This is a genomic window from Legionella jordanis, assembly GCF_900637635.1.
Taxonomy (GTDB): domain Bacteria; phylum Pseudomonadota; class Gammaproteobacteria; order Legionellales; family Legionellaceae; genus Tatlockia; species Tatlockia jordanis.
This window is the reverse complement of the sequence record NZ_LR134383.1, coordinates 1,199,899-1,315,241: the sequence shown is the minus strand read 5'-3', so window position 1 is coordinate 1,315,241 and position 115,343 is coordinate 1,199,899. Positions and strand designations below refer to the sequence as shown.

Below are 115,343 nucleotides of genomic sequence, written 5' to 3'. Positions count from 1 at the left end.
TCCCCGGGCTTTACCAAAATCTCAATGACATCAACGCCGGTTGCACCACCAATATCTGGGACTTTTACTTTAATTTCATTTGCCATATTTATCCTCAGCAAGCATGACCCTGCATAATCAAAACGCAGGGCTTGCAAAATTTAAACAGCCAACTTCAGCAAGTTACTGGGTCTGCTTTCTCTGAATCGATGCCATAACGCTTCATCGCCTCAGCCACTACGGAGCGTTCTATTGCGCCGGCCTGGGCTAATGAATCCAGTGCTGCTGCTGCAATGAATTTGGCATCCACCTCAAAGAAGTGACGTAAACGCTCACGAGTGTCGCTGCGCCCATAACCGTCCGTCCCTAAGGTGGTAAAAGGAGCACTGACAAAAGGCCTGATTTGATCAGCGTATAAGCGCATGTAATCCGTGGCCGCGATAACGGGGCCTTTGCGTCCGGCAAGCTGCTGGCTAACATAACTTTGTTTGGGATTATTTTCTGGATGTAACCGGTTATAACGCTCAACAGCCAAACCTTCGCGCCTTAATTCATTAAAACTTGTAACGCTCCAGATGTCCGAAGTTACACCAAAATCTTCTTCAAGCATTTTGGCGGCACGAATGACTTCGCGAAGAATTGTTCCACTGCCCATTAATTGAATGTGTTTTTTACCTGGCTTTTTGCTTTCTTCCAGCAAATACATTCCTTTTATGATTCCTTCCTCGACGCCTGCGGGCATATCGGGCTGAGTGTAGTTCTCATTCATGACGGTAATGTAATAGAAAATATTCTCTTGTTTTTCAAACATTCTATACAAACCGTTTTGAATGATAACTGCCAGCTCATAAGCAAAAGTGGGATCATAAGATACGCAATTGGGTATTGTAGATGCCAATATATGGCTGTGACCATCTTGATGCTGCAAGCCTTCGCCGGCCAAAGTAGTACGACCAGCTGTTCCACCTAGCAAAAATCCACGCGCCTGCATATCACCTGCAGCCCAAGCCAAATCCCCTATGCGCTGGAATCCAAACATGGAGTAATAGATATAAAAAGGAATCATTGCCACGCCATTTGAGCTGTAGGAGGTAGCAGCGGCAATCCAGGAGCAGAAAGCACCGGCTTCGTTTATTCCTTCTTCAAGTATCTGGCCATCTTTCGCCTCGCGGTAATACATGACTTGCCCATGATCCACAGGGGTGTACAACTGCCCCACAGGAGAGTAGATGCCAATTTGTCGGAACAAACCTTCCATACCAAATGTGCGGCACTCGTCAGGTACGATAGGAACAATCCGGTTCCCCAATTCTTTGTCTTTAAGTAAGACAGATAAAATGCGTACAAAAGCCATAGTGGTCGAAATTTCTCGATCGCCTGAACTTTGCGTCACTGCTGAAAAGGCAGACAGATCGGGGGCTTTTAACGGTTCAAAATTACCATGGCGAATTGGAAGTGAACCACCAAGAGCCTCTCGTTGTTTACGTAAAAATTGTATTTCCGGGCTATTTTCTTCTGGGCGATAGAATGGAATTTCCGTTATATGATCATCACTAACCGGGATACTGAAGCGATCTCTAAACGCACGCAGTTGTTCAATGGACATTTTTTTCTGTTGATGAGTGATATTTTGTCCCTCACCTGCGGCTCCCATGCCATAACCTTTAATGGTTTTAGCTAATATAACGGTCGGGCTACCTTTGTGCTCTACAGCTTGAGCATAGGCTGCATAAACCTTTTGAGCATCGTGGCCGCCGCGATTTAAACGCCAGATTTCATCATCCGACATGTTTTCAACCATCTTTTTCAGTTCGGGATATTGGCCGAAGAAATGTTCACGGACATAAGCTCCATCATTGGCTTTATAAGCTTGATAGTCCCCATCAACACATTCCTCCATACGTTTTTGGAGAATGCCTTTTTCATCACGAGCAAAAAGCGGATCCCAGCGGCCTCCCCAAATTACCTTAATAACATTCCAACCAGCACCACGAAATACACCTTCCAGTTCCTGGATAATTTTGCCATTTCCGCGAACAGGTCCATCCAAACGCTGTAAATTACAATTGACTACGAAAATCAGATTATCCAGTTTTTCGCGAGCGGCAATAGACAAAGCTCCTACGGATTCTGGCTCATCCATTTCACCATCACCCAAGAAGGCCCAGACTTTACGACCTTCACCTTGAATTAAACCGCGATTATCGAGGTATTTAAGGAAGCGCGCCTGATAAATAGCTTGCAATGGCCCTAACCCCATGGAAACGGTGGGAAATTGCCAAAAATCGCCCATTAACCAAGGGTGAGGATATGAAGATAAACCATTGACCTCAACTTCTTGTCGGAAATGGTTAAGTTGTTCTTCAGATAAACGACCCTCTAAAAATGCGCGTGCATAAATTCCTGGCGAGGAATGGCCTTGAAAATAAATAAGATCACCACCATTGGCAGCCTTTGGGCCTTTAAAAAAATAATTAAAACCCACTTCATACAGCGTAGATGCAGAAGCATAGGACGCTATGTGGCCACCTAATTCTGGAGCATATTTTCCCGCACGAAGAACCATAGCCACAGCATTCCAGCGAATCAAAGCACCTATGCGCTTAGCCATTCCTTCATCCGGAGGTATTAATTTCTCTTCGTGAGGCTTAATACTGTTCCGATAGGGGGTGTTAATAGAGCTCGTTAACTTTACCCCTTCTGTATTTGCCTTTTTTATGAGTTCTTGCAAAAGAAAGGTAGCACGTTCGCTTCCATCAGTGGAAAGTACAGCTTGTAGGGCGTCCAGCCATTCACGTGTTTCAATTGGATCAATATCATTACTGTTTTCGTATAACATGAATGTTCCTCTTCAATCAGCTTCAGGGACAAATTCGCTGCAAGCTTTTATAAACCATCCCACTACAGGCTTGCACACAGACCTGGTAATCAGCCCGGCAGTCGCAAGTTGTTTTGCGGCATTGTAGTGGATCACGGAAGGAATTCAACTGCAGTGTGAGAAAATCTCCTTTTACACACACTTCATGTCGATAGCGCCTATAATTTTTAAGAGTTGTTTTTGTCGAGGAGGCGCAACAACCTTGACAATTATTTCGGCAAGTCGCTTTACAGGCTCGAGCCTTTTGTTCACAAGTAATTTGACAAGTAGCAATCCTATTCTTCTCAGCCGCACTCATAAAAAATGTACAAGAACTGAGGCAGACACAACATAATACGCAACTTATAATAAGTTTAATCATAGTAAACTCGTCAAATTAGTTTTTTATTATAGCCAAGAGATTAAGGTAAACAACGCCAGAAAAACCAACAATACAATAAGTGCCTGTTCAACTAAATGCTCAGCCTGTGGCATGGAAATGGACTCATCCGCAGTGGTACGCGCAGCCAATAATCCCCCCTCACCTAATAAGAGTGAATTTTTTTCCGGAGAAGCCAGAAACATTCTGCCCAGGAAATGAATGCCTCTTTGAAAATTTCCTACTAATAAATAGAGCAACACACTCAGCCTTGCGGGAACCCAATCCAAAATGTTTGTCATCACTTGCGCTAATTGTGAGGTAAGCAATTGTTCACGACAGAGAGAAACAAGGCGATAAAACAACACACCCAAAGGACCTAATAAAATATACCAAAAAATTACAGCAAATAGTTCGCCGTTAACTTTTGCAAAATAGTCACTCACTACAACTTCATTGTTCTCTTCAGCCTCATCCCGTACTGGATAAAAAGGATTTTGAGGTCCCAAACAGTAGTAGAAAATCACTAAGTTTAATAAGAAAGCAATAAAACCAAAAAATAGCGAGCCAAGCAGATAGAAAATCAACCATACGATGACAATGGGAATTAAAACAACTAAAGCTAAAATCAAGGCCTGATTAAAGTGGCTGGGTTCAGATCTTCCTAATCGCTCGCTGATGCCAGCAAAAAAGGCGGGAAACCAATTAAAGCGCCGGTGTGAAAGGGAATGAACCAAATACCGTTCACTTAATAAACAAAGGACAATGACGAATAATTTCATTTTTAATCCTTACGCATTTTATCAGACAGAGCTATTGGTGTCGGGTATTTTAACACCACTAAATAAGAAGATACGATAAACGTCAATATGGTAGTAGCTTGAATTAAATTAGCTGCCACCTCAGAAATCAGTTTTGTGCTTAAAGCTATACTGGCTACCAGGAGTGAAAATTCACTGGCCTGCCCCAACCTTACCCCAACCTCTCTGGCTACGGATTTTTTTTCGCCTGCTCGGCTCAAAAGCAGCTGGAAAAGTAGTGGTTTTATGACCAGCATTAAAAAGGACAGTATAAATGCAGGAATCACCACTTGTGCGGTAAAGGCAAAGTTAAATGTAGCACCAATAGAAAAGAAAAACATTACGAGAAAGAAATCGCGCAAAGGTTTTAAACTTTCAGCGATATAGAGTGAAATTGGACTTGAAGCCAATGCGACCCCAGCCACAAAGGCTCCAATATCCTCAGACAGACCAAACTGCTGAGCCATAAAAGACATCCCAAGACACCAGCCAATGGACAATAAAAAGACATATTCCTGCGTGCGATCAAAGCGAGCCAAAAGCCTAACCAGAACATAGCGTTCAATAGCGAAAGCAAAGAGCGTCAAGGCAGGTAATGCAAGCCCCACTAAAAATAAATCATTCCAGGAAAAACCGCCGCCCTGTGCTCCGTTAATTAAAATTAATACAATAATCGCAATGACGTCTTGCATCAACAAGACACTGATCATCACCTCGCCGGTATGCTGGTGATGCAAAATCGTGGTTGGCAATAACTTTAATCCAATAATAGTGCTGGAAAACATCATCGCTGCACCCAAAACCCAGGATTCAGTAACACCCAGACCAAACCAGCGACCTATTAAATAAGCAATAATGGCAAAGAAAATGGAACTTACTACAGCAATCCATGTAATCTTTCTTAACATGTGAACTAAATTTTGTGGTTGCAGATGAAGCCCCAATAAGAACAGCAAGAAAACTATGCCGATGTCCCCTACTTGCTGGACAACACTCACATCTGAAACAAGCCCCATGCCCCAAGGGCCTAAAGCAGCACCTAAAAGAATATATGCAACAAGCAAAGATTGCTTAGTATAAAGAACTAAGGTTGAGAATATGGCAGCACCAGCAAAAATTAAAAAAATAGTGTAAAAAACTGCTCCAGTCTGCATAACCTTCTCACATCAAAACGGACATACGCTGCAACTACAAAAGACTCAACACTCCATTTTAGAAATCCAACAACAAGCACTTTTATTTTCAAGCACAGCAGGATTTCCTAACATTGAGCCTATAATGTTCAAATCACAGCCAAAAAATTCTATTCTCAGATCATTTAGAGATGATAGCGCCTAGAATATCACAGATTGGTAGAGATCTCACATTACCTAATTATTACAAGCAATTGGATGGGTTGAAATTGAAAAAAATACTTCACTTGGAAAGCCTATTACTATTATGAGAGCTATTATAAAGTAATAACTTGTTGCGTTAGCGAGTTGAATCCACGAATACCATTATTAGGTTAGGTCTGATTATCAAAGTAATCAGACTTAATTAGTTGATATAAGACTCTTCCTACAAAAATACTTCATCCAAACTAGCCAAATTTAGGATACAGTCAAATTAGATTTCGAGTAGTTTTTTTGTATTAAACTTTAATTAAAGAAATTATGAGAAACATCATGGCAAAAGAAAACAATGACAAATTTGCTAAAGATTTCTACAATAGGACCTATAAATTCACAATAACATTGCCGTTCATATTAAATGCAGGTTCGTCAATTTCATTAGGAAGTTTTTTTAATAATGGTATCGAAAAAGTTGATTGGCAAATAAAAACGGCTCTTCTTCTCTATATCTTTGGAACGGTTATTGGAATAATAACTTTAATTCATGAATATTTCGTGGCTTATTTTTATTTAAAAAGAGCATCTAAATTTAAAGCAAAACCCCTAAAAAATAATATTTCACACATAGCTTTCTTACAAATATTAATAGGTATTTTTAGTTTTTTCTCATGGATACTAGGTACTTATTTTATAGTGAGCTTAATCTTTCCATATTATTTAGTAACTCTTAGGATTTTTCTTTTTGTCTTGATCTGGACTCTTATTTTAATAAAATGGACTAAAGGAAAGGTTGATGAATAATTAACCCCTCGAATTATTCAGCTTGTATATAAATTTGTAGCCCAGAGTTTATCTTTTTTAGAATCAAATTAAAATTTTATCTTTATCTTTTAGGAGCTGTGAATTCTCCTAAAAATAGAATTGTTTTTTTTGCGTCAGCAAAAGCAACATGGAATGGATTTATTACTAAATTGAATTCCTCTGGTACCATAACTGATGGAATAGCCATTGCCAAATATTCTTTAAGCTCAAAGAAATTTTTTGTAGCAAAATCACGATTAGAGTTAGGGGATGGTGTATTTTTCCATTCTTTAGGTAAATCAGAGGTAGTATATTTAATTATCAATTCATCTGGTATTTCAATAGAAAACTTATAATAACTAAACCCAGATACAGAAAGCCCATTATGTGATAACCATTCTAATGTGCATAGAGATATTGATTGGGAACAATATATAGCTCTAGTTCCTTTGTGGTTCCATCTACCTGCAACAAATAATCCACCTTCACCTGAAAATACAATATCTACCTCTTGATTTTGGGCACCTCTATACCAAACTGACATCAGTTATATATTCCATATTTAATTTGTAATAGCGCTTGCTCTACAAGACGATGCCCTGCTTCCGTATCCAATAAATCCATTGGAACTTGATCTCCTAAAGAAGGAATTTTTCTATAAAGCCAATTTTTTGCTTCTTGTTTGCCTAAGATTTCCTGCGCATTCTGCACTACAGAGAATAATCTTAAAAATTTTTCTGTAGAGCTAGAATCAAGTAACTTATGCTCCTTTTTCTTTGCAAAATAAGTTGAGGTCGTAATTTTTAATCGACTAAGCACATCCTTTACTACAAAGGATTGATCGTTAAGAAAATTTTCAATCAATTCGGGATTAATACCTTCCCGTACTGTTTCAATTTCTTTAATGGGATTTTTAAAATAGTTCATTAGCTGGTTTGTACTAGAGGGCATAATAATTCTCCTATTAAACCTATTATAGGTCCAATTTCATAATTATTCAATTCCAAATATAGAATTCATTAGCTAATAACCGTTATGAATTGAGGTGTTTTTATTTTAAAAAAGTTACCGGAAAAGTTTGACATATTCATAATTTACCCATATGTAGTATTATAATTGTATAAATGTCTACATATTGATTTAATCACCTGAAAAGTTCGATTGAATAGGTGTTTCTGTAGAGCTCGGAAAACCACAGTAGTAAAAGATGAATAAAATTTTAACTTTGGTGCCTCCTACTAGCTTAAAGAACTATTTCAATAGCTTTGATAATACTATGTAATTACCGTAAACCTGATGATAAATTAGGGGTTAAGCTTTTTTAAAATTTTGCCATCGTCAGAAATTAAATGTATTGGTATACAAGAAATTATTTTCCATGTGTCACTTGCTTCAGATACAACCCCACTTATAGAAAATAATGTTATGCCTGATTCACTTTCCTCTATAGAAAATAAAGCAGCTCCGCTGATACCTCCAAGCTTGTAGTCAATGGGCATTTTATCAGGAGAGTCAACAACATATTGCTCATCTAATACTAGCTTTATAGAGTTCTCCGATACAGATTCAACAATACATAACGCACCAAATATACCGAAATTTACATTTCGAGGACTTGTTTGTCTTCGATCTCCTCCTGGATATCCTGCAAAAAATACAGTGTGATTTTTTTTCAAAGGAACTCGCATCTCAGGTCGAGGGAAAGTGTAACCCTCCCCTAAAATAGGTGCATTTCTGATTAGAGTTCTCCAAGTTAACCTATGTTTGAGGAGAACAAAAATGAAAAAATCGCGTTATACAGAAACACAAATTGTAAAAATTCTAAAAGAAGTCGAAGCAGGTCGGTTGGTTAAAGAAATTTGTCGTGAATATGGGATTTCAGATGCAACCTATTACAACTGGAAAGCCAAATATGGTGGCATGGAGGCATCCGACGTAAAACGTCTGAAAGATCTTGAAGAAGAGAACCGTCGTCTAAAGCAAATGTATGCTGAGCTAAGTCTTGATCACAAAATCCTGAAGGATATTGTCGAAAAAAAGCTATGAAGCCATCTGTGAGACGGGAGCTGGTTGATTATGCAGTGAATACTCATACTGTGAGTTTACGCCGTGCTTGTAAGGTTGTGGGTATCAGCGACTCGGTTTATCGATATAAGCCGGATAGCCAATCCGATGAAGGCGTTATTGTGGCATTGAAGGAATCATCCGAACGCTATCCGGCGTATGGCTTTAGTAAATTGCTTAAAGTCTTGCGCCGTCAGGGTCATAGGTGGAATCATAAACGCATTTATCGGGTATATTGTGAACTGAAGCTCAATATGCGTCGTAAAGGCAAAAAACGGCTTCCTAATCGCTCACCTGCCCCCTGAGTGTGCCAGCATCCATTAATCAGTGTTGGTCTATGGATTTTATGTGTGATGCGTTGATGTGTGGCCGACGCTTCAGAACATTTAACATAGTAGATGATTTTAACTGTGAAGTGTTGGCTATTGAAATCGATTTAAGCCTGCCTGCTCAGCGAGTAATTCGCGTATTAGAACGTGTTGTTGCATGGCGAGGTTTCCCTGCTAAATTACGCATGGATAATGGCCCTGAATTTATCTCAAGCACATTAGCAGACTGGCCTGAAAAGCATCAAGTGGCTTTAGAATTTATTAAGCCAGGTAAACCAACGCAAAATTCATTTATTGAGCGATTCAATAGAACTTACCGCACAGAAATATTGGATATGTACGCGTTTAAAAATCTACAAGAAGTCAGAGAGCTGACAGAAAACTGGATAAAGGAGTATAACGACGAGAGACCGTACGATTCGCTAAATGATTTAACACCGTGGGAACATCTGGCAAAAAATAAGACAATGAACTCTAATTTAGGTTGCCACTAAAGATGGGAGCTTTACACTCCTTCTTCCTGTAATAGAAGATTTAAGGTTGCCCAACATTCAACGATAGTCCTGTGTCCTTCATAGAAAAAGCCTATCTTAAAATTAAGGTATTCTAATTTGCTGCTTTGATAACCTCGATTCCGCCAATCTACATCCTGAAGCATACAACCAAATGGCCTTTTCTCGACTAATTTGCCAACAGGTTCAGGGGTTTGTAGTTCTAAAAAATTTCTATCAACTCGACTGTTATGGCAAATAAGGAGATGGGACTGTTTCAGCATTTCATGCACCTTATCCCAATCAATCGCCTTGCCTTTACATTTTCATTGGTAATCCCTGTAATTTTTGTAATTTCTTCAGGAATTAACTTGTGTGGGTCGTTTAGGTCGTCATAGGTAATCAGGATGATTTACGATACTTGATTTGACCTTTTGCTCATTCTTTTTGAAGTTGATTTTAATTACAATAATTTCTTTTTTAACCAAAAAAGTTGTATGTAAAATCAATTTCGATGGGTCTTAATCAATATCGAACCACTGGTTTAAAAGTTACCTGCGATAAAATCATTGAAATTGCCCTCATCATTTGAAGTGAAATAGGCATTGAAAAAACTTGGTCTACTTTGATTAACTCTAAAACTGCCATTCCCGATGAGATCACCCAATTAACAGGAATTACCAATCAAGAGGAAAATCTGCCCTGCCCTTGAAGCCATTGCTTCCGATTTATTTGATATACTGAATAATTGTATTTTAGTGGCGCATAATGCGATTTGATTAAGGTTTTTTAAAAACGCATTTAAGCGATGTGGTTATCGATACCAATCAAAAGAGCTTTGTACTTTAAAACTAGTAAGAAACTGTTATCCCCTACTTCCTCATCATGACTTAAGCACATTGGCACTGCATTTAAATTTACCCCAAGACCAAAGACATCGAACGGCAAGTGATGTGCAATTTCTATATAGCTTTTTGCAAAAAGCCCTTGAAGAATTTACACCATCAATTCTCCTGGAAAAGGCAAAAGCCATTTATAATGAATCCAGTAAACCCTCTAAACTCATTACCGATTTAACTACCTTTCCCAGCAAGGAAACTTAAATGAGATTGCTTCTATTTGTAAGATAATAACATAAGGCGGCATAAGTAAGATGAATACTCACCCCTAACTAAAAATCAATAAATCAAATTAGCGCTTCAAGAATAAGAGAATGAGGATGAATTTAGCCATTCAGATTTCTCAACGGCTTTAAGCAACTTTTCACGTTTCGTTTGAGTAAAAAGACCTTGTTTATGAATCAGCAAATTTACCCCAATTGCAAATAAGCCTAAGCCTGTAAAGGCCATGGCAACATTAGCAAGAATAACTTTCCATCTTTCACGATGGGTAGACATTTCCCCATCTTTCGAGTGCAATTTTTTAACAAAGGATTGTTTAAAGGCATCCTTGATGGCAATTTGCTCTTCAGTGGGTTTTTCATAAAATGCTTTCAAATCTTGTTTTAATTCCAAGGCGAGCAACATGGCAGTTTTCCCCTTTACAGGATCACAACTTAAAAGATAAAGACCATGGGCTACCATCTGGTTGAGGTGATGGTTTAGATTGCACAGCTCTTGAGGACCTTGCCATAATAATGCGTCCGAATGTTCTTTGGTTAAAAATCCCTCTCGTTTCATCGCCCATAGGGGTTTCCATACACTTTTACCCGGGATAGTATAAGCCACTATTTTCAAGTTTTCTTCGTTTAAAATCCCTGCAAATTTTAATCCCTCTAATTCAGAGCCTACTGATTTTGCATGTTTACCACTGCGCACCACTATTTCAAACAGGCGCTGATCCAGGATTCCTAATAATTTTAGTCGCGCGAGACCACATCCAATTTCAAGATCATATTGTTTATGGTGCATCAACAAGTCAATATTCGCTTGCGTAAGTAAATTAACTTTTGATAAATATCTTAGTGAACCCGACATGGACACTGTATTTCTACAGCTAATTAATTGAACAAAATTATGAGGTGTTAAGCAATTTCCATCGCGTAGTACAAAAATCCCCTCAGCCGCATTGATATAAGGATCGTTTTTAATATAGTTGATAAGCCTTTCTCTCCCTCCAATAAGAGTCTCAATGGCTTTCATTTCTTCCGTGTGTTCAATATCAAGCGTTAAATCATAGAGGAACTTTTCTTGGCCATCGAAGCCTAATAGTACTGCGGAAATAGCCCCAATTTTTCTTGAATTACACCTTAATCTATCAATCTCTTCTTTTATTTTCCCTTGAGGCTTCTTACGCGACTGGCTTGATAAGTGCTTAATTTTTTGGTCAATCACGTAGGCCACGTAATGCAGTTTTTCCCACAACTCATCTTTGTCTTCTATTCCCTGCCCAATAATTAATTTATCGTTACCTTCTAGTTTAAATAACTTATTCACGTAACTGTAATGATCATGCTGATTAGGCTCAAGACTTAGATAAAAAGGAAGTCTTTGTTTTGCATAACGAGCAAGGTAGCCATCACTGTTTGCCAGGGAGAATCCATCGTAAGCACGACGTTTCTTAGGATCACTTAAGGTTTCATAAGCTTCGCTTATTTTTTTAAACTCCTCTTCTTTATCCGGTGCTTTATCCGGATGGTAGAGGCGTGCCAACCGCTTATAAGCCGTTTTAATTTCTTCTTGCGTGGCATGTTTGTCTATTTCTAATAACGCATAAAAATCTGCCATAAGGCTCTCTTTTATTTAAGTGGCTCAGCAACTTAAATCCATTATACCGTAGAGGCTTTAATCATGTCCTGACTAGGAATAAGTAATCATTTTCATTTCCATATCCTCTGTATCATTTTCTTCAATCATTAGTTTAGGAGTAAACGCGGTTTTTAAAAGAAAACTAAGGCGCCTTGCCAGGGAGCCTGCTTCATTGGACAAAGGGATTTGTTCAAGCTCGGCGAATAATTCGTCGGCGTTTGTAATAAACCCTTTATCTATTTGCATAAGGATTTTACCCACTTCTTCTGCGTGATGACGATTCCAGTGACCTGAAAAGAAGCGTTGCATCCAAGATCCACCTTTTGTGTAGTCATCCAGTAAAAGACGTGCCCGATGCATAAAACTTGGGGCATCCATGGTCAGGGTTTGGTAAGTATCTGGCCAAGCTCGTTTAGCAATTTGTTGTGCAGGACTTAAAGGTGTTTCATCCGCCAAAGATACCAATTCGACGGTCGCTGGCAAATTAATAAATAACGCTTTAAGTTCTTCTGCACTGTAGTGTTCAAACCCATGGGCACTTAAATCTAGATAAACTACATGTTCAGGAATAAATTGAAGCGCAACGATAAGCAGTTTTTTGGTTCTTTCATCGTAGTGAAATCCATTACCTCTTAAGTTTAAGCTTGTAACCGATATAGGTATTTCTTTAAAAAGATTTCTAAAAATTTTAAAATTGTCCAAGCGATTTAATCCACATCGACTTAAATCAAGCTTGGTTTCATTCCGAGTAAGCGCATTGATTCGTTCTCTTGCAACCTGAAGACTTGCCTGTTGAACTGATGTAGTGATTTCTTTAGGTGGCTTGGAAGAAACAAGAGTAACCGCAAGTTGACCCGCCATGTTCATGGTCTCAGTGCGTGAATCATTAAAAACATAGAACAATATATTTGCGACCATAAATAAATCGAAATTGAAGGAGAGCATTAATCCTGTCCATTGCATTAAAACCAAGCGTAGACTGGCAAATTGCTTCTGATATTTAAAATTATCAATGGTTTTAAAAAGACTCTGGTGTTGCACTAAGGGACGCGCGATTAAAGTGCCATCATTCTTAATAGTAAATTTATTTCCATCAAGAATAATGCGTTTTACCGTAGAAGGGATTGCACCAAGGTATTGATTTAAATGAACCGAAGTTAATCTATCAAACCCATTTTCGCTGATATCCAATTCAAGGATATGTTCTGGCAGCGTGGAAAATACTTCTTTAAAAGCATCAACGCTTAAGCTACTTAAATTATTTCCCTTAAGCCTCACTGTTTTTACATTGGCCCGTAGCTTGGAAAGAAGAAGAGCTACTTCCTTGGGGGGCTTTTGATGGAGCTTGTTATCACTAAAGTCAACCGCTATGATGAAATCAGGAAGATAAATTAGGGCTTCAGAAAATTCAGCGATAGGAAATCCTACGAAATTGCTGTCCCTAAAACTTAACTCTTCAATATGAGAAGGGATAGAATGGAATCGAGATAACAAGTCCGTTATCAAAAAACCAGAGGGATTCTTGTCCCAAATTCTAAGGGATTTTACTGTCTCTGGGAGTCCCGAAAGTGCCGTTGTTAACTCATCGGTAGCCATTAGCAGTAAATTGTTTTCTCCTAAATCAATCTCGTATATCTTTGGTGAAAGAGTAGAGAGTACGGAGGAAAGATTCATCGCACCAAGTCTTGCAAGATTATTGTTTTGTAAACTAAGTACTTGAAGGCCCTGCGGTAAGCCTGAAAGCAAAGCACTTAGTTCCAATGGACTTTTTCTGCCTAAGTCATGGAATGCTAAACCAAGAGTCGTTAAAATTTCGGATAAACCCTTAAATAATTGCGAAAATTTTGTCTGTGTGAGATTTAATTCTTTGTGACTAAGATTAAGGATTTTTATATTACGACCTAAGACATTGAGGGAGTCATACCAAAATCCTCTTGCATGAAGTTTTATTACAGACTTAGGAATTGCTCTAAATGCTTCAACCTCAGAAACTTGATCTAAGATGCTAAAATCTACACTTAAAAACGTGACGCTTTCCGGAAACTTTTTCAAAATATTCTTAAAAGAGGAGGAGGTTGCGTTTCCTAAATTCGGTGTATTGTCATAGAGAGGATCAGTTACAAAATCTAAAATAACCTCATTGACTGTTTTAGGAAGCGAGGCAATGTAATATTGAAGCAAGCTCCCTATATGTCGTACCTTATATCCTTCTGTTCTATAATTTACCACATAGCCGTGCATTCGCTGAGACCACTCTCTGCTGGTTTCCACTTGACGCGAATGGTTCGTATAAACGCAGTGTGCAGTAAAGACAACCTGATAAATATGTTTCGGCAAATAAGATAAAGCTTTTGCTACAATAGGATATTCAAAATATTCAGATAGCCTTGATTTCTCAAAACACCCTATCAATTCAATTTGAGTCCCGGTTTTAGGAATCGATAGAAATATAGCTCTTATTTCATCTAAACTCTTCTCTTGCAGTTCATCTATATAAAATTTCATATTTTTCCTTCATAAACCCTGGACTCGCGCCACATCACAGTCAAACCTATTGAAAGAGGTGGCCAAAAAATTAATTTCTATTGTTAATATTTCCTTAAGGTAAGATTGGTATCTTAGAATGCTCTTTTTGCGCCCATGCTATCATAATTTGCTTCTTTGTGCGTATGCTTTGCTCTTTATGCGAGCTTAAATTTGAGCTTTCTCTTTTATCAAATGATTGCCCTTCAAGGTTTCTTTGCAGAGAGATACGAAATTTCTCACAATCAATCTTATAGCCCTTACACAGTCCTAGGTTATAAATAACATCTGTCTAAAAATTACAAGTTGCTGTGAAGATCATTTATTACTCGCAGTTCAATTACTCGAGGAGTTTCTATTTCAGGATTGGGTTATCAGTAAGCCATGCCTTTTCGCGATACAATTGCAATGAAAAAGGATAACGGCTCATAATATTCACGTATCCATCAATGACATACAGAGTGATTAGAATATCTTTGCAATGTTCTCACTAAAAAGCCCGTTTACTAACATGACATTCCACGCTTCAAATAATTGGCGTTGCAAATCACTTAAGCGAAGCTTATAACGGTGAGCAAGGAATAAATTGGCACGCGCCACAATCCTTGGCAACGTCAGCAGGCTCAACCGCGCGTTGTTTTTTCTGCACACTAAAATCACAGCCAAAGCTCTTTTCTTTATTGGTGGCAATAACGCCATAGCGATAGCCTGAGCGCAGTTGATTAATAAGCCCGACATTGTAGAGCTCCGCTTCCATGTGTTTAAATTGATTGTCTATCAATTCACAACACTTTCCTCCTTTAAAACGTTTGCCCTTTTTCTCACACAATGGTTCACGCCAGCAGGCCAATTGTTTTCCGAAGTGTTCCGCAGGCATCATGTGCTCCCACTCTAAACGATGATAGCGTTTAATAGAATCTGCACCTTCCATGTGACAAGAGGCTAAATCAATGGCTTTTTGGAATCAAAGTGACACTGGCAATAAAGGGTTAGAGGATTGTCTTTATAAATTTTACACGCTATGTGCTTGGTTTGTTAAAAAAAACCTGGGCTATTGGCGAATCCTACTTCTGAAAAGAGGGAAAGGGTTAATAACAAGAATGAATTAAAACGTGTTTTCATAAGGGGTGGGTAAAAACGCTAACTATAATCATTCTTGGTTTAAATTGTAATCACCCATTTAGCAAAAATAACAACAGAAAACCCTCGAATAATCAACGCTAATTCGCAATTGCTTATACTTACAAGAAGAGCTATGACAAAAGAGGTTACTATGTGGAAAATAGGCGACCGCATTTTTTGGTTTTCACAACACCCAAAAATGTAGATAAATAGTACTATCGATGGTGACAAGGCCACCTCAACGGTAATAACACAATTATTTGCCAATCTTGAACTAGACGCTGTGATTGGAGATAAGCTGGGATTCATCAATTTCAATTATAATCATCTAATTCAGCAAATACCTAAAATCCTTCCTCAAATCGTATCGTTGTAGAAGTTCTTGAGAATGTCATTATCGATGAACCACTTATTAAAGTTTAATGTGTTTAAGTGATATGGGTTATAAAAATAGCACTGGATGATTTATCTTCACTGAAAAATTTTTCCCTTAATTGAGATTGCAGATATTATTAAAATTGATGTTCTCGGTCTTGATAAATCTCAGATTGAATCCAATTAGCTCCATTAAATCGTCTTAGAGGGAAGTTACTTGCTGAAAAAATAGAATTTCAAGAATAACTTATTGGTGCGTCGAATTAGGTTTCGACTATTTCCAAGGATTTTTTCTGAATAAGCCTGATACACGTTAAAAGGACAGGTTCTTACTGAAAATAAAACAAATCTATTGCGACTATTAAACGACCTGAATGATTAAAATGTATCTATTAACCGAGTTGAAGGAATCACTCTGCACATTCCAAAACTCAACTATCGTATTTTACAACTTGCCAACTCGGCTTCGTGCTATCAGGGTAGAAAGATGTAACTCTTGTTAGATGCTATAAACGAATTAGGCTAAATTCAAATACGGAATTGGCTTTGTCTTTTAATCTTATCTAGCATAGATGAAGTAGCATTTGAGCCCCACTGTGTTTGCTTGTATTAATGATACCCTTCTTCTGACTTCCCCCGAAAAACATGGTAAGCATAGGCAGTATAAGTCAGCAAAATAGGTAGCAAAATAGCCACGCCCACTAGAATAAAGAGCAAAGTAGAATTGGGAGCGGCCGCTTCCCAAATGTCCACACGGTGAGGGATTAAATATGGAAAAACACTGATACCGATTCCTATGTAGGCACAAAGAAATATACCAATGCTAAACAAAAATGGGCTTATTTCTTGTAACTTGGAAATACTCTTCCAGGCCATGACGACTAATACTGCAGTTCCTAAAGGCAGTGGTGATAACAGCAAAAAATTGGGGAAGCTATACCATCGGTAGAAAATCTCCTCGTTGTGCAAGGGAGTCCAAATACTTACAAAAACTAAAAACAGACTGACAAGAACTAAAAAGCCTTTAGCTAAATGAGCCATACGAACCTGTAAACGACCCTGACTTTTCATCAGCATCCAGGTAGAGCCTAATAAGGCATATCCACATACCAATGCGATCCCGGTTAACAGACTAAAAGGGGTTAACCAATCGGTATCATTGATGGTCATGGTTTCTTCAATTATTGGAAATCCCTTAACATAACAGCCGAGAATGACACCCTGAAAAAATGCAGCAGCGATGGAACTCATTGCAAAGATCCAGTTCCACAATTGTTTACTACGGTCTGCTTTAAATCGAAATTCGAAACTGACACCTCTAAAAATCAAAGCAATAAGCATGAGCATGATAGGCATATACAAGATTGGCAACAGTAAGGCATAAACGATAGGGAAAGCCCCATAAAGCATAGAGCCTCCGAATACCAACCAGGTTTCGTTTCCATCCCATACTGGTGCGACAGAGTTCATTAACTTATCCCGATCTCGCTCTCTTTCCGTAAAGGGGAATAAAATGCCTACTCCTAAGTCAAAGCCATCCAGGATGACATACATAATAATTATAAAACCTAAAAGTGCAGCAAATATAAAAGGAAGCATTATTCGATATCTCCCTTGGTTTCTTTCATGTATTTAAAGGCATCATGTTCCGTATCCGGGCTAACCAGCGGACCACGACGAATGGTTTTAAGCAAGAAATTGATGTAAAAACCAAAAACAAATCCATAAGCTAAAACAAGAAGAATAAATGAAATCACTACTTCTTCGATGCCAATGGCTGAAACAGCTGCATCGGTTCTCATTAAGTTATAAACCACCCAGGGTTGACGGCCAAGCTCTGCCGTAAACCATCCACAAATGCTTGCTATAAACCCTAAAGGGGCCATGAATAAACAGAGTTGATGAAATGGCTTTGAAATAAAGATTGTTTTTTTTAACCTTAGCAGCAGAGCTAACAAGGCAGTAGCAAACATTAACAACCCAATTGCCACCATAATTCTAAAACTGAAAAACACTGAAGCGACTAAAGGCTGATCAGTTTTTGGCACAGATTTTAACCCAACCATCTCGCCATCAAGTTCGTGAGTATTTAACAAACTGGCAAGTTTGGGCACTGAAAGAACAAAATGATTGGTTTGCTCTTGCTGTGATGGCCAAGCAAAGATTAGAAACGGAGCCCCTCGCTGAGTTTCCCATAGCCCCTCCATCGCAGCAGTCTTTAAGGGTTGCTGCTCATGAATAACCAAGCCCACTACATCTCCCAAAAAAATTTGTAAGGGCGTCACAATCAAAGCAGCCCACATCGCAAATGACAGTGAAATTTTAGCGACTTCGAGATGTTGTCGACGTAGAAGAAAATAACTGGAAACAGCAGCAACCACAAAACAGGTAGTGCAATAAGAGGCCAATATCATGTGGAGCATTCGTGGAACAAATGAAGGGTTGAAGACCACTTCCCACCAATTGGCAACCACGTATTTTCCAGCAATTAACTCGTAGCCTGTAGGGGTCTGCATCCAGGAATTGGCCGATAAAATCCAAAATGCTGAAATGGTCGTCCCGATTCCCACCAACAAAGTTGCAATAAAATGGAGTGTGGGAGGCACTTTTTTCCAGCCAAATAACATGACACCTAAAAAACCTGCCTCAAGGAAAAAGGCAGTTAACGTTTCATAGGCAAATAAAGCACCCAGTACATTACCGAAGTGAGCGATAAATGGACCAAAATTTGTCCCAATTTGATAAGCTAAAACAATTCCTGAAACCACGCCCATACCAAAAGTCAGGGCAAAAATTTTGGTCCAAAATTGGCAAATCTGGAGATATACAGGATTTTTGGTCTTAAGCCATACACCTTCCATAATGACCAGGAACACAGCAAGGCCAAGATTAAGTGTGGGAAAAAGAATATGGAATCCGATGCTAAAAGCAAATTGAATACGGGAGAGAACTTCAACGATCATTTGACCACCTTAAACGCTAGTCGAAAAGTTAGTTCTTTGATTTCAAGACGTTGGAAGCCCTTATAATAGATCAGGAATTTTAAGAAAAATAGAATTATTTTATTTTATTAAAATTTTTCCTAACTTGGATAACATGCTTCATCAACAGAGGTCGGCAGCAACAAAATAAATCTGGAATTGGAGATCGCTAGAAGAAACCGTGGTTAGCCAAATTGCAACAGAATCCCTCTTGTTGAAGTATGTTCTTACAAGAAGAATTTAACTGCATACAGAATAGACAGTATGTTATGCAGATGATAGTATTTGCCATTTTACCTGTTACAAACCAGTTTGCATTTGATATTCGTAACAGCTGAAACGATCGCAACAACAGACAGGAGTTAAAACGTCGATGGATTATAGCAGTACACAGCCCGTGGCGCCCAATCAAAAATCGCTCAAATTTTTGCCCTGGATTGTGTGGGGATTAGGTTGTTTATTCTATTTTTATGAATGCCTGCTTCAAGTTTCGCCCAGTGTAATGAGCACTGAATTGATGCGTGATTTTGCTGTAACCAGCCAAACTTTGGGTATTCTCTCTGGCATCTATTTTTATTCATATGCAGCCATGCAATTGCCTGGCGGGGTGCTTATGGACTACTTTGGACCGCAGCGCTTGCTTACCATTGCGACAACGATTTGCGCGATCAGCACCATCTTTTTTGGGCTAACCAACAACTTTTTTATGGCCTGTATTGCACGCTTAATGATCGGTTTTGGCTCTGCCTTTGCTGCGGTAGGTTCAATGAAGTTGGCTGCCAATTGGTTTCCAGCCCAACGATTCGCACTATTGACAGGCATGATGGTTACTATCGGAATGTTAGGAGCCATAGGGGGCGAAGCTCCATTAGCATTGTTAATTGATGTCTATGGCTGGCGCAAAAGCATGATTATCATGGGCTCAGTTGGTATTATCCTTGCTCTACTAATCCTCATAGTGGCCAAGGATTCGCCCCATAGTGGGAGCGCGTTAAAGCACAGCATTGACGAAGAGCCTTTAAGTGCTAGTTTATGGACCATTGTTAAAAACCGGCAGTTATGGTTGGTTGCCACTTACGGTGGATTAATGTACATGAGCACACCGGTGTTTTGTGGGTTGTGGGGTGTGCCCTTTCTCATGTTCAAAATGCACCTGGCAAAAGCTACGGCCGCAAATTATATTTCTTTGGTTTTTGTTGGTTGGGCAATAGCAAGCCCATTATGGGGAATATTTTCTAATCGCATTGGCTTGAGAAAGCCTCCTATGTATATCGGGGCTGTAGGAGCTTTAATCAGCAGTTTGCTATTTATTTATGCTAATATATCCTCCGGCTGGCTCATGCAACTGTTATTATTCAGCTTCGGTATTTTCTCAGCCGGTTTTCTTCCAGCTTTTGCAGTGGCAAAAGAACTGTGCAGTAAACGGTACGTAGCCACCGGTTTAAGTTTCATGAATATGATGAACATGGTCGGAATCGCATTGGCTCAGCCAATTATTGGTTTCATTCTGGATAGGCTGTGGCAGGGAGAAATCATCGATAAGGTGCGGGTATATCCACTTGAAGCCTATCATGTGGCCTTAGCTTTACTACCTGTTGGCATGCTAGTTTCTTTATTGATTCTGCCTAAAATTAAAGAAACCTATTGTCAATCTGTGCAAGATAAATAATCTTTAAAGTGATGAATATGGCGAACAAACTATACATTAAAACAAACGGCTGTCAGATGAATGAATACGATTCATCAAAAATGGCTGAGGTATTACAACAATCCCATGGTTTTGTTAAAACTGAGAACGTTGAGGAAGCCGATGTTATTCTTTTAAACACCTGCTCTATTCGCGAAAAAGCTCAGGAAAAGGTATTTTCACAATTAGGCCAGTGGCGTGAATACAAACAAAAAAATCCTCATGTGATTATTGGCGTTGGTGGGTGCGTTGCAAGTCAGGAAGGTTCTGATATTGTCAAAAGAGCTCCTTTTGTTGACTTGGTATTTGGTCCGCAGACGCTGCATCGGTTGCCTGCATTATTGGAAGAACGTTTAAAAAGTAAAAAGCCTGTCGTTGATATCAGCTTCCCAGAGATTGAAAAATTTGATCACCTCCCTGCCCCGCGTGCGGAAGGACCAGTGGCTTTTGTGTCCATTATGGAAGGTTGCAGCAAATACTGCAGTTATTGCGTAGTTCCCTATACACGAGGGGAAGAGATTAGCCGCCCATTCGATGACGTTTTGGCTGAATGCTATCAATTGGCTGCGCAAGGGGTTCGCGAAATCAACCTTCTTGGTCAAAATGTGAATGATTACCGCGGCCCGATGGAAAATGGAGATATTGCTGATTTGGCCTTATTGATTCATTACTTATCCGCAATTGATGGCATTGGCCGGATTCGTTTCACTACGTCTCATCCCTTGGCTTTTTCAGACAACCTAATTAATGCCTATGCAGAAATTCCGCAATTGGCAAATCATCTTCATTTACCCGTTCAAAGTGGCTCAGACAAAATTCTAATGATGATGAAACGAGGCTATACTGCGATGGAGTTTAAATCTAAAATTCGCAAGCTCCGTAAAGTTCGTCCCGATATTCGACTTTCAACTGACATTATCGTTGGTTTCCCTGGCGAAACGGATGAAGACTTTCAGGCAACAATGGATTTGGTGCACGAAATTGGTTTCGACACCTCTTTTAGTTTCATCTACAGCCCACGCCCTGGAACACCAGCTGCTAACTTAGCCGATGAAACTCCTATGGAAGTCAAAAAGCAAAGGCTACAAATTTTGCAAAACAGACTCTTAATCCAAGCCTCTCATTATAGCCAATCCATGGTGGGCAGCACTCAACGCATTCTTGTTACAGGAACATCTAAGAAAAATGCGCAGCAACTTGCCGGACGAACCGAGTGCAACCGAGTCGTGAATTTTGATGGCCCAACGAGTTTAATAGGGCAGTTTGTTGATGTTCATATCAATGAAGCCCTGCCCAACTCATTACGAGGCCGCCTGGTGACAGAGCCTGTATCGGCATGATTGACTTAAGCAACCAAGATGTTTTCATACCCCGTGAGTATCATGGCCAAAGAATTGACGTGGTGCTCGCGCAACTGTTTCCTGATTTTTCAAGATCACAGCTAAGCTCCTGGCTTAAAGATGGACAAATTACTTTAAATGGAAAAACATGCAAACCTAAGGATAAAGCTCAAACGGGTGATCACATACAATTAAACGTTAAATTCAATGAAAACCAAAACCAGGAAAATCTTCCTGAAGAAATTCCCCTTGATGTAGTTCATGAAGACGAACACTTGCTAATCATCAATAAGCCAGCAGGTTTGGTGGTGCATCCAGGAGCCGGTAACCGAGAGCACACTCTGGTCAATGCACTGTTGCATCATGCCCCGCAATTAATCAATTTACCTCGGGCAGGTATCGTTCATCGCCTCGATAAGGATACTACCGGTTTACTCATTGTAGCTAAAACATTGCCTGCACATACCAAACTTATACGACAAATGCAGGCTCGTGAAATAAATCGCTGCTACATCACACTCGTCCAAGGCCATCTCATTTCCGGTGGTGAAATCACCACTTTTTTTGGCCGCCACCCACGTAACCGGTTGAAAATGGCGGTTTGTTCCCAAGGTAAGGAAGCCATTACCTGTTATTCCCTTCGTAAACAGTATGGAGACTACACTCTTCTTGATGTACAACTCTTAACAGGACGCACTCATCAGATCCGGGTTCATATGGCTTATATCAATCATCCTGTTGTCGGTGATCCTTTGTATGGCGGCAGAATGCGCTTCCCTGCCCAAGCCGATGCCGATTTCAGAGAAATGATAAGCAATTTCCGCCGCCAAGCCTTGCATGCCGCCTATCTTTCTTTTTTCCATCCTGAGTCGCAGGAGGAATTGACATTCGAGGCTCCTTTACCGGATGATTTTCGTTATCTTCTTGAAGTTATGGATAAATATTTTGATTAAACTTGATGCTAACTGGACTGCACCGGCTAATGTAAAAGCCTTCACCACTTTGCGACAACCGGGATTTAGCCATGAACCCTATGCGGCCAATAACCTTGCACTGCATGTTGGTGACAATCCACACGATGTGAATCTAAACCGGACACGTCTTAAAGAGTGTTTTCGAATGAAGGAAGAACCCGTCTGGCTTGAACAAATACATAGCAATATTTGCGTAGTTGCCGAAGAAGACAGTAATCGAGTCGCGGATGCAATTATTAGTCGAAAGCCTTCCCAGCCTCTGGCCATTCTAACTGCTGATTGCTTGCCAATTCTAATGTCCAATCGGAAAGGGACTGAAGTTGCCGCCATTCATGCAGGTTGGCGAGGCTTAGCCAAAGGGATTATCGAAAATACCCTAAATAAACTTCTAAGTCCGCCAAAAGAAGTAATTGCCTGGGTAGGTCCTGCCATTTGCCAATCCTGCTTTGAAGTTGGAGAAGACGTCCTGGAAAGCTATCAAAGGCATTATCCATTTTGCAGCAACCAGTTTTATCCTAAAGGAGAAAAATGGCAGGCTAATTTACCCGGTTTAGCGGAGAAAATTCTCACAAATTTAGGAGTTTCAGCGGTTTTTCAGTCAAATGCTTGTACATTTGAGCAAAAAAAAGACTTTTTTTCCTATCGCCGAGAGCCACAAACGGGTAGAATGGCAACAGTTATTTGGTTCACTTGAAATAAACGGAATAAATATGACTAAAATAATACGTACCGCATTTGCAATCTTGCTTTTTAATTTTGGCTTGCCTAGCGCCAACGCCGATACCGTTCAACCCTTAGGCACTTGGGCTCCCATACTAAAAAATGCCATGCCTGCTATTGTTAATGTGGCCGTACAGGGCTATATCCCTAATCCTAACGCTGCTGAGGAAGAAGAAGACAACCAAAGCCGCCCTTCTGCACCTCCAGCCCAGGCAGAGAAACCCAAAAAATTTCAGAGCATAGGCTCAGGCGTTATTGTTGACCCTCAAAACGGTGTCATCATCACCAATGATCACGTCATTCGAAATGCATCCTTAATTACCATCACCTTGAATGATGGCCGCAGACTCAAGGCAAAACTGGTCGGTAGCGACAGTGAAACGGACTTGGCCGTTTTAAAAATTGACGCTAAAAATTTGAAAAGCCTTCCAATTGGTGATTCAGATAAAGTAGAGGTCGGCGATTTTGTGGTTGCAATAGGTAATCCTTTCGGCCTTAACAGTTTCGGTAACAGCCAAACGGCTACTTTTGGCATCATCAGCGCTACAAAGCGTAGTGATTTAAACATTGAAGGCGTAGAAAATTTCATTCAAACCGATGCGGCAATTAATCCAGGAAACTCAGGAGGCGCCCTGGTTAATACAAAAGGTGAATTAATCGGCATAAACACAGCCATCATTTCGCCTTATGGCGGCAACGTTGGCATTGGTTTTGCCATTCCCATCAACATGGCAAAAGACGTAGCTCAACAGTTGATTAAATACGGTTCTATTCACCGTGGCTTAATGGGAATATTCGTACAACATTTAACGCCTGAGCTGGCCCAGGCAATGGGTTACTCTGAAGACTTTCAAGGAGCGCTCATAGCTCAGGTCAATCAAGGTTCACCTGCTGAAAAAGCCGGTTTAAGACCTGGGGACATTATTACCCGGATTAATGACACTCCAATTAGTCAAGCTACTCAGGTAAAATCCACTATCGGTCTATTGCGGGTGGGAACTGAAGCAAAACTTACAATTCAACGAGAAGGTAAGGAAATGACCGTCAGTGCTGTCGTAACAGATGTTAAGAAGCACGAACAGCAATTACAAGCGAATAATCCTTTCCTCTATGGCTTAGCCCTTAAGAATTTTGAACAGGATTCGCCCATGCATGGCCATATCACCGGTGTACAGGTGACTGGTGCATTGGAAAGCAGCGCTGGATATCGAGCAGGTTTACGTCCAGGAGATATTATTATTTCCGCGAACAAACAGCCAACACCAAACGTCAATACACTACAACGCATTGGCTTGGAACAGAAAAAGCAACTTTTGGTTCAGGTTTTGCGAGGCCCTGGTGCTCTTTATTTATTGATTTTGTAATACCCAATCGAAATGCTCTGGATTTCGCGGAGAGCCGCGAAATCCGTTTCTCCCCATACTCTTTTCTATTTTCCAACTTTATAAAGCCCAATTCGTAGTTCTTCTAGTGGAATCAAATAAAATATTCCTAAAATTTATTTTATGAGTATTGACATCAAAGGCGTAAAGAGACAAAATCACGGCCTCTTGTGGCTATGTAGCTCAGCCGGTTAGAGCGCGGCACTCATAATGCTGAGGTCGGTGGTTCGAGTCCACCCATAGCCACCATACCCAACCCTTTTTTTCAAGCTTTAGCCAATTTCAAAAAATACTGAGTCTTTCCTAATGCTGAGGGCACTTCTACTTAACCAAAATGCACCCTAATACGAGTCCCATAATCTTCAAACTTCGGTAAACATAAACTTGTTTTGATTTTCATTTTCCATGGAAACTCATGGTAGTACCGTGAGACTTACAAACCGCCACATAAGAATAATCTTTTCTTTCACTGACAGAATGTTTTGCCTGAAAGCCAGAGCTTGACAGAAACTATGTTTAGGGCATCGAACATTTATGTAGGTCGGGCCACGACCCGACAATTCAACACTACTGCTTTCCAAAAATCATCTATTTGCATAGTTCAAAATATACTGGATGCTAATTGATGAAATTCTTTGAATTTCTTTATGAGGAGCATGAAGGCAGGACCGACTATACTTGCTACCTCATGCCGAGCGGAGGTTTTGCCCTACATTTGTTAGGTAAACCGGCATGCTTGTGAGCTGAAAGGCAACCTCCTTCAAGATTATTCTTATATGCTTTTATTTTAAAGAAGCACTACTTTAGTGAAACAGCAGCAGCACTTCCGTGGTCAAAGCCCTTATCCTCCTGGACTGGTCTATAGAATAACTCTCGAATATCATTATACAACTTGACTGTAGAAGCAGCTCTTGCGCCCCAACCAAAAAAATGGCTTCCCTTAGTCGCTTTGTCTTTGTTAAACAATATAAACTCAATATCGCAAACTACATCCGAATATTTTTTAGGTGAAATGGAGCCCTGGTCTAATACTTTAGCGACGATGTTTCTTATCTCGTATGCGCTGTGTGAGTAACTTTTATTACCTATCTTTACTCCTCCGCCCCGTAATTCGTAGTTGTGTGAATCCAAAAGATTTAAAATTTGTTTTAGGTTGGCTTCATATTTGCTCGAAACCAGTGCTCTAAGAGGCCCAAAATCAAAATTTTTCAATTGTCCTTTAGCCTCTAAAATAACATTTAGGGTATTTAAGTCTGTGCAATATTTCTCCAAGCCAGTGATGGCTTCAATGCCTCGCAACTCTTCTTTAGCATGGGTAAACAATATCTGCACGACCTCATCACCAATACCAAATTCTTCAAGAGCACTCCTGTAATTTTCTAAACGTAAGACACGAGGCTCCCTTTTTAAATCGTGCAGGATATAAGTGACAATATGCTCGATAGCGGACTCTCGGCTATCAAAGCGGAACATCAACGTATTGTCCCCATATTCTTTCCTCCTGATCCAGGTTTGCACGTTTTCCATAAAAAATGGGCTGCCATTCACGCTGTGATCCTCAAAAGCACGATGGTCTCTAGTACGATAGTAGTACTCGCTGACAATACCCGGCCCTGTAGTTAACATAGGAGTCAGTTTAAACAGATAATAATAATCAACCGTTTTAAATTGTTTTTTGTATTCAATTATTTTGTGGTCAACAGGAGTAGGTTTTGCAAAAATTTCCTCATAAGTTTTTTCATAATTTTCTATAAGGGTTCTACAGAACCCTTCCAAGGTTTCCTTAGCTTGTTCATTAGCCATAATGATATCGTTGTTGCAGGAACCTTCCTTGGTAAGGGAAGAATCATAGCCGTATTTTACTTTACCGATGTTAAGCCTTATTCCATATTTCGCTTCTATTTCCTGTAATTCTTTATCCACTCGAATATCAATATCCAGGTAGATACCAGGAATTGAACGCAATATCATGAGCCGCAGTATGTCCGCTGCAGCAGCATAACTTTGACGGGCTTTTTCATTAACATAGAAAGAATAGAGTTTTTTCTCTAAGTCATCCCCTTTTAATGGGAAAATTGATTGAATTTGGACAAGTTTAATTCCTCTATCATCACACCAGCGCTGCATCGAATCTGGAATAATTTCTCGGTCTGTCCAAAACAAATGAGCGGCATCTGGGTTACTGCGCTTGACAGAGGTCACATTATCTTCCAAAGGATTGACTGTATAAGCCCCTTTTTCTTCATTGAGAAGGGTAGTTTCCCTTACCCCCAAAGCCGGCCATTCACTCCCCAGCCAAATCGTATGAAAAATGTGTGGAATATTATCAGCACCTGCTTTTAGTAAATGAGGAGCTAATTCTTTAAGAAGCTCGAGCCTTGAACCTTCATTCTGCTCTTGAAAAGAGCGTAAATTGTAAGGATCTCTACCAATACCATCTGAGCTTTCGCCAAAAGTGCTTTCTTTTTTAATCTTTAATGTTTCGTCTTGCTTAAGATGTGCCCTGTTAAATTCATCAAGGTTTTTTTCAGTCAGCTGTTTGATTTCCTGGAAGTGTTTTTCAAAATTTTCAAGACGCTCTTCCTGGAGCTGGAGCAATTTCAGTTTTTCTGCTTCTTGATTGCCTGTCAATTGCTCTTTTTTAAATTCAATTCTACCTCTTAATTCTTGAATGGCATCGTCCATTGCTGCCAGGCTTTGGGAAACCAGATAATAACTTCTTGACCCCCGAATGGGATTGAGCATTACAGTCTTAAGATTTTCAATATAATGCCAAAAATATTCATCAAATCTCTTTATTTTTTCTCTATCATAATCTACTGCATATTTTATGGCAGATAGCATGGTTTCGACTTGACTTAAAAGATAATAAAGCTCAATTGCCTGATTGTTGTCTTCATTGCTCTCAAACTTACCAGCCGCTTTTGCATAGGCACGAAGAAGTTTTCGTAATTTATTCATAGCATACATTTTTTGGTAGGAAACAGTACTTATTATATCATAATTGTTCACTTTTGTTTCAACTTACCCGTTGCATTTACTCCCTGATGTGCCCTTACTCCTTAGCATTCAATACACAGCTCACCTCTCCTCCTTTTAAAAATGAAACCTCCCCTAAGATTTAATTAATGTTTATGCAGGTATTGATTCACTGGAGAGAGGCTATAGAGGTGAAGTCTTGGCAGTAAGATTATAAATTTAAACCAATTTAGTTAATAAAAGTAAAAATTGAAAAAAACTCTTAAGTTCGCGCGATGAAAACTCATTAATAACACTCTAAATTCTTGAAAACTCTATTGCTGGCCTTCAAATTTCGTTATGATGTTTGTTATCCATTATTTTATGGTTGTTTGATGCGAAAGTTAGCATTTTGCCTAATCATTTATTTACATTTAGCAATAGCTTGTGCCGCGGAAGTCACAATAAAGACGATTACCAGCGAAGGTAAACCTGTTTACATGCTTCATGTCGGCGATTTCGCACACCAAAATAATGCGCTACAGCTCAAATTCAAATTATCTTCAAAAATCAAACAGCCTATTGTTATTGAACAATCCAGCAACAAAAATGGCTATTCTGTCCGCATTGGACCAATTGAAGATTACAATTTAGCCAAGAATCTGCAGGATCAAATCAAGACCGAAACCACTTCCAAGAACACAACTCTACCTTCCTTGAATAAAGCACAGGCTAATCCTGTAATGGTAGAAGCCAAACCTTTGCCGTCAGAAACGGCAAGCATTGCTCAAGCGGAAAATATCGAGTCCACAACAGGCACAAAGAAATTATGGAATTTACGGGGCGCAGACATTCGTGCCGTCATTGCTGAAGTGTCGCGCGTCACTGGGAAAAACTTCATTGTCGACCCCAGGGTTCAGGGCAAAATATCTATAGTTTCAAGTACGGCAATTTCGGATAAGGCTCTGTATCAAGTCTTTTTATCGATGTTACAGATTTCTGGCTATGCGGCCATTCCTAGCGGCGACGTCATAAAAATTGTACCGAATATTGATGCCAAAACGCAGTCCCCTGACTTACTCAGCCAATTGAGGAATCCCCCTCAAGGCGATGAAATGATGGTGGCAGTGGTACCAGTCCATTATGTGCCTTCTGAACAGCTGGTGCCTGTATTGCGCCCATTAATGCCGCAGTGGAGTAGTGTTTCCGCTTATGCCCCATCCAACATGCTGATTTTATCCGGCAGGGCCAATAACATTAAGCAAATGGTCCACATCATTCGCCAGGTAGACAGTTCAACAGCAAATGGGATTGACATGGTGTCTTTAAAGCACGCCTTGGCCATGGACGTCGCAAACACATTGAAAGATCTGGTGAAATCACAACCGGGTTTGGGTGCCCATGCGCAAACCATGATCGCTGCCGATGATCGCAGCAATGCCCTTTTAATAAGCGGCAGTAAAACTGATCGCATTCGACTAAGGCTGTTAATTGCAAAACTGGATAGACAAAGTCCATACGGCATTAATAGCAACACGCAAGTGGTTTATCTTAATTATTTAAGAGCAGAAGATCTGGTGCCTATCCTGGCAGGGATAGCGCAGGCCAATTTCAGCGGCAATGTCGGCACCACCATCGGCACCATCACCAGACCAGCTTTGGACAGTACCAATCCAGCCTCCAATTTAGTGAGCAACTCGTCCAGTGGCAATCAAGGCCCAACAACCATTAACATCACGCCGCCAACTAATCCTGCAGCCACCCCTAATACCACGGGAGCAGCAACGCAAACTGAGGGCACAACCAAACCCACGGTGCAGATTATTGGTGAGCCAAACACCAATTCTATAATCATCAATGCTCCAGTGGCGCTAATTCGCATATTAAAATCGGTGATCAGCCAATTGGATATAAAACCGGCACAAATACTGATTGAGGCTTTGGTTGCTGAAATTAACGAAAGCGATTTGAACAGCTTAGGAATTGAGTGGGGTTCTGATCAGCAAACCGGAAGGCCTATAGATTTTAGGCCAGGCTTTGCCATCATTAACTCTGAAACCAGGCTAGATGATTTTCAGGCGCAAATTTATGCTCTCGCACGCGATCATAGAGCGAATATTCTCTCCACTCCTTCCGTGCTGGTTTTGGACAATCGTCAAGCAAAAATTCTAGTGGGTAAGCAGGTGTCAGTAGCTTCTACCAGTTATCCTAATAATGCAGGCGGAACCACCACAGCCAGTCCTTTTACCACGTTTGACCGAGTTAATGTGGCACTCCATTTGTATGTAAGGCCACAAATTACCCGCGGCAATGGCATCCAGCTGCAAATTGACCAGGGGAATGACACCATTGATCCATCAACCAATTTGAATACGGATAACCCTGTATTTCAGATTTCAAGCATTGTCACCTCCGTACATGTGGAAAGTGGTGATGTGGTCGTACTTGGGGGACTCGTACAAGACAGCCTGGCAAACGATGACATTCGCGTTCCTATTGTAGGCGATTTACCAGGAGTAGGCCGTCTTTTTCAACACAACATACAAAACCGTGAGAAGCGTGTGCTGATGGTCTTCATACGACCTTGTATATTAAGAACGCGAAGCGATGCCCTTTACGTAAGTGGGGGCAAATACACAGACGTTCGCCAGCAACAGCTGGAATTGTTGCGCGGCCAACCTTACAATTCGGACAATAATGAAGTCATTCTTCCTTCACAAAATCAAGCTGCTTTGCCAAGGCCCTTTAGTCAGAGTGCTCAACAAACTGTTATACTTAAGCAACAAGTACAACCCCGTATTATGATGACCAAATAATCCATGGAAACCACCGAACGAGTAAAACGCCTTCCTTACAGTTTCGCCAAGACACAAGGTGTGATTGCAAATACTCAAGAGGACGGCCGCGCTCTCATTTATCATTTACCGAATCCATCCCTTCACACTTTGTCGGAAGTTAAACGTCTACTTCAGTGCGACTTATCTCTTAAAGAGGTCAATGAGTCTGAGTTTCAACAGCACTTAGCGCAAGTCTACCAATCTCAATCCTCTGTCTTGGACGCTGCTGAGGTGATGGAAGAAGATATGGATTTGTCACTGTTAGCAGACCAACTCCCTGTCAGTGAAGATTTGCTCGACACGCAAGACGATGCCCCTATCATTCGTTTACTCAATGCTCTGTTTACTCAGGCTATAAAACAAAAGGCGTCGGACATTCACATTGAGACTTATGAAAATCGAGTCCTGGTTCGCAACCGTATTGATGGTGTCCTTAATGAAGTGCTTGAAATTCAACGAGCTATTGCCCCTTTGGTAATTTCACGTGTTAAAGTGATGGCAAAATTGGATATTGCTGAAAAACGGATACCACAGGATGGTCGAATTGCTCTTCGTATCGGCGGACATAATATCGACGTGCGTGTTTCAACCTTGCCGTCTAACCATGGTGAACGAATCGTTCTTAGGATTTTAGATAAGCAAGCGGCGCAACTCGATTTAAGTTTGCTGGGGATGCCTAAAGAGACTTTAAAGGCGATGCGCAGTCTCATCGCTGAACCTCATGGCATCATTTTGGTGACAGGACCCACAGGTTCGGGTAAAACGACTTCGCTTTATGGAATGCTGACGGAACTCAATCAGGTAAGCCGTAATATATTAACCATTGAGGATCCAATCGAATATGATTTGCCTGGTATTGGCCAAACACAAGTAAATACTAAGGTGCAGATGACTTTTGCCAAAGGTCTCAGGGCCATTTTACGGCAAGATCCCGATGTGGTGATGATTGGTGAGATTCGTGATCTGGAAACGGCCGAAATTGCTGTTCAAGCCAGTTTAACAGGCCACTTGGTACTTTCCACTCTTCACACCAACAGCGCATTAGGGGCCATCACAAGACTGCATGACATGGGTGTAGAATCTTTTCTTTTGGCCTCAAGCTTGGTTGGTTTGATTGCTCAAAGGCTTGTCAGGAAGTTGTGTCCGCATTGCAAAACCCCACATCAGCTGCGTGAAGATGAAAGGGAGTTGATGAGGCTCAAACCAGATACAGATATTTCAAAAGTATGTGAGCCTAAAGGTTGTGAGCAGTGCAATCATTCAGGCTATCGTGGACGCACTGGTATTTATGAGTTAATCACCATGGATGAAACCTTACGCGGCATGATTCACCGAAATGAAAGTTTACAAACGATTGATAATTACCTAAGACCCAAGACAGCAACTATTCGCGAAGACGGTTTTAAACGAGTATTGGCAGGAGATACATCCCTTGCTGAAATTTTAAGGGTAACAAGTCAGCATTAATTTCTTTTTATCAAGAGACTTGCAAAGCTCACTGTGGATAATACAATGTGATTTATTGATTCTCGGTATTCATCTGCTGAATACTTATTGTTTTCAAGCAAATGGATTTCACACTGGCCAATTTTTAAGGAATAACAGAATGCGATATACTTTTTTCAGTTGTATCCTAATACTCTGTTTACTGAGCCCAGAGGTCAAATCTCGATCACTATCCGAAAAAATTGATGCCTTAATTGACCAAAAACTACCCTCTTCTACCGTCGGTATTTTAATTCAAGACGCAATAACCGGCGAAACCATCTACAGTAAAAACCCACAAACCATGTTCGCACCTGCAAGTGGCGTTAAATTATTTACCGCGACCGCCGCTTTATACCAACTTAAACCCGATTATCGTTTTTCCACCAGTCTTTTTCAAAAGGGAGGCAATTTTTATATACAATTTACGGGCTCTCCATCTTTTACCTCAGAGAAGCTCAAAACACTCTTGCTTCAATTGAAGAAAAATAATATCCACGCCATTAAAGGCAATATCGTAGTTGACAGCTCACGTTTCAAAGCCCCCTACCACGCCCCTGGAGAGTCCTATGATGATCTCGGCTGGTACTATGCCGCTCCCGATACTGCGGTCATCATTAATGAAAATGCAATTGCCTATGATTTTATTAGCTCTGAAACATTAGGGGGACCGGTTACTATCAAGGAAAAAAGTCCATCTAATGGCATAAAAATTATTAACGAACTCGTCACAGTCAGCAAAGAGGAAGCCAAAAACCACTGCAATTTGAACATTGAAGTTAACAAAAATAATACTCTTAAACTGTTTGGTTGCTATGCTCAACAAAATGGGGCTAAAGAAATGAAATTAGCAGTACCCAATCCTCCTTTGTTGGTCAAACAGGAAATTCGAAACATCTTGAAGGAGAATCAAATTGCCTTCAACGGCCATATTGTGAAGGGAGAAATACCCCCAGATGCCAAATTACTGGCTAAAGACGACTCGGAGAACTTATCTAAATTAGTAAGCCATATGTTGCAGGAGTCTGATAATGTGTACGCCAATAGCCTGACCAAAGAGCTGGCATATTCTTTAACGAAAGATGGCAGCTACAAACAGGGAGTTTTTGCAATAAAAACTATTTTATCCCAGCATAGTTCGCTCGATATGAAGCAAATCCAATTAGCGGATGGGGTTGGTACTCGCTACAATCTTGCCACTCCCAAGCAAATGGTCACTTTGTTAAGCGACATCTATAAAGACAAGAATATCCAACCAATTTTAATGCGTGCCCTAGCGCAAGCAGGGGTTTCAGGTACATTAAGGGACCGAATGCAAAAGACTAGCCTTGAAAAAAACGTGTTTGCTAAAACCGGTAGCATGCATGACATTTCTTCCCTATCAGGTTATATGATCCGTCAAAACGGGAGTCCTGTTATTTTCTCGATAATGATCAATGGCATTAACAAACCACTATATGTTGCAAAAGCTCTGGAAGAGAAAATCCTCCTGGCCGTAAATGAGGAACAGCAAGATAAAAGTAGCCAATGAACTGACATGAATCGCCTTTAAAATCTCTAATGGATTACAGTTAATGATGATAACTATTGCTTCTGATGTTCAGGACGCACGTCAACGTCTTCGCGACTTTGTTGATTCTAAAGGCGTAGGCGTAATAATTTTTTCACAAATTCAGCAGAATAAGGAAGAAGAAGCGATTACTTTGTTTCAAGAAATCGTGAGGGATCGACGGGAACCTACAGTACTAAATTTAAATTTAAGTTGGCTTAGCAATGAATTTTTGCGGCGTATTTTCAATGAAATTGAAGGGAATGAATGTTTTATAACCCTGGATTTAGACCTTCAAACTGAATCTGCTTCAAGCGATAGTTTTTTGATAGTTTCTGAAGCGCTTAATCGCAAGGCTTGTGCCCTCAAGACACTGAAATTATCCGCTTTATACGGCAGTTGTATTCCGCTTCTCGCGCAAAGCCTAAAAGTTAATCATAGTTTATATGAGTTGCATATTTTTTTTACACTTCTAAAGGAATGCAGGAGCTTAAAGCTGCTTGATGAAGTATTTGAGGCATTAATTTTACCGCTTGAAGGCAATAAAAAAAGGCATCTAAAGACTCTGCATATAAGTGGTTTACCCTTCATACCCTGGACGGATAAAAATACTCAGCAGCTTCTAACTCAGGTATTACAAGAAGTTTCCCTCGAAAAATTTTCGTTTGCTATGAACATGGGTAACTTTTGCGAGCCTGTAGACTTGATTACGTCTTTAAGGGAGTTTCCCGGAGAAGTAACACTCTCCATCACTATGCTTTCTGCACCTAATCCTCATCAGCGAGAAACCTTCGAATTAATAGCAAGCATCTCAGAAAAGCTTGATAATCTTGATTTAAAAATTTGCTTCCCTCGAAAGGCAGGGAATTCCAATAACGATCAAAATGACAATTATCGAAAAAACTTGTTACAGCTGTTAATTCATTTTCTCAAAGCCTGCGATCCAAAAAGCAGCTTTAATTTCAAGCTGGATCAAAAATTGATATTTGACGAGAATGAAAATAATCGTGCAGAAATTGCAGAACTAAAGCATTTACTCTCCCAAACAGCAATTAAATTCAATTCCAGTTTCTTAAGTTACCGCCCTTCTTCACTTCAAAACAGCCAAGCCACTTTTTTTAACATTTTGGCCAAAGCAAAAAAAATTCACTTGGAAAGGGAACTTTATGGCCAGAATTCAGTGTACCAACCTGGTACATAAGAGAGTGGCAAAGAGAAAAACGCGACAAGATTGGTGATTTTTTGTCTTTAAGAATTTTTAAGTCAAGCCACAACTCATATGGGTGACCAAGCGCACCTAGGCAGATATATGGATTAATCATTTATTCTCCGCTTTGCCTATGCAATCGCGTTTGCCAGTTTCAACGAACCTAATCTAGTCCATAGAAATTAGGCTCGAAGCTAGATACAATGGCCATTTTTCAGGGAGGACACTTGATACTCAGCATTTCCTCTGACATTCAGGAGGCATCTAAGTCCATCAACGAACTCATTGGACAAAAAAGCCTTACCCGAATAGACATTTTAAATATTGCCGAAGTCAAAGAAAAAGAGGCCATGCTGCTCTTTAGAGAGGCTGCAAGACTTTGCCATAAACCTATAGCACTTAACATTAGCCTGGGTACAGTTAGAAATGAGTTGATAAAGCTTATCCTTACTGAAGTTGAAAGGAACAGCTATTTCACGATACTAGAGTTAACCCTTGGCTCGAATGAGCTTTCAAACAATGCGTTTGCAGTTATTTCCGAAGCATTAATTCAAAATAACTCTAATTTTAAAGTGTTAAAATTAGAGCTTGCCGACAGCAGCTGTATTCCTGTGTTAGCTCAATTCTTAAAACAACCGCATACTATTGATGAGTTGTACATTTCCTATGGCTATTTTCGGGGAGTTGAAACCTGGGATAATTTAAAAGAGGTATTTCAAGCATTAATGCTAGCCCCTCGTTCTTTGCGTGCATTTCATTTTGGAAACTTGGTTTTTTCCCCGGAGAAGGACAAGGACGTTCAGCAAAAGATGGTTGAGGTTTTGCAAGAAAGCTTTCTTGAGAGCTTTTCACTATCTCAGTACCTATCATGGCATGACTTGCCAGTTACCTTTCTGAATGGGCTCGACAAATTCCCTGGCGAATCGACACTCCGCTTTAGCTTTAGGGGTGTCAACCACCAACATACGTTTGGAAAATTGGCAAAAATTTTGCCTTTAGGGCTTACCTGCCTTGAAATTAAGATTTTAACCAAGGAGCTCGAACTCTCAGATAACGATCAAAGGCAACTTCTTAAAAATATCATTTACTTCATCAAATCCTGCAATCCATCCTGTTGTTTCCATTTTAAGTTGCAACCGAATCTGGTGCTAACGCTTAATGATGAGAATTCAAGCTGCATTTCCGAAATTAAACGTTTGTTATCGAAAACCGGGATCTCTTTCACCTCCAGTTTTTTAAATCACCAACCACTTCAAAACAGACAACTCATGTTTTTTAGTATTTTAGCCAAGGCAAGAAGGATGCACATTAAGCAGTTTGAGACCCAGGATCGGCATGAAAATCGGTTGCAATTCTGACTACAGGGTTAAGGTCATTACTCTGCGGGATGTATTAAGATGTCATCGCCGTCAAAATTCTTCGTTTTCCCCTAAAACAGGCCCGTCCATGCATGCACAGGATGTTATCCAAAATCAGGACATCCCCTTTTTTCCAGGAATGGGCTACGGAATGCTGTTTTAGAACATCAAGGATATGGTATAAATCTTCCCGTGGGATCTTATCTCCATTTGCAAACGAAATTTCATGCAATCGGGTTTGGCGGCGAAAATAGACTAAGCTTGCAGCCATAAAATTAATTAAGCCCAATAATTCCGGATTGAAATCAAATAGGTGAGCTTGGTTAAACCAAACTGTTTCTTGGGTATCTGGGTGCTTCATAACAGCCGGTCTTGTGTGCTTCAGTTCAATCCAATCGTCAGGCAACCACCGCCAGTCTATCTCATTGTCTTGACAAAACTGTTCAACATGAGCTTTTTGCTTGGTTTCAAACACATCCATCCACGACTTATGAGAATATGCAAATGAGTTAATCAGTTTCATCATTGCATTTTCTTTATAATAGTGGGAAATATAGGTTAATCTTTTTTCCTGAAAGCGTTGTACAAGCTCAGTATTTAGCGCTTTATAAATTGTTCTGGCATCAGCAATGATGGTTTCCCCATGAAATTCTGGCTCTATCTCGCAAAAGAAATAAATGTGTTTGGGATAAATACTCAAATAGGAGAGCTCTTGATGCAGGGGAATATAAAAATGCGGTGGCGCTTCGGTGGAAGTATAAATCCCTTCCGTTACTTTATTTCTGGGACTATCTCCACCTACATAATTCACAAAATTGCCTAGGTTCAGTGCTTTAATAAAATTGGAAAAATCATAAACAGCATGAATTGGAAAGTTCCGAAATAATATTGCGCCATATTGCAATAACTGCTGCCTCAGATTCACGGTGGAATCTAATTGCAGTGCTTCTATATCAGCAAGCTCAAACTTACGATTTCTATCGTAAGATATCACATAAGGAAATCCTGGCTTAATGCTAAAACCTTCCATCTAAAACAGCCTCCATCATGCGCTTTATCATTTCCAACAATTAGGAATGCGACATCCATGCCAAAAATTAAGCTGTTTGATTAATTCATTGCATTAGCGAATGAATCAGGTACCTTTCCTCAGATTCACATGATGGGTAAACCCATGTGAAAATACTGAAATTGAAATTTATTTATGTTTTCCCTTCGTAGGCTTGTCTTCGTGGAAAGGTTCATTCTTAGCCACCATTCTTTTAGGAAATGGTTTAATGGTTGGTTTTTTCCTCACTGGTTTGTCCTGAGTCGCTGCAATCTTTTCTTTTTGAGGTTTAACTTTCGTTTTGCCTCCCTCAAGCTCATTTTCCAGGTGATCGGCCAATTCCCTTAGGATTTTAATCATGCGTTTTTTTTGAGCATTGTCAGAAATATTCCAATCGTCTTTATTGGCTCGCTGATGGGCAAGTTTAAACTTCATTCCTGCCAATTCGGTGGAATAATCATTAGCATTTAATTTTTCAACAACTTGGTGAGCCAGGATATACCAGTGATATTTGGTTCCTACTGGAACTCCAGAGCCTTCCGGTGCTTTCCCTTTTCTTCTTTTAGTGACGGAATAATGAATTTCCCATTTGTCGGGAGTAATTTTCGTTTCCTTCCATTCACCTGAATCATAAATCCAGTGATGGCTTCGCCCCACTTTCATTCCGGTGTAAATTTTTCCTTCAAACTCCTTAAACTTATTATAGGATTCTGCTATATTCTTTCCTTTAGAATCGGACTCTATGCGATTTTTAGCCATTTCAACACCTCAAATCCTTTGTATGCTTACCTTTAAGTTTAGCAAATTGCCTCCCTGCTCTTTTCACATCTTGCTAGCCAGGCATAACCTTTAAAGTATTTTCGTTGTCGCAAACTTCAAAAAAGGGCAATTTTTTTAGAGCGGAGCTTGCTTCAGGATCATCTATAAGTTTGGCAATGGAACGGCCAGTTCGTTCTAAAGAAGCATCCCAGAACTCCACAAATCGCATAAATTGTGCTTCAAGGTCTATTGAATGGTCGATCATCGCGGTTGAATGATGAACAATAATTTTGGCCAAATCAGGGTTGTTAATTTCAAATCCAAGGCGAGTGTGAAGAATATTAATACAAATTTCGGTGGATTCTAACGCTAGATTGATGAGGAAGTCGGGTTGTTTGGATAAATGTTCAGTGAGTTTAGTTATAAAATTCTTTTCTAACCGAAAATGCAAAATTATTTCCGCCTGCTTTCGCCTATCGAGATGCGAAAATTGAAGGCCTGCACATTCGGATAGCCAAGATATAAAGTCCAGTGATTCGGGCACTGATTTGGCATAATGAAAGTAGGGATAGCCTTTTTTCCTTCTAAAATGGTCCTCCTCCCAATGAATTCTATAGCCATTTGCCTTAGCTAAAGCTTCCATTCTTAATTTAACTAAATAGCCATCAACATAGTTTTCTACGACAGGAAAAGCTCGTTTCAGAGCCATAATAAGCTCTCTTAACGTAAGAGAACGTCCATTTTTATAATTTTCCAATGCATTTTTAAGATGCTGAACTTCTCGATTAATGTACGTTCCGGTGTTTCTTGTTTGAAGTTCAAACATATAGCATAGAGAGTCCTCAAAAGCCGCTAATGGATCCTTCATACCGGTTTCCCTTAATCATTCCTATTTTTTAAGCCTAGACTAAAAAATTAATTGATGCCAAATTTTTAAGCATAAGGATTAAAAATTGCAAATTTGATTTGTTCTCGAAAGGAAGCGATTTTTTGGAAAGGAGCTTTGTCAGGAACTTGACTAACTGCTGATTACTGAGAGAAAAATTGCTGTCATTTATAAATTAAAGTTGGCATTTCAGGGGAGGCTTTAAAAATCCTTCCTTGAAAGCCAACGTTGTAGGTAAGATTACTGAGCTCCTGAGCTGCCTGAGGCCCCAGAGGTATCCGTATTAGAATTAGGATCCATATTTGAATTATTCATATCGGTACTGCCTGTTCCGGGATTGGCAGTCGTGTCTGGAACGGTAGTGTTCGTGCCTATACCTGAATCAGTCGCACCAGAATTCGTATTGGTATTAGTGCCGCTGTCTGTATTGGTGGAGTTCATATTACCATCACTTGAGGGAGCAGTATCGGTTGGAACACCAGTAGCACCACTGCTATCTTGAGTACTGCTGCCCTGATCGACAGAGGTTGATCCCGTGGCTGTGCCTAAATCGTCATCCTCCTCATCTCCAGTATCTGATATCAAATTGCTATCAGAATCGGAGTTCATTGTGCTGCTGTCGTTATCGGTGGAAGTTGAACCCGTTGCCGTAGCAGCACCTAGTCCAGAGTCATTTGTAGTTGATTGGCTTTGATCAGAGGAAGAACTGCTCGCATTAAAGCCTGGTCCAGCAAACAAGGATAAACCTAATGTAGCCAGAAATATGGAAATCATTTTTTTCATAGAGCTCTCCTTTGCTGAAACATTGCGATTTAATTTATCCATTGATTAGAGTATAGATGACTAATTTCTTTTCGGAGTAAAATTCTCTTCTTGCCTATAAATAAAAAAACCAAGGTCATGTGACCTTGGTTTTTAAATTTCTTTAAACCGTTATTAGCGGCGCTCTTGATGAGTTTGGGCTATTCCATAATATTTGTTTATATTTGCTCCCCAAGTCGGATTAGACATATCCGGCCAATGATTTTTATCGAAGCCTGGAGAGTTTCTAAGTGTTTCTTTATCAACTGAAATTACAAAACATCCTTTGTTTTCATCGTATTTGAAAATACTCCATGGCATGGCAAATAACTTATCACCCATTCCCATGAAACCGCCAAAAGATAACACAACGTAAGACACTTTCCCTTCGAATTTATCTAGCATAAGTGCCTCAATCTTTCCGAGATTCTCACCTTGTTGGTTCTTTACCTCGACTCCGATAACTTGATCGGCATTTACAATTTGACTGGCCATATTTGCTCTCCTTAGTCTTAGCTATTAGCCTAGGAACCCATTATAAAAACCTGACTCATACCGCCATCAGGCCAAAGTATTTTAAATTATATATCTTTATTAAATTTGGGTAGGAATACCTACAGAAATAAGCGACTGGGTGCCCTACCCAATACATCGCAAATCATGATGATTGTTAAACTGATAATAAAAATACAGGCCTTAAATCCAAATCCATTTAGAGCTAGAATTCCTTTTAAAATATAAGGCCTTATCTTTAAGAGTAGACCCAGAAAACCAATTTGGCAAATTGTTCTGCTAAGTGTGTAAAATCAATAAGCATTAACCTTTTCTTCGCCAGCTGGTTCCATTTGGCTTATCTTCGAGCTCAATCCCTTCCTCTGTTAATAGCTTGCGAATTTCATCCGCTTTAGCCCAATTTCGCTCAGAACGTGCTTGCAAACGCTCCTGAATCAATTGCTCAATTCTTTCCTTGTCCTGATCAGCTAATCCAGCTTGCAAAAATTCCTCGGGAGAACTTTGCAAAAGACCCAGTAGAGACGCCAAATATTTTAAGGTATAAGCCAATACAGGAGAGTTATTTTTATTCAATTCATGACTTAATTGAAATAAAACCGAAAGCGCTTTGGGAGTATTGAAATCATCATTCATGGCATCATTGAATTGCTGAAGCCATTGCTCATCCATTTCAGTTGTTGAGTCCTCTATTCCTTTTAAGGATTGATAAAGTCGAGTTAAGGCTTTGCCAGCATTTGATAAATTGTCTTCCGAATAATTCAATGCACTACGATAATGGCTGCTTAACAGAAAATAACGAACGACCTCAGGGTGGTATTTTTTTAATACGTCTTCAATAGTGAAAAAATTCCCTAAGGATTTGGCCATTTTCTCATTGTTGACCTGCAGCATTCCCACATGAATCCAGTAGTTAGCAAAAGATTTACCAGTAGCGGCTTCGCTTTGAGCAATCTCGTTCTCATGATGAGGGAATTGCAAATCCATACCACCACCATGAATGTCGAATTGTTCACCAAGTTCTTCCATTGCCATAGCTGAACATTCTATATGCCAACCTGGCCGTCCTTCTCCCCAAACAGAAGGCCAGCTGGGTTCACCGGGTTTAGCCTTTTTCCACAACACAAAGTCAAGAGGGGAGCGCTTTTCTCTGACCACCTCAACACGCGCTCCAGCCATTAAGCCATCTAAATCTTTGTGGGATAACTTCCCATAATCCTGAAAGGACTTAACTTCGTAACAAACGTCACCGTTTTCGCTGATGTAAGCAAAACCAGCGTCAATCAATCTCTGAATTAACTTAATGATTGAAGGAATATGTGAGGTCGCCCGAGGCTCAATGTCGGGCGGCAGAATGTTCAAAGCCTTCGCATCCTCATGCATTGCTTTTATGTAGTGGGTGGTTAACTCCTCGATGGAGATACCCCGCTCATTGGCCCGATTGATTATTTTATCATCAATGTCAGTGATATTCCGGACATAAGTCACCTTATAGCCTTGGGCGCGCATATAACGGGTCATTACGTCAAAACAGACCATAGAACGTGCATGGCCTAAATGGCAGCGATCATAAACGGTAATCCCGCAAACATAAATGCCAATTTTGCCGGGTACAATGGGTTTGAATATTTCTTGTTTTCTGGTTAGAGAATTATAGAGATTTAACATAGGTGGCCTCTTAACTGATTTTTCCCCAGCTGTCTTTAAGATCAACTACTCGATGAAAAGCAGTAACTTGACCATTTTCAATTTGATTCACACAGTAATATCCCAACCGCTCGAATTGAAATACCTCATTAAGAGGCTGTGTACCTAGGGAAGGCTCACAAAAACCTTGTTTAATCTCCAGGGAATCTTTATTCAAAAATTGCAGAAAATCTTCCTCACGCGCAGGATTTGCATCCGTAAACAAGCGATCGTATTGCAAAACAGTGATGGGAAGTGCATGTTTGGCAGAAAGCCAGTGGATGACGCCTTTGACTTTGCGGTCACTTGGGTTCTTTCCAAGCGTTTCCGGATCATAAGTACAACGTAGTTCAACCACTTCACCCTGCTCATTGCGAATAACATCCGAGCAACGTATCACATAGGCATGTCTTAGACGCACTTCCCGTCCGGGAGCCAGGCGGAAGTAATCTTTAGGGGGATTTTCCATAAAATCACTTCTTTCAATATAAATTTCCCTGGCGAAAGGTAAAATCCTGCTTTCTGAATCGGGATCGTTAGGAAGGTATTTAGCTTCTAAATGTTCCATTTGATCATCGGGGTAGTTTTCTATGATTACCCGAATGGGATCCATCACCGCCAAAGCTCTTTTTGCAGTTTGATTTAGCTCGCCTCTAATGCACTCTTCGAGAATCGACATATCGATGACGGAGTCACTGCGTGAAATCCCGATGATCTCACAGAATCGACGAATGGCGGCCGGCGGGTAACCGCGCTTTCTCATGCCGCGAATGGTAGGAAGCCTGGGATCATCCCAGCCACTAACAATTTTTTTCTCCACCAAATCGCGTAATTTTCTTTTGGAAGTCACAGTGTGTGACAAATTAAGTCTGGCAAATTCAGTTTGTACGGGTCTTGCGGGTACAGGGCAATTTTCAATAAACCAATCGTATAAAGGCCTGTGATCCTGAAATTCCAAAGTACACAATGAATGGGTGATCTTTTCCAAAGCATCGGATATTGGGTGAGCATAATCATACATGGGATAAATACACCACTCATCGCCCGTTCTTTGATGTTTCGCATGTCGAATGCGATAAAGCACCGGATCCCGCATATTCACATTCCCGGATTGCATATCTATTTTAGCGCGCAACACATGACTTCCGTCCGGAAATTCACCAGCCTTCATGCGCTGAAACAAATCAAGATTTTCCTCGATGCTGCGATTACGGTATGGGCTTTCACGACCAGGCTCCAGCAAAGTGCCGCGATGGGCGCGGATTTCTTCCATGCTTAAACTGTCCACGTAAGCTTTGCCTTCTTTAATTAAATGAATTGCATAGTCATAAAGCTCATGATAATAGTCAGAGGAATGCGTCAAAGCATACCACTCAAACCCAAGCCAACGCACATCATCAATAATTGCGTCAACGAATTCTTGTTCCTCTTTGATTGGATTAGTGTCATCAAAACGCAAGAAGCAACGGCCTTTGAATTCCTCAGCCAAGCCGAAATTCAGGCAAATGGATTTCGCATGGCCGATGTGCAAATAGCCATTGGGCTCAGGTGGAAAACGGGTAATGACTTCTTTATGTTTACCGCTGGCTAATTCCTCAGCAATCATTTGTCGAATAAAATGTGCTCTTTTTTCACTGCTTTCACTCATAATTTCACTCGTTTTTATCCATTTCTTGACGCATTGCCTGAATCAGGGAAGCGCCTGCTGCAATTACATTATGTCCGGTATTATAGGCTTCATAAATTTGCTTAATCAGCGCAGCTCCAACAATCACCCCATCTGCAAACTTCGCAACCTCAGCTGCGGTGACTGCTGTTTTAATACCAAATCCGACCATCAATGGTAAATCAGTCTGAGATTTTCTCTGTTGATAATGAAGTTTAACGTTCTCCAGATCAAAATCATCAGAGCCGGTGACTCCTTTCAGTGAAACATAATAAAGATATCCTCGTCCAAAATGATTGATTAAAGCCATTCTTCGTTCTGATGTCGTGGGAGAACACAGATAAATGGAGTGCAACTGACTGGCTTGCCATATTGCTGCTAAGAACTCACTCTCTTCTGGGGGTAAATCCACAATGATTGTGCCATCAATCCCAGCCGATTTCGCTCTCTTGGCGAAACGTTCGTAGCCATATTGTTCGATTGGATTTAAGTACCCCATCAATACGATGGGCGTTTGCAAATCAGTTTTGCGAAATTCTTCTACCATGGAGAACACTTGCTCGCAACCGACACCATTCGCCAAGGCTCGTTCCATCGCCGCCTGAATCACTGGACCCTCAGCCATTGGATCTGAGAAAGGTAATCCAATCTCCAGTAGATTCGCACCAGCTTCCACCAAGGCATGCATCAATGGAACCGTCAATTCTGGATTGGGATCACCTGCAGTGAGGTAAGGACTGAGCATTTTTTTCTTTATCGAGCGCAAATGCGCTAACATGTTATCAATTCGGTTCATTAAGCCCACCCTTAAACGCTAAATGGTTACGTGATCAATCGCTGCAACCGTGTGAAGGTCTTTATCCCCTCTTCCGGATAAATTAACAATGATGGATTGAGAGGGGTTCATCTCTTTTGCCAATTTCAACGCATAAGCGATTGCATGGCTAGATTCCAATGCTGGAATGATTCCTTCCTTATGCGTCAGTGTTCGAAAGGCAGCCAGTGCTTCTTCATCAGTTATAGGAACATATTCCACACGCCCTATGTCTTTAAGATAGGCGTGTTCTGGCCCTACCCCGGGATAATCAAGACCTGCTGAAATAGAATGCGTATCCATGATCTGGCCCTGCTCATCACAAAGTAAATAACTGCGGTTCCCATGCAAAACGCCAGGTTTGCCAGCTATCAGAGAGGCCGCATGCATTCCCGTCTCAAGCCCTTTGCCTGCAGCTTCAACACCATAAATAGCAACGTCTTTATCTTGCAAAAAGGGGTGGAATAATCCGATTGCATTAGAACCCCCGCCAACGCAGGCCACAAGAGCATCTGGTAATTTACCTGTTTTTTCAACAATTTGCTCGCGAGCTTCCTTACCAATAACGGTTTGGAAATCCCTCACGATTTGCGGGTAAGGGTGAGGCCCTGCCACTGTCCCAATGATGTAAAATGTATTGTCTATGTGACTAACCCAGTCCCTCATGGCTTCATTAAGAGCGTCTTTTAGCGTTTTAGAGCCTGCCGTAACTGGCACGACTTCAGCACCCAGCATTTTCATGCGATAGACGTTGGTGGACTGCCTTTTAATGTCTTCAGCCCCCATGTAAACAACGCATTCCAAACCTAATTTTGCAGCAACTGTCGCTGACGCAACTCCATGTTGGCCAGCTCCAGTTTCCGCAATAATTCTGGTTTTGCCCATTCTTTTGGCCAAGAGCGCCTGACCCACTGTATTATTGATCTTATGGGCACCAGTGTGGTTTAAATCTTCACGCTTTAAGAAAATTTGTGCTCCACCGGTTTCTTTGCTCAATCGTTTAGCATGATAAAGGGGAGTTGGACGCCCAACATAATCATGCAGCTCCGAACTAAGCTCTGCTAAAAATTCAGGATCACAACGATATTGCTCATAAGACTTTTGCAATTGCTCAAGAGCATGCATCAGGGTATCCGCTACGAAAATGCCACCATATTGACCAAAATGCCCATGTTGATCCGGGAGTTCTTTTTCAATCATGCTCTTCCCCATAATGCGTTAACCAATTCATTCATCTTGCCATGATCCTTAATGCCTGGCGATTTTTCAATCCCGCTACACACATCCACTGCATAAGGCGAACAGGTGGAAACAGCTTCTCTAATATTGCCAGGATTCAATCCCCCAGCCAAAATCAAAGGCTTGTCAAATGCTTTGGGAATTATATCCCAATTAAAATTCCGACCAGTTCCCCCATGTTCCGAGGATGGCGTATCCAACAGGATGGCGGCAGCCTGTTCGTATTGTGATTGGGCATTCAAAATCATATCCCTTGAAAGAGCAGGAATGGCCTTGATGAATGGCTTATTAAATAATGCACAAAAATCCGCTGGCTCCTGTCCATGAAATTGCAGAGCCTGTACGGGGATTTTATTCATCACATTGTCTACTAAATCTTTGTCTGGATTTACAAACACCGCAATCACATTCAAAAATGCAGGAAGGTTTCGGGTAAGGCTTGTTGCCTGTTCGATGGAAAGCGCCCGAGGGCTTTTTGCATAAAAAATCAAGCCAACCGCATCAACGCCTAAAGCATGAGCATGCTCAATGTCTTTCACACGCGTCATGCCACACATTTTGATACGTACCCGGCTGAATATCACCTAGCTCTCCCATAAAAACAAAGGGCCGGGGTTGTTCGAAATTACCCCAAACTCTTTTGGATAGCTTACCGAAACTAAGTATAATCCATAAGGAGGTGCCGTTTCAGCGCCTAATCTTCTGTCTTTCGCGAGTAAAACCTCTTTAACCCAATCCACCGGCCTTTTCCCTGAGCCCACTGCAATTAAAACCCCTGCAATATTTCTCACCATGTGATGCAAAAATGCATTGGCTGTAATATCAATCACCACCAAATCCCCAGTTCGTGAGACCTGCAGTTGGTGGACATTACGCATGGGGGTATTGGATTGACATTCCACTGAGCGGAAAGAAGTGTAGTCATTCTCCCCCAATAAACAGCGGCTGGCTTCATGCATGGCATGATGATCCAGCTGACGGTATTGCCAGGTTACATTACTGCGTAAGAGCGCTGGGCGTATGGATGAATTATAAATGATGTAACGATAACGTCGGGCTAAAGCCGAATAGCGGGCATGAAAGTTATCTGGCATTTCTTTACCCCATTTGACACAGACGTCTTTAGGTAAAAATGAATTAGCCCCATGAATCCAGGAACGAATTGTTCGCTCTTTATTGCAATCAAAATGAATAATCTGGTTAGTGGCATGCACGCCTGTATCGGTTCTGCCTGCACAGACGACGCTAATTTCGGCATCGGCGACTTTGGCTAATGCTTGTTCTAATACCTGCTGAACCGTATGCAGGCCGGTTTGCGCTTGCCAGCCATGATATTGGCTACCATCGTATTCAACCCCTAAGGCAATACGCATGACATTTCCCGCTAAAAACGGCCAATGTATAACAGCACGGCACGTTTGTCTAGAGCATTTGAACGTCAAGTATTTGGAAAACTAATGCTTTTTCTCGACAGATTACCTCAAGAGCAATCAGACACATTATCTTCCAAATTGATCAATATTAAATTATAATGCCATTTTCTACACACCAAGATAAAAAATTGAAATTTCTGGTGCAAATAATCTCATTAACACAGACGAAAAGAGACCCTGATGCCAAGCAATACCCTCAAAAAAGCCCTTCAAGGAGATGAATACTCCCTTGTTCTCATGACAGAAATTATTGGCACAAATCAAATTGAAATAGAAGATTTGAATTACCTGAGAAACAGCAGGATTTCCAATGACTATAAAGATTACCTATACGCTTGTTGCTTATATTGGGGGGCAATCCCAAAAAAAGACCATGTTGATACCAAACATATTTTGAAGTTTCTTGCTGCCAAAGATAATGGGTTTGCCTGTAACCTACTGGGTGGGCTTTATTATTATTTGGGTGGCGATCAGTCTGAAAAGAATGTAACCAAGTCCAAGAAGTATATTCAAAAGGCATTTGAATTGAATAATCCTTTGGGAATTTTAAATCAATTTCAATTTAAGAACGATCTTCAAACGGTTCTCACTTATGCCCCCCAAATTTTTCATCGTCTATCCCCTTATTATCAAAAGGAATTAATGGGCTTTATAGATAGTTTATATAGTAAATCCAAGTCTCCGGAAGAGTATTATCAATTTGCCCGGCTATTTGAAAAAATGAACATGCTCCCGCAAATGTATGGGGCTTTTCATAAAGCGATTGAAACGTCTGAAACCAAATGGAAATATCAAAGAAAACTGGTCAAAACATTAGAGAAGCATGCTAACAGCAATTCCTGGAGCCTATTTAGAACCGAATTCGACTACAGTTTCTTAAAGAGCCGCCTGACGTCCCTAAAAAAAGAGTTGGTTGGGCTGGATAAAATTGTGGCCTCTTTATCAGTGAGTAAGGAAAAGGAGCTTACAACTGCAAAAGGGAAAATAGCCCTCATTGGACTGGAGCTCAAAAATTGCTGGTATATTCTGCAAGAAAAAGGCAGCCATTTTAAACCCAACCAATATCAGGCCATTCATGAAATGTTTAACAGTGTGACAACACTGTTAAATGTCCTTAGTCCTACTAACGACAGCATGTCAAAAGAAAGCAGTATTGCTGTTAATATCAAATAGCCGCAGAGGGAAGGAAACTTATTGCATATAATTAGCGGCTATCTCATAATCTGCCTCTCGACCTTATTTGTTGTTATTTTATGACCGCATCTCTGCTGGATGGCAAGCTGGTTTCCGAAGCAATTAAACAAGAAATTAAAACAGCAGTGGGCAATAGACTTGCTGAAGGCAAGCGTGCACCTGGATTGGCTGCCATTTTAGTGGGTAGCGACCCTGCTTCTGGCATTTATGTACGCAATAAACGAAAAGCATGCCTTGAAGTAGGTTTCCAATCCTTTGCATACGATTTGCCAAGCTCCACAACAGAAAAAGAGCTACTCAAGTTAATTAGCGAACTCAATCAGTCTCCCGAAATTGATGGTATTCTGGTGCAACTGCCGTTGCCTGATCACATTAATCCAAACAAAATTTTAGAGTGCATTGCGCCACATAAGGATATAGATGGATTCCATCCTTATAACGTTGGACGTTTAGCCTTACGTAATCCTTTATTAAGACCATGCACACCTTATGGCATCATTAATCTGCTTGATTACTATCAAATTCCGCTGGAAGGGAAACACAGTGTGGTCATTGGTGCATCCAATATTGTAGGTCGACCAATGGCTATGGAGTTTTTATTAGCGGCAGCCACTGTTTCCATTTGCCATCGCTTTACCATCGATTTGGAGCGTTACGTCCGTATGGCCGATATTCTTGTAGTAGCAACAGGAATTCCCGATGTGATAGACGTTAATTGGCTGCATAAAGATCAGATTATCATTGATGTAGGCATTCATCGATTGCCGAATGGCAAATTACGAGGTGATGTAGATTTCGAGCGAGCCAGAAAAATTGTTTCCTGGATTACACCTGTGCCCGGTGGGGTTGGGCCCATGACTATTGCCATCCTGCTGCAAAATACGCTTTTTGCTGCAAGCCAATTATCTTCTGGTTTATTACAAGGAAATTGCTTGCCTTAAGCGTCCAGAGGCACAGAATACAGGTTGCGCCAAATCTCATTTAACGATCAAGCTCGTCCCAATCCTCCCAATCGAATTCCCCATTTAACTCATCCTCAAGCTCTTCTCTTAAGCGCTTTCGCTCCAACCTGTCTTCAATCATCTTGCGAACTCTTTTTTTATGATCAAGGTCTTCGATTTGTTCCTCTGGTTCGTAAGAATAATCAGAGAGAGAATTCTCCTCGTTTTCTCTAGGAAAGCCCATGACTTCCTCCCTTGGTTAATCTGATTTAATTATAGTTTAGTGCATATATATTTTTTGTTTCTAAAAATTCAAGTAGTAAAAAAAAAGAAGATTGGCAGACAAGCACGCAGTGTTTATACTTTAGCTTTTGTGTAAACATATATGCTCAGTTATCAGCACGGCTATCACGCCGGAAATTTTGCCGACGTTATTAAACATTTGACACTTTCTCGCATTCTCCACTACATGGTGCAAAAGGATAAACCTCTCTTTTACTTGGAAACCCATGCAGGACGCGGTCTTTACGACTTGAAGGATAGTAAAGCAATAAAAACTGCAGAGTATTTACAAGGCGTTCAAATTATTTGGCAACACAGACATGAACTTTCTGCGCATTTTTCGCCTTATCTGCAATGCATTAATAAACTGAATGCCACCACTCATCTGCGATTTTATCCGGGCTCACCCGCTTTAGCTATTGAACTGTTAAGACCTGAAGATCGCCTTTATTTTTGCGAGTTGCATCCCAGAGAATTTGAAGAGCTCCAGCAATTAAGACACGGTGGAAAGCGTGTCTTTTATAGTCATAGCGATGGCGTTGAGAGCTTAAAAGCATTAATGCCGCCGCCAGAACGACGCGCTGTTATCTTTCTAGACCCTTCTTATGAAATAAAGGATGAGTATAAATCAATTCCCAAGGCTATAAACATGGCTTTTCAACGGTTTCCAACAGGGGTTTTTTGCCTTTGGTACCCTATTGTGGATAAAATATTTCATGAGCAATTGGTTAAGCAAATGACCAGTATTCCAGCCAAGAGTCAATTGCGTCTTGAGTTTAATATCCTACCAACTTCTGAGCCAGGAATGACGGGGTGCGGCTTATGGATTTTGAACCCACCTTATAAATTGTCTGAAGAAATGCGTATAATATTTAAGCAAATGCAAGAATTATTCAAACCAAAATCTTCTTTCCTTGTAGAGGATTAAAGGATATCCCAATAGGGATAGTAGCTGTAATTAAGGGAGTGTTTATGAGAGTTTTGCCAATTGCTGCTTTTAAGGATAACTACATTTGGCTTATTGCTAATGATCAAAAGGCGCTATGCGTTGATCCGGGCGATGGCAAAGCCGTCATGAACTATTTAAGCGAGCACTCCCTCAAACTGGACGGAATTTTGGTCACTCATCATCATCATGATCATGTTGGTGGGATTCCTGAATTACTTCATCACTTCCCCAATTTGCCGGTTTATGGCCCTAAAGATGCGCGTATCCCTCAAATCAGCTATCCTCTCGGGCATAAAGACAAGCTGAATGTTCTTGATTGTTTTTTTGAAGTTCTTGAAACCCCAGGACATACAGCAACTCATATCAGCTACTATGAAGTTAATTATAAATGGCTTTTTTGTGGTGATACCTTATTTTCAGCAGGCTGTGGCCGTGTGTTTGATGGAACACTTGAGCAGCTGCACTCTTCGCTGCAAAAATTGAAATCATTGCCAGATGATTGCAAAGTATATTGTGCCCATGAATATACATTAAACAATTTAAAATTTGCAGCTATGGTTGAACCTGGCAATCTCAGGGTGGAGCATTGTATTAAGCAATTGCAAGGAACCAATCATTGCTCATTACCTTCAACCATTCTTTTAGAAAAAGAAATCAATCCTTTTCTAAGAACCGATCAGCAAGCCCTTCAACAATTTGCTGTGCTTCAAGGAGTAGAAAAGAGCGATTCATTGTCTGTTTTTAAACAATTGAGGGCTGTAAAAGATATCTTTTAATTTACAATTGGAATTAATTTAAACCTATTAGTTTACACCTCAACCAAAAAGGGTTTATCCCTCGAATTTTATTTAGTACACTGATTGGCCTTTAATTTCGTAATAGGCCGGCAACATTGAAGTTTAGACCAAGAATCTTTTGTTTAATCCTTTTACTGTTTAGCTCTTACGTTTTCTCAACAGCCGCCAAAGCCACTCAAAATGTTTGGGATGTGCTGCGCTCTCAGTTCATGTTAAATCATGAAGTTACCCAGCCTGAAGTACAGAGTCAGTTGCGATGGTTGGTTTCTCATCCTAGTTATTTGAATAAATTGGCCAGTTCTGAACCTTACATTTATCACATTGTGACTGAGATAAGAAAAAGAAAAATGCCAGGAGAAATAGCACTTATACCAATGATTGAAAGTGCCTATGATCCCTTTGCTTATTCTGGAGCAGGCGCTGCCGGCTTATGGCAATTAATGCCTGGAACTGGGAATAATTTAGGATTAAAACAAGATTGGTGGTTTGATGCCAGACGAAGTATTCGCCCTTCCACTGATGCTGCACTCAATTATTTAACTTATCTAAACCGCTATTTTAATGGCAATTGGATTTTAGCGATTGCCGCTTATGATTCAGGCGAAGGTACCGTAGCACGTGCCATTAAAAACAGCCGCCAGTCTTCCAAAAACATTCGCTTTTGGTCTTTGCCTTTGCCGGCTGAGACCAGAGCTTACGTTCCGCGTCTTTTAGCTTTGGCTGAGATTATAAAATATCCTCAACGTTATCACGTCAGCTTACCTGATATCCCCCATGTACCATATTTCGAAGAAGTTAACATTGGTTCTCAAATTGATTTGAATCGCGCCGCGCGTTTAGCTGGTATTTCTTATAAGGATTTAATTAAGCTAAATCCAGGCTATAACCGCTGGGCTACAGCGCCGTACAAACCGTTTAAGCTTTTAATTCCAGCCAACAAGGTGGCCAACTTTAACCGCAATTTAGCCAGTGTCCCGGAGGAAAAACGAGTAAGCTGGAGTCGTTATCAGGTTCGTCCTGGTGATGATTTAAACTCAATTGCAAGAAGAAATTTCACCACCGTCAGCATGCTTCGACAGTTAAATCAATTAAAAGCTGACAAACTTAAACCAGGGCAATATGTGTTGATTCCTAGCACAAAAAATGCTGCTCCGGTTAGTACTCAGAAACCCATGCTTTTGGCTGTTGCAGATAAACCTGCAACAACAGAAAGCTATAAGGTGGTGCATATTGTCCAGAAAGGTGAAAGCATTCACATTTTAGAAACAAAATACCATGTCACAGCACAAGAAATACGCCAATGGAATAATATGACCCCGGCGCAACCACTTGCCTTAGGCCAACAATTAATCATTTGGAAACGCACAATTAAATACGGAGTTTACGTCGTGAAAGCAGGCGATAATTTAAGTCGTATTGCCCAAAAAAATCATACAAAAACGAGTGTTCTTGCCAAACTCAATCCAGGAATTAATCAGAAACATTTAAAACCTGGGCAAAAACTGGTTATTGGTTAAAATGAGCAGGGTTTTGAAATGGTTGGGACTTCTGCTCCATAGCAAAAATTATACAAATTTATAGTTTATTGATGAGACTTTAGAATCCTGTGATATACTTAAATGAGTATTAAATATGACTTAGAACCATGAAAATACTCTTTGATTTTTTTCCAATTTTACTTTTTTTTGTAAGTTTCAAATTATTCGGTATTTATAATGCAACAGCCGTAGCTATGGCTGCATCTCTTGCTCAGGTGATCTTCTTTCGCTTTAAACACCAACGTTATGAGAAAGTTCATTTAATAAGTCTGGCACTCATTCTTATTTTAGGCGGCGCCACCCTGTTTTTCCATAATCCCTGGTTTATCAAATGGAAACCCACGGGGATATACTGGCTCACTTCAGTGATATTTCTACTGTCCCCTTATTTCAGCAAAAAACCACTGATTCAAAAAATGATGGATGGCAATATTAGCCTTCCTTCAAAAATTTGGTATCGTTTAAATTATGCCTGGGCATTGTTTTTTATTTTAATGGGGATTGTTAATCTTTATGTTGCCTACTTTTATAGTACCGATATTTGGGTTAACTTTAAATTATTCGGTGGAGCTGGTTTTACCCTGCTCTTTGTTTTCTTACAAGCCATGTATCTAACCAGGCATGTGGCCGAGAGTGACTTGAAGCAACAACCCTCTGGGGAACCTCGTTAAAATTCCTCTAATGTATAGGAGCAAGCATGCGATTGCTACTTGTTGAAGATGATGAATTATTGGGTGATGCCGTCAAAGCGGGTTTAACGCAGTTTGGTTACGTCGTCGATTGGCTTAGAGATGGCGAGGCAGCTCGAGCTGCAGTTAAATCTGAATCATTTGAATTAATTATACTGGATTTAGGCTTACCTAAACTATCCGGTTTGGGCTTTTTGCAATCGATTCGTCACGAGGGCAACACGACTCCAGTTATTATTCTAACTGCCCGTGAAACAGTAGAAGATAAAGTCAAAGGTTTAGATAGCGGTGCGGATGACTACCTGATAAAGCCATTCGATCTGAATGAATTAAGTGCGCGCGTGCGGGCTTTAGTCAGAAGATCACAAGGGCGTGCTGATTCTGTCTTGCAATACCGAAATGTTACTCTTGATCCGGCAGCCCATTCAGTTTACGTTGATGACGTTATGGTCAATGTGCCACGACGTGAATTCGCCCTCCTGCAAAAACTACTGGAGAACAGCGGCCAAGTCCTCTCGCGTGAACAGCTGATGCAAAGCATTTATGGTTGGGATGAAGATGTGGATTCTAATGCCTTAGAAGTTCATATTCACAATTTGCGCAAAAAGCTCAACGCCAATTTTATCAGGACAATTCGAGGTGTTGGCTATATGGCAGAAAAAAATGAGAGTAACTAAGCACTGTGAAATCCTCAATCCGTAAGTTTTTGCTGATCAATTTATTGTTAGCAATAACAATAACAACAACATTAACGGCCATAGGTAATTACTATCTGGATCAAAAAGATATCCAGGAGCATTTGGATACCCTCATGGCCATCTCTGCACTTTCATATCAGGCTTTACTAGGAGATGATCTTCATCAGCGGCCACTGGGCAAAATTCAAGATGCACTTGAAGTTATCCCAGAAAAAATTGATAACTATTACAAACGCCGGTTTTTAAACGATTTACCCCCCAAAAACTACCTCGATAAATTCAATTTTCAAGTCTGGACCAACGGTGGGAAGCTTTTATTGCACTCTCCCACTGCACCCAAGATACCATTAACAGCGGAAGTGGATGGCTTCAGCGATAAAATGGTTTCCAATCAAAAATGGCGCGTGTTCACGACCTACAATGATCAGGCCGGGGTACGTACTGTTTTAGCTGAGCGCTATGACACCCGAAATGAATTAGGTCATCGCATTGCCCAAGATGATCTCTATATCATGCTCCTGACATTTCCACTTTCCGGATTATTAATCTGGATTATTATTGGTCGAGGTCTAGACAGCTTGGATCGCGTCGCCCAGGAAGTGGCAAACCGCGCTCCAACCCATTTAGAACCCGTTGACTTACAAGAAGTACCAGAAGAAATTAAACCAGTTATCGATGAATTAAATAAATTATTTTACCGCCTTAAAGAAAGTTTTGAGCGGGAAAAACGATTTGCCGCCGATGCTGCTCATGAACTACGTACGCCTTTAGCAGCTTTAAAGGCGCAAGCCCAGGTGGCTTTAAATACCAATAACATTGAAGAAAAAAATGTGGCTTTGCAAAAATTGATTGCTAGTGTAAATCGCAGCACTCATATTGTTCAGCAATTGCTTACCATGAGCAAACTTGTTCCAGAAGCTGCCAATCTTAATGATATAGATGATGTGAATCTTGTTAAAATTACCCGTGAAGTTCTTGCAATGCTTGCCCCAAGCGCTGTAGAAAAACAGATTGACTTGGAATTTGAACACGATGAGGCTCTCCCTGCCTTTTCCGGTAATCCAACAGCCCTTAGCATTTTAATTCGCAATCTTGTTGATAATGCAATCCGTTATTGTAAGGAAAATGGCAAAGTTACTGTTCGAATTTATTCATCCAAAGAAGAGTTAATCCTCGAAGTTAGAGACAATGGGCCAGGCATTCCTGCTGAATTACAAAGTCGCGTATTTGAACGGTTTTTCCGCGTGCTTGGTAACAAAAGCCCAGGCAGCGGCTTAGGTTTAGCCATTGTTCGTCAAATTGTTGATCTCCATGACGGACGTGTTGAGCTTGATTCTCCCACTGAGGGCACGGGTTTAATTGTACGAGTGTATTTCCCTACTAAAAAAGAAAGCAAATAGTTGTGAATAACACTGATGGTTAACGACTTGCTAAAACTTGCAAAGCCTGACGAATAAGTTGCTCTGAAGTTTTCTGCCCATCGTCAATTTTCCTGATTACTTTAAATGCTTCCTGTTGTTTATAGCCCAAAGCTTCCAGAGCACTGATGGCCTCTTCTTGACAAGCCATGTTACCACTGGGTTTTAACGAAATGAGACTAGAGTCTTCTCCTGAGCAAAACTGTTGCACGCTGTCTCTCATTTCCATTACCAGTCGCTCTGCTGTCTTTTTACCTACTCCGGGAAGTTTCGTTAGAAGTTGACTGTTTTGTTCATTGATGCACTGAATAAAATCAGCAATGCTGATACTCGATAGAATAGCCATTGCCAGTTTCGGCCCTATGCCATTGACCTTGATCAAGGCACGGAACAAGGCTCTTTCCTGTTTATCCAAAAACCCAAACAACAACAAAGCATCTTCACGAACCACTGTATGAATATGCAAACCAATGCTAGCATTTGCTCCATCAATTTGAAAAAATGTGTTAAGAGACGTTTCAACATCATAACCCACACCATTCACGTCCATCACCAATTTCCCTGGTTGATGCTTATCTATAATTTTTCCCTGTAACCAAGCAATCATTCCGTCTCCTAACAATGTTGACGCTGTAGCACAGCAAGACTATGGCGCATGTGACTGTGACATATAGCTATAGCCAAGGCATCGGCAGCATCACTTTGGGGTGATTTATTGAGCATTAATAATTGAGTAACCATATGCTTCACTTGTTCTTTTTGCGCAGCACCATAACCCACGACTGCCTGCTTAACTTGTCTGGCCGAATATTCATTAATTTTTAAACGATGAGAAGCAGCTGCAACCATAGCTGCTCCTCGAGCATGACCTAACTTCAAAGCAGAGTTAGGATTCTGATGCAAAAAGACCTGTTCAATAGCCACTTCATCAGGTTGGTAATCATCCAACAACTGACAAATACCATCAAATATTTGCAACAGGCGCTGACTAAGCTCACCTTCTGCGGTAGTGCGAATGCAGCCACTATCCAGGTAATAAAGTTTTCGCTTCTCTTCCCGAATTATTCCATAACCTGTAATGCGTGAACCGGGGTCAATCCCTAAAATTACAGTCATCAGGCCGTTTCAAATAAAACATCTGGAAGCTCTGCATTGCTATGCACTTCCTGGACATCGTCTAAATCTTCAAGCATGTCTATGAGCTTCATAAGAGTTTCTGCATCCTCTTTTTCTATAGAGACTTTCGTCTGTGCGTTCATAGTCAATCTGGATTCTTCAATGTTAAAACCCGCTTCTTGCAATGCCTCAAGGACAGCGTGGTACTGTTCAGCAGGAGTGATCACTTCAACTTGATTGTCTTCACTAATCACATCACTGGCCCCTGCTTCGATGGCTATCTCCATAATTTGCTCTTCTGGTTGCCCTTGAGCCAATAAAATTTCCCCTTGCTTGCTAAACAGATAGGATACTGATCCATCTGTTCCCAAATTGCCGCCGTACTTGGTAAAAGCATGTCGAACATCAGATACCGTTCTATTTTTATTGTCTGACAAACAATCCACTAAAATAGCAACGCCACCTGGGCCATAGCCTTCATAACGCATTTCCACCATATTAGCGCCTTCAAGACCTCCAACACCGCGCTTTATCGCATTATCAATGGTGTCTCGCTTCATATTGGCCTTCAAAGCTTTACTGACCACATCACGCAAGCGTGAATTGGAGCTCTCATCTCCGCCCCCCATTCTTGCGGCTACAGAAATTTCACGGATTAATTTTGTGAAAATTTTGCCTCGTTTTGCATCCTGAGCGCCTTTACGAAAACGAATATTAGCCCATTTACTATGACCAGCCATTACTGCACCTCAACACAATTAAATATTCAGGCCGCTTTAATCCCACAAAGACGACCAAGCTAGATGAAATAATTAATTATACATCGTCCCTAAAGCAAAAAGAACTGAGCGTTAAGATACTTTAATTGGATTAACAATAGACCTTTCCAAAGTACCAGAAATTAATTCCCCCAAGCCAGAACCAACCCATTGAATGCCAGTCAACAAATCTCGACAGGCTTAACCCTTTCAAGCTATGCTAGTGTGATTTTTAAAAAGGGAGATTGCAGTGTATCTTGCAGGATTTGGCAATTATCATGAAACTGAAGCATTGCCTGGAGCATTGCCGAAGGATCAGAATTCTCCGCAACAATGCGCATATGGTCTTTACGCTGAACAATTGAGTGGTACTGCGTTCACCAGACCGCGACATGTGAATTTACGAAGCTGGTTATACCGCAGTTTACCCTCTGTCGTTCATCAGGACTATGTGGCCTATAAAAAGCCATTGCTCATTAACTATGCCAAAAATCAAGCACCCAATCCCCTTCGTTGGCACCCTCTTAACTTAGTCCAGGATGAAAAGCAGGATTTTATCGACGGCCTATTTCATATGGCCGGACATAAAACAGCCAACGCCTTCCTCTATTATTGCAACCAGTCCATGGAAAGCCGTTATTTTAGCAACAGCGATGGTGAGCTCCTTTTTGTGCCTTACTCAGGAGGAATTCTTATTCAAAGTGAATTTGGCAAAATGGAGATTCACCCGGGACAAATCGCAGTAATACCCAGAGGTGTATTTTTTAAAATTAACGTGCTTTCAAGTTCCGCTGCAGGCTATTTATGTGAAAACATGGCAGCCCCTTTAGCTTTGCCTCAACTCGGGCCCATTGGTGCAAACGGTTTAGCCAATCCAAGGCATTTTCTTTATCCACGTGCATCATTTGAAAATATTCAGGACGAAGTACAGTTAATTTGTAAATATCAGCATCAACTTTGGGCAGCGAAATCCAATCATTCGCCTTTAAACGTAATTGCATGGCATGGAAACTACGCGCCATATTGCTATGATTTATCCCTTTTCAATACGATTAATACCGTAAGCTTTGACCATCCTGATCCCTCTATTTTTACCGTACTTACTTCAGAAAGTAATACTCCTGGAGTGGCCAATTTGGATTTTGTTATTTTCCCACCGCGCTGGATGGTAGCAGAACATACCTTTCGCCCCCCCTATTTTCATCGAAACATCATGAGTGAATTTATGGGACTTATACGCGGTGAATACGATGCAAAAAAAACTGGTTTTCTTCCGGGTGGCATCAGTATCCACAACTGTATGACTGCACATGGGCCAGACAATGACAGTTATCATGCCGTTATTGAAGAGGAACTAAAGCCCATGCGCTATGAGAATACCTTGGCTTTCATGTTCGAAACCAAAAAACCTTGGCTTGTCAGTGAACAAGCTTTCAATCACAATGCAAGGGACACCAATTATTCAGCTTGTTGGCAACAATTACCGTTAAATTTTAAAGAACCAGTCGCTCATCTTAACTGAGCAATAGCCGTATTTCAGGAGTTAGTATGAAGTCAACCCATATCAAATTATACTTAATTGGTTTAGTCCTTGGCATGATTCCTTTATGTGGATTCAGTAGCTCACCCAATACGAATGCTATCATCAGTAATCCCCCATCCTTCTTAGCCACTTGTGTTAATTCCTGGATGCAGAGGATGGATAAGGATCAGGATAAAACGGATTATCGCAATTTTGGTGAAAAATACTGTGATTGCGCCGCACAACAGCCGCTTGATAATGCTGAAAACATCAATAAGGCTATGCAGCTTTGCATGTCACAAACGCTGTTGGAGGACACTATGGACTCTCTTGAAAATGAAGTAGGTTTTGACAAAGTGTCTGAAGAGGATTTGGATGAGTATTGTGCGGACAGATTTGCACTTGTGTTCCCAAAAATGAATGAAAATAGCAAACAAATCTCAACTGCATACTGCAATTGTGCCAAGCCACGCCTGATGCGTCTTATTAAAGTTGCGGATAACATGACAGACGGCCAGTACAGCAACGAAATAAATCAAGTAGCCGCAGCCTGTTCTTCAGGTTTGGACAATGAAACAGCGGCAGCCTCAGCAACTCGATGACAGCACATAAGGTGAGTATTACACTCACCTTATTTTAGAATAAATCTTCCTGAGTCAAACCCACTTTCTCAAGTAATCCACGCAGAGTTTTTAACGCCTCAACTTGAATTTGCCTGACTCGCTCTCGAGTGAGATTTATTTCTTTACCAACATCTTCAAGCGTTGCCTTCTCATATCCCCGCAAACCAAAACGTCTTGCAATCACCTGTTGCTGATTTTCCGTGAGTTTATCCAACAAGGACTCAATGTGTGTGCGCAAATTCTCATCCGTGAGCAGCTCAGCTGGATTCATACTGTTTTCGTCAGCAATGGTATCGAGCAATGATTTATTTTCATCGTAACCAATGGGCGTATCCACAGAGGCCACTTTGTCGTTCAAACCTAATAATTTTTCGACGTCTTCAAGGGGCTTATCGACCATCTCGGCAATTTCCTCCGCGGATGGTTCATGATCCAGTTTTTGGGTTAATTGCCTTGCTGCTCTTAAGTAGACGTTCAATTCTTTAACCACATGAATCGGCAAACGGATGGTTCTTGTCTGATTCATAATGGCTCGTTCTATCGTCTGTCTTATCCACCATGTGGCATAAGTGGAAAACCGAAAGCCTCGATCTGGATCAAATTTTTCTACAGATTTCATGAGACCGAGGTTTCCCTCTTCAATCAAATCAAGTAAAGGTAATCCACGGTTAAGGTAACGGCGAGCAATTTTAACCACCAGGCGCAGATTGGATTCAATCATTTTTTTACGAGCCGCAGCGTCCCCCTTAAGGGCTAGCCTGGCGTAATGGACCTCTTCTTCAGCAGACAATAACGGAGAAAATCCGATTTCACTTAAATAAAGTTGGGTGGCATCCATGACTTTGGACGCTTGCTTGCCCCTTTGAAAGCTTGGGAAAGCCTCCTCATCGCTAAAATCTGGCTCAGCCTCTTCTGCAGCCACCAAAGGAGTCTCATCATCTTCAGTAAGTAATGTGTCATCATCAGGTGACTCATCCCAATCCTCTGCAGGGATTTCATCTGGCTTAATTGATTCATCTTCTGGTTGCATGATATCACCTATGTGTTTTATATCCGATTAAGAAAACACCTCATTCAATGACCAACTGCAACATCTTTCAATTTCTTAAATAAATTAAGGGGTTTACTGGCTTTCCTGCCATTCTGATCTCAAAATGAACCCCCCAAAAGCGCCTATCTATCATTCCCATTTCGGCAATTACTTGTCCAGCTTTAACAGTTTGGCCTTCTTTCACCAAATTCTTTAAATTGTTGCCATATGCAGTCAGGAATTGATTATTGTGTTTGATAATAATCAGGTTTCCATAACCTGATAATCCACTACCCGCATAAGCGACAATACCGCTGGAAGCAGCCCTTATTCTTTCGCCTTTTTTACCAGCAATATCTATGCCTTTTTTACCTTCTTGCGGGACAAAGTTGGTTGCGATTCGACCATTTACAGGCCAAACCCAATTTCCCTTTCCAGTTGGTCTGTAGTAAGTTTTAACAGTTGTATAATGCGAAGGCCCTTTTTTTATTGTAGCTCTTTTTACAGGATAGGGTTTGTGAATCGTCTTTGGAGTTGTAATAAATCGAGGGGCGGTGGAGCCAATTTTTAGTACCTGGCCTACGCGAATGTTGTAAGGGCTTTGCAAATGGTTATAGGCGGCAAGTTGTCGATAATCAATGTCATAGCGGAAAGCTACCGCATAAAGGGTTTCACCTGCTTGCACGACGTGCTTACCCTGGTAATTAGTTCTTGCTCTCCACTGCCCCTCCACTACAGGTGCCAACGTGGTTCTAGTCTCACATCCAGCAAGTAAAACGATAAATATAGCAACAAGTAACCGGATCATCATATTAAATTCTCAATTGCTGAATCATCGAACACCTATCGCCAGGCTGGAATTCATTCAACTTCGCAAGCTAAATTAATTCTATCCACCCATGCAGACAGTCGTTCAAAAACCTTATAATGTGTTAAATCGAGCTGCAAAGGAGTAATGGAGACACAGTGGCGATTTATTGCATGAAAATCAGTTCCAGGCCCTGCATCTGCCTCCAACCCCGGAGGTCCAATCCAATAAATAGGCCGGCCTCGAGGATCATATTCCTTAATTACCGGTTCAGCCCCATGGCGAGTACCCAATCGTGTAACTTCAATGCCCGCAATTTTATCTAAGGGTAGATCAGGAATATTTACATTTAGAATGGTTTGCGCTGGCAACATATCATTACTGAGATTCAACAAGAGTTGCCGGGCAATTGCCGCTGCCGTGTCATAATGCTGGATATTATCTCCAACCATTGAAAAAGCAATGGCCGGAAGACCTAAAAATCGGCCTTCAACTGCCGCAGCGACTGTTCCGGAGTATAAAATATCGTCCCCTAAATTCGCACCATCATTAATGCCTGAGACGACAATATCCGGCAAAGGCTGTATGAAGCCTGTAAGAGCCAAATGGACGCAATCCGTAGGCGTGCCTTCAACACTGTAATAGCCGTTATCCAATTGACGGACTCGCAAAGGCCTTGTCAGCGTAAGAGAATTACTGGCACCACTTCGATTTCTATCCGGAGCCACTACAGTGGTTTCTCCGATGTGAGACATTTCGTTGGCTAAAGCTCTTATGCCTGGAGCATGCACCCCATCATCATTACTTACTAAAATTCTCATTTTCAACTCTCAGGGGATTCGAGCCATTTTACGATGGCCAATCGTTGCGCCAACTGCTGCTTATTTTTTTCAATTTCGGTTTTTAGCTCAGCTTGGTTGGGATTAACCTTAAGCTCTGCCTGTTGCTGTGCTAAAGTTTGTTGCAATTGCAAAATAGTCTTGCCGAAAGATTGGGGATTAATTTGCAGTTGATAAGCAAGTTCGTTAACGTCTTGAGCAATCTTGGCTAAGCGTTCACAACTGACGTGCGTGGATTGTTGATTCGAGCAGTTTTGAACAGCCTGCTGCAACTGCTGTGGATTCTGCCGATAGTAGGCTTCATTCTTTGGACTTGCACAAGCTACTAAAGAAAATGACATACAAACCAGGAGTATATATTTCTCCATTGCCAAACCTCAAGGGACTGAATAAAAGCTCTGATTTTACCATCTGCCAAGATCCAATGCCATGTAATTCCTTTAGAATCGAAATCCATTATACAAGCCGCATCAGCAAAATCTTTTTTGTAATACAATCCAGCATATTTTTGAGCAACTCAGATTGAATAAATGGATCTGAAGAGCTATTGTTATGCTCACTAAAATTATGAAGAAACCATCATGCTAGATTTTAAAGTCATTCGCGATGAGCAAACTGGGGAATTGGTTATGGAAACCTCAATTTGCGGTAAACCTCTGCTGACCACCCCTCAATTGAATAAAAGTACTGCCTTTACTCGAGAGGAGCGCCAGGAATTTGGTTTAATGGGTAAACTTCCTCATCGAGTTGAAACTTTGGATGAGCAGGTAAAAAGAGCCTATTTGCAATATTCAAGCTACAGCAATCGCCTGCAACAAAATATTTATTTGAATAATCTACACGACAAAAATCAGGTGTTATTTTTTAAATTAATCAGCAAACATTTGGGAGAAATGTTGCCTACGATATATACACCCATTGTTGGCACAGCCGTAAAGCGCTATAGCCATGAATATCGCCAGCCCCGAGGCTTGTATATAGCCCATTCTGAAAAAAATTATATTGAGGAAATCATTAATAACCGTTCTAATCCTGAAATTGACTTAATCGTGGTAACTGATGGCGAAGGGGTTCTTGGCATCGGCGATCAGGGAATTGGTGGCATGGATATCCCAGTGGCAAAATTAATGGTTTATACCCTTTGCGGCGGCCTTGATCCCACCAGGACTTTACCGGTTTTTCTCGATGTTGGGACAAACAATCAAGATTTATTGAATGATCCTCTATATCTAGGCTGTCAGCATCCCCGTATACCCGTTGAGGATTATGACGATTTTATTCTCACTTTTGTTAATGCCATTCATAAGCATTTTCCCAATGCTTTCTTACATTGGGAAGATTTCGGGCGCAGTAATGCCAGACGCATCCTGGACAAATTTCAAGACAAGCTGTGCACGTTTAATGATGACATACAGGGCACTGGAGCCGTTACTTTGGCCGCCCTTTTGGCAGCTTGCGACGTCACCGGCATTGAACTTGAGAATCATCGAATTGTGGTATACGGCGCAGGCTCGGCAGGAACTGGTATAAGCGACCAAATTGTGGATGCGATGGTCAGACGTGGACACTCTCCTGAAGAGGCATATAGCCGGTTTTGGTTGATTGACAGACAGGGCCTGCTGGTCAATAGCGATCTGGAATTAACCGAAGCGCAAAAGCCTTATGCCAGAAAACCTGAGGAGATAGAAAGTTGGTATAGCAACTCACGACACTATCCCTCATTGACGGACACAGTAAGACAAATTAGACCAACCATTCTCATCGGTTGTTCTGCGCAGCCCGGGGCTTTTTCCCAAGACATCATTGAAATCATGAGTTCAACCTGTGAAAGGCCTATTGTGTTTCCCTTATCTAATCCCGACGATCGATGCGAAGCTCAACCTGCTGATATCATGACCTGGAGTGAGGGCAGAGCATTGATTGCAACCGGTACTGCTTTTCCAGCAGTGGAATATCAAAATCGATTGCTGCAAATCGCCCAATGCAATAATGCTTTGGTATTCCCCGGAATTGGCCTTGGGGTATTGGCCGTGAAAGCTTTAAGATTATCCAAAGGAATGATTTGGGCTGCTGCAGAAGCCTTAAGCGAATTTGCCCCAAGCAAAAAAGACAGCTTTCTTCCTTTGCTCCCTTCCCTGGATGATGCACAGGTTGTCGCAAAGCATATTGCAGTTACTGTCGCTCGAAAGGCCATAGAGGAAAATCTTGCTCAAATTAATCAAGATGCTGATCTTGAAACAATTATCAAAGATATGTTTTGGGAACCTCGCTACTTGCCATTTAGAAAAATTAAAACCAAACCGGCTTAAGATTCCTCAATTATTGCTGGTGCCCTACGACACCAGCATTAATCCAGGCCCCCTGCTATAACAATTTTCAGAAACTTATACATCCTGTATCGTCTATCTTAAAAGAAAGAGAATCTTGAGAAAGAGCATGCAGCAATTTCAGTTAATCCCAATGCCTCCTTTTCGCCTGGACTATACGGTTGCGGCTTTAAGAAGAAGGATAAAGAATATTGTTGATTGCTGGGATGGGCAGTCTTATAGCAGGCTATTTTTAATTAACTCACAATTAACATGTGTTAAGGTCAGTCAAGATCAAAATACGCAAAATGCCCATCTGATGATTGAATGCGATCGAAACTTGGAAGTTAATGATCAAAGTGAAATCACACAAGTTTTAGAGCGGCTTTTAGGACTGAATAAAAATTTAGAGGATTTCTATTTTTTTGCAGGAAAAAACAAGCCTCTTTCAATTCTGATTTCACGTTTTATGGGACTTAAACCTCCACAATACCCTTCCTTATTTGAAGCTTTGGTGAATGCAATCTCTTGTCAGCAAATTTCTTTGGATGCGGGTCTTGAAATTCAAAATCGATTAATCCAATTCATTGATTTGAGCTTTAAAAACGATCAACAGGCACATTATGTTTTTCCGGAGCCTATCCACATTGCAAATTGCTCAATTCAAGAATTAAAACAATTGGGGTACAGCAAGAATAAAAGTGAAACTTTAAAACGGCTTGCGAATGCGTTTTTGGAGAAACCTGATCTATTCGCACAACTTCGACAATTTTCTAATGATGATGTCATCCATTTCCTATGTCAATTTAAAGGAATTGGCCGTTGGACTGCAGAGTACGTCTTGTTACGAGGACTGGGGCGTTTGGAAGTTTTTCCGCGAGATGATGTGGGGGCACAGAACAATTTACATCGCTTGCTTAAGCTTGAAGAAAAACCGGATGCCAACGACACGGCGGCCATTACAGCCAGCTGGCATCCCTATGCGGGCTTGATTTATTTTCATTTGCTATTGCAGCGGTTATTTGAAAAATCGCAAACCTGAGCTTGAGCATTAATGTTCACAAGGGACCCGAAGCAAATTCGTCGATAAACCCTAACTTAATATTTGCACATTTTTCTTTGGAAATGTGGGAAAACAATCCAATGCACTTAAGTTGAAGCGACAATACCGGGTGAGGAGATGGCAACGACATCAATTTACTTAAGTCTTTTAATTCAAGAAAATGCCGGTCTTTTTCTAGTGCACAGAGATTGCTATGCTGCAGTTCCCGGTATAGAACAGCCAGTGCCTCAGCAAAATAGGTTACAAAGGATGCATTATATTGGGCTTGGCCTCCGTTAAACGGCACACTGCTTTGATGCTTTTCAACTAAATAATCCACGCTCATTTGGGAACAATATCCGCTTGCCAAAGCATGTAAGCTTTCTGGTAGAACTTGCGAGGAATGAATGCTAAAGCAATGCTTATCTGGATTGGAAAAATTAAATTTGAAAGTCCAAAGATAAATCTGCACTTCAATATCATTCAGGAAATGATCTTTTGGAGCAGCTGGATTAATCAGTTCGCTTTTGTCAATAATAGTCCAGGTATATTGCTTTTTAATATTGGTTACAGTGGCTTTTATTTGCATGTGAATGCCTTAGAAATAGCATATTATCCAAATAGGCCTATCCATTCGCAAGCAGTTTATAGTCCCTCTCCTACTTAGCTGTTACAAAACCAAAAAAAACTGTTGATATATACCCCAACACGATTCCCAAATAGGCTCCAGCTAAACAATCGGCTAAAAAATGATTATTGCTGGCTATTAGTCCAAAAATGATTGCCACACCGACTAACAAAGCCAGAGCACGACATTTAGGATAGATAAACCATAAAACCGAAAGCACGGCAAAAGTTACCGCAGTATGCCCAGACGGAAAGGATTGAAAACGCACGTAATACCCTTCAAACCAATGAAAACGGTAAGCACCAGGTGCAAATTGTTGTTCCATCCAAAAATGTAGCCCCGGTCTCCCAAAAAATAATTTGGAGATTTTACTGAGCAGTAAAGAGGAATAAATACTCAGTGAAATAGCAAGCCCCAACTTTAAATAGGTTTTGTTTAGTTCTTTATAATTAAGAAACAGCAAAACATATAAAACGAATAACAAAGACAAAACTGTAAGCAAGTCAGGAAAATGGATGAGGACAATTGGAATTTTCAGCAGAGGAATATTTAATTGGTTAATCCAGTGAACGATTGCTTGATCAAGATAGGAGTAGGACAACATAACCAATAGGCTACAAACTAAAAATCCATACAGACTGTTTCTAAGAAATTTAATGTTTCGGATTAACGGCATTTCTCATCCTGAGAATTGGTATTGGCTAAAGAACTAGCATTATGCAATTTGATTTATCCTGCAATAAGTACAGCTAAAAACAATCTTCAAGTAAATAGTATTTCTAAAATCATTAGGACAACATTGAACGATGCGCATAAACCCAGGCACTTTCTCCAGAAGCCAAATTAACTTTTATGCGTTGGTAGTCCTCAACCTCATAGCGATCGGCTTGCAAAAGTTCTTGGACGCTTAACTCAAACACTGTTCCCTCGACTAGGTCACAACAATTTCCTGTGGGCAGAAGAATCGTATGAATTTCTTTCCCACTGACTTGAATAACATAGGAATCAGTAATTCTAAGCTCCTGAAGTATAAAACCGATGAGAAAATCCCTATGGCCTTTGAGTATGCGAGAAAATGTTGCTAACTGTACTGATTCAAGTTGCAAAGTGCCGTAAGAAAATATTTTTTCCATATAATAATGATGTTGTGAGCGTGCGGCCAAAGCCGCACGGGCAATTTACAAAGAAGCAAAAGAAGCTTGTTGTTGAATACCACCTACAACCCATTCTGAAGAGTTGTTGAATTTTCGAAAATGCCATATTTCGTCAAGGGCAAGCACTGGATCGGTATTTTCCTTAATCGAACCAGTAAAACGCACACTCGCCATTATTGAGTCGACTTGCTGCGAAACATCAAGAAGTTCGGCATTTAATTGCATAATTTCGGTGTGATTAGGAGCATCCCCACGCTCATCAATTTGCATTTTGATTTCAGCAAACACTTCAGGGGCAGTGAAAGCATGGATGTCTTGCAGGTTTTTTTGATCGTAGGCCGCTTGTAAACGAATGAACTTGACCTTAGCCTCCCTAAGAAACTCTTCTTCCACAAAACCTCTGGGGTAAGCTGAGGAAGCGCCTGCATAATTATAATTGTTATGGTGTGAGTTCTGTTGCCAATCTGAAGTATTTTGCCTAAACACCGTGCCAGTCCCGAAATTTGGCTGCATACGACGCCTGAAAAAATTGACCGCAAAAAACAACAAAGCACCAACAATTAGCCAGGAAAGTAGGCCACTGCCCAAACCATGCCCCATGAAAAGACTAGCTAATAAACCACCTGCTAATAAGCCGCCCAATACTCCACCCCAACGTTTACCGTTGCTGTTTTGAGTGAAAGTATTGGGTTTAGGCTTGGCAGAATAAAGGCTGTGATAAGAGCGTTGCACACCAAAGCTTCTCCCACCACCAAAGCGTTTTGCTGCGGCTTCATTTACCACGAGGCCAAAAGATAGTAATCCAATTAATAGTGACAACAGTAGTGTACGCACGTTCTTCTACCTTAAAATAAAATTTTATTATAACTGAATATATGGACTTTAACTCAGATCTAAATGGCTTTAACAAAAAATTTTTAAAATTTAGCCTTCCAGCAAAACTCAGTTGTACAATCAAGGTTCTTTGTTGCTTTTTTTGAAATGAACTTCATATAAAATCTTTTAGAAAATTTAAGAATGATGCTACAATAAGCATTCAATTACAGAAAAAGAGTAGCTATGTCAGAGAAAATTCGCGGTAAAGTAAAATGGTTTAACGATAAGAAAGGTTTTGGTTTTATTGAGAGCGAAGGTCAAGATTTCTTCGTTCATTTCAGTGCCATCCAAAGCAGTGGCTTTAAAACACTTGCTGAAGGAGCTCCTGTATTGTTCAGGGCTGCTCAAGGACAAAAAGGTCCTCAAGCTGAAGAAGTTGAACTCATCTAATTCAAAGAGATACTGCACCAACCATTTGTGTGCAGTATCTACTTATCTAATTATTCTTTTCTACTGAACCCTTATTGTTGAAATTAATCGTAACTTTCTTCATTGTTCCAGTATTTGTCTCCCAAGGGCGTGCATATTTAAATAACATGCTTGAGCTCTGAGGATAAGATGCTCCTGCCTTCAACTGAAAAGTAAACAACATTTGTCCACCAGCACCGATTAATTTAGTATTTGGAGCGATGTAGCGACTAGTCAACAGTTTTAAAAAAGATTTGTCATAGTTTTCGATAGTCCATTGAAATCCCGTTGTCGGATTAGCCGGTAAGGTAACCACAAATTGATTTTGTGTGTTATTGACATTTAAGATCATACTCTGCGTTGCATTGCAAATGGCGGCTCCCGCCCAGAGCAGTACAGCCGTTAAAATTTTCATTGTGGATCCAGTAAGCCCTTTGAAATTTAATTATAATACATTCTTTTTTAGCCTCATATGTGTTGGGGATAAGAAATCATAAGGCAGCCTCTCGTTTGAACTTCCTCTTGAATTAATATTCACTTAATGTTCATTAACTAGAATATCTGCTCATAATTTTCAGTCATTGCTTACATGAGTAAATTTCTCCTGTTCATTCCTTTTGCTGCTAAAGAAAATAATTTTTCTCTTTATTTAAGAGCCTTAGAGTGGCGACACAGTATTAGGCAAGCAGGGAAAGAGGCTAAAATTCCCGATGTTGTTGTTTATCGCCAACCTGACGAGGAAGACGGTGACTATGAAGATTACGATGTTCACTTCCGCTTTAATAGTGATAATTGCCCTTCTGATTGCACAATCTATGTCTTGGCCGACGGGTGTGGTGATCCAACTCAGGTTATTAATATCAATAAATATTTTTATCAGCGACGCGAAGAGCCTTACTTCCTTGCGGTAAAAACCATTGCTCAGCGTATGAAATTTTGCGGGTTATCAGCAGAACTTGCCAGTAGGGTTAAGGCCATCAAATTATTCATTTGCGACCCCAATAATTCAAATAAACAACTGGCGATTAATTTTGCCCATGAATTAGGTGCACGTTACAACGACATCACTCTTCAATATTATAATGCTGTGCTTTATAGCCCAAAATTTTCATCAAACAACCTTAAATCCCACAAACGTGCTGAAGTCTTTCTCCAAAATTCGAACTCAGTTAAGCCGATTGAATCAAGACGTGCAAGTGAATATCGACGTTCCATTACTGTTTCAACCGCCTTGCAAAAGCAAATGACAAACATCCCTACCCAACATCAAAGCCTTTCTTTGGTCAGCCTAGACGGTGAAATTCAGATTTCCCCAGAAGAAGATTTCGTTTCAGATGTACTAACCAAGCCGCCTCATCGTAACGAATGTCCAGCAGAAAATGGCTTTGACAAACATAAACCAGAGGGTTCTTCGACAACAGATACAGCAAAGGAAATCCTTCATTCAAGGAATTATCCCAACCAACAAATGTTCTTTCCTCCTCTGAAGAGAAAGAGGAAATCACAGTTTCGACAGAAATATTTGCCGTATGCGCCCATTTAAATTCCCTAGCGTCTTCCAAGTTCACAAAAAATCCTGTATAGTCTTTTATTGGTCAAATAGGGTTATATTACACAATGTGGTCAAAACACGTTAACGCCATTGCTATTATTAATCACCCAATTATCGGCTGAAAAGCCGAATCAATCCCCCACACACACTTAAAATTTGTCCGTCTTAAACCCCCTAGCAATGAGGTTGCGAATGTTTCAGAGAAATTTCAAATTATTTCCTATATTAATGTGGGCTCTAACTTTATCTTTTTTTACCTACCAATTTATTTTGCGTTTATGGCCTGGGCTTATGATGCACCAAATCATGGGACAATTTTCAATTGATGCCAGTCATTTTGGCCTATTGGCTGCACTCTACTACTACGGCTATTCGGGAATGCAGATCCCTGCTGCCATTCTCCTGGAACGCTTTAAAATTCGCTACGTCGTTGCCTCTTTTGTAATAATCTGTGGTCTTGCCACTCTTATGTTTACTTACACCAATTCTTGGTACTTAGCTTGTATAAGCCGTTTTCTAGTTGGTGCCGGATCGGCAATTGGTTTTCTTGCTGTATCAAAAGTGATTTCGCAGTGGTTTTCAAAAGACAGCTACGCGAAAATGATCGGTTTTTCATTCAGCATTGGTTTATTGGGGGCAATATATGGAGGCAAGCCTATCAGTATGCTGATTGAACAGCATGACTGGCAATCAGTTGCTTTCGTTTTGACTCTGGTTTCTTTAGCTCTTGGATTCTGCATTTTATTTTTTCTGCGCAGTCCACAGACAACCAGCCAACCCGATCAAAAAACATTTAATGCAAAGCAATTTAAAGAGGTAATGGCCTGTCCTTCGCTGTGGGTTTTGGCCATTGCCAATTTTATGATGGTCGGTTCTCTTGAAGGATTTGCAGACGTTTGGGGGGTCCCCTATTTGATTACTTCTTTTGCAATTACTAAAGGCGAAGCAGCTCAATTAGTATCATTTATTTTTGTAGGAATGCTATTCGGCGGCCCCATCCTGGCCTTTTTAAGTAAAAAAATAGGAAAATACACTGTAATCAGCTTGGCTGGTTTGGTCATGGCACTCAGTTTTAAGCTGTTATTATCTACACATGTCTATCATTCCTATGGATTGGCTTGCTTATTCCTGGTTATAGGGATGATGTGCTGTTATCAAGTGATTATCTTTGCTGCCGGTGCTGATTTGGTCCAAACTAAATTACTGGGTGTATCTGTTGCTTTCCTAAACTGCGTAAATATGCTTGGAGGATCCTTTTTCCATAGCGTAATTGGCCATGCTATGGATGCGACTTGGTCAGGTGCCATGAGTTCTGAGGGTGTTCGTCAATATAATCTCGAATCTTATCAAATGTCTTTGCAGCTTATCCCTTATTGCGCAATTGCAGGAGCGTGTTTGGTCGCTCTAATAGGCTTTCATTCACGCCGACGCGCAATCCTTCAATCATAAGCGATTTAGCCCAAGCCAGTTGGAATGCTCAGGCTTGGGCTTTCCAGAGACAGGGTGAATACTGAGCCCGTATTAACCTAGTCTTAGGCGATGTTAATTGTTCCTTGCAAATACAATCGGCAATCTCCTGTTAGCAAAACCCGGTTGTCCTTCACCTCACAAATCAACTGACCTTTTCGCTTTCCACCTTGTAAAGCATGAATGGTTGTTTTTCCCAAATATTCCGCCCAATAAGGAGCAATAACACAATGAGCAGAACCGGTTACTGGATCCTCCGGAACATCACAGCCTGGATAAAAACAACGTGAATAAACATCAAAATCTTTCGATCGAGCCGTTAAAATTATGCCTCGATTTTGCAATACGCTTACTGCTGCCAAATCGGGCTGTGCTTTTTGGACGTCTTTTTCATCTTCTAAAACGAACAGTAAATCAAATGTACTTTGATAGACCGCCCTCGGGATAACTCTAACAGCATCTAATAAGGATTCTGAAGGTGTAATTTCTTTGTAAGGCAGAGAGGGAAAATCCAGTTGCAGTTGGCTGCCTTGTCTCCTAACATTTAAAATCCCACTTTGGCTTTTAAATCGTATAGAGGGAGATTGTTCACCCAGCACCTCAAATAGGACAAAAGCACTGGCTAAAGTGGCATGACCGCATAATGCTACCTCACTGTTGGGGGTAAACCAACGAATGTGATATTCATCCCCTTCTTTCACAATAAACGCCGTTTCCGAGAGGTTATTTTCACTGGCTATAGCTTGCATCAAGCGATCATCAAGCCAATTGTCAAGAGGACAAACAGCAGCAGGATTACCTGTAAACAATTGGCTGGTGAAAGCATCAACTTGATAAAGAGATAGAGCATTCATAATTAAACTCCTAAACAACGGGAATAATCCATGTTAACATAGCAAGCTATACATTAGCAATGCATCAAAATAAAATGGAAAAATAACCCATGTACACATCAACCCTTTTAAAGAAAGCAAATCGTTTGTTGATAAAAAAAGCCAATGAATTATTAAAGCCTTATCAAATTACCCATGCTTACAGTTCATTTTTAATGGAGTTGTTCCGGCAAGAAGGTTTAAGTCAAGCTGAAATGAGTAAACGCATTGGTATTGAGCAACCCACCGCTGTAAGAACATTAGATAGAATGGAGCGCGATGGATTTATTTTTCGCACCCCATCCCCTTCAGACCGTCGGCTTTATTTAATCTATCCAACGGAGAAAGCATTGAAAGTAAAAATTCATATGGATGCTTGTGCCCAGACCTTAAATGAATTAGCCCTTCAGGATTTCAATGAGGAAGAAAAAAAACTGTTCAATCAACTGATCAAACGATTAAATGACAATTTGGAGAAGAGATAATTTCCTGTACCTGTGATATAACTCTAGAATGATATGGAGCGAGAGGAAGCATGAAAGCTATCGGTTACCAAGATTCTCTTCCTATTGAGAATGAACATTCACTACTGGATATCGAGCTTCCCAGGCCTAAAGCAAGTGGCCGCGATGTGTTGGTGGAGGTTAGGGCTATTGCAGTAAATCCCGTAGATACTAAAGTTCGTTTAAGGGAGCAACCTTCTTCCGGTCAATACCGCGTTTTAGGATGGGATGCCGCAGGTGTGGTTAAGGAAGTTGGTGAGCACGTTATATTTTTTCAACCTGGTGATGAGGTTTGGTATGCTGGAGATATTACTCGCCCCGGCTGCAACAGCGAATTTCATTTGGTCGATGAACGAATTGTTGGCCGAAAACCTAAACAAGTATCATTTGAAGAAGCAGCAGCCCTCCCCCTGACTTCTATAACCTCATGGGAGCTGCTGTTTGATCGCTTAGGGGTTACAGCAAGCGAGAAGGGCAGCCTATTAATAACGGGAGCAGCCGGAGGAGTGGGCTCTATTTTAGTTCAACTTGCAAAACAGCTAACCACTTTAACCATCATTGGCACGGCGAGCCGTGAAGAATCGAAGCAATGGGCTTTGCAGCAAGGAGCTCACTACGTTATCAATCATAGTCAACCCATGAAAGAACAACTGAACTCCATCGGAATTGGCGAAGTGGATTATGTCGCAAGCCTCACCCATACCGATGCGCATGCCCAGGAATTAGTAAACTGCTTAAAACCTCAAGCCAAATTGGCTTTAATTGATGATCCAGAACAGCTGGATATCCGTATTTTCAAAGCAAAAAGCATTTCCATTCATTGGGAGATGATGTATACCCGCTCAATGTTTAAAACAGCGGATATGGTAAGGCAACACCATATTCTTAATGAAGTCTCCCACCTGGTAGACGTTGGGTTAATTAAAACAACCATTCAGGAAAATTTTGGTCCCATTAACGCCCAAAATTTAAGAAAGGCGCACAAGCTACTTGAAAGCGGACAATCCAGAGGAAAGATCGTGCTCTCGGGATTTGCTTAAGTCTTTCTTGCCATCTCACAAGCGTCAGCATACTATTTCAAAAGCAACTGCTAACCTCATAGCAACCATGTTAATGTTAATCAAAGGGTAAACACTTAAGAACTGTAGCTATCCCTAGCAAACATGTTATCTAGATACTTTCTTTTCAACTTATTCGAACTGATTAACACAATATCAAAAAACAATTAAATCATTGAACAGGGAAAATTGAGCATGCACTTGTGCACTGGGCTTCCTGTGTAACCTCTCCTCTCCCCTGTAATTGTAATTGCAGTTTTCTTGCAATTTATTATAGGAACAGCAAATTTAAAGTGGCTCAACAAGAGCCACCTTATTAAATAGACAACATCAGAAAAATTGACGAATCCTCCCCAATAAATTCGAATTTTCTTTCTCATCATAAACTTCATTCGTATTAAACGCGTATTCACTCGCTTGATCAACGAGACCCGCCGTGGTCGTTTTTAGCAGGCCAAAAAATCCTAAAACAAAAGTGAAAATGTCACGTCCGGTATTTAATAGGTCGTATTTGTTCTTGTTTGTAGAACCATAGGGGTTTTTATCATGATAAAAGTCTTCAAAAACAGCTTGAATTCCATCAATGGTCTTCTCGCGCTCAATACTCTTAACCAACTCCCCTGCAATGTGTTTTTTTTCACTAACACACAATAAACCAAAAAAATGGGGTCCTCTGTCTTTACAAAGAACTTCACTGTAATTTTTTAATTTTTGAAACAGTTCAGAGTTTATAAAAGTCTTTGCTGCGGGAGTATAGGATTCCTCTTCAGTATAAAGACGCTTGGGGTAAGTAAGATACGTATCGGGAAAAAGGATCTGTTTTTCTTTTTTTAAGATGCGTAAGTGCTGAGCCAATAAATCCATTTGCCCTTGTGGAACTTCATCTCTCTTTTCCTTTAAGTATTTGGCAAGTACCCAAACGGACTGGGCATAAGCCTCAAAAGCATGCTTGGTGGGAGGATGTTCTTTCCTTAAGGCTTCCAGACACTTCTCTGCCATTTCACTATGTACCTTAAAAGACTCCTTCAGGTTTGGTACGACAGTTGCCACACCGGTTCGTTGACAAAGGATCTGCAAATTTCTTGTATATTCAAGGATTGAATCTAATTCGTAGCGCATAATTCCCTCATATGGACATGTCGGATTTTATTATAACGATCAAAATCTGAAATATCACAATAATTTATCAAATTTGAAAGACTTCGCTATACTCTTAACAAACCCAGGGCTTCCTTTAAAGGACAAAAGTGAGTCTTGTCAATTCATCTCAAGTGGACTGTTTAATCATCGGCGCAGGACCTGCAGGCTTGACTGCTGCGATTTATCTGGCGCGATACCAGCGAACCATTCGGATTTACGACTTTGGTAGAAGCCGAGCATCTTTAATTCCTACCTCTCACAATTATCCTGCCTTTCCAGATGGTATTTCAGGCAAAGATTTGTTAAACCGGCTAAAAGAGCAATTGAGCCGATATGACATCTATGTTCAATCAGAACAGGTGACTGATTTGGAACGGGGAGATTCTGGTTTCATTGTTAGTACTGCAACAGCAAAAATACGAGCCAATTCCGTTATATTGGCGACAGGAGTCATTGACATTGAACCGAAATTGCCCGCTATTAAAGATGCCATTGCCAACGGCCTGCTCCGTCATTGCCCGATTTGTGATGGCTATGAGGTCAGAAATCAAAAAATCGCCATTTTAGGTCAGGGAATCAAAGGTTTGAATGAGGCTTTATTCATCAGACATTATTCACCTTATATTTTCTTACTCACCTGCGGCAAACTGCTTCGAACTGGTTCAAAACGAAAAAATGCAGCAGAACAAGCCAAAATTGTCGTAATTGAAGAGCCGATATGTCGCATTGAATTAGAAAAAGATAAACCTTCAACCATTTATTTTAAAGAACATCCTCCTTTAAAAGTGGATACAATTTATTCCGCTTTAGGCTATAAGATGAATAATGAATTAGGTTTAAGAGTAGGTGCAAAACACAGTAAAGGAGTCTTGGTGGTAAATGATCATCAAGAAACTAGCGTTGCTGGTTTATACGCGATTGGGGATGTTGTTTCAGAGTTAAACCAAATTTGTACTGCTCAAGGACAAGCAGCCATGGCTGCAACAGATATTCATAATAAATTATTATCCAGTAAATAAATCCACCTGAAGGTGGAATAATAAGACTCTAGCCTTCATCTTCGCAGCTCTTCATTGAACCTACCTTGCAATATAGTTGATGACTCCTCATTAATCGTTTGCGTGCATTGACTTAATAGGGACAGTTCTTATGCTTGACATGACTTTCCTATCCCTTCTAAATTAAAAATTATAATTGGAGCAGCAGAATTATGATAACCGTCCCTCCGACAACCCTTGTTCAATTATCGGATATTCATTACTCCGGAGATAATCCCTTGAAAGGGCTTAACAAACTTCCTGCAGAGGGGCTTCAACAAGTACTTAAGCATCTTGAAGAAAACATTCCTGGCGACAAAACCATTATTTTGACCGGTGATCTTGTGGATTCACCTGAGCCTGCTTTTTACGAGGAATTGGCTTCTATCTTCAAATCTCTTCCTCATAAGGTACTAACTATCCCAGGAAATCACGACTCCCTGGAAATGATGGAGAAACATCTTTTCGGTCATAATATTTTCTCTTCTTTTTCATTGACTACTGAAAACTGGTTAATTCTCTTATGTGATACCAATCATCCAACTCAAGTTGAGCACGCAGGACGTATTATCAGTAAGGATTTGCAAGCCCTTGAACAAGCTCTCATGGCACACCCTAATCAGAATGCACTGATATTTATGCACCACCCGCCTGTTTCTTTCGGTGCAGCCTGGTTTAAACAAATCATTTTAGAAAATGCAGCGGAATTTAACAGCACCATTGAGCGTTTTGAGCAAGTGAAAGCCATTATCTTCGGTCACGCCCATACTGAATTTAGCCTGTTGCGTCAAAAAAAATTATATTTGGGTTGTCCCTCAACCTGGATTCAATTTAACCATTCCTTAAATGAACAACTTGGTTTTACTGCTGCTCCTTCCGCCTACATGAGTTACCGTCTTTACCGAGATGGCTCTCTTTTATTCCAAACACATTACTGTTGGCCTTAACTCATCAATAAAAACACATTATGGTAAAATTGTTTATCTAAAATAAAATATTTTTAAATGAATCATTTATCTTTACGCAGTTATCAGAACGAAAGTTCTTGCCATAGCCATGAATACGCCCAAGTTGTTTTACCAGTGCGCGGCACACTAGAACTGGAAATTGAGGGACAGGGGGGACTGGTCGACCAGAATCATTTGGCTTTTATTGCTCCTGGAAAAAAGCACTGTTTTTCAGGAAGCGAACAGAATCTCTTTGTGGTTGCAGACATTCCGGAGCGATGGTTCAAAATTAACAAACTACAAGTTTTTACTCCTGTCACTGACACCTTAAAAAGCTTTGTTGCTTTTGCACGTACCTGCCTTCAAAATGAAGCGTTGGTTGACAATACTTTAATCTGCCAGCTTTTACTCTCCATGTTATCAGCAGGCAGTTTTAAAACGCATTCTTGTGTAGAGTTTGTCAAAAGCTATATTGAGAAGCAATTGACCTCCCCTGTCAACCTCACAAAGCTCACGATGCATTGTCATCTGAGTAAAAGCCAACTTCAGCGGCATTTTCGAGAAGCCACTGGTTTGGCAATTGGCGAATATTGGCGCATGAGAAAATTGGAATATGGGAAATTACTCCTTTCTCAAACCACTATGACAATTGAACAAATTGCTCACGCACTGGGTTATTCAAATCTTACCGCTTTCAGTCGACGCTTCCATAACCACTTTGCTATGTCGCCCTCTCACTGTCGCAAAATGCTGCAAACAGCAAACAATATGCGCCTTAAGGATAATACAGAAAACGAATTGCCCTGATAGAATAAGATTCAAATCAATTCGCGAAAGCAGCCTATGTCCAATACGCCTTACTCACAATCACTATCAGGGATTGTCTTCTTAATTCTTGCGCAAATGATGGTGGGAATAAATATCGTCGCATCAAAGCTGTTAATACCCAATATATCGGCATTTGTCCTTTTGGAAATGCGCTTTGGGTTGGCAGCAATTCTTCTTTTAATTCTGCATTATTTACATCGTGGCAAAAAAGCGTCCAAAGTTAACCCTCTTCGAACGCTTACAAGCCGAGATTGGTTTTTTATTTTAGCCCAAGCCTTGTCAGCTGGTTTCCTATTTAATGTGTTAATGCTCATGGGCCTGCATTATACGGGTGCTAATGAAGCAGCTATCATTACCAGCACCTTGCCAGCAATAATCGCTGTCCTGTCCTGGGTACTCCTTCGGGAAAGGGTTGGGGGAAAGCAAAGTTTTTCTATTATTCTGGCAACCTTGGGATTATTGGTCATTGCTTATGACAAATTAACCCCTTCCCAGGGATATCATTCATTCTTTGGTGATTTTCTTATTGTTGTATCATTACTTCCTGAAGCGGCTTATTATGTGCTGTGTAAACTACATCCCAATAAACTGCCTGTATTCCTCATCTCAGCCTTAATGAATGGGATTAATGCCATTGTAATTTTACCGATTGCACTGTCATTGGCACCACATGTTCCCGATTTAGGAATAGATGCCTGGCTTATCATTTTCCTTTTAGGACTAAGTTCGGGCTTGTTTTATGTGTTTTGGTTTTTTGGCTATCAACAAGTGGATAGCACCATGGCTTCTTTGTCCACTACAGTCATGCCAGTTGCAACCGTCTTGTTTGCCTGGGCTATTTTGGGCGAACGATTAACGCTCACCCAAAGCTTTGGTATGCTACTCGTTTTATTTTCTATAGTGGCCTATGCCCGTAAATAAATCCTTTTGACTCTAATCAACCGCAGCACCATCCATGAATTTCCGTCGCCTAATTCTTGGGAAAAACGGTGTTATTTTTATCAGAAAATCATAAGCCATGATTAGAGCCCCAATTGCAAACACGATATCCCCCGGAGCTCTTAACCATTGCCATAATAAAGTGGAATTATAAAATTCAAGACTTCGTGCATGAGCAACGCCATGTACATATACATCCATTAGTTGCGCCCAGCCGACCGGGAAAAAATTAAGGAAAATCCATAGAAGAAGCCCGGCATTGTAAAGCCAAAAGGCCCAAACTCCAGGTCTGTCATTCCAGGTAAGTTGATTGCCCGCAGCGTAGCGTAAGCAAAAATAAATCAATCCTAGCGCTAATAGTCCAAACGCACCGAACAAAGCTGTGTGGGCATGGTTTAAACTTAAAAAAGTACCATGTTCATAATAATTAATGAGTGGCGCATTGAGCGTGCCGCCACCAAATACACCTGCTCCCACAAAATTCCAGAAAGCAGCGCCTAAAATATATAAATAAGCCAGGTTATAGGTGAATTCTCCTCGTTTCTTAATCAATTGACGCTGCTCAATGGCATCTATAATCAATAACACAAGCGGCAACACTTCAATAAAAGAAAACATGGTTCCAAGTGGGACCCACATGTCTGGGCCGCCCGTCCAGTACCAGTGATGACCTGTACCAATAACTCCTCCGAGAAAAATGAGGATGGATTCAAAAAGAACAGTACGTTCAGCCAAGCCTCTGGTGACCAAACCTGTTCCCATCAGTAAATAAGCTGTTGAGCACGTGGCAAAAAACTCAAAAGACTGCTCAACCCAAAGGTGAACAACCCACCAACGCCAAAAATCCGTTATAGTAAATGATTTCTCAATGCCGGTGAGTGGGATCATTCCAAAACAGTAGAGAACAGCTACATTGATGGTGCTCGCCCAAAACAAATGCTCTAAATGAATTTTCCCAGTCCAAAATTCAATGGTTGCTCTCTTTAAACCAGCCCATGTCGGCCACATCCCCCTGAAAACAATGAAGCTCCAAAGAAATAGGCCAATGCAAAAGCCAATTTGCCAAAGTCTGCCTAATTGAATATAAGATAGTCCCTGATTTCCTAACCAAAACCAGCTTCTATCAATATATCCCATTATCCCTAAATAGTTTCCAACAAGGGCTCCAAAGACGATAAAAAGCGTAACCCAAAATAAGATATCAACCAGATACCCCTGCCCAGAAGCCTCACGACCACTAATTATTGGCGCCAGAAAAATGGCGGCACTAATCCAGGAAATGCCTATCCAAACGATAGGAGTTTGGGTGTGAACATCCCGAAGAAAATTAAAAGGAAGAAAGGCATTGATGTTAATGCCATAAAAGCCCCCACGCTCCGCGTAGTAATGAGCCATTATTGAACCCACCAGAATTTGCAGCAACAAAACAAGAGCTGCTGTAACAAAATATTGCCCTACTTTTTTTTGACTCGGGGTCAGCGGACGGAATTCGAGGAAAATGGGCTCCATGACGCCAATATTTACGTCGCTTAGATAGCGGTGATAAATATATAACACCACGCCAAAGCCCAAAAAAACAAAGCAAAATGAAATCCAGGTCCAATAAAAAGTACTATTGGTAGGTGCATTACCTACAGTCGGTTCATAGGGCCAGTTATTGGTGTAGGAGAAATTTTTACCCGGCCGATGCGCTATGGTCGTTAATGATGAATAAATTAGGAAATCTGCAGTTTGCAAGGCAGTTTGCTCATTCAGGCTATACGCCTGCACATAGCCCCGCTGCAAATCATGTGTCAACAGTTCTTTAGAAATCTCAATTTGCAATTGCCTGACAGCTTTTGCAACAGGCATAGGTAATACTGCAGTATCCTGCTCCAAATTAATTGTATGCAAGATATTTTGCATGGTTTTGCGGGTGACATATTGATCGCCCTCTGATAGGCTTGCAAAATTTTTTCCAAACCGGGTAAGCGCCAGTTCGTTTTCAACCAGCCCTCCCAAACGAACAAGGTATTTTGCGGTGTAATCCTCACCAAAATAAGAGCCCATACCGTATATGCTTCCATAATCCATTAGATCCGCTCGCTGGAATCCAGCTTTTCCGGCTACGATATCATTCCCGGTCATGATTATCTCGCCGGTGGGAGCTAGGAATTGTTTAGGAAGGGGTGGTGCTAACTCGTAGGTCTTGAACGTTCCCCAGATAAGCACGGCAAAGCACCCTACAGCCGTAAGCAAAAGAATCCATTTCAGCACGAAAGACACTTGATCATTGGCTTGGATAGTACTTGTTCCTGCGGTTTTTGTATCCATCTTCTTCCCTGACATCTTCCATCGAGTGATAAGCCAAAGAATATAATTGCATAATCTGAGAAAGAAAAGCATGAGCTACAATTACTATTAAGAAATGCAAAGATGGAGAACCACATGAGTGACAGAAAACCAGGCTTTAAACACCGGGAACTCAGCCATGGCGACTCAGCAAATCCGGGCAATATGTATCCTGAAAACAATCGCAAGCCTAAAAAACTGGATAAAAAAGGTATCAATGAGCATCGACGGACAAAACATGTGGATGAATAACCTATAGCTGAGATTAATCTGCATTTTTGATTTCGGCAGAAATGGCCGCTGCTTCTGATTCATTTAGAGCTGGAGCTTCATGGATATGAATCAAAGGAGCAGAGTCACGATGCAAATCCCATTTATCCGTAATTTCTTCTGTTTTATTTAATGCATCCAGATTTTTAATGATCGCTAATAATTGTTTTGTTTCACCTTTCGAGAGGATCAACGAAGTACTGTCCTCAAATTTTTGTTCTATTTCTTCCATGGAAAGTGGATTTTGGCTTGTCCCCTTAGGGTATTTAACTCGTTTTTCGTGACGTTGTTGTGAGTGGCTAATTACTTTAACGATGCTCCCCATATTTCTGCTCTGTTCCTTGGTAGCAATGACATCTTCATACAAATGGATTTTACTTGCAAGAAGTTGCACATCCGGGTTATGGAGTACTTCTTCCTTATAAGTAAACATTTTTGGCGGACCTTGCAATAAAGCCAGGGCCAAAGTAAATACCATACTAAATTGGGCCTCCATCAAGTTTTTCGGATGCCGAATTTTTCCCACGTGATTGAGTACAAATCGACTGGTACCCACTTCAATTTTCTGAATGTCTTCTGGCCTTAATTGATAACATTTGCAAATATCAAGCAGCGCTTCCAAAGCCGCATGGATGCTGAATGGGCAATTGTAGTACTTAAAAGAAGTGTCCGTTAGTAAGTATTTCTCTCCAAGATGTTTGGTTAATCTGGGCATATGAGTACCATTATCAAACACATGGCAAACGCCAAATTTCCCTTCAAAAATGGAGGATGGGCCGCTAAGACCTTGGGCTGCAAGATAGGCGGCTTTGATGCCGGCACTAGCCGCAATAGCGCAATGCATTCGTTTCGCCGTCCCCCCTGTTTGAGTATACTCCCATAAACCTCCGGAAAAACTACCCGCAATGCTAAACGCATTAACACACTCTTGTTGATTTAATTCCAGCAATAAACCCGCAGTGATAGCCGCAGCAAAGGGACCAGCAACGGTTGGGGTATGGAAACCCTTTGCATGGCAAGATGGAATTGCATAGGCAATCCGAACCATAATTTCCACACCCGCGGCAATCGCAGCCAACACTTTGCTCATATTGGCACCGACCTGATTGGCTATTGCAAATGCGGTTGGAATCACGACTGCCCCGGGATGAGTAATGGCAAGAACGTGCGTATCATCAAAATCTTGCGCATGGCCAAAGCTGGCATTGATAAATGCGGTCTGTTCAGGAGAAAGCAAGTCCCCAAAATAGGCCACTTTAGCTCTACCAATTGCGGGAAATTGGGTGATTGCTTGATAAGTGGCTTGACTCCAGGGGAATTGCGAGCCCCCCAAGATTAAACCGATTTTATCAATTAATAATTTAGTCAGGAACTTGGAAAGATCAGGGGAGATGTTCTGCTTGTAAAGAGACAGAGCAAATTCTGTAAATTCATGAGCTATAAAACGTGTTGACATGATATTCCTTTTTGGACCTGGCGCCTATATCCACGCGATAACACGCCTTATACATTTAGTATATACGGCCGAGGAACTTATGGAGGAAGGAAGAGCCTATACTCTCCCCAGGATCAACATTCAGGATAGTGTAGGAGCCAGAGTCGATTTTAAGGAGTTGGTGTAGGAGATGGCAGCGGAGATTTCCTCGAGCAGAACCTTGTTGCTTTTATGTTTGTGCCATTTAAGTGGTGTACCTGAATTGTTGTTTGTAAAATTAACGTAGACACGAAGATCATTTAAGCATTTTTTTAAATCATCGACAGGAATATCACTCATCTTTTCAATGTCGAATAATTCACAGAATAATTTTCCAAGTGCGGAACGGTCCTTGACTGAGTCCTCAAACAAATATTCACTATCGACTGCCTTAAACCCGAATAAGAACGCTCCAGCTAAAGCGCGCCTCAAGAATTCGTTGATAAGTTTTGGAGTGACAACAATAGGGGCTTTAAACGCTTTTGCCCACACATTGTAGTCCAACTGATGCGTTTCAATATGGTTCGTAATATTGATCAGGAAATTAATATCACTTTTTCGAACTGGATTGTCCGTATCCGAACGAAAAAGACCGAGAAATCGGTTCCTGTCCATTTGGGCACGCTCTGTCTTATAATTTATGGCCAAATACTTTCCAAATTCAATTAATTCCTCAAGCGTGGCGACGGTAAAAGGCATTTTATTCTCCCTGTGAAATGCTGCAAAATAGAGAATTTAATATACTTTTTTCTTGTAAGGAAAGGTAGCACTAAAGAATAAAAATGAGCTTAAAAAGCATTGAGGGGAAATGGGCGGACAAGCCGCCCAAGCTTTTAGGGAGAGACAGAAAAATAAGTTTCATCATAGGGATAACAAGTCCATTGAACCGTTTGCCCGCCCATATTCACTGAAATCACTTGGGTATTTAAGGAAGCTAGACTCGGTTGGGCTTCAGCATAACATACACGGTTTGTACCCCCGACTGTTACGTAATGGTAGCTGGTTGAAGTTGTAGTCGTGTATTTTTCGGGTAAATAATACACATCTCCTTTTTGCTCAAGCACTACGGGTTCCCCAGTAATTACAACCTTATCCGCAAAGGACGAAACGCTAAATACTGCAAGCAATAAAGAAACAATACCAAAGAAAAAAGTTCTCATCGTCATATCTCCAGTTGGTTAGTAAAGCTGGTAAATAGACAACTGTAAGTGTCTACCCTGACAAAAGCTCCTGTTAAATGATAATTCCTCTTTAAGTTTAGCACTGAATTGTTTCTACAACGCAACTAGTATTTTGCTGTCGCATCACTTGCAGGAAACGTACCCTCTACCGTTTTATCCAGCAGCCTTTCCTCATGTTGGGATTGTTTATCTTTTTCCTCTTCTTTAGTATTTTCATGCTTTGCCGTTTTGGAAGAATGCACATGCTGATTGCAAAGTTTTGCCATAATAAACTCCTTAACAATAGCTCCTTTAATTAATTATAGTAGCGAGGCTGCTGACTCATGCCTCATTTGGATGGATTTTCTCACTTCACAAATAGTTTTTCCGTCCCAAATGTAATCATAATGTCCAGCCTGTACGGGTAAAGTTAAAGCAGGTGGTCTAAAAATAGCTAAACATTTAGCCTCAGGTGCGTTATTGCGAACACTGGGGTAGAGAATACCCCACTCATTTTGACGTTTAATCTCACGCCCCAGCTGCTGACTTTTCTCATAAGAATTCACGTCGGGATCCAGATAATCTTTATGTTCGTTGCTGCATAGATTAACCAAAGGCTTTTTCACTAGAGCAACGTACTCTCTCATCTGAATCACACAGGGCGGCTCCTGCGAGGCAGTTAGAAAGCGTTCGCGATGAAATTTTGTTTCGGCGATAGCTGTTCTAATGGACTCCCCAGCATAGTAAACACCATAGGAGGTCCCATCACTAAATCTTGAGAAACCAAAATGAGTAAAAGCGGCCATCAAAGGTGTGGAGCCTACTCCACCTATCCAATCTTCTTTGGCAACTAAAGAAATATGGCCATATTCTGTAATTAAACGATCATTGGTCAATCCTTCCAGATAGGCGAGCTGTTCAAGCTCCTCTGAAGTTTCGGCCCAATCAAATAAACTTATTGGCGGATAGCGAGAAGGAATAAGGCGGTGTGATCTTCCCTTAAATTCTGTATAGCAAAACATCCCTATTAATATCCTCTCCAAAAATCAAGAAATCTGCGCACTTCGGCCAGCCGCAATAGACTACCTTCCATTAAATAGGCTCTGGGTGTTAAACCATTAAAAGGGGGTAAGCTGTTTTCTCTATCAATCCAGGACATAGCTTGGTTGCTGTCCACAAATAAAATGCGTAAATCCTTATAAATGCCTAACAACAGTGATATACGTTCTTTTTCATCGCGAGTTAGATTTCCATCATGTTTGCTAATCCCTTTGTAATAGGAGGAAGCTGGCATATTACCCATCAATGTGAGCGCTTCTTCCTTGCTGAAATGAAACCGTTCAATCAAGTTTTTGAGGGCTTTCCATGCTACCTCGTTAGAAACAGAAGCAGAAGGTTGAATTACAGTTTTCATGGCAGTCGTTTTTGTCTCACTATGCGTACAATATATTCTATTTTTAAATTATTGTCTAATTTTAGAATTAAAGTGCCCCGTAATTCGAATTGCGCAATTTAAATAATAAAAGGATTGTATTTATTATGGTTGGGTAGTTTAACGCCGTCGGGTTGTGGTGTTTCAATTGGCTTTTAAATCACCGCCTGGATACAAAGGGATTGTCTTTAATATAAAAGCGTAGCAATTCATCAGCCCATTGCTTAGCGTAGCCTACGCCAATTCTTGTTTTTTGGGTGATAATGAATTCAGGCTCACCCGCTTGTTCAGCAATATAAAGCGTTTCACTCAGCAGATCATGGCCATTGTGCTGCTTATTTATTTCCAAAGCTTTGCAAAGTAAACCAGGCCCCTGCGTTCGCTGAGAAATATTGCAAACAGGTTCGATAGCCCGCAATAAAACGGCAGAACCACTTCCCTCACCTTCTGTCACCACATTCAAGCAGTGATGAATTCCGTAGATGAGATAAACATAGGCATAGCCAGGAGGACCAAACATTATTTTAGTACGTGGGGTGATTCCCTTCGAAGAGTGAGCCGCCAAGTCGTGGGAACCCAAATAAGCCTCTACTTCAACAATTCGTCCGATACGTTCACAACCATTTTTGACGTGCACTAAATATTTTCCCAACAGTTCTTGTGCGACAGTGATGGTAGTTCGGTTATAAAATTCTCTTGTTAATTTCTTCATAAAATCTTTTAGAATGCAGCGATACAAATATAGACGAAATTTCACCAGAAGCACAATGCACAAATTAGGTGCATTTAGTATAATCGATGCCTATGTCTTTGTTCAATAAATGATTTATTTTTTGAAATATTCAATTAATGCTTAGTCAAATCCATTTTTTTTGTCTATTCTTGTAGAAGTACATGATTAAGGGAATAAAAAAATGTCAAATAAAAGCAAATCGCTAGGTCTGGGAGTTATGCTATTACCTCTTCCATTATTTGCAAGCTCTCCTACCATGGAAATGACAAAAGACGATTGGTTATCCAAATTAAAAGATGTTGCCCCTACAGTTATATGCAAAGGTTTTTTGGAAGAACCTTCTCTCAAAAAGCGAATGGACGAATTAAAAATCGATAATGAAAAATGCATGTCTTTAATCCCGGCGAGCTTTGACAAATGTCAAAAGCAATACTATTCGAGCTTACCCGCCAACATGAATGCTCAAAGTGCAGCAACCTGGGGACATACTCTTGGGGAATGCATAGGAACAGACTTTGCTACTAAATATCTGGTACCCAATTCGCAATCCAATGCTCCCGGCTCAAGCAGTTCTTCCGGTGATATTCCGAAAGATCAGTGGCTTTCCCAACTTAAGAGTCTTGCACCAACGATGATTTGCAACGGCTTTTTTGAAGACGAGTCAATTAAGAAAAAACTTCAAGACCGGGGAATAGACAATGCCAAGTGCGTTACTTTAATTCCTGCCAGTTTTGATAAATGCCAAAACGAATTTTATTCAAATTTGCCGGGTACACTCAATGCAGAAAATGCAAACACCTGGGGTCATAAGATGGGTGAATGCATAGGTACGGATTTTGCCAAACAATATTTAGTTTCCTCAGAAGCAAAGAGCAACGCCCCTCAGAAAAGCAGCAGTCCTTCGGAGGCGAGCAGCAAAGATAATCAATAGATTTAACAGTTAATCATGCATGGCTATCGTTAGATAGCCATTCTGATGCTTTGGCAGCCCTCTTTGCTATATTAACAATAGAACTCATTAAAGCCATGAGGCTTTATGCCTACAGCCAATCGTCTCATTCATGAACATAGCCCTTATTTGCTGCAGCATGCCTATAACCCTGTAGAATGGTATCCATGGGGAGATGAGGCTTTGGAAAAAGCCAAACTCGAAAACAAACCCATTTTACTCTCCATTGGTTATGCTGCATGTCACTGGTGTCACGTCATGGCACATGAGTCTTTTGAAAATGAAGAAACCGCTGCACTGATGAATCAACTCTTCATTAACATAAAGGTAGATAAAGAAGAGCGGCCAGATCTCGATAAAATTTATCAAACAGCCCATTATTACTTAAGTCAACAAAGCGGTGGCTGGCCTTTAACTATTTTTTTAACCTCGGATTTAACCCCTTTCTTCAGCGGTACTTATTTCCCCCCCGAAGATCGTTATCAATTACCAGGCTTTAGAAAAGTTCTGAATGTCATTGCAATGCTTTATAAAAACCAACCTCATGATCTAAAAAAACAAGGTTTGGAATTGAAACGAATTTTGCAACAAGAAGCTAAGTCCTCCAGTGATTCTTTAAACGAAACTCCGCTGAAACTCGCCCTGAACACGTTAGCACAAAATTTCGACTCAAAGCATGGCGGTTTTGGCAGTGCTCCAAAATTTCCTCAGGCGAGTAAATTGGAGTTTCTTCTGAGCTATCAATCTCCTTTAGCTTTAAGCAGCTTAAAAAAAATGGCAAAAGGAGGTTTGTATGACCAATTAGGCGCGGGTTTTTATCGCTATTCGGTAGATAATCAATGGATGATTCCCCATTTTGAAAAGATGCTTTACGACAATGGACAATTGCTGACGCTCTATAGTCTCGCTGCCCCTGAGTATCCTACAAATTTTTTTAAAACTATAATTCGCGATACGGCCGATTGGGCCATACGCGAAATGCAATCAGAGGACGGTGGTTTTTATTCCAGTCTAGACGCAGATTCTGAGGGAGAAGAAGGAAAGTTTTATCGTTGGGATCGCAAAGAAATTCAATCCCTCCTCACCCCTGAAGAATATGCGGTCGCCTCTCTAATGTTTGGTTTAACAAAAACCCCAAATTTTGAAGGATTTTGGCATTTATATCTGAATCAAAGTTCACAGTCGATTGCTAAGGCTCTCTCAATATCCATTCAATCAACCCACAATCTTCTTCGTTCCGCAAGAACCAAACTATTTCAAGCCCGTTCTACGCGCATTCCCCCATTTCGAGACGATAAGATTTTAACTTCCTGGAATGCATTAATGATAAAAGGCATGCTTTTAGCCGCCAGAGAGCTTAAGGAGGACAAATACCTTGATGCTGCCCATAAAGCCCTTTCATTCATACAAAGTAATTTATGGAATGGCCAGCAGTTAAAAGCTTGTTTTAAAGATGGAGAAGCTTATTTATCAGCTTATCTCGATGACTATGCGTTCTTATTAGACAGTTTGCTCGCGTCTCTTCAAGTATCCTGGAACAGTGAGCATTTGCTATTTGCCATTGAAATAGCCGAAGCAGCACTGTCTCAATTTGCTGATAAAAACGCTGGGGGCTTCTTTTTTACTGCCGAAAACCATGAGGAATTGCTCTTTCGCCCTAAACCGATGATGGATGATGCCATTCCCTCAGGCAATGGTATTTTATCCCGCGCGATCCTTCTTCTTGGTTATTTGCTCGGCGAAAACCGTTACATAGAAGCCGCTGAGAAAACACTCAAAACCGCATGGCCCTCATTATGCCGCTATCCGGCTGAACATGGCTCATTGTTGTTGGCCTTAAAAGAGTATCTAAACCCTCCCAAGTTAATCATTATCAGAGGGGAGGAGAGCAAAATAAAACTTTGGCAAGAAGTAGCCCTGACCAGACCCGAACACCACTGCTTCGCCATAGCGGCTCACAGCTTAAATCTCCCGCAAGCCCTGGCCACAAAGTACAGTCAGGGAGATTGCTGTGCTTATATTTGCCAAGCAGAAAACTGCCTTGATGTGGTAACAGACCTTGAACAATTTAGAAAATTACTTGCCTAAGCTTCAAGGAAAAGACGCTTGCCTTTTGCCCAGGCGATAATTTTCATATTCCTGGCTCAACTCATTAATTAATTCTTTTGTCTCAATCTGCATCGATTGCTGTGATGCTATAAATCCAAATTTCTGTAAAAGCTTTATGCAAGTTTTCATCTCTGCAATTTTTGCTTTGGACGCCCTAACTTGAACTGGGCTATTGCCATTAGTTTCTGTCAAACTTAAAAGAATTTCCCGTTTGGATTTTCCATTAAATTGCTCCCTTGGCTGATCTTCATTTGGCAGAAAGCTTTTCTTCTTCACCAAAACACGCATTGCTTTATAATAACTGACTATTTCAGACAAGCTGAATGTTTCTTCTTGTTTATTGCAATACAGGTCTTGCATTTCATTTCTGGGTAATGCTGGATTATGGCAAGCCGCAGGTTGATTTTTTTCTACCCCCCTAAGAATGTGGATATTTTTAATTATCTTTTGAAGCGCAGAAATGGCTAAGGGCAGCATAAGGGAAAGCAAAATAACAGAGGGGAATACCGCTGGCCCAAAGAAAATCACAACAGCCCCCATACCGGCGATAGCGGCAATTCCCAACAGCAAACCTGTAATGAATACGGAAGGCTGCTTTAACCATTGTAAACGGTCTAAAAGATAGAGGTTTACTGTGCCATTTAAAGCATCACTCACTCCCCACAAACAGCGATCAAGTAAAAAAGCAAGGGGAATACTAAACAACAGAGCACTGATAAATCCTGAACTTAACCCCATTATTCCGAGGCTTATCAGGGGAAGAAAGCCGGGGATGGTAATCAATAAAGTCAAGACAATGGCAGTAAGGAGCAAATGCGTTTTATGACTGTTAACGTAGCGAAAGAGAGGTAGAATCCCATAACGAAAAGGAAAAATAAAACTTAAATAAACAATTGCACGACCTAATCGATAAAGCCAGAAATTACGTTTTTGATGCTCCCTGTTATCTGCAACAGGATCCAGGCTATCGAAGTGTGTTCCTGATAAACCCGCATAATTGAGAGCATGATCCACCAAGGGATTTGGTCCTTGTTTTTCCGCAGGAGGCTGAACATGTAAAATGCTCCAGTCCTCCTTCCAGACACCGAAAGCGGAAACCGGATCCTTACCCTGTTTCTGCACAATTACTGTGGGTTTTTGAGGTAATTTATCCCAATGGTCAATGTGCCCTTTAATCGCAAAATCATACAGACCAGCTGGGTTTAAAGCATCCACGCGTGTCAGCTTATGCCCTTTATCCAATGCCAACAGTAAGGACAAGGATGCTCCTAAACTTAAGCCACATACATGAACCTGATTTTGTTTATCCAACCATTTGCTGATGCGTTTTCGTCCACTCTGATACAGGCTATTACCGACTGTATTGAATGCCCTTAAATCACTATCCACTTGACTGATAAAACCTTGGCCCGCCGGATAAGTAGTACCCATAAAAATCAGGTGAGACTGAGCATATTCAGAATTGATTGGTTCAAGGCCATAGGCAAAAACCCTATCAGTATCTTCAATAAATAATTTTTCAAAGCCGCTGGTGGCAGTCAATTCGATGGGGACAACCCGGTATTCTACGCATTGCCATTGACCGTTTGTCCATTGTGGAATATTAAAAGATTCATAGGGGGTAAGATCACTAAAGGGTAGTAAATTTAAGCAATTGCTTATAAATAAATGGGCTTGTTCAAGCTCTTCCTCACTGTAATTGGTTTTTGAACTTAACTGATGATAAAGATGCGAGAAACCTTCCTGGAATGCTTTTCGCATTCCTTGGACAAGCTGATGATCACGTTCAAAAAAAATTGCCTTTAGAAGTCTGCAAGAAACCATATCTTGCCAATTAGAATGCCAACCCATCATTAATAGTCTTAAGGCATTCCTTCCAATAATCAAAGACTGATCGGCAGAATCGTCGTTAGGAATGGTTTCCAAATCAGATTCGGCAAAAAATAACAAATCCAAACTGCCTATAAAGGAAGTAATCATTCAGCTATTCCCTTGTGAATCAATGTCTATATTTCAACTTATCCTTCAGTAAACTTGCCAATTGAGCCGTTATTATCCATGGAAACTCAAATGCCTTCCGTTTCAAATTGCCCACTTTTAATTTTTTTTTCATCCATTAAAAATGTGATCGCCGCAAACACATCATCTGCAGAATAGTAAATAAAGGAATTAGATTCAGCATTCTTCATGGCGTGGCGAACTGCTGTTAGACCATCTGGCATGATGTTTATCGTTGTGGCTGAATTTGCCGCTTCTTTGCGAAGCGAATTTAATTGTCGATCAATGCTACTGTGGTTTTTATTCGAATGATAAATAATAACCTCATCGAACATTTCCTCAGCAAAAATGCACAAACTAGTTATATCCTCCTCGCTTTTATCAGCCTGTACTGCAAGAATTCCAATTTTCTTCTTGTTTGGTTCGAATTCATTAAGAAATGCTTTAAGTTCAACATAAGCTGCAGCATTATGCGCGTAATCAATCATGACTTGGAAATCATCAAAATGAATGATATTCATTCGACCTGGAATATTGTCAACGGAAGGATAAAAGTCATACAGGGCATGTTCAATATTAATTAATGGGAAATTATTAATTACAGCAGTTAAAACAGCCGGCAAAATATTCTTAATCATCGCAGTCGCTGTACCATTAAAAGTTATGGGTATTTCTTTAATGGGCGCTACATTTTGGCAATGCTGTCCCCTGCGCACAACAATTTCTTCATTTTGAACATAGGCTGCTAAGCCGCCGTTTTCACAATGCTCAACAATCCGCGGATTTTCTCGGCTGGCAAATAAAGCCACATTACAGTTTAGAGAGCTTCGAATGCCATAAACAAGGTCATCTTCAGCATTCAATATTGCATAACCTTGGGATACGGTGCTTTCAGCCACCACAGCTTTTAATTTAGCAAGTTCTTCAACGCTATCAATCCCATCCAAATGCCTGTGAGTCTCTGAAATGTTAGTAATAATGCTAACATCACAGCGATCGAAGCCTAATCCATAATTAAAAATCCCCTCGCTGGAGCATTCAAGTATTGCAAAATCTACAAGAGGATCTCTTAAGACCGCCTTGGCATTTTGCGAATCGCTATAGTCTCCCTGTTTAATTAATTTTTTATTAATATAAATACCTTCGGTGTTGCTAAAACCAACGTAATAACCAAATTGGCTAGCCAAATGAGCAATAAGCCGCACAACGGTGGTTTTTCCACTGGTTCCTGCCACTGCAATCACGGGAATTCTGTGCGGAATCCCACGGGGGTATAGCATATCCATAAAAGGTGATGCCACATTTTGACTTTCGCCATAGCTTGGTGAAATATGCATCCTTAATCCTGGCCCTGCATTCACTTCGATAATGGCACCATGGCGTTCTCCAATAGGAAATTTTATATCTTGACTGATTACGTCAATGCCACAAACATCCAGATGAAGAATTTCAGCAACACGCTCGGCCAATTCGATATTGGCCGGATGAACATGCTTGCTAACATCGGTAGCAGTACCACCGGTACTCAGATTAGCACTGTATTTGAGATAGAGGATTTTATCTTTAGGTAGAACAGAGTCTAATGTGAGCTTTTTTTCTTCTAAAATTGCAAGAGTCGCTTCATCGATAGATATAGCAGTCAAATAATCTTCATGGCCCTGGCCGCGTTTCGGATCTTTATTGGTTTCTTCCACCAATTCTTGAATGCTGTGAATACCATCACCAATCACCATAGCAGGTGTTCTTTTCGCAACGGCCACCACGCGATAATTTATAACGAGGAAGCGATAATCTTCTCCGGCAATGAATTGTTCAACAAGAATTTCATTGGCAACCGATTTAGCCAGACGAAAGGCAGCAATCGCTTTTTCTTTGCTTCGGATGTTGGTTGTTACAGCTCGCCCATGATTTCCTTTTAAGGGTTTAATCACTATGGGAAATTGCAGTCGCTCAATTGTATTATCCAGTTCATTGATGTCTTTTAAAATTATTCCCTGAGGAGTAGGAATAAAATGAGCGGCTAAAATGTCTTTAGTCATTTGTTTATCGGAAACGATGTCCACTGCAACAGCACTGGTTTCAGAGGTCACACTAGCCCAGACTCTTTTTTGATGGCAGCCCTGTCCAAAGGTAATTAGTGAGCTTCCTTCGAAAAGATAAAATGGAATGCCTCTTCGCTCTGCTTCGCGAATTAGAGCCTCTGTGCTTGGCCCATTCCTTTGCTCATTAAATACCTTGCGCAGACTATTTAAATCTTGCTCAAGCGAGTGGTAGTCTTCTCCTCTTGCGAGGCAGTCGGCAATCTTTACAGCTATCTTAGCAGCACAAACGCCAATTTCTTCGATTTGATATGAAAAAATGACGTGGTATATGCCTTTGGCCCTGCTACTAAAGGTTCTTCCATATCCACAATCCAAGCCAGTAAGATTTTGTAATTCAAGGGCAATGTGCTCAACCACATGACCTAACCAGGTACCCTCTTCCAAACGAGCAAAAAACCCCCCTTCAATGCCTCGTGAGCAATGATGGTGATATAAGCTTGGGAGTAGATTTTTAAGTCTTTGATTGAATTCATCCAATTGATTGCTGGGCAAATGCTCATAGATATCAATATCTAATTTAAGAACAATTAAATTCTTCCTTGCAATTGACCAGTAATTTGGCCCTTTGAGTACTTTTATGTCTAGAATTTCCATATAAAGCTCTTAATCCTTATGCTTTTAAAACAGGATTGCCTCTACTAACGTATTAATAACTCTACATTTTTTTGCTAAAGCAAAATACTGAGAAAAACCTTGACTCATATACAGGAAAATAATTGCCAACTAATGTAAGCCATAGGACATTTTATTTTGAGCCCAGCAATGAAGGGCTAAATGGGATTTATTGTAAAACTCAAAAGATTGATGCAATTGATATAAACGCGCTAGGGATTCCCTCATAACACTAGGGATCACCTCAGGATCGCCATGGGAAACTTTAATGGATCTCTGCTATTACTCTGACTATAGTTTTTAAGCTGTTGGAAGATTTAAAAATCAACCCAATAGGGATAAAAGGAGAACAAAATGGATAAGTCTCATCAAAACAATCAACATCGTGGCGCCCAAGGCAGTCAAAACCAAAATTGGGGTCAAAACCAAAACTCACAAGGTGGGCAACACCAAGGTAGTCAAGGCGCACAAGGTGGGCAACATCAAGGAAATCAAGGTTCTCGCAGCGGCCAAGGATCTCAAGGTTCAGGAAATAAAGGCGGCCAAGGACAACGCCAAGCTGGACAATCTGGTCAAGGACAAGGGACTGCTGGTCAAGCTGGTAAAGGCAAGCCCTCTCATGACCGATAATTAAATTTAAGATTTAACGTGTGCAAGACTTTAACCCGGGATATTTATTCATCTCCCCACGATTCAATCCCGGGTTAAACCATTTAAGTTGTTTGTTAATTATTACTCTTCTATTCAGCTTTGATGGGCAATTTCATCGTAAACCACGCACCAGGTTGACAATCCCTCAGTTCTAACTCCCCTCCATGCGCTTTAATAAGAGTCTGGCAAATGGCAAGCCCCAGGCCCGTACCTTGAGTTTTGCTGGTGAAATAGGGTTTAAAAATTTTTTCTTGAAGATCCTTGGGAATTCCAGGCCCATTGTCTCTAAAATGCATGACAATCCTGGAATCCTCCAAGACCGTTTCGATGGTGATTTTGGGCTGAGACGGATTGGATAATTGTTGCAATGCTTCAAGGCTGTTTTTCCCAAGATTAATGATGACTTGCATAATTTTCAACTGATCCAGTTTAATGAGAGGCAATTCGTCACTAAACTGAAACGCAATCTCGCATTTGCTTTGAAGTAAGCCATATTGCAGAAAAGAAATGGTATTTTTAATCAGAGCATTAAAATCGGTTTGCTCAAGGAACAAACTATCCTCGCATAAAAAATTTTTCATTCGCCGAATAATTTCAGCTGCGTGATTGGCTTGAAGTGAAATTTGTGACAAAGGAAAAGCCAACTCCGAAGCTTGAATTTTTTTTAATCTCAGCAAACAGCTATCGCTATACGCTTTTATCACTGAAAGAGGTTGGTTAAATTCATGAGCCAGGCAAGAAAGTAACTCCCCCATTGCATTCACTTTGGATTCGTGCTCAATGGCAGCCTGCTGCTTTATTCGCCTCATTTCCTCTATTTTGCTCTCGGTTAAATCGCGTATACAAACAATAAACTCTTTTGCAGCGGAACTATTGCTTACGCAATAAACCAATAGTTCATAGCAATAATAAGTACTTAACTTGTCTGTTTTATTTTCTATAACAATAGATTTTTTTTGGTTCCAATTCGTCTCGCTGCATAATTGCATAGTCTCAGAATAGAGATTGGGAAAATCCAATAACACATTCTTAAAATTAACACCGGGAGAAATTTTGGTTGTGAAAATTTTTGAAGCTATGTCTATAAAAGACTGATTCATAATTTTAAAGGTTAAATTACTATCTAAATATGCAAGTGCATCTGCGCAGTTTTGGAATAGCTGATTGGTCACTGCCAGTGAATATTGCAATTCCCCAATCCTGGATTCACATTGCCGCAGATAGGTAATATCGATAGCCCCCAATGAAATCTGTTTATCGTTTATGAGGAAACCTTCTATTTTAACAAATTGCTGTCCTTTAACTTTTGAAATAATTTCCAACTCTACGTTGCAATTGGAGTTCTTGGATACAAGATTTTCAATGTTATTTTTAAAAATAATTCTGCTGTGTTCACTCACAAAATTTAGGAAGGAACTCCCCATAAGCACGCTCGGATCATGTCCCAACAAAGATGCTGCTGCAAAATTTAGATCTTGAATTATGTAATTGCTGTCAATCATAAAAAAAGCACAATTACTGAGCTTGTATAACTCTACATACCTTTTTTTTATGGTTGAGAGTTCAGAGATTAAATGACAAATTTCCTCAGCTTGCTTGTCAATCAACGATGCTTGGGCTTGCGATTTTAAACGCAATTCCATCATTTCAGAACTAAAATCTAAAGCTAACATATCGATCCCTATTTAAATGAGCCGTTATCTCTTCATTTGCAGGGATGCATCACAAGGATTATGAATTGTGAATATCTTTGCATTGATAAAGAATAAAATTTCCCTGGAAACATCTCCAAATTCGAACATTCGCTTTTTATTTGATCTTGTAAGCTTTCCAGACTTGATTTTAAAAGCTTTTTATTCCAGTCAACCTTGAGTTTTTGTAGTGAGTGGTTGACCAGAGCAGAGCCTTCAATTTTAAAATTGCTTTCGAAAGCTTTATTTGCAAAAATAATTTTATCACCATCTTGAAGAATTAATGCAGGTTCCGCAATAAAATTAAGAGTGAGAGTAATAATTTCTTTAAGAGTTTCAGATTCACCTTTCAGCTTTGCAACTTCAATTTCTGCTTTTTTCTGATCATGAATATTGAGGAAAGTAATTACTACCCCATCGATGATGTTTGTCACTGTGCGATAGGGAATAATTCGAACCACATACCAATGACCATGTTTATCCAATACTTCGCTAGTTTTTGGTTCAAGCGATTGGAGGACCGACCTCGCATCATCAATTAATCGATCATACTGCAGATTGGATACGATATGTCCAAGGGGTCGACCAACATCCGATGCAATCAAGTTGATGATTTCAGTTGCTTTGGGAGTAAAACGTTTGATGCATAGCTCTTTGTTTAAAAATACAGTGGCAATTTCTGTATTGTCCAATAAGTTCTTTATATCATCGTTCGCACTGGATAATTGCTCAATACGGCTTTCAAGTTCAGCATTCACTGTGGTTAATTCTTCGTTCAAAGATTGCAATTCTTCTTTGGAAGTCTCAATCTCCTCGTTCGTACTTTGCAATTCTTCATTCGTTGATTGCAGCTCTTCATTACTCGATTTTAATTCCTCATTTGAAGTCTCAAGCTCTTCAATGGTGGTTTGTAAACTTTCCTTGGTATACTTTAACTCCTGCTCAAGTTGAATAATTTTTTTATCCAAATCATCAGGGCTCTTTGATTTGTCAGCTTTGTCATTATTGTGCTCAAATGCCAGGATTTCTTCGAAAATAATCAGATACAATTTTTTATGGAAAGCTTCTGCCTCTTTAAGCGGCCTAACCTTTAAATTGATATAATGAGCGTCCTTTTCTTCACGGTATTGTAGGGCTCCACAAATCACTTCTTTTTGCTCCATGCTTGCACTTCGTACTGCTTGAGAGACTTTCGAACGCAGTTCAGGTCTAACCATTTCAAGAAAATTAAGTTTCACTTCTCCAGGAGGAAATTCTAAAAAAGGACTTGTCCGGCCGTAAATGTAGAGAATCCTTCCTTTATCATCAATAATAACGCAGGCAGGGGTATATTTTTTTAGTAAAATTTCCTCAACCAAATGTGATAGGTTGGGTTCGACTTCATACATATTTTTTTCCATTGTCTTTGTTTCGCTTATCTCAGATACAGGTAGGGGGGCAGGCAAATCGAGGACAGAATGAAATGAAGATGCCCCACCCTTACGTTCGAAAATTTTCCATCTGCGATCAATGATCGTAAATAAATCAGAAAACCCGCCAATGGTTTCTGAGGTGCCTAAAAATAATATGCCCTGCGGTTTAAGACTGTAATGAAACAGTGGCAGAATTTTCTTTTGCAATTGCGCATTTAGGTAAATCAGCAGATTTCTACAGCTTAAAACATCTAATTTGGTGAAAGGAGGATCCTTAACCAGGTTTTGTATTGCAAAAATAATCATTTTTCGAATATCAATACTGACCTTGTAAGAGTCTCCTTCTTTTATAAAATAACGAGCCAATCGCTCTTTAGATAAGTCATTCACAATATTCGGCGAAAATAAACCCGCACGTGCAATCTCAATTGCGTCCTCATCAATGTCGGTACCAAAGATTTGTACATTGCATAAAGATTTTTGCTGCTCAAGGCATTCGTGAAGTAATATGGCTAACGAATAAGCTTCTTCACCTGTAGCACAGCCAGGGACCCAAACTCTCAAGGTATAATTATTGGGTTTGTCCTTAAGGACCTTTTCACGAATGATTGATTTTAGAATATCAAATGCTTCAGGGTCTCTAAAAAAATTGGTTACATTAATCAGTAGCTCTTTGAAGAGAATGTCCAATTCCATTGGTTTTTGTTGAACATACTTAATGTAAAGCGCCAGATTATCAATTTGCAAAATAGCTAACCGCTTTTGAATGCGTCTAAATATTGTATTGGGCTTGTACAGTGAGAAATCATGGCCAGTATGATCATTGAGCAAAATCAAGACTTTCGTGATTTCTTGCGAAATACTATCGGGTAGGGAAATGTGTTGGTTTTTCAAATGGGCAATGTATTTCAAAATGAAGGGGAAAATTTCTTCAGGCTCGAGGATGTAGTTGACCAATCCTGTACTAATAGCACTCTTTGGCATGCCATCGTAGCGAGCTGACTTGGCACTTTGCACGATGATTAACCCACCCTGCTCCCTTAAGGTTCGTAATCCAATCGTCCCATCGGTTCCTGTACCTGATAATATGACACAGATTCCTTTTTGCTTCTGGTCGTTAGCTAGCGATCTCAGAAAATAATCTATCGGCATTTTTAAATCATGAGTTGATTTAACCTCATGCAACTTTAAAACGGCCTGTTGAATTGAGACATTAAATCCGGGGGGCAGCACATAAATGTGATTGGCCTTAACAACAGTTTTATCCCTGATTGGACTGACAGTTAAAGGCGTATACGACTGCAACAATTGCGGCAAAAGACTTATGTGTTCGGTGCTGAGATGCGTAATCACTATAAAAGCAATATTATTATTTGAGAAGGACTTTGAAAACATATCCTTCAACGTCTCTAGCCCCCCTGCAGAGGCTCCAATTGCTACAATAAATAACTCATCGCCTGGGGGATTTTTTTTCTCGAAACTTGTAATTTTGTTGTTTGATTTGTTCTTTTTAACCGCAGAATTACCATTCATATTTTTATTATTTTTCATCAAAAATCGACCAGAATTAGGCAGCAGGTGAGAATTTATTTGTTATTAAACCCATTTTCATTTTCCAAAATGGAGCGCAATATTTTAACGTGTTTTTCAGTTAGTTTGGCTCTTTCCGAAAAATTTTTTTCATAACCGGATTTGTCTCTTTGAGCTTTTTCCGCAATGGCTTTAAATAACTCTTCCTTTTCTTGCAAGGCCCTTAGTGCCGCCCATAGAGCCTCTTCTGTACTTACTTCATAACCATCAACCAGGCTGTCTAGGCCAAACGCATGTCCCACACGGCAACTGTAGCGATTAATTTGTTTATTATTTATCTTCCACAATGCGCCATGACATATAGGACATGTAAAATCAGATGGCACACCGATTTGGTTTAACTTTTCTTCGGATGCATTGTGGGACAATTGCATTTCAGTTTCAATTTTTATCCGTTCGGACTCAGGACAAATTGAAGCCTCATTCCCTTTCAAAGAAGTAGATACTATCCCTTGTAGGACATCAGCCATTTCGATTGTTGGCAAACAATAATCAACAGACGCATTTTTTAACCCATTTCTTGGCATATCCGGGTATTCAGCTTCGGTTGTGTCCTGAACCATAGCAATACCATTACATTGTTTGATGGCGGCTAATCCTGCACTACCATCATCCAACATCCCGCTCAAGAGAATAGCTATGGTTCTCGGTCCATTTGAAAGCGCAGCTGAATAAAACAGGGGATCAATCGCAGGCCTGCAATAATTAATACGAGGACCTGCATTGAGCTGAATACGTCCATTAGAAATAATCATATGCAAGCCAGGCGGTGCGACGTAGACCTTACCCGGTTCAACTTTCTGATTATGGGTGGCTTCCCGCACATTTAATTTACAAACCCTTTGAAGCAGCTGGGGTAATGAGTGGGGTCTCGTTCCGATATGCTTGACGATAAATAAGGCTGCTGGGAAATCTACAGGTAATGGTGCTAATAAACCCTTTAGCGCACTTAGCCCACCCGCAGAAGTTCCAATAACAACAATATAATGTGAGAGCAAAGTAGACTCCTTTCTTTAGCCCATTTACTGTGCTAATTATTTGCTTTATAAGATACAATTACTTGGATTTTTACAAATTAGGGTTTTCCTCATTATTCCAAGATTTTCCTTATTTTTCTGTTTAACTATTTAAAAATTTTTTCATTCGTTTATTCTGACACATGATAAATAAATCAGTTAGATTTTTTAACCATTCTTATAGAAGTATAGTATGAAGGAAGATAAGCTAAATATAACGATCATTGATGACGATGAGGCCATTTGTAATTCTCTAAGATGGCTATGTGAAACAATCAATTTACCTGTAAAAACCTACCATTCCCCGAAAAGCTATTTAGATAATTTTGACCCTAAAGAACGTGGTTGTTTGATTGTAGACGTTCGCTTGCCTCACATGAGCGGACTTGAATTAATTGAGCACATCAACAGCAAGGCCAATCATCTTTCCATTATCGTCATAACCGGCTATGGTGATATTCCAATGGCTGTACGAGCTATGAAAGCTGGGGCTATTGATTTCGTATTAAAACCATTCAATGAACAAAATTTATTAGAAACAATTCAAAAATGTCTTAATAAACCAAAAGTTATTTCTGTAGATGATTTTTCAGAGCGTTTTGAGACATTAACGCAACGTGAACAGCAGGTGCTTCATCTGATCCTTGAAGGGAAGTTGAATAAAGAAATTGCTTATGCCCTTTCAATCGCGATATCTACTGTGGAAGCGCATCGAGCCCGCATCATGCAAAAAATGCAAGTAAAAACTTTAGCCGAACTGATGAAATTGTGTTTTCAATTTCACTCTGAAAACCCTTTTTACCGTGAATTAGCTGGACCGAACATAGGTTCATTCACCATCGAAAATTAATGATCTAAGCTCGTCCTGAGCTAAAGAGAACTTCTGAGCCCCTTCTGAATAACGAGGGGCTGTTTTGCAACTGATCTAAAAAAAGACTCGAGGATGCTTACTCAAGCAATCACGGAAAAACCAAACAAAATACCATGCTGTGTAGGTATACTTGAAAAATACCCTGGATCATTCAATGGAGGATGAAATCTAGCCTTGCCCCCAAAAACACCCTGGTATAGTAAATTTAGGCTGGTTACTTCAGTAAGCGGATAGCCAAAACCTGCTTGAACTTCTCCTGCCAACTCCGTTTTATTGCTTATGAAATTCCTTTCCATTTGCCATTGGCGGTAGGCAATTCCACCCTTAAGTTGTGCAAATAACAAGCTCTCACTAATGGGAATCGTATTAGCAGTTAATAAAAAATCCAACATGGGTTTTACAGTCGTACGCACTACACCGCCAACAAGGTCAATGGTATCAGCTGGCAGCTTTACCCGCATGTGATTACCATTTTGTACACCGACTTCCAAACCAAAAGCAGTTTTTGTCGTGGTCAAAAGCTCAGCCCCAATTGCCAAACGTCCGAGTGCAGTCTGGCCGTCATCACTGTATACATGTTCAAATTGACTGTAGCCTAAACTGGCCAGGATTGACCATCGGTTACCCTGGTTCTCTTCGAGTGAAATCGCGGGTAGATAAGTGCCTGCCAGGGCATTAAATGATAGAACACAGCCTAGCGCGATGGTTCGCGTTTTATGTGTCATGCTCTCATCCTTTTAATAATTGCACAAATTAAATTCATACTTTGAGTACGACCATCAATTTATACGGTATTTGACGAGTTTTTTCTACAGGATTTCAAATAATTTTTATTATTCATCGGGAACTCATTACTACAAAAATTAAATTCTTATTAGAGTGCTGATTTATAAGAATTTTTTTCTTTTTGTGGTTTTCAGATTTGTTCCCAGGAAATTTTGAAAAAAATTCAAAATCTTATCTTTCTTTTTTGCCTAATGAGCATCATTATATACAGACGTTAGTGCCTGGTTTAGAAGATACGCGCGAGACGGCATTCAATTAGAATTTGTATGGAGTGATTATGAAAAAAATATGGACATCTATCCTTCTAATTTTTTTAACTTGCTTAGCCCTTAGTGGTTGTGGAGCCCACCCTGTTGGAAGCAGCGACGATTATGGCGGTGGCGGACCTGGCGGCTATGCAGGAACAGGCGGCATGGGAGGAAGTGGCCGCTGATAATCAAATAGGCTGGTTGCGACCAGCCATACATTAGCTATCAAAGCTTTGACTTCACTCGAAATTTAACATGTTAATTCATTCTCATCGCTTGATCTTAAGACCAATACCAGCCATTATCTTTCCTTTTTGAAGCCAAAGGAGTCGGGTGTGCAACACGAAACAATGGAATATGATGTTGTCATTGTTGGCGGAGGCCCTGCCGGTTTGTCTGCAGCGATTAAACTCAAACAACTTGCTGTTAGCGATAATCGAGAGCTAAGTGTATGCATTTTGGAAAAAGGGGCACAGATTGGTGCTCATATCATATCCGGTGCGGTACTAGAGCCCAGAAGCCTAAAAGAACTGTTACCCGACAGCTGGCAGCAAGCTCCTCTTGATACGGAGGTTAGCGAGGATGGTTTTTATTTACTAACCAAAAATCGCCATTTCCGTTTTCCAACGCCAAAACCCATGCAAAACCCGGGAAATTATATTATTAGCCTGGGAGAATTATGCCAGTTTTTAGCCACCCAAGCTGAAAGTTTAGGCTGTGAAATTTATCCTGGCTTTGCCGCCACTGATATTTTATACAATGCCAAAGGAGAGGTAATTGGCGTTGCCACCGGAGACGTTGGCGTTGATAAAGCTGGGAATAAAACAGCAAATTATCAACCTGGAATGCATCTTCATGCCCGGCAAACTCTTTTTGCAGAGGGCTGCCGCGGACAATTAAGCCAAAATCTGATGCGTCGATTTCATTTGCGCGACAATATTCAACCACAAACTTATGGCATCGGGATTAAAGAAATTTGGCAAGTGAAGCCAGAACAGCATAAACGGGGCACAGTCATCCATACTTTTGGTTGGCCCCTGGATCAAGGAACTTACGGTGGTTCTTTCATTTATCATTTATCCGACCATCGTGTTGCGATTGGTTATGTGGTTGGCCTTGATTATAAAAATCCCTGGTTGAACCCTTTCGCTGAATTCCAAAGATTTAAAACGCATCCTTTCGTGCGCCCGACGTTGGAGGGTGGTGAACGCATTGCCTATGGGGCTCGAGCTTTGAACGAAGGGGGTTGGCAATCCATACCGAAGTTAATTTTCCCGGGAGGCGCTTTGATTGGCGACGCTGCAGGCTTTTTAAACGTTCCCAAAATTAAGGGGATACACGCTGCAATTAAATCTGCGATGTTAGCAGCTGAAGCTTGTTATAACAGTTTGAAAGAGCCCTCTTTAGAAACCCAGACCCAACTCAACAGCTATCCGGAGGAATTCAAACGCTCATGGCTTGCTGACGAATTATATAGGGTCAGAAACATTCGTCCTGGTTTTCGTTTTGGACTATGGTTAGGGTTAGCAAATGCCGCATGGGAAACTTATATTAGCCACGGCAAATCACCTTGGACTTTGAAAAATCACGCCGATCATAGCACCCTCATTCCAGCCGATAAGGCACGAAAAATTGATTACCCAAAACCCGACGGGATTTTAACTTTTGATCGCTTGTCTTCTGTGTATTTAACTAATACCTATCACGAAGAAAACCAACCCTGTCATCTAAAACTTCGCAACCCGAAATTAGCAATTGATGTGAATTATTTGCAATACGCTTCTCCGGAAAGTCGTTATTGCCCGGCAGCAGTTTATGAAATTGTGCAGGAAGAGTCTGGACCAAGATTGCAAATCAATGCTCAAAATTGCATCCACTGCAAAACATGTGACATTAAAGATCCAAAGCAGAACATTGTCTGGCATGCACCGGAAGGTGGCGGTGGGCCTAATTATATGGGAATGTAAGTACTTTGAAGGTAAGCCGAAATGCTAAGCGAAAGCATCTCGGCCAAACCAAAGAATTCTCCTTTTGTCGAGCCATACAACCCGGGGCCGAAAATTGTGTGGAAATGTAAAGAGGACTCTCCCTTCGCCCCACCTCATCTTTTACTAGAAGATCATTGTTATTTCTTAATGATAACGCTAGACTTGCCAATAAGTCCCGGTGGCACAGCTGGATAGCGCAGCCCCCTCCTAAGGGGCAGGTCGGAGGTTCGAATCCTCTCCGGGACGCCAATGAATCAATGGCTTACGAGGTGTAATTTTTGAAGGACCCTATCGTATCCCATTGCGGTGACCAACTGGGTGACCAAAATTACTGAGAGGCTCTGAAGATAGAATTAGTAGTAGAACTGATTTGGTACTTTTAGAAAACATAGAATGCCTCTTTATTGCATGGTTTTTCTCACCAGTAAAATGAGTTAGGACATTTGGAGCTCCCAAACTGTATTATGTCTATCCTTGTGGATAGGACGAAACGAAGAGGATTTAACGCCGTGCAATATCTGCAAATGAAAAGGCAATGAATTCTAATTTCACTTTCACAGCAGCAGATTAGCTAGTGTCGGTTTCAATCTAATCATTTTGAGCAGGATCGAAAAGTACAGTACAAGGCAGCTAAAGAACTCCTATCCCCTACCCGCCAAAAGTAAACGTGTAAACCCTAAGTCCAGGAGAACTGGCTATAAGTTCTAAAACCCCTTCAGAAACATTTACCAATGAAATAACTTCATATAAGGAATCTTTATTAACGACAATATTGCTATTATGGACATCACTAGCAGCCTCTGCAGTTAGTAATGCATTATTGAGTAATACTTTTACGTTAATCGGCTGAGTTGTAGCGTTACCCATGACCACAAATACTTGTTTGGCTTTGAAGTGAATTTTCACTGCGGCATCTTTCTGGGTTGCAAGAATATTGTGGGCCTCTGCTTTCCAACCTCCTTGCAAGCCCCAGGCGTTAACCGGAAGCTGGGTGGGAAATTGATATTGATTCTCTGTGTCTTTGACTAAGGCAGGACTTACATCTTTATCAGCTCTGTAATAGCCAAGATAAGTTTCAGGAGTTTGCGATATTGAGTAATTGTCTTCACCTAAAAAGCTTGGGACGGCAGCTGATTTTATCCTCAAAAGATATCTAATATTGTTTTCCGTAATATCATAATCTCCTTCGCCAAAATGCTCATAAACCACTTTGCCGTTTTTATCGATTAAATAATGCGCTGGCCAATAATTATTTTTATAATTTCTCCAAGTCACGAATTGATTATCAAGGGCTACTGGATAAGTGATGCCATAGCGTTTAACCGCCTGTTCAACGTTTGTTGCTTTGCGTTCAAAATCAAATTCTGGTGAATGCACACCAATAACTATAAGTCCATCTTTTTGATATTTTTGATACCAGCCTTTTAGGTAAGGCAGGGTACGCAAACAATTAATGCAGGAATAGGTCCAGAAATCGATAAGTACCACTTTGCCTTCAAGCTGTGAAAGCTGTAAGGGTTTGGAATTAATCCACGCTTCTATGCCTTCGATAGGAGGAGCCTTATAGGGAATCCAGAGGGCATCCTCCAAATAATTGGCAGTCTTAATGGTTGTTGTAGCAGTTCCCGTGGTTAGTGCGGTATCTTGATAAACCATGAAAGCGACCGCCAAAATAATAATAACCGCTAAGATTTTGCGAAATAATTGAGCCTTGGTTTTAAAAAATTGGAAGGTTTTCACCAGTTGCATACCATAAAGTGCAATGATCAACATAGGCAACCCAGCGCCTAAGGCAAAGCTTAAGAGTATAAAAAAGCTAATGATCGTCGTTTTTTGTAAAACCGTTTGCACAATAACAGCGGCTAAAATTGGGCCTGCACAAGGGGTCCATATAATAGCGATTAAACCCCCAAAAAAAAGCGCACTTAAAAATCCGCCTTGTGATGGATTCGCTTGCGAAAAACGGCTTTCCCCTATTAAGCGGTTAACCAAATAGCTAAATCGCTCGCTTAATGAAGTGAAAAACATGATTATCGCAAGAAGCACAAGAACGCTGTAAGACAGGTAGCGTAGTAAATCTAAATTAAGCCCCGCATACTGGACAAGTTGTCGTGAAAAAAAAGCAAGCAGAGAGAAGCTGACCACAAATCCTATAATGATTCCAAAAGGACGCACGCGGCTACCGCTTAGAGATCCAGCAAGTACAATGGGCAAGATTGGAAGAATGCAGGGTGAAATAATTAATGCAAAGCCTTCAATAAAAGCCAAGGCAACAGTCAGAAGATTTTCTTCCATAGGGGGAGCTGGTTGTAATCCTTACAATTTAATATTTTTATCACAACCGCTTACATTTTCCAATGAAACAAGGATTACTAAGGTCCACTTTAATGAGGATTAAGGTTCAATTTAACTTAAGGCTTTGGAAGAAAATTAATCTATCCCTCAGAAACAGCAGTAAAGATAACGCAGCAAAATGAAATGCCGCGTTATCTATAAAAATTAGTTGACAGCAAGATGGGTAGAGTGATTATCTCGGCTCAGTGCCTGTTTGATATTTTGGAAAAGTCCGCGAATGGCAAAACCAATACCCTGCAAAATGTCCATAAAGCTGCCCTGTTTGTAACCATAGATTTTATAAAAAAGCTGCCTTTGTTCCTGATCCAATTCAGAATCCAAAAAAGTGGAGGCCTGTTTAACTTTCTCACCATATTCTACGATGCCATCTTCATATTTATCATCGATGAAATCCTTTAGCTGTTGTGCATTTGTTAGTGGAGCCAACACCGTAATCATGTCCTGAATGGCTTGAGCTTGTATGACCTGTTCATTACTCACCTCACCCAATGTCCAAATGCAGCATCTTGCTAAATTTTCAAGAGCTTCGTTGTATTCGGCATACACGTGGGTGCGTTGGCCTAACTGATAGGCTCCGTAAGCCATGGCTGCAAAAGCTAAAGGACAAAAAGGTAATATCCAGGACAAACTATAAGCCAAAGCAGCAACCGAAAATGCAATGGTCATTTTAAGGTCTATGGCTTGCAACCTAAGCAACTCTCTCTGTACAGACTGGGTGCATGACTCAACCAGCTTCACATGATTTTGATTTTTGGGATCAAACGCAATTTTATTCTTTTGATAATCTAAAAGAGTTGCATTATGTTGAAATAGCAGATTTGAAACTTTTTCGAAAAAAGCTGGCATATATACTCCCTCCAATGGTGAAAGGCATAATTTAGAGCATAAGAGAGTTTTGAACAAGTGTTATAACTTATTGAAAGATATTGTAATCCTCACCCAGAAGATCAATTCAAAAGGCTCTAGGTAAAGAACTCCGTATTGGGTTTTAAAAGGTCCAGCAACGTTGTTACAGATAATTAAATACCGTCAGACCCTGGATCTGAGCAAAACTTTGCTGTGCAACTTGCAAGTAGACTTTTTGCAATTCCAATTTAACAGCAACCTCAGGTAGGTTGACATCCCGCAAAGAAGATAAGCTTTCCTCACTGGTTTGAAGATAGTCGCCATTGACTTGTTCTGCCACATCCAATTGATTTAAACGGGCTCCCAGTTCAGCCTCATGTGCCAGCAAATTATCTAAAGCATTATCAAGCTGTTCCAAAATCTGGTTATTCTCTGTAGCGACCGTGGCTTTGTCTCTTGCTGTTAGAAATGGACGCTTTAGGTTAATTACCATTCTATCCACTGTGGAAAAAAGCGATTCATTGACAGATGGTTTAATGGTAAAACTATCATTGGCATCTGGTTTACCAGTAACTGTCACTTGAATGCCGTTAAAGGTAATCGCTGCCCCTTCTTGATAGAGCGGCGCATCGTCCGGATTTCCTGTAGGAGGAATTACCGGCCCTGAATTAAGCCCACTGACCATAACAACCAACTGGTTTTGTGTGTTTAACACAAACTGCAAGGTATAATCATCAGGAACATAAGAAGCAACGTTCACAATGGAGCCTGAATTGACAGCCGCACTGCCGGTATTGGGTATCGCTGAGGGCGTAACCGTAAAGAACCCATTTCCATTTCGTATTTTCATGAATAAATCAGCGCCGTTATCATTAATGGCTATATTCAAACCGCTACTGATGGCCTGAAATCTCTTTGTTTCATCACCATTGTAAACAAATTGACCACCAACGTCTCTACTGATAGGTTGAGTTGAGGTTTTGCTGCCACTGAATAAATAATTGCCATTGGTATCATGGCTATTTGCTAAGCCCTGAAGTTGACCCAATAGTGTTTGTGCCTCTTCAGCCAAGGCTTTTCTATCTTCCTCAGAGAGAGACGTATTGCCGGCTTGCAGTTGCAATTCGCGAATTCGCTGCACCACCCCGATGATGTTACTCAATGCACTTTCTTCAAAATTTAATGCACTGACAGCTCCATCACGGTTTTGCTCAAGACGGGTCGTAGCTGCGATTCTTTGGTTCATTAAATCAATCTGTGACGCGGCGATGGGATCATCCGAAGGAGACTGTATTTTTTTACCGGATGACAGTTGCTGTTGCAATTTTAATGTCTCGATTTGCTGAGACATCATGCTGTTTAAACCGTGATTAAAAATCTGATTGGTTGAAATTCGCATATCTACCTCATCGCATCAAATAGTACATCCATTATTTGCCCGGAAATGGCCATGACCTTACTTGCAGCCTGATAAGCTTCTTTAAATTTTAACAAAAGGGTTGCCTCTTCATCCAAATTAACCGCGCTTTTACTGTCTCTAAAATCGACTGCTTGTTGGTACAATATATCGGCCGCATCACTACGAAGTTTAGCTTGATAAGTTTTTCCACCGACCTGTGCAATGAGGTTGGAGTAGCGGTCAAATAAACTTTCTGTGCCTCCCTCAAATAATTTATTTTGCTGCAAAGCCCCTAATTTCAGGCCATTGCGGTTATCACCGATGCCACCGCTGTTGTAAGATGCCGTGAAACTATCTCCAGCCTTAGGTGCACCGGAAAGGGTAACTGAATAAGATGGATTTACCGAATCCGGAATCAATAAGCTGTTGTCAGAATTCGGGGTAAACGTGATCGGTCCTGTGGTTATGCCATCGGTGACATTCACCAGATTAAACTGCGTGTCAGATATAAAATCTATGCGAAAATCCTTCGCTACGCTTGTGGTATTAAAAACATCACCTAAACTAATCTGCCCAGTACCTGTATTACTGGATGCGCCCAGAGTACGTATGGGTGAGGCAAAGGCGATTTCCCTAGCATCACTGATTTTCAAGGCCAAATCGCGGGCAGCGCCTCGGGTTGGTGTTAGGTTGAAATGATCATCATTATTTAAATTGGCTACATTATCAACGGTGATGGTCATTCCATCGATAACAATTTGCCCCGCAGGCGGTGCGGGGGGAGTATCCGTCCAGTTTAAAACAGTCGATTGTCCATCCGATTTACGAATGACTCTCACTTCATTGGTTGCTGCATCCGTAACCAGAAGTTCATAATCGCTGAGCTTGGTCTGACCAATGTCAGAAATTTGTACAGCAAGTGTCGCAGTTCCTGTATTGGATGTGGCAGGGATAGAACGCGCCAACTGGAAGGACATTTGATTGAAATCGGTAAAAAAATCTTTTCCCAGCTGACTGTTCATATCCATGCCTAATCGATGCTGAGCGTTAAACGTTGAAGCTAAACCAATGGCTAATTGGCCCAGGAGTTGGCTCGCTTGCCCAAGAACGTCCTGTTGGAAATGGAGCAATCCTCCAAGCATGCCGGACTTTAAATTTGCAGTGATTTCAATTTGTCCGGAACCATTATCGATTACTATTTTTGTCCCTAATTGATCAGTCGCATCGGTTTTAATTGCTAAATTCCTGTGTTCACTCCCCATCACCAGCATCTCACCCGTACCAATGGCGACACTAATTCCTGTAGTGCCCTGATCGATAACCGTTACATTGGTGTATTGAGATAATTCACGCAGCAGCTCATCCCGTTTGTCTAATAATTCCGGAGCACCAGGCATACTGCTCAATTGTTTATTCACATCAGCGATGTTTGCGGTGATTTGATTAATGTGACTAATGGCTTCTTGAATTTGGGCGCCACTATTGCTTTGGTATTCATCAAGCCTAAGTTGCATGGTGTTAAATTGATCAACCAACAACTCACTTTGCTTAATGGCTACGTCTCGAGACGCCACACTGTCTGGGGCTTGATTCAACTGCGCCAATGCATTGAAGAAATTCTGCAAACTGGCAGAAACGCTCGTCCCTTCTTGCGAGAGAAGTTTATCGATTTGTAAGGCTTGTTGATAAAAGGTGTCGTATTCGGTTTTTGAGGTTAACGTCTCACGCACTTGTTGGGTGGCAAACTGGTCAAAATTGCGCTTGACGTTGGAGACCATTACACCAGTGCCAATAAAGGATCCCGCGTACTTATAAGCCGGCGTAGGGGCAAATTCTATAGTTTGTCTTGAATAACCACTGTTATGTGCATTGGCAATGTTGTTGCCTATGATTTGAAATGCCGTCTGAAAGGCATTCAGGCTTAGCGAGGCTATGTTTAAGATTCCAGACATACTCTACACTCCCTATGATTAACTCGTCTTCCCCGCCCATGAAGCTAGATGTTGGGCAATCCATTTCTTGCCAGCGCCTGCTGCAATTCTTCCCCGTGATATATAGCTAATATTTTTGCACTATATTCTGGATCAGTCGCATAACCTGCCCGGTGAAGCTCAGTGACGAAGCGTTCTGGATCCTGGCTATTGGCCAATGCGGTTTCATAACGGCTGTTTCCACGAATTAGAGCCACGTAGTCATTAAAACTATGCTCCACAGAGGAATACCTCCGAAAGGAGGCATTTAATTTAACTGGCGTATCAGCAATGAATTCCGTGGTACTTACTTTAACTGCATTTTCATTTGCGCTGGTCGCTTTTATGTTAAAGAAATTATTGCTGCTGCCATCATTGTCCTTGCTTACAAACTGTCCCCAGCCTGTTTCCAGAGCCGCTTGCGCCAACAAAATTTTAGGGTCTAAACCTAATAAACCAGCCGCCTGCTGCGCATAAGGCCATAATGATTTTACAAATTCATCAATGGTCGTCTCACTGGCCGGGGAGCTGTTTCGTTTGATTGAGTTGAAATCCTCTCTTAATCGCGGTGCGGCACGACTGGTTAACAGGGACTGGTCTATGCCATTAACTGCCAGCTTATCAGGATTTTTACCAGCTTCCGCCGATTTTAATTCCTTGGTAAGCATTGTCGCTAAACCAATACCTTGTCCGTGAGCAAGATTACTGGCATATTGGCCATCTAACATGTCCTGGAAACCGTCTTGTGAATTGGATTTTAGCGGATTGCCGTCTTCTAGAAGATGCTCACCGCCCAATCGCATGCTCTTTAGCATGGATTGCAGGAAAATAGCTTCAAATTGTTTTGCAACCTCGGGCAAAGCTTTTTGACTGTCCGTCTGCGACTGACGTTTTAACTCTTGTAATCCTTTAAAGTCACCAATTGCTATCCCTTCCATAATTCATCCTGACTAAATAGTGATTATTGTTGCATTAAGTGCACCAGCCTGTTCTAAGGCTTCAAGAATTGCGACTAAGTCTCCTGGAGTTGCACCCACTGCATTAATGGCTTTGATAATGTCTTTGAGGGAAGCCCCAGCAAACAGGAAAGTGCGTTTATTCTTCTGTTCGACATTGATTTGGCTATCTGGGACAACAACAGTCCGTCCATTTGCAAATGGATTAGGCTGGCTGATGATCGGATTTTCGCTAATCGTTACGACTAAATTCCCATGAGATACAGCTGCTGGCTTAACAATGACTTTTTGATTGATAACGACTGTCCCAGTTCGGGCGTTAACAATGATTTTTGCAGGGGCATCGGCCGGGATAAATTCAATATTTTCCAATACAGAAACATAATCAACCCGCCGAGCAGAAGATTTTGGTGCCGTGACCTCAATCGAGGCGGCATCGATTGGACGGGCTGTCCCAGGTCCCATTAATTCATTAATGGCATCGCTCATTCGTTTTGCGGTCGTAAAATCTGGACTATGTAAATTGTAGGTTAGTGTTGGGGAAAAATAGAACGGGTTAGGAATATCCACCTCAACAGTTGCTCCATTTGGAACTCGCCCTCCACTGGGCACATTAACTGTAACGCTTGACCCATCAGCTCCGCTAACACCCAATCCAACAACCGTCACATTCCCCTGCGCAATGGCATACACCTTTCCATCAGCACCCTTTAATGGTGTCATTAATAAAGTACCTCCCCGCAGGCTTTTTGAATCACCGATGGAAGACAGATTCACATCCATGGTTTGTCCTTTCTTCATAAAGGTACTCAGATTGGCAGTCACCATAACGGCTGCAATATTTTTGGAATTTAATTTGGTTCCTGGCGGTATATTGACGCCAAGTTGAATCAACATGTTGGCGAACGTTTGCTCAGTAAATCGGGTGCCCGTTCGATCCCCTGTACCATCTAAACCAACAACCAATCCATAACCGACCAATTGGTTGGTACGCACACCTGCTAAAGTGGCGATGTCTTTAATGCGCTCAGCATGGCCCAAGCCAAAAGCAGCTAGTAAACACATGAATAAATACAAATAAGCTTTGCGCATGCAATTGTCCTTTAAGTCCTACCAGCCAAACCGCATCAAACTGGGAAAAACGGTCCCCAAACAAATCGTGCAAACCAGCCCTGAGCATTTGCGTTATTAATTTGTCCAGTTCCACCATAAGCAATTCTCGCATTCGCAATGCGATCAGAAGTGATGCTGTTATCGGGTTTTACATCCTGTGGCCGAATTATCCCCGACAAGCGAACGTACTCACTCCCTTGATTAATATGTATCCATTTTTCACCCTGAACAACCATATTTCCATTCGCCAACACTTTGGCTACTGTAACTGAAATACTGCCTGCCAATTTGTTGTTTTGAACCGATTGCCCTTCTCCCTCGAATTTACGTTGGGCATCGAGATCAAAATCGAAACTGTAACCTCCGCCCAGGGCGATAGGTCGCCCTAAAAACGTCGCATTGACGATTTGATCCGTTTCATTTTTTCGCTGTCGGGTAATGGCTCGTTTCTGAGCGTCAGTTTTTTCAACCAATAATACCGTAACCAAATCCCCAACGTGCCTCGCCCTTGGGGTTTCAAACAGGGGTAAGGCTGTTTCCGCATTATAAATGGCACCATTAATATGCCGACGCTGGGTAGGATCAGGCTCTACCGGGTAAGTGGGTGCATAATCCGGTTGCGTTCCAGGATATGGAGGACCAAATGCTTCACAACCGGTCAATAAACTTACAGTTATTAAAGCAACAAACACATGAAAAATAATCATTCGTAATACTCAATTACACCGTTTGCGTCAAATATTGCAGCATGTTATCTACGGTTTGAATTCCCTTGGCGGTTATTTCATAACTTCGTTGCGCCTGAATCATATTCACCAATTCTTCAACCACATTGACGTTGGAAGCTTCGAGAGATCCCTGCAGGAAAGTTCCTAATCCGGAATTTCCAGGGTTGTCTATTTGGGCAGGCCCACTTGCCACTGTTTCTAAGAACAAATTTTGTCCCATAGGCTGCAATCCCGCTGGATTTATAAAATCCGTGAGCTGGATAGTACCGATTTGAGTAGGTGTATTATTCCCGGCAACCAATGCTGTGACCGTCCCATCCGTACCAATAGTAACGCTGGTCGTCTGTTCAGGGATAGTAATGTTAGGTTGGATCACATAGCCATTGGCCGTAACCAATTGTCCCTGGGAATCAATCTGCAATGTTCCGTCGCGTGTATAGGCCTGTGTGCCATCAGGCAACAACACTTGAATAAAACCTCGCCCTTGAATTGCAAGGTCTAAGGGGTTTTGCGTATTTTGAATGCTGCCCTGGCTAAATATTTTTTGGGTGGTAACCAAGTGAACCCCGGTCCCCATATTAATACCGGTTGGTATTTCGGTATTTTGAGTGGACTGGGCACCTGCCTGGCGCAAATTTTGATAAATCAAATCTTCAAAAACTGCTCTTCCTTTTTTAAATCCAGTGGTATTGACGTTTGCCAAATTGTTAGCGATATTGGCAATGTTCTTATCTTGCGCATCTAGCCCGGTTTTACTTACCCATAATGCTGGTTCCATTGCTATTCCCTTATTCTTTTATGCCCTTAAAAAAACTCACTCCTGCAATAGCTGTGCCAATTTATCAGAATTGTCGTCAACAATTTGCATCAGTTTCATTTGCGCATCAAATTCACGCCCCGTTGCAATTAAGTTTACCATTTGATGAACTGCGTTGACATTACTGCCCTCCAACGCACCTTTAACAACGGTAATTGAAGCGTCCGTTTGGGCAGTGGCACCTTGCTTTAAAGTCATTAGCCCTTCTTCATTTTTGGTTAGATCTCTGGGATTTATTTTTACAAGTTTAAGTCGATCGATCACTGCCAAGCTGTTGGAGTCTCCTTCCATAGGAACAATAGAAATCGTACCATCACTCCCTATTTCAATTCGCTTTGCAGGTGGTATCGAGATTGGACCGCCGTCACCTAATACAGGTTTTTTTCCCGCTGTCACAAGCATGCCGTTCTCGGTTAATTGGAAATCCCCTGCCCTGGTGTAGACCTCCTTACCTTTTGAATCTTGCACGGCAAACCATCCATCGCCTTGTACAGCCACATCAAGATCACGCCCTGTGGTAATCAATTCTCCATCGGTAAAATCCGTAGAATTTTCCTGTTGAGAAACATAGGCTTCTTTTGTTTTTACTGAGCCATTTACATACATGGATTGGGCTTGAAAAATATCTGCTTTAAATCCTGGTGTGTTTGCGTTAG

At 40.8% G+C, this 115,343-nt stretch carries 103 protein-coding genes, 2 tRNA genes and 2 pseudogenes (2 of these 107 only partly in view); 44 read left to right on the top strand and 63 right to left on the bottom strand.

The features are described 5' to 3' along the window. From aceF to EL203_RS05945, 4 genes are all read right to left on the bottom strand, one after another. Nucleotides 1-86, bottom strand: the beginning of a protein-coding gene (gene aceF, locus EL203_RS05960) for a dihydrolipoyllysine-residue acetyltransferase (RefSeq protein WP_058470039.1). Its footprint begins 1,549 nt before the window's first position; only the first 86 of its 1,635 coding nucleotides appear in the window; its start codon is at nucleotides 84-86; the stop codon falls past the left edge of the window. A 68-nt stretch (nucleotides 87-154) separates the two neighbouring features. After that, nucleotides 155-2,818 carry a pyruvate dehydrogenase (acetyl-transferring), homodimeric type gene (aceE, locus tag EL203_RS05955; RefSeq protein WP_058470040.1) on the bottom strand — a complete coding sequence of 888 codons (2,664 nt, stop codon included), beginning with the start codon at nucleotides 2,816-2,818 and terminating at the stop codon, nucleotides 155-157. 426 nt (nucleotides 2,819-3,244) lie between these two features. Continuing rightward, nucleotides 3,245-3,997, bottom strand: coding sequence for a hypothetical protein (locus tag EL203_RS05950; RefSeq protein ID WP_058470041.1), 753 nt, complete (start codon nucleotides 3,995-3,997; stop codon nucleotides 3,245-3,247). 2 nt (nucleotides 3,998-3,999) lie between these two features. Then, nucleotides 4,000-5,169 carry a cation:proton antiporter gene (locus EL203_RS05945; protein WP_058470042.1) on the bottom strand — a complete coding sequence of 390 codons (1,170 nt, stop codon included), beginning with the start codon at nucleotides 5,167-5,169 and terminating at the stop codon, nucleotides 4,000-4,002. A 513-nt stretch (nucleotides 5,170-5,682) separates the two neighbouring features. Here EL203_RS05945 and EL203_RS05940 point away from each other — a divergent pair. Beyond that, nucleotides 5,683-6,150, top strand: a complete 468-nt coding sequence (locus tag EL203_RS05940) for a hypothetical protein (protein ID WP_058470043.1) — start codon at nucleotides 5,683-5,685, stop codon at nucleotides 6,148-6,150. A gap of 82 nt (nucleotides 6,151-6,232) precedes the next feature. Here the strand turns inward: EL203_RS05940 and EL203_RS05935 are convergent, their stop codons facing one another. From EL203_RS05935 to EL203_RS05925, 3 genes are all read right to left on the bottom strand, one after another. After that, nucleotides 6,233-6,694, bottom strand: a complete 462-nt coding sequence (locus EL203_RS05935; protein ID WP_058470044.1) for an RES family NAD+ phosphorylase — start codon at nucleotides 6,692-6,694, stop codon at nucleotides 6,233-6,235. Then, a complete protein-coding gene (locus EL203_RS05930; protein ID WP_082647127.1) occupies nucleotides 6,694-7,101 on the bottom strand; it encodes an antitoxin Xre/MbcA/ParS toxin-binding domain-containing protein in 408 nt (135 codons plus the stop codon). The genes EL203_RS05935 and EL203_RS05930 overlap by 1 nt, the downstream gene beginning before the upstream one ends. Nucleotides 7,102-7,454: 353 nt before the next feature. Beyond that, entirely contained in the window at nucleotides 7,455-7,826 is a 372-nt protein-coding gene (locus tag EL203_RS05925; RefSeq protein ID WP_126320098.1) for a hypothetical protein, read from the bottom strand. A gap of 103 nt (nucleotides 7,827-7,929) precedes the next feature. Here EL203_RS05925 and EL203_RS05920 point away from each other — a divergent pair. Beyond that, a pseudogene (locus EL203_RS05920) lies at nucleotides 7,930-9,037 on the top strand (IS3 family transposase). Between the two features lie 11 nt (nucleotides 9,038-9,048). On the opposite strand, the gene EL203_RS05915 reads toward EL203_RS05920, so the two are convergent. Next, nucleotides 9,049-9,318, bottom strand: a complete 270-nt coding sequence (locus EL203_RS05915; RefSeq protein ID WP_058470049.1) for a hypothetical protein — start codon at nucleotides 9,316-9,318, stop codon at nucleotides 9,049-9,051. 561 nt (nucleotides 9,319-9,879) lie between these two features. Here EL203_RS05915 and EL203_RS14765 point away from each other — a divergent pair. Together EL203_RS14765 and EL203_RS14575 are read left to right on the top strand one after the other, a co-directional pair. Continuing rightward, nucleotides 9,880-9,939 (top strand): annotated as a pseudogene (locus EL203_RS14765) (hypothetical protein); the annotation flags it as partial. A gap of 48 nt (nucleotides 9,940-9,987) precedes the next feature. After that, nucleotides 9,988-10,137 (top strand): hypothetical protein, encoded by a 150-nt coding sequence (locus EL203_RS14575; protein ID WP_126320097.1) that lies wholly within the window; start codon nucleotides 9,988-9,990, stop codon nucleotides 10,135-10,137. Between the two features lie 96 nt (nucleotides 10,138-10,233). On the opposite strand, the gene EL203_RS14665 is transcribed toward EL203_RS14575, so the two are convergent. The 5 genes from EL203_RS14665 to EL203_RS05885 form a co-directional block, all read right to left on the bottom strand. After that, entirely contained in the window at nucleotides 10,234-11,760 is a 1,527-nt protein-coding gene (locus tag EL203_RS14665) for a J domain-containing protein (protein WP_058470051.1), read from the bottom strand. Between the two features lie 72 nt (nucleotides 11,761-11,832). Next, the gene (locus EL203_RS05900) at nucleotides 11,833-14,286 is read right to left on the bottom strand and encodes a DUF5617 domain-containing protein (RefSeq protein WP_058470052.1); all 2,454 of its coding nucleotides are present in this window, start codon (nucleotides 14,284-14,286) and stop codon (nucleotides 11,833-11,835) included. Between the two features lie 580 nt (nucleotides 14,287-14,866). After that, complete coding sequence (locus tag EL203_RS05895; protein ID WP_126320096.1) at nucleotides 14,867-15,184, bottom strand: hypothetical protein; 318 nt, start codon at nucleotides 15,182-15,184, stop codon at nucleotides 14,867-14,869. Between the two features lie 1,226 nt (nucleotides 15,185-16,410). Further along, a complete protein-coding gene (gene cydB, locus EL203_RS05890) occupies nucleotides 16,411-17,400 on the bottom strand; it encodes a cytochrome d ubiquinol oxidase subunit II (RefSeq protein WP_058470054.1) in 990 nt (329 codons plus the stop codon). Then, complete coding sequence (locus tag EL203_RS05885) at nucleotides 17,400-18,764, bottom strand: cytochrome ubiquinol oxidase subunit I (RefSeq protein ID WP_058470055.1); 1,365 nt, start codon at nucleotides 18,762-18,764, stop codon at nucleotides 17,400-17,402. Before EL203_RS05885 ends, cydB begins: the two co-directional genes overlap by 1 nt. Nucleotides 18,765-19,155: 391 nt before the next feature. Here EL203_RS05885 and EL203_RS05880 point away from each other — a divergent pair, with 391 nt between their 5' ends. From EL203_RS05880 to EL203_RS05855, 6 genes are all read left to right on the top strand, one after another. Next, a complete protein-coding gene (locus EL203_RS05880) occupies nucleotides 19,156-20,451 on the top strand; it encodes an MFS transporter (protein ID WP_058470056.1) in 1,296 nt (431 codons plus the stop codon). A 17-nt stretch (nucleotides 20,452-20,468) separates the two neighbouring features. Beyond that, nucleotides 20,469-21,809, top strand: a complete 1,341-nt coding sequence (gene miaB / locus EL203_RS05875; RefSeq protein WP_082647128.1) for a tRNA (N6-isopentenyl adenosine(37)-C2)-methylthiotransferase MiaB — start codon at nucleotides 20,469-20,471, stop codon at nucleotides 21,807-21,809. Further along, nucleotides 21,806-22,762, top strand: coding sequence for a 23S rRNA pseudouridine(1911/1915/1917) synthase RluD (rluD, locus tag EL203_RS05870; RefSeq protein WP_058470058.1), 957 nt, complete (start codon nucleotides 21,806-21,808; stop codon nucleotides 22,760-22,762). Before miaB ends, rluD begins: the two co-directional genes overlap by 4 nt. Beyond that, complete coding sequence (pgeF, locus tag EL203_RS05865) at nucleotides 22,755-23,477, top strand: peptidoglycan editing factor PgeF (RefSeq protein WP_375232616.1); 723 nt, start codon at nucleotides 22,755-22,757, stop codon at nucleotides 23,475-23,477. Before rluD ends, pgeF begins: the two co-directional genes overlap by 8 nt. Before the next feature lie 16 nt (nucleotides 23,478-23,493). Beyond that, a complete protein-coding gene (locus EL203_RS05860; RefSeq protein ID WP_058470060.1) occupies nucleotides 23,494-24,867 on the top strand; it encodes a Do family serine endopeptidase in 1,374 nt (457 codons plus the stop codon). Between the two features lie 190 nt (nucleotides 24,868-25,057). After that, a tRNA-Met gene (locus EL203_RS05855) sits at nucleotides 25,058-25,134 on the top strand. 549 nt (nucleotides 25,135-25,683) lie between these two features. Here EL203_RS05855 and EL203_RS05850 read toward each other — a convergent pair. Beyond that, a complete protein-coding gene (locus EL203_RS05850; protein ID WP_058470061.1) occupies nucleotides 25,684-27,846 on the bottom strand; it encodes a glycosyltransferase in 2,163 nt (720 codons plus the stop codon). A 392-nt stretch (nucleotides 27,847-28,238) separates the two neighbouring features. On the opposite strand from EL203_RS05850, the gene lspD reads away from it, so the two are divergent. The 5 genes from lspD (at nucleotide 28,239) to EL203_RS05825 (ending at nucleotide 36,279) form a co-directional block, all read left to right on the top strand. Further along, nucleotides 28,239-30,659, top strand: coding sequence for a GspD family T2SS secretin variant LspD (gene lspD / locus EL203_RS05845; protein ID WP_058470062.1), 2,421 nt, complete (start codon nucleotides 28,239-28,241; stop codon nucleotides 30,657-30,659). A gap of 3 nt (nucleotides 30,660-30,662) precedes the next feature. After that, nucleotides 30,663-32,147, top strand: coding sequence for a GspE family T2SS ATPase variant LspE (gene lspE, locus EL203_RS05840; protein ID WP_058470063.1), 1,485 nt, complete (start codon nucleotides 30,663-30,665; stop codon nucleotides 32,145-32,147). A 139-nt stretch (nucleotides 32,148-32,286) separates the two neighbouring features. Beyond that, nucleotides 32,287-33,696 carry a D-alanyl-D-alanine carboxypeptidase/D-alanyl-D-alanine endopeptidase gene (dacB, locus tag EL203_RS05835; protein ID WP_058470064.1) on the top strand — a complete coding sequence of 470 codons (1,410 nt, stop codon included), beginning with the start codon at nucleotides 32,287-32,289 and terminating at the stop codon, nucleotides 33,694-33,696. A 43-nt stretch (nucleotides 33,697-33,739) separates the two neighbouring features. Beyond that, entirely contained in the window at nucleotides 33,740-34,915 is a 1,176-nt protein-coding gene (locus EL203_RS05830; protein WP_058470065.1) for a hypothetical protein, read from the top strand. A 209-nt stretch (nucleotides 34,916-35,124) separates the two neighbouring features. Beyond that, nucleotides 35,125-36,279 (top strand): hypothetical protein, encoded by a 1,155-nt coding sequence (locus EL203_RS05825; protein WP_058470066.1) that lies wholly within the window; start codon nucleotides 35,125-35,127, stop codon nucleotides 36,277-36,279. 34 nt (nucleotides 36,280-36,313) lie between these two features. Here the strand turns inward: EL203_RS05825 and EL203_RS05820 are convergent, their stop codons facing one another. From EL203_RS05820 to truA, 11 genes are all read right to left on the bottom strand, one after another. After that, on the bottom strand, nucleotides 36,314-37,309 hold the full coding sequence (locus tag EL203_RS05820) for a TauD/TfdA family dioxygenase (protein WP_058470067.1): 996 nt from the start codon (nucleotides 37,307-37,309) through the stop codon (nucleotides 36,314-36,316). Between the two features lie 168 nt (nucleotides 37,310-37,477). Next, nucleotides 37,478-38,086: a hypothetical protein gene (locus EL203_RS05815; RefSeq protein ID WP_058470068.1), complete on the bottom strand. Its 609-nt coding sequence runs from the start codon at nucleotides 38,084-38,086 to the stop codon at nucleotides 37,478-37,480. Nucleotides 38,087-38,159: 73 nt separating this feature from the next. Beyond that, the gene (locus EL203_RS05810; RefSeq protein WP_058470069.1) at nucleotides 38,160-38,954 is read right to left on the bottom strand and encodes a hypothetical protein; all 795 of its coding nucleotides are present in this window, start codon (nucleotides 38,952-38,954) and stop codon (nucleotides 38,160-38,162) included. A gap of 258 nt (nucleotides 38,955-39,212) precedes the next feature. Then, the gene (locus EL203_RS05805) at nucleotides 39,213-39,746 is read right to left on the bottom strand and encodes a hypothetical protein (protein WP_126320095.1); all 534 of its coding nucleotides are present in this window, start codon (nucleotides 39,744-39,746) and stop codon (nucleotides 39,213-39,215) included. 162 nt (nucleotides 39,747-39,908) lie between these two features. Beyond that, nucleotides 39,909-40,268, bottom strand: coding sequence for a PRC-barrel domain-containing protein (locus tag EL203_RS05800; protein WP_058470071.1), 360 nt, complete (start codon nucleotides 40,266-40,268; stop codon nucleotides 39,909-39,911). Between the two features lie 321 nt (nucleotides 40,269-40,589). After that, entirely contained in the window at nucleotides 40,590-41,951 is a 1,362-nt protein-coding gene (gene cysS, locus EL203_RS05795; RefSeq protein WP_058470072.1) for a cysteine--tRNA ligase, read from the bottom strand. Between the two features lie 10 nt (nucleotides 41,952-41,961). Then, the gene (locus EL203_RS05790) at nucleotides 41,962-43,617 is read right to left on the bottom strand and encodes a glutamine--tRNA ligase/YqeY domain fusion protein (RefSeq protein ID WP_058470073.1); all 1,656 of its coding nucleotides are present in this window, start codon (nucleotides 43,615-43,617) and stop codon (nucleotides 41,962-41,964) included. 4 nt (nucleotides 43,618-43,621) lie between these two features. Further along, nucleotides 43,622-44,431: a tryptophan synthase subunit alpha gene (gene trpA / locus EL203_RS05785; RefSeq protein WP_058470074.1), complete on the bottom strand. Its 810-nt coding sequence runs from the start codon at nucleotides 44,429-44,431 to the stop codon at nucleotides 43,622-43,624. A gap of 18 nt (nucleotides 44,432-44,449) precedes the next feature. Beyond that, nucleotides 44,450-45,649, bottom strand: coding sequence for a tryptophan synthase subunit beta (gene trpB, locus EL203_RS05780; RefSeq protein ID WP_058470075.1), 1,200 nt, complete (start codon nucleotides 45,647-45,649; stop codon nucleotides 44,450-44,452). Then, a complete protein-coding gene (locus tag EL203_RS05775; RefSeq protein WP_058470076.1) occupies nucleotides 45,646-46,245 on the bottom strand; it encodes a phosphoribosylanthranilate isomerase in 600 nt (199 codons plus the stop codon). The genes trpB and EL203_RS05775 overlap by 4 nt, the downstream gene beginning before the upstream one ends. Nucleotides 46,246-46,272: 27 nt before the next feature. Beyond that, the gene (gene truA, locus EL203_RS05770) at nucleotides 46,273-47,061 is read right to left on the bottom strand and encodes a tRNA pseudouridine(38-40) synthase TruA (protein WP_058470077.1); all 789 of its coding nucleotides are present in this window, start codon (nucleotides 47,059-47,061) and stop codon (nucleotides 46,273-46,275) included. A 240-nt stretch (nucleotides 47,062-47,301) separates the two neighbouring features. Here truA and EL203_RS05765 point away from each other — a divergent pair, with 240 nt between their 5' ends. Continuing rightward, the gene (locus EL203_RS05765) at nucleotides 47,302-48,294 is read left to right on the top strand and encodes a hypothetical protein (protein WP_058470078.1); all 993 of its coding nucleotides are present in this window, start codon (nucleotides 47,302-47,304) and stop codon (nucleotides 48,292-48,294) included. A gap of 80 nt (nucleotides 48,295-48,374) precedes the next feature. After that, a complete protein-coding gene (folD, locus tag EL203_RS05760) occupies nucleotides 48,375-49,256 on the top strand; it encodes a bifunctional methylenetetrahydrofolate dehydrogenase/methenyltetrahydrofolate cyclohydrolase FolD (protein ID WP_058470079.1) in 882 nt (293 codons plus the stop codon). Nucleotides 49,257-49,296: 40 nt separating this feature from the next. On the opposite strand, the gene EL203_RS05755 is transcribed toward folD, so the two are convergent. Further along, nucleotides 49,297-49,500: a PA3496 family putative envelope integrity protein gene (locus EL203_RS05755; RefSeq protein WP_058470080.1), complete on the bottom strand. Its 204-nt coding sequence runs from the start codon at nucleotides 49,498-49,500 to the stop codon at nucleotides 49,297-49,299. 141 nt (nucleotides 49,501-49,641) lie between these two features. On the opposite strand from EL203_RS05755, the gene EL203_RS05750 reads away from it, so the two are divergent. The 6 genes from EL203_RS05750 (at nucleotide 49,642) to EL203_RS05725 (ending at nucleotide 55,609) form a co-directional block, all read left to right on the top strand. Further along, nucleotides 49,642-50,466 carry a 23S rRNA (adenine(2030)-N(6))-methyltransferase RlmJ gene (locus EL203_RS05750; protein ID WP_058470081.1) on the top strand — a complete coding sequence of 275 codons (825 nt, stop codon included), beginning with the start codon at nucleotides 49,642-49,644 and terminating at the stop codon, nucleotides 50,464-50,466. 44 nt (nucleotides 50,467-50,510) lie between these two features. Beyond that, a complete protein-coding gene (gloB, locus tag EL203_RS05745; RefSeq protein ID WP_058470082.1) occupies nucleotides 50,511-51,263 on the top strand; it encodes a hydroxyacylglutathione hydrolase in 753 nt (250 codons plus the stop codon). Nucleotides 51,264-51,475: 212 nt separating this feature from the next. Next, a complete protein-coding gene (locus EL203_RS05740; protein ID WP_375232615.1) occupies nucleotides 51,476-52,801 on the top strand; it encodes a lytic transglycosylase in 1,326 nt (441 codons plus the stop codon). A 128-nt stretch (nucleotides 52,802-52,929) separates the two neighbouring features. Then, entirely contained in the window at nucleotides 52,930-53,493 is a 564-nt protein-coding gene (locus EL203_RS05735; RefSeq protein WP_058470084.1) for a septation protein A, read from the top strand. A gap of 26 nt (nucleotides 53,494-53,519) precedes the next feature. Then, a complete protein-coding gene (locus tag EL203_RS05730) occupies nucleotides 53,520-54,188 on the top strand; it encodes a response regulator (protein ID WP_064108321.1) in 669 nt (222 codons plus the stop codon). A gap of 5 nt (nucleotides 54,189-54,193) precedes the next feature. After that, nucleotides 54,194-55,609, top strand: coding sequence for an ATP-binding protein (locus tag EL203_RS05725; RefSeq protein ID WP_064108322.1), 1,416 nt, complete (start codon nucleotides 54,194-54,196; stop codon nucleotides 55,607-55,609). 19 nt (nucleotides 55,610-55,628) lie between these two features. On the opposite strand, the gene ruvA is transcribed toward EL203_RS05725, so the two are convergent. The 3 genes from ruvA to EL203_RS05710 are packed head-to-tail and all read right to left on the bottom strand — an operon-like array spanning nucleotide 55,629 to nucleotide 57,483. Further along, on the bottom strand, nucleotides 55,629-56,234 hold the full coding sequence (ruvA, locus tag EL203_RS05720; protein ID WP_058470087.1) for a Holliday junction branch migration protein RuvA: 606 nt from the start codon (nucleotides 56,232-56,234) through the stop codon (nucleotides 55,629-55,631). A gap of 8 nt (nucleotides 56,235-56,242) precedes the next feature. Beyond that, nucleotides 56,243-56,743, bottom strand: a complete 501-nt coding sequence (gene ruvC / locus EL203_RS05715; protein ID WP_058470088.1) for a crossover junction endodeoxyribonuclease RuvC — start codon at nucleotides 56,741-56,743, stop codon at nucleotides 56,243-56,245. Further along, nucleotides 56,743-57,483, bottom strand: a complete 741-nt coding sequence (locus EL203_RS05710; RefSeq protein WP_058470089.1) for a YebC/PmpR family DNA-binding transcriptional regulator — start codon at nucleotides 57,481-57,483, stop codon at nucleotides 56,743-56,745. Before EL203_RS05710 ends, ruvC begins: the two co-directional genes overlap by 1 nt. Before the next feature lie 268 nt (nucleotides 57,484-57,751). Here EL203_RS05710 and hmgA point away from each other — a divergent pair, with 268 nt between their 5' ends. Both hmgA and EL203_RS05700 read left to right on the top strand, forming a co-directional pair. Next, on the top strand, nucleotides 57,752-59,023 hold the full coding sequence (hmgA, locus tag EL203_RS05705) for a homogentisate 1,2-dioxygenase (RefSeq protein ID WP_058470090.1): 1,272 nt from the start codon (nucleotides 57,752-57,754) through the stop codon (nucleotides 59,021-59,023). Between the two features lie 26 nt (nucleotides 59,024-59,049). After that, nucleotides 59,050-59,625: a hypothetical protein gene (locus tag EL203_RS05700; RefSeq protein WP_058470091.1), complete on the top strand. Its 576-nt coding sequence runs from the start codon at nucleotides 59,050-59,052 to the stop codon at nucleotides 59,623-59,625. 34 nt (nucleotides 59,626-59,659) lie between these two features. On the opposite strand, the gene rpoS is transcribed toward EL203_RS05700, so the two are convergent. From rpoS to EL203_RS05680, 4 genes are all read right to left on the bottom strand, one after another. Continuing rightward, nucleotides 59,660-60,676, bottom strand: a complete 1,017-nt coding sequence (gene rpoS, locus EL203_RS05695) for an RNA polymerase sigma factor RpoS (RefSeq protein WP_058470092.1) — start codon at nucleotides 60,674-60,676, stop codon at nucleotides 59,660-59,662. A gap of 67 nt (nucleotides 60,677-60,743) precedes the next feature. Next, nucleotides 60,744-61,487 (bottom strand): peptidoglycan DD-metalloendopeptidase family protein, encoded by a 744-nt coding sequence (locus EL203_RS05690; RefSeq protein ID WP_232004035.1) that lies wholly within the window; start codon nucleotides 61,485-61,487, stop codon nucleotides 60,744-60,746. 50 nt (nucleotides 61,488-61,537) lie between these two features. After that, nucleotides 61,538-62,305 carry a 5'/3'-nucleotidase SurE gene (surE, locus tag EL203_RS05685; protein WP_058470093.1) on the bottom strand — a complete coding sequence of 256 codons (768 nt, stop codon included), beginning with the start codon at nucleotides 62,303-62,305 and terminating at the stop codon, nucleotides 61,538-61,540. 2 nt (nucleotides 62,306-62,307) lie between these two features. Then, nucleotides 62,308-62,691 (bottom strand): hypothetical protein, encoded by a 384-nt coding sequence (locus EL203_RS05680; RefSeq protein ID WP_064108323.1) that lies wholly within the window; start codon nucleotides 62,689-62,691, stop codon nucleotides 62,308-62,310. Nucleotides 62,692-62,904: 213 nt separating this feature from the next. On the opposite strand from EL203_RS05680, the gene EL203_RS05675 reads away from it, so the two are divergent. Both EL203_RS05675 and EL203_RS05670 read left to right on the top strand, forming a co-directional pair. Further along, nucleotides 62,905-64,632, top strand: a complete 1,728-nt coding sequence (locus EL203_RS05675) for an NAD-dependent malic enzyme (protein ID WP_058470095.1) — start codon at nucleotides 62,905-62,907, stop codon at nucleotides 64,630-64,632. A 127-nt stretch (nucleotides 64,633-64,759) separates the two neighbouring features. Next, on the top strand, nucleotides 64,760-65,671 hold the full coding sequence (locus tag EL203_RS05670) for a DNA-3-methyladenine glycosylase family protein (protein WP_058470096.1): 912 nt from the start codon (nucleotides 64,760-64,762) through the stop codon (nucleotides 65,669-65,671). 16 nt (nucleotides 65,672-65,687) lie between these two features. Here EL203_RS05670 and EL203_RS05665 read toward each other — a convergent pair whose 3' ends face one another. From EL203_RS05665 to EL203_RS05650, 4 genes are all read right to left on the bottom strand, one after another. Then, nucleotides 65,688-66,260 (bottom strand): hypothetical protein, encoded by a 573-nt coding sequence (locus tag EL203_RS05665; RefSeq protein ID WP_058470097.1) that lies wholly within the window; start codon nucleotides 66,258-66,260, stop codon nucleotides 65,688-65,690. 70 nt (nucleotides 66,261-66,330) lie between these two features. Continuing rightward, a complete protein-coding gene (locus tag EL203_RS05660) occupies nucleotides 66,331-66,975 on the bottom strand; it encodes a phosphatase PAP2 family protein (RefSeq protein WP_058470098.1) in 645 nt (214 codons plus the stop codon). 112 nt (nucleotides 66,976-67,087) lie between these two features. Beyond that, nucleotides 67,088-67,432 carry a gamma-glutamylcyclotransferase family protein gene (locus tag EL203_RS05655; protein WP_058470099.1) on the bottom strand — a complete coding sequence of 115 codons (345 nt, stop codon included), beginning with the start codon at nucleotides 67,430-67,432 and terminating at the stop codon, nucleotides 67,088-67,090. 45 nt (nucleotides 67,433-67,477) lie between these two features. Continuing rightward, on the bottom strand, nucleotides 67,478-68,287 hold the full coding sequence (locus EL203_RS05650) for a Tim44 domain-containing protein (protein ID WP_058470100.1): 810 nt from the start codon (nucleotides 68,285-68,287) through the stop codon (nucleotides 67,478-67,480). 225 nt (nucleotides 68,288-68,512) lie between these two features. Here EL203_RS05650 and EL203_RS05645 point away from each other — a divergent pair, with 225 nt between their 5' ends. After that, entirely contained in the window at nucleotides 68,513-68,719 is a 207-nt protein-coding gene (locus EL203_RS05645) for a cold-shock protein (protein ID WP_058470101.1), read from the top strand. Nucleotides 68,720-68,765: 46 nt separating this feature from the next. Here EL203_RS05645 and EL203_RS05640 read toward each other — a convergent pair whose 3' ends face one another. Next, nucleotides 68,766-69,152 (bottom strand): protease inhibitor I42 family protein, encoded by a 387-nt coding sequence (locus EL203_RS05640; RefSeq protein ID WP_058470102.1) that lies wholly within the window; start codon nucleotides 69,150-69,152, stop codon nucleotides 68,766-68,768. A gap of 174 nt (nucleotides 69,153-69,326) precedes the next feature. On the opposite strand from EL203_RS05640, the gene EL203_RS05635 reads away from it, so the two are divergent. Further along, nucleotides 69,327-70,280, top strand: coding sequence for a hypothetical protein (locus tag EL203_RS05635; protein ID WP_058470103.1), 954 nt, complete (start codon nucleotides 69,327-69,329; stop codon nucleotides 70,278-70,280). A gap of 201 nt (nucleotides 70,281-70,481) precedes the next feature. Then, nucleotides 70,482-71,738, top strand: coding sequence for an MFS transporter (locus tag EL203_RS05630; protein WP_082647129.1), 1,257 nt, complete (start codon nucleotides 70,482-70,484; stop codon nucleotides 71,736-71,738). Between the two features lie 83 nt (nucleotides 71,739-71,821). Here the strand turns inward: EL203_RS05630 and EL203_RS05625 are convergent, their stop codons facing one another. Continuing rightward, nucleotides 71,822-72,610: a PhzF family phenazine biosynthesis protein gene (locus EL203_RS05625; RefSeq protein ID WP_058470105.1), complete on the bottom strand. Its 789-nt coding sequence runs from the start codon at nucleotides 72,608-72,610 to the stop codon at nucleotides 71,822-71,824. An 89-nt stretch (nucleotides 72,611-72,699) separates the two neighbouring features. Between EL203_RS05625 and EL203_RS05620 the strand changes: the two genes are divergently transcribed. Then, nucleotides 72,700-73,113 carry a MarR family winged helix-turn-helix transcriptional regulator gene (locus tag EL203_RS05620; protein WP_058470106.1) on the top strand — a complete coding sequence of 138 codons (414 nt, stop codon included), beginning with the start codon at nucleotides 72,700-72,702 and terminating at the stop codon, nucleotides 73,111-73,113. A 50-nt stretch (nucleotides 73,114-73,163) separates the two neighbouring features. Next, nucleotides 73,164-74,171: a zinc-binding alcohol dehydrogenase family protein gene (locus EL203_RS05615; RefSeq protein WP_058470107.1), complete on the top strand. Its 1,008-nt coding sequence runs from the start codon at nucleotides 73,164-73,166 to the stop codon at nucleotides 74,169-74,171. A gap of 348 nt (nucleotides 74,172-74,519) precedes the next feature. Here EL203_RS05615 and EL203_RS05610 read toward each other — a convergent pair whose 3' ends face one another. Next, nucleotides 74,520-75,308 (bottom strand): hypothetical protein, encoded by a 789-nt coding sequence (locus EL203_RS05610; RefSeq protein WP_058470108.1) that lies wholly within the window; start codon nucleotides 75,306-75,308, stop codon nucleotides 74,520-74,522. A 128-nt stretch (nucleotides 75,309-75,436) separates the two neighbouring features. Between EL203_RS05610 and EL203_RS05605 the strand changes: the two genes are divergently transcribed. From EL203_RS05605 to EL203_RS05590, 4 genes are all read left to right on the top strand, one after another. Continuing rightward, nucleotides 75,437-76,348 carry an NAD(P)/FAD-dependent oxidoreductase gene (locus EL203_RS05605; protein ID WP_058470109.1) on the top strand — a complete coding sequence of 304 codons (912 nt, stop codon included), beginning with the start codon at nucleotides 75,437-75,439 and terminating at the stop codon, nucleotides 76,346-76,348. A gap of 191 nt (nucleotides 76,349-76,539) precedes the next feature. Continuing rightward, nucleotides 76,540-77,313: a metallophosphoesterase gene (locus tag EL203_RS05600; protein WP_058470110.1), complete on the top strand. Its 774-nt coding sequence runs from the start codon at nucleotides 76,540-76,542 to the stop codon at nucleotides 77,311-77,313. 57 nt (nucleotides 77,314-77,370) lie between these two features. After that, nucleotides 77,371-78,120, top strand: coding sequence for a helix-turn-helix domain-containing protein (locus tag EL203_RS05595; protein WP_058470111.1), 750 nt, complete (start codon nucleotides 77,371-77,373; stop codon nucleotides 78,118-78,120). 36 nt (nucleotides 78,121-78,156) lie between these two features. Continuing rightward, nucleotides 78,157-79,062, top strand: a complete 906-nt coding sequence (locus tag EL203_RS05590) for a DMT family transporter (protein ID WP_232004033.1) — start codon at nucleotides 78,157-78,159, stop codon at nucleotides 79,060-79,062. Nucleotides 79,063-79,074: 12 nt separating this feature from the next. Here the strand turns inward: EL203_RS05590 and EL203_RS05585 are convergent, their stop codons facing one another. Continuing rightward, complete coding sequence (locus EL203_RS05585) at nucleotides 79,075-81,393, bottom strand: nitric-oxide reductase large subunit (RefSeq protein ID WP_058470113.1); 2,319 nt, start codon at nucleotides 81,391-81,393, stop codon at nucleotides 79,075-79,077. Nucleotides 81,394-81,507: 114 nt separating this feature from the next. On the opposite strand from EL203_RS05585, the gene EL203_RS14340 reads away from it, so the two are divergent. Further along, nucleotides 81,508-81,663, top strand: a complete 156-nt coding sequence (locus EL203_RS14340) for a hypothetical protein (RefSeq protein WP_156413811.1) — start codon at nucleotides 81,508-81,510, stop codon at nucleotides 81,661-81,663. A gap of 13 nt (nucleotides 81,664-81,676) precedes the next feature. Here EL203_RS14340 and EL203_RS05580 read toward each other — a convergent pair whose 3' ends face one another. The 7 genes from EL203_RS05580 to EL203_RS05555 all read right to left on the bottom strand — a co-directional run bounded on the left by EL203_RS05580 (nucleotide 81,677) and on the right by EL203_RS05555 (nucleotide 86,459). Beyond that, complete coding sequence (locus EL203_RS05580; protein ID WP_058470114.1) at nucleotides 81,677-83,137, bottom strand: MmgE/PrpD family protein; 1,461 nt, start codon at nucleotides 83,135-83,137, stop codon at nucleotides 81,677-81,679. Between the two features lie 120 nt (nucleotides 83,138-83,257). Further along, nucleotides 83,258-83,854, bottom strand: a complete 597-nt coding sequence (locus tag EL203_RS05575) for a hypothetical protein (protein ID WP_058470115.1) — start codon at nucleotides 83,852-83,854, stop codon at nucleotides 83,258-83,260. A gap of 134 nt (nucleotides 83,855-83,988) precedes the next feature. Beyond that, nucleotides 83,989-84,315 carry a hypothetical protein gene (locus tag EL203_RS05570; RefSeq protein ID WP_058470116.1) on the bottom strand — a complete coding sequence of 109 codons (327 nt, stop codon included), beginning with the start codon at nucleotides 84,313-84,315 and terminating at the stop codon, nucleotides 83,989-83,991. A gap of 125 nt (nucleotides 84,316-84,440) precedes the next feature. Then, nucleotides 84,441-84,602, bottom strand: coding sequence for a hypothetical protein (locus EL203_RS14335; RefSeq protein WP_156413812.1), 162 nt, complete (start codon nucleotides 84,600-84,602; stop codon nucleotides 84,441-84,443). Between the two features lie 33 nt (nucleotides 84,603-84,635). Further along, nucleotides 84,636-85,337 (bottom strand): RES family NAD+ phosphorylase, encoded by a 702-nt coding sequence (locus EL203_RS05565; protein ID WP_058470117.1) that lies wholly within the window; start codon nucleotides 85,335-85,337, stop codon nucleotides 84,636-84,638. 5 nt (nucleotides 85,338-85,342) lie between these two features. Continuing rightward, nucleotides 85,343-85,729 carry an antitoxin Xre-like helix-turn-helix domain-containing protein gene (locus EL203_RS05560; protein WP_058470118.1) on the bottom strand — a complete coding sequence of 129 codons (387 nt, stop codon included), beginning with the start codon at nucleotides 85,727-85,729 and terminating at the stop codon, nucleotides 85,343-85,345. A gap of 178 nt (nucleotides 85,730-85,907) precedes the next feature. After that, nucleotides 85,908-86,459 (bottom strand): DNA-3-methyladenine glycosylase, encoded by a 552-nt coding sequence (locus EL203_RS05555; protein ID WP_058472147.1) that lies wholly within the window; start codon nucleotides 86,457-86,459, stop codon nucleotides 85,908-85,910. A gap of 202 nt (nucleotides 86,460-86,661) precedes the next feature. Here EL203_RS05555 and EL203_RS05550 point away from each other — a divergent pair, with 202 nt between their 5' ends. Then, nucleotides 86,662-87,411, top strand: coding sequence for a hypothetical protein (locus EL203_RS05550; protein WP_058470119.1), 750 nt, complete (start codon nucleotides 86,662-86,664; stop codon nucleotides 87,409-87,411). Between the two features lie 105 nt (nucleotides 87,412-87,516). Further along, entirely contained in the window at nucleotides 87,517-89,517 is a 2,001-nt protein-coding gene (locus EL203_RS05545) for a thioredoxin domain-containing protein (RefSeq protein WP_058470120.1), read from the top strand. A gap of 3 nt (nucleotides 89,518-89,520) precedes the next feature. On the opposite strand, the gene EL203_RS05540 is transcribed toward EL203_RS05545, so the two are convergent. Beyond that, nucleotides 89,521-91,518: a hypothetical protein gene (locus EL203_RS05540; RefSeq protein ID WP_058470121.1), complete on the bottom strand. Its 1,998-nt coding sequence runs from the start codon at nucleotides 91,516-91,518 to the stop codon at nucleotides 89,521-89,523. An 86-nt stretch (nucleotides 91,519-91,604) separates the two neighbouring features. Further along, on the bottom strand, nucleotides 91,605-94,232 hold the full coding sequence (cphA, locus tag EL203_RS05535) for a cyanophycin synthetase (protein WP_058470122.1): 2,628 nt from the start codon (nucleotides 94,230-94,232) through the stop codon (nucleotides 91,605-91,607). A 372-nt stretch (nucleotides 94,233-94,604) separates the two neighbouring features. On the opposite strand from cphA, the gene EL203_RS05530 reads away from it, so the two are divergent. Beyond that, on the top strand, nucleotides 94,605-94,880 hold the full coding sequence (locus EL203_RS05530) for a hypothetical protein (protein ID WP_058470123.1): 276 nt from the start codon (nucleotides 94,605-94,607) through the stop codon (nucleotides 94,878-94,880). Between the two features lie 110 nt (nucleotides 94,881-94,990). On the opposite strand, the gene EL203_RS05525 is transcribed toward EL203_RS05530, so the two are convergent. From EL203_RS05525 to EL203_RS05515, 3 genes are read right to left on the bottom strand one after another with little or no spacing between them, the layout of a single operon-like run. Then, nucleotides 94,991-96,574: a sensor histidine kinase gene (locus EL203_RS05525; protein ID WP_058470124.1), complete on the bottom strand. Its 1,584-nt coding sequence runs from the start codon at nucleotides 96,572-96,574 to the stop codon at nucleotides 94,991-94,993. A 32-nt stretch (nucleotides 96,575-96,606) separates the two neighbouring features. Then, nucleotides 96,607-99,555, bottom strand: coding sequence for a CheR family methyltransferase (locus EL203_RS05520; RefSeq protein ID WP_232004030.1), 2,949 nt, complete (start codon nucleotides 99,553-99,555; stop codon nucleotides 96,607-96,609). 35 nt (nucleotides 99,556-99,590) lie between these two features. Beyond that, nucleotides 99,591-100,592 (bottom strand): chemotaxis protein CheB, encoded by a 1,002-nt coding sequence (locus EL203_RS05515; RefSeq protein ID WP_058470125.1) that lies wholly within the window; start codon nucleotides 100,590-100,592, stop codon nucleotides 99,591-99,593. Nucleotides 100,593-100,803: 211 nt separating this feature from the next. On the opposite strand from EL203_RS05515, the gene EL203_RS05510 reads away from it, so the two are divergent. Further along, nucleotides 100,804-101,460, top strand: a complete 657-nt coding sequence (locus EL203_RS05510) for a response regulator transcription factor (RefSeq protein ID WP_064108324.1) — start codon at nucleotides 100,804-100,806, stop codon at nucleotides 101,458-101,460. A 101-nt stretch (nucleotides 101,461-101,561) separates the two neighbouring features. Here EL203_RS05510 and EL203_RS05505 read toward each other — a convergent pair whose 3' ends face one another. Beyond that, nucleotides 101,562-102,206, bottom strand: coding sequence for a hypothetical protein (locus EL203_RS05505; protein WP_058470126.1), 645 nt, complete (start codon nucleotides 102,204-102,206; stop codon nucleotides 101,562-101,564). Between the two features lie 338 nt (nucleotides 102,207-102,544). On the opposite strand from EL203_RS05505, the gene EL203_RS14330 reads away from it, so the two are divergent. The 3 genes from EL203_RS14330 to EL203_RS05495 all read left to right on the top strand — a co-directional run bounded on the left by EL203_RS14330 (nucleotide 102,545) and on the right by EL203_RS05495 (nucleotide 104,752). Further along, complete coding sequence (locus EL203_RS14330) at nucleotides 102,545-102,700, top strand: hypothetical protein (protein ID WP_156413813.1); 156 nt, start codon at nucleotides 102,545-102,547, stop codon at nucleotides 102,698-102,700. Between the two features lie 150 nt (nucleotides 102,701-102,850). After that, on the top strand, nucleotides 102,851-104,482 hold the full coding sequence (locus tag EL203_RS05500; protein WP_058470127.1) for an electron transfer flavoprotein-ubiquinone oxidoreductase: 1,632 nt from the start codon (nucleotides 102,851-102,853) through the stop codon (nucleotides 104,480-104,482). Between the two features lie 193 nt (nucleotides 104,483-104,675). Further along, nucleotides 104,676-104,752 (top strand) — tRNA-Arg (locus tag EL203_RS05495). Between the two features lie 399 nt (nucleotides 104,753-105,151). On the opposite strand, the gene EL203_RS05490 is transcribed toward EL203_RS05495, so the two are convergent. From EL203_RS05490 to flgF, 9 genes are all read right to left on the bottom strand, one after another. Continuing rightward, the gene (locus EL203_RS05490) at nucleotides 105,152-106,798 is read right to left on the bottom strand and encodes a cytochrome c biogenesis protein DipZ (RefSeq protein WP_058470128.1); all 1,647 of its coding nucleotides are present in this window, start codon (nucleotides 106,796-106,798) and stop codon (nucleotides 105,152-105,154) included. Nucleotides 106,799-107,002: 204 nt separating this feature from the next. Next, on the bottom strand, nucleotides 107,003-107,704 hold the full coding sequence (locus tag EL203_RS05485; RefSeq protein ID WP_058470129.1) for a hypothetical protein: 702 nt from the start codon (nucleotides 107,702-107,704) through the stop codon (nucleotides 107,003-107,005). A gap of 163 nt (nucleotides 107,705-107,867) precedes the next feature. Next, nucleotides 107,868-109,103, bottom strand: a complete 1,236-nt coding sequence (flgL, locus tag EL203_RS05480) for a flagellar hook-associated protein FlgL (protein ID WP_058470130.1) — start codon at nucleotides 109,101-109,103, stop codon at nucleotides 107,868-107,870. Nucleotides 109,104-109,105: 2 nt separating this feature from the next. Continuing rightward, on the bottom strand, nucleotides 109,106-111,055 hold the full coding sequence (gene flgK / locus EL203_RS05475) for a flagellar hook-associated protein FlgK (protein ID WP_058470131.1): 1,950 nt from the start codon (nucleotides 111,053-111,055) through the stop codon (nucleotides 109,106-109,108). Nucleotides 111,056-111,099: 44 nt separating this feature from the next. Continuing rightward, on the bottom strand, nucleotides 111,100-112,011 hold the full coding sequence (gene flgJ, locus EL203_RS05470) for a flagellar assembly peptidoglycan hydrolase FlgJ (protein ID WP_058470132.1): 912 nt from the start codon (nucleotides 112,009-112,011) through the stop codon (nucleotides 111,100-111,102). 12 nt (nucleotides 112,012-112,023) lie between these two features. Next, on the bottom strand, nucleotides 112,024-113,121 hold the full coding sequence (locus tag EL203_RS05465) for a flagellar basal body P-ring protein FlgI (protein ID WP_058470133.1): 1,098 nt from the start codon (nucleotides 113,119-113,121) through the stop codon (nucleotides 112,024-112,026). Between the two features lie 35 nt (nucleotides 113,122-113,156). Beyond that, nucleotides 113,157-113,849 (bottom strand): flagellar basal body L-ring protein FlgH, encoded by a 693-nt coding sequence (locus tag EL203_RS05460; protein ID WP_058470134.1) that lies wholly within the window; start codon nucleotides 113,847-113,849, stop codon nucleotides 113,157-113,159. A gap of 13 nt (nucleotides 113,850-113,862) precedes the next feature. After that, the gene (gene flgG / locus EL203_RS05455; protein WP_058470135.1) at nucleotides 113,863-114,648 is read right to left on the bottom strand and encodes a flagellar basal-body rod protein FlgG; all 786 of its coding nucleotides are present in this window, start codon (nucleotides 114,646-114,648) and stop codon (nucleotides 113,863-113,865) included. Between the two features lie 36 nt (nucleotides 114,649-114,684). Continuing rightward, nucleotides 114,685-115,343: the 3' portion of a flagellar basal-body rod protein FlgF gene (gene flgF / locus EL203_RS05450; protein WP_058470136.1), read on the bottom strand. The gene runs 79 nt beyond the window's last position; the window shows 659 of its 738 coding nt (coding positions 80-738); its start codon lies off the right edge, out of view — the gene reads right to left on this strand; it ends in the stop codon at nucleotides 114,685-114,687.

Coding starts and splice junctions, on each gene's coding strand:
- rluD (WP_058470058.1), top strand. CDS start 21,806: ATGATTGACTTAAGCAACCAAGATGTTTTCATACCCCGTGAGTATCAT.
- ruvA (WP_058470087.1), bottom strand. CDS start 56,234: ATGATTGCTTGGTTACAGGGAAAAATTATAGATAAGCATCAACCAGGG.
- EL203_RS05800 (WP_058470071.1), bottom strand. CDS start 40,268: ATGGCCAGTCAAATTGTAAATGCCGATCAAGTTATCGGAGTCGAGGTA.
- EL203_RS05730 (WP_064108321.1), top strand. CDS start 53,520: ATGCGATTGCTACTTGTTGAAGATGATGAATTATTGGGTGATGCCGTC.
- EL203_RS05675 (WP_058470095.1), top strand. CDS start 62,905: ATGCTAGATTTTAAAGTCATTCGCGATGAGCAAACTGGGGAATTGGTT.
- EL203_RS05790 (WP_058470073.1), bottom strand. CDS start 43,617: ATGAGTGAAAGCAGTGAAAAAAGAGCACATTTTATTCGACAAATGATT.
- EL203_RS05560 (WP_058470118.1), bottom strand. CDS start 85,729: ATGAAAACTGTAATTCAACCTTCTGCTTCTGTTTCTAACGAGGTAGCA.
- EL203_RS05625 (WP_058470105.1), bottom strand. CDS start 72,610: ATGAATGCTCTATCTCTTTATCAAGTTGATGCTTTCACCAGCCAATTG.
- surE (WP_058470093.1), bottom strand. CDS start 62,305: ATGAGAATTTTAGTAAGTAATGATGATGGGGTGCATGCTCCAGGCATA.
- EL203_RS05930 (WP_082647127.1), bottom strand. CDS start 7,101: ATGCCCTCTAGTACAAACCAGCTAATGAACTATTTTAAAAATCCCATT.
- EL203_RS05815 (WP_058470068.1), bottom strand. CDS start 38,086: ATGGCTAAAAATCGCATAGAGTCCGATTCTAAAGGAAAGAATATAGCA.
- rpoS (WP_058470092.1), bottom strand. CDS start 60,676: ATGCAACCAGAAGATGAATCAATTAAGCCAGATGAAATCCCTGCAGAG.
- EL203_RS05485 (WP_058470129.1), bottom strand. CDS start 107,704: ATGCCAGCTTTTTTCGAAAAAGTTTCAAATCTGCTATTTCAACATAAT.
- folD (WP_058470079.1), top strand. CDS start 48,375: ATGACCGCATCTCTGCTGGATGGCAAGCTGGTTTCCGAAGCAATTAAA.
- EL203_RS05750 (WP_058470081.1), top strand. CDS start 49,642: ATGCTCAGTTATCAGCACGGCTATCACGCCGGAAATTTTGCCGACGTT.
- EL203_RS05595 (WP_058470111.1), top strand. CDS start 77,371: ATGAATCATTTATCTTTACGCAGTTATCAGAACGAAAGTTCTTGCCAT.
- EL203_RS05665 (WP_058470097.1), bottom strand. CDS start 66,260: ATGCAAATAAAAGCCACTGTAACCAATATTAAAAAGCAATATACCTGG.
- EL203_RS05830 (WP_058470065.1), top strand. CDS start 33,740: ATGATGATAACTATTGCTTCTGATGTTCAGGACGCACGTCAACGTCTT.
- EL203_RS05570 (WP_058470116.1), bottom strand. CDS start 84,315: ATGAGAACTTTTTTCTTTGGTATTGTTTCTTTATTGCTTGCAGTATTT.
- EL203_RS05825 (WP_058470066.1), top strand. CDS start 35,125: ATGGCCATTTTTCAGGGAGGACACTTGATACTCAGCATTTCCTCTGAC.
- miaB (WP_082647128.1), top strand. CDS start 20,469: ATGGCGAACAAACTATACATTAAAACAAACGGCTGTCAGATGAATGAA.
- EL203_RS05680 (WP_064108323.1), bottom strand. CDS start 62,691: ATGGAGAAATATATACTCCTGGTTTGTATGTCATTTTCTTTAGTAGCT.
- EL203_RS05530 (WP_058470123.1), top strand. CDS start 94,605: ATGGATAAGTCTCATCAAAACAATCAACATCGTGGCGCCCAAGGCAGT.
- EL203_RS05520 (WP_232004030.1), bottom strand. CDS start 99,555: ATGAAAAATAATAAAAATATGAATGGTAATTCTGCGGTTAAAAAGAAC.
- EL203_RS05525 (WP_058470124.1), bottom strand. CDS start 96,574: ATGTTAGCTTTAGATTTTAGTTCTGAAATGATGGAATTGCGTTTAAAA.
- EL203_RS05460 (WP_058470134.1), bottom strand. CDS start 113,849: ATGATTATTTTTCATGTGTTTGTTGCTTTAATAACTGTAAGTTTATTG.
- EL203_RS05620 (WP_058470106.1), top strand. CDS start 72,700: ATGTACACATCAACCCTTTTAAAGAAAGCAAATCGTTTGTTGATAAAA.
- dacB (WP_058470064.1), top strand. CDS start 32,287: ATGCGATATACTTTTTTCAGTTGTATCCTAATACTCTGTTTACTGAGC.
- EL203_RS05765 (WP_058470078.1), top strand. CDS start 47,302: ATGCCAAGCAATACCCTCAAAAAAGCCCTTCAAGGAGATGAATACTCC.
- EL203_RS05555 (WP_058472147.1), bottom strand. CDS start 86,459: ATGAAGAAATTAACAAGAGAATTTTATAACCGAACTACCATCACTGTC.
- EL203_RS05645 (WP_058470101.1), top strand. CDS start 68,513: ATGTCAGAGAAAATTCGCGGTAAAGTAAAATGGTTTAACGATAAGAAA.
- EL203_RS14340 (WP_156413811.1), top strand. CDS start 81,508: ATGAGTGACAGAAAACCAGGCTTTAAACACCGGGAACTCAGCCATGGC.
- EL203_RS05660 (WP_058470098.1), bottom strand. CDS start 66,975: ATGCCGTTAATCCGAAACATTAAATTTCTTAGAAACAGTCTGTATGGA.
- EL203_RS05550 (WP_058470119.1), top strand. CDS start 86,662: ATGTCAAATAAAAGCAAATCGCTAGGTCTGGGAGTTATGCTATTACCT.
- flgK (WP_058470131.1), bottom strand. CDS start 111,055: ATGTCTGGAATCTTAAACATAGCCTCGCTAAGCCTGAATGCCTTTCAG.
- EL203_RS05655 (WP_058470099.1), bottom strand. CDS start 67,432: ATGGAAAAAATATTTTCTTACGGCACTTTGCAACTTGAATCAGTACAG.
- EL203_RS05885 (WP_058470055.1), bottom strand. CDS start 18,764: ATGATCGTTGAAGTTCTCTCCCGTATTCAATTTGCTTTTAGCATCGGA.
- EL203_RS05575 (WP_058470115.1), bottom strand. CDS start 83,854: ATGCCTTTTACCGTCGCCACGCTTGAGGAATTAATTGAATTTGGAAAG.
- EL203_RS05935 (WP_058470044.1), bottom strand. CDS start 6,694: ATGTCAGTTTGGTATAGAGGTGCCCAAAATCAAGAGGTAGATATTGTA.
- EL203_RS05505 (WP_058470126.1), bottom strand. CDS start 102,206: ATGACACATAAAACGCGAACCATCGCGCTAGGCTGTGTTCTATCATTT.
- EL203_RS05900 (WP_058470052.1), bottom strand. CDS start 14,286: ATGAAATTTTATATAGATGAACTGCAAGAGAAGAGTTTAGATGAAATA.
- EL203_RS05710 (WP_058470089.1), bottom strand. CDS start 57,483: ATGGCTGGTCATAGTAAATGGGCTAATATTCGTTTTCGTAAAGGCGCT.
- EL203_RS05775 (WP_058470076.1), bottom strand. CDS start 46,245: ATGTGTGGCATGACGCGTGTGAAAGACATTGAGCATGCTCATGCTTTA.
- EL203_RS05540 (WP_058470121.1), bottom strand. CDS start 91,518: ATGATTACTTCCTTTATAGGCAGTTTGGATTTGTTATTTTTTGCCGAA.
- EL203_RS05615 (WP_058470107.1), top strand. CDS start 73,164: ATGAAAGCTATCGGTTACCAAGATTCTCTTCCTATTGAGAATGAACAT.
- EL203_RS14665 (WP_058470051.1), bottom strand. CDS start 11,760: ATGGCAGATTTTTATGCGTTATTAGAAATAGACAAACATGCCACGCAA.
- EL203_RS05895 (WP_126320096.1), bottom strand. CDS start 15,184: ATGATGCCTGCGGAACACTTCGGAAAACAATTGGCCTGCTGGCGTGAA.
- EL203_RS05585 (WP_058470113.1), bottom strand. CDS start 81,393: ATGGATACAAAAACCGCAGGAACAAGTACTATCCAAGCCAATGATCAA.
- trpA (WP_058470074.1), bottom strand. CDS start 44,431: ATGAACCGAATTGATAACATGTTAGCGCATTTGCGCTCGATAAAGAAA.
- EL203_RS05950 (WP_058470041.1), bottom strand. CDS start 3,997: ATGAAATTATTCGTCATTGTCCTTTGTTTATTAAGTGAACGGTATTTG.
- EL203_RS05915 (WP_058470049.1), bottom strand. CDS start 9,318: ATGCTGAAACAGTCCCATCTCCTTATTTGCCATAACAGTCGAGTTGAT.
- EL203_RS05850 (WP_058470061.1), bottom strand. CDS start 27,846: ATGAATAAATTACGAAAACTTCTTCGTGCCTATGCAAAAGCGGCTGGT.
- EL203_RS05755 (WP_058470080.1), bottom strand. CDS start 49,500: ATGGGCTTTCCTAGAGAAAACGAGGAGAATTCTCTCTCTGATTATTCT.
- EL203_RS05640 (WP_058470102.1), bottom strand. CDS start 69,152: ATGAAAATTTTAACGGCTGTACTGCTCTGGGCGGGAGCCGCCATTTGC.
- EL203_RS05565 (WP_058470117.1), bottom strand. CDS start 85,337: ATGTTTTGCTATACAGAATTTAAGGGAAGATCACACCGCCTTATTCCT.
- EL203_RS14335 (WP_156413812.1), bottom strand. CDS start 84,602: ATGGCAAAACTTTGCAATCAGCATGTGCATTCTTCCAAAACGGCAAAG.
- EL203_RS05945 (WP_058470042.1), bottom strand. CDS start 5,169: ATGCAGACTGGAGCAGTTTTTTACACTATTTTTTTAATTTTTGCTGGT.
- EL203_RS05465 (WP_058470133.1), bottom strand. CDS start 113,121: ATGCGCAAAGCTTATTTGTATTTATTCATGTGTTTACTAGCTGCTTTT.
- EL203_RS05700 (WP_058470091.1), top strand. CDS start 59,050: ATGAAGTCAACCCATATCAAATTATACTTAATTGGTTTAGTCCTTGGC.
- truA (WP_058470077.1), bottom strand. CDS start 47,061: ATGCGTATTGCCTTAGGGGTTGAATACGATGGTAGCCAATATCATGGC.
- EL203_RS05635 (WP_058470103.1), top strand. CDS start 69,327: ATGAGTAAATTTCTCCTGTTCATTCCTTTTGCTGCTAAAGAAAATAAT.
- flgG (WP_058470135.1), bottom strand. CDS start 114,648: ATGGAACCAGCATTATGGGTAAGTAAAACCGGGCTAGATGCGCAAGAT.
- EL203_RS05490 (WP_058470128.1), bottom strand. CDS start 106,798: ATGGAAGAAAATCTTCTGACTGTTGCCTTGGCTTTTATTGAAGGCTTT.
- ruvC (WP_058470088.1), bottom strand. CDS start 56,743: ATGACTGTAATTTTAGGGATTGACCCCGGTTCACGCATTACAGGTTAT.
- EL203_RS05860 (WP_058470060.1), top strand. CDS start 23,494: ATGACTAAAATAATACGTACCGCATTTGCAATCTTGCTTTTTAATTTT.
- cydB (WP_058470054.1), bottom strand. CDS start 17,400: ATGCTTCCTTTTATATTTGCTGCACTTTTAGGTTTTATAATTATTATG.
- flgJ (WP_058470132.1), bottom strand. CDS start 112,011: ATGGAAGGGATAGCAATTGGTGACTTTAAAGGATTACAAGAGTTAAAA.
- cphA (WP_058470122.1), bottom strand. CDS start 94,232: ATGGAAATTCTAGACATAAAAGTACTCAAAGGGCCAAATTACTGGTCA.
- EL203_RS05805 (WP_126320095.1), bottom strand. CDS start 39,746: ATGATTTCCATATTTCTGGCTACATTAGGTTTATCCTTGTTTGCTGGA.
- EL203_RS05630 (WP_082647129.1), top strand. CDS start 70,482: ATGTTTCAGAGAAATTTCAAATTATTTCCTATATTAATGTGGGCTCTA.
- EL203_RS05735 (WP_058470084.1), top strand. CDS start 52,930: ATGAAAATACTCTTTGATTTTTTTCCAATTTTACTTTTTTTTGTAAGT.
- EL203_RS05820 (WP_058470067.1), bottom strand. CDS start 37,309: ATGGAAGGTTTTAGCATTAAGCCAGGATTTCCTTATGTGATATCTTAC.
- flgL (WP_058470130.1), bottom strand. CDS start 109,103: ATGCGAATTTCAACCAATCAGATTTTTAATCACGGTTTAAACAGCATG.
- EL203_RS05940 (WP_058470043.1), top strand. CDS start 5,683: ATGGCAAAAGAAAACAATGACAAATTTGCTAAAGATTTCTACAATAGG.
- EL203_RS05510 (WP_064108324.1), top strand. CDS start 100,804: ATGAAGGAAGATAAGCTAAATATAACGATCATTGATGACGATGAGGCC.
- EL203_RS05880 (WP_058470056.1), top strand. CDS start 19,156: ATGGATTATAGCAGTACACAGCCCGTGGCGCCCAATCAAAAATCGCTC.
- EL203_RS05545 (WP_058470120.1), top strand. CDS start 87,517: ATGCCTACAGCCAATCGTCTCATTCATGAACATAGCCCTTATTTGCTG.
- aceE (WP_058470040.1), bottom strand. CDS start 2,818: ATGTTATACGAAAACAGTAATGATATTGATCCAATTGAAACACGTGAA.
- cysS (WP_058470072.1), bottom strand. CDS start 41,951: ATGTTAAATCTCTATAATTCTCTAACCAGAAAACAAGAAATATTCAAA.
- gloB (WP_058470082.1), top strand. CDS start 50,511: ATGAGAGTTTTGCCAATTGCTGCTTTTAAGGATAACTACATTTGGCTT.
- lspD (WP_058470062.1), top strand. CDS start 28,239: ATGCGAAAGTTAGCATTTTGCCTAATCATTTATTTACATTTAGCAATA.
- EL203_RS05690 (WP_232004035.1), bottom strand. CDS start 61,487: ATGATGATCCGGTTACTTGTTGCTATATTTATCGTTTTACTTGCTGGA.
- trpB (WP_058470075.1), bottom strand. CDS start 45,649: ATGATTGAAAAAGAACTCCCGGATCAACATGGGCATTTTGGTCAATAT.
- EL203_RS05580 (WP_058470114.1), bottom strand. CDS start 83,137: ATGTCAACACGTTTTATAGCTCATGAATTTACAGAATTTGCTCTGTCT.
- EL203_RS14330 (WP_156413813.1), top strand. CDS start 102,545: ATGAAAAAAATATGGACATCTATCCTTCTAATTTTTTTAACTTGCTTA.
- lspE (WP_058470063.1), top strand. CDS start 30,663: ATGGAAACCACCGAACGAGTAAAACGCCTTCCTTACAGTTTCGCCAAG.
- EL203_RS05610 (WP_058470108.1), bottom strand. CDS start 75,308: ATGCGCTACGAATTAGATTCAATCCTTGAATATACAAGAAATTTGCAG.
- EL203_RS05590 (WP_232004033.1), top strand. CDS start 78,157: ATGTCCAATACGCCTTACTCACAATCACTATCAGGGATTGTCTTCTTA.
- EL203_RS05670 (WP_058470096.1), top strand. CDS start 64,760: ATGCAGCAATTTCAGTTAATCCCAATGCCTCCTTTTCGCCTGGACTAT.
- EL203_RS05810 (WP_058470069.1), bottom strand. CDS start 38,954: ATGAAGGATCCATTAGCGGCTTTTGAGGACTCTCTATGCTATATGTTT.
- EL203_RS05600 (WP_058470110.1), top strand. CDS start 76,540: ATGATAACCGTCCCTCCGACAACCCTTGTTCAATTATCGGATATTCAT.